Annotated in this window: 126 protein-coding genes and 1 tRNA gene (2 of these 127 running past the window's edge); 59 read left to right on the forward strand and 68 right to left on the reverse strand. The window is 35.3% G+C overall.

Annotated features, from left to right (window positions below; all coding sequences use genetic code 11):
• Positions 1–133, reverse strand: the beginning of a protein-coding gene (locus AC6EJB_RS08650) for a ribbon-helix-helix domain-containing protein (RefSeq protein WP_498490999.1). The gene continues 170 nt to the left of window position 1, outside the view; the window shows 133 of its 303 coding nt (coding positions 1–133); its start codon is at positions 131–133; its stop codon lies beyond the left edge, outside the window.
• A 138-nt stretch (positions 134–271) separates the two neighbouring features.
• Between AC6EJB_RS08650 and AC6EJB_RS08655 the strand changes: the two genes are divergently transcribed.
• Both AC6EJB_RS08655 and AC6EJB_RS08660 read left to right on the forward strand, forming a co-directional pair.
• Positions 272–628: a DUF8682 family protein gene (locus tag AC6EJB_RS08655; protein WP_498491001.1), complete on the forward strand. Its 357-nt coding sequence runs from the start codon at positions 272–274 to the stop codon at positions 626–628.
• 34 nt (positions 629–662) lie between these two features.
• Positions 663–893: a DUF8665 family protein gene (locus AC6EJB_RS08660; RefSeq protein ID WP_498491002.1), complete on the forward strand. Its 231-nt coding sequence runs from the start codon at positions 663–665 to the stop codon at positions 891–893.
• Here AC6EJB_RS08660 and AC6EJB_RS08665 read toward each other — a convergent pair.
• Positions 867–1,058 (reverse strand): hypothetical protein, encoded by a 192-nt coding sequence (locus AC6EJB_RS08665; RefSeq protein ID WP_498493007.1) that lies wholly within the window; start codon positions 1,056–1,058, stop codon positions 867–869. The genes AC6EJB_RS08660 and AC6EJB_RS08665 overlap by 27 nt on opposite strands.
• Positions 1,059–1,145: 87 nt before the next feature.
• On the opposite strand from AC6EJB_RS08665, the gene AC6EJB_RS08670 reads away from it, so the two are divergent.
• Positions 1,146–2,858: an ABC-F family ATP-binding cassette domain-containing protein gene (locus AC6EJB_RS08670; protein WP_498491004.1), complete on the forward strand. Its 1,713-nt coding sequence runs from the start codon at positions 1,146–1,148 to the stop codon at positions 2,856–2,858.
• Positions 2,859–2,885: 27 nt separating this feature from the next.
• Here the strand turns inward: AC6EJB_RS08670 and AC6EJB_RS08675 are convergent, their stop codons facing one another.
• The gene (locus AC6EJB_RS08675; protein WP_498491006.1) at positions 2,886–4,064 is read right to left on the reverse strand and encodes a trypsin-like peptidase domain-containing protein; all 1,179 of its coding nucleotides are present in this window, start codon (positions 4,062–4,064) and stop codon (positions 2,886–2,888) included.
• Between the two features lie 225 nt (positions 4,065–4,289).
• Here AC6EJB_RS08675 and AC6EJB_RS08680 point away from each other — a divergent pair, with 225 nt between their 5' ends.
• The 5 genes from AC6EJB_RS08680 to xseB all read left to right on the forward strand — a co-directional run bounded on the left by AC6EJB_RS08680 (position 4,290) and on the right by xseB (position 6,765).
• A complete protein-coding gene (locus AC6EJB_RS08680) occupies positions 4,290–4,565 on the forward strand; it encodes a DUF2973 domain-containing protein (protein ID WP_498491008.1) in 276 nt (91 codons plus the stop codon).
• 55 nt (positions 4,566–4,620) lie between these two features.
• On the forward strand, positions 4,621–5,004 hold the full coding sequence (locus AC6EJB_RS08685) for a DUF8663 family protein (RefSeq protein ID WP_498491009.1): 384 nt from the start codon (positions 4,621–4,623) through the stop codon (positions 5,002–5,004).
• A 105-nt stretch (positions 5,005–5,109) separates the two neighbouring features.
• A complete protein-coding gene (locus tag AC6EJB_RS08690; protein WP_498491010.1) occupies positions 5,110–5,256 on the forward strand; it encodes a CAB/ELIP/HLIP family chlorophyll-binding protein in 147 nt (48 codons plus the stop codon).
• 31 nt (positions 5,257–5,287) lie between these two features.
• A complete protein-coding gene (gene xseA, locus AC6EJB_RS08695) occupies positions 5,288–6,448 on the forward strand; it encodes an exodeoxyribonuclease VII large subunit (protein ID WP_498491011.1) in 1,161 nt (386 codons plus the stop codon).
• Between the two features lie 26 nt (positions 6,449–6,474).
• The gene (gene xseB, locus AC6EJB_RS08700) at positions 6,475–6,765 is read left to right on the forward strand and encodes an exodeoxyribonuclease VII small subunit (RefSeq protein ID WP_498491013.1); all 291 of its coding nucleotides are present in this window, start codon (positions 6,475–6,477) and stop codon (positions 6,763–6,765) included.
• A gap of 2 nt (positions 6,766–6,767) precedes the next feature.
• Here xseB and AC6EJB_RS08705 read toward each other — a convergent pair whose 3' ends face one another.
• The 5 genes from AC6EJB_RS08705 to AC6EJB_RS08725 all read right to left on the reverse strand — a co-directional run bounded on the left by AC6EJB_RS08705 (position 6,768) and on the right by AC6EJB_RS08725 (position 12,011).
• The gene (locus AC6EJB_RS08705; protein WP_498491015.1) at positions 6,768–7,097 is read right to left on the reverse strand and encodes a hypothetical protein; all 330 of its coding nucleotides are present in this window, start codon (positions 7,095–7,097) and stop codon (positions 6,768–6,770) included.
• 61 nt (positions 7,098–7,158) lie between these two features.
• Complete coding sequence (locus AC6EJB_RS08710) at positions 7,159–8,073, reverse strand: YihY/virulence factor BrkB family protein (RefSeq protein WP_498493009.1); 915 nt, start codon at positions 8,071–8,073, stop codon at positions 7,159–7,161.
• Between the two features lie 136 nt (positions 8,074–8,209).
• Positions 8,210–9,028 (reverse strand): inositol monophosphatase family protein, encoded by an 819-nt coding sequence (locus AC6EJB_RS08715; RefSeq protein ID WP_498491017.1) that lies wholly within the window; start codon positions 9,026–9,028, stop codon positions 8,210–8,212.
• A gap of 18 nt (positions 9,029–9,046) precedes the next feature.
• Positions 9,047–10,624, reverse strand: a complete 1,578-nt coding sequence (locus tag AC6EJB_RS08720) for a TolC family protein (RefSeq protein ID WP_498491018.1) — start codon at positions 10,622–10,624, stop codon at positions 9,047–9,049.
• Positions 10,625–10,661: 37 nt separating this feature from the next.
• Positions 10,662–12,011, reverse strand: coding sequence for a TIGR03279 family radical SAM protein (locus AC6EJB_RS08725; RefSeq protein ID WP_498491020.1), 1,350 nt, complete (start codon positions 12,009–12,011; stop codon positions 10,662–10,664).
• 412 nt (positions 12,012–12,423) lie between these two features.
• On the opposite strand from AC6EJB_RS08725, the gene AC6EJB_RS08730 reads away from it, so the two are divergent.
• Complete coding sequence (locus AC6EJB_RS08730) at positions 12,424–13,062, forward strand: DUF3120 domain-containing protein (RefSeq protein WP_498491022.1); 639 nt, start codon at positions 12,424–12,426, stop codon at positions 13,060–13,062.
• Between the two features lie 11 nt (positions 13,063–13,073).
• Positions 13,074–14,756, forward strand: coding sequence for an L-aspartate oxidase (gene nadB, locus AC6EJB_RS08735; RefSeq protein WP_498491023.1), 1,683 nt, complete (start codon positions 13,074–13,076; stop codon positions 14,754–14,756).
• Between the two features lie 5 nt (positions 14,757–14,761).
• On the opposite strand, the gene AC6EJB_RS08740 is transcribed toward nadB, so the two are convergent.
• The 7 genes from AC6EJB_RS08740 to AC6EJB_RS08770 form a co-directional block, all read right to left on the reverse strand.
• A complete protein-coding gene (locus tag AC6EJB_RS08740) occupies positions 14,762–15,703 on the reverse strand; it encodes a vitamin K epoxide reductase family protein (RefSeq protein WP_498491025.1) in 942 nt (313 codons plus the stop codon).
• Positions 15,704–15,812: 109 nt separating this feature from the next.
• Positions 15,813–16,007 carry a hypothetical protein gene (locus tag AC6EJB_RS08745; protein WP_498491026.1) on the reverse strand — a complete coding sequence of 65 codons (195 nt, stop codon included), beginning with the start codon at positions 16,005–16,007 and terminating at the stop codon, positions 15,813–15,815.
• 13 nt (positions 16,008–16,020) lie between these two features.
• On the reverse strand, positions 16,021–16,422 hold the full coding sequence (locus AC6EJB_RS08750) for a DUF4346 domain-containing protein (RefSeq protein ID WP_498491028.1): 402 nt from the start codon (positions 16,420–16,422) through the stop codon (positions 16,021–16,023).
• Positions 16,423–16,503: 81 nt separating this feature from the next.
• A complete protein-coding gene (locus AC6EJB_RS08755; protein ID WP_498491029.1) occupies positions 16,504–16,770 on the reverse strand; it encodes a hypothetical protein in 267 nt (88 codons plus the stop codon).
• 30 nt (positions 16,771–16,800) lie between these two features.
• A complete protein-coding gene (locus AC6EJB_RS08760) occupies positions 16,801–17,982 on the reverse strand; it encodes a GNAT family N-acetyltransferase (protein WP_498491031.1) in 1,182 nt (393 codons plus the stop codon).
• Between the two features lie 22 nt (positions 17,983–18,004).
• Positions 18,005–18,682 (reverse strand): RibD family protein, encoded by a 678-nt coding sequence (locus AC6EJB_RS08765; RefSeq protein WP_498491033.1) that lies wholly within the window; start codon positions 18,680–18,682, stop codon positions 18,005–18,007.
• On the reverse strand, positions 18,683–19,609 hold the full coding sequence (locus AC6EJB_RS08770) for a 6-carboxytetrahydropterin synthase (protein ID WP_498491035.1): 927 nt from the start codon (positions 19,607–19,609) through the stop codon (positions 18,683–18,685).
• Between the two features lie 52 nt (positions 19,610–19,661).
• On the opposite strand from AC6EJB_RS08770, the gene AC6EJB_RS08775 reads away from it, so the two are divergent.
• Entirely contained in the window at positions 19,662–20,258 is a 597-nt protein-coding gene (locus AC6EJB_RS08775; protein WP_498491037.1) for a shikimate kinase, read from the forward strand.
• Here AC6EJB_RS08775 and AC6EJB_RS08780 read toward each other — a convergent pair.
• A complete protein-coding gene (locus tag AC6EJB_RS08780) occupies positions 20,212–20,475 on the reverse strand; it encodes a CRR7 family NDH-1 assembly protein (protein ID WP_498491039.1) in 264 nt (87 codons plus the stop codon). The two genes, AC6EJB_RS08775 and AC6EJB_RS08780, sit on opposite strands and share 47 nt — an antisense overlap.
• Here AC6EJB_RS08780 and AC6EJB_RS08785 point away from each other — a divergent pair.
• Positions 20,474–21,205 (forward strand): DUF6816 family protein, encoded by a 732-nt coding sequence (locus tag AC6EJB_RS08785; protein WP_498491041.1) that lies wholly within the window; start codon positions 20,474–20,476, stop codon positions 21,203–21,205. The genes AC6EJB_RS08780 and AC6EJB_RS08785 overlap by 2 nt on opposite strands.
• On the opposite strand, the gene AC6EJB_RS08790 is transcribed toward AC6EJB_RS08785, so the two are convergent.
• Positions 21,183–21,911, reverse strand: a complete 729-nt coding sequence (locus AC6EJB_RS08790) for a glutathione S-transferase family protein (protein ID WP_498493011.1) — start codon at positions 21,909–21,911, stop codon at positions 21,183–21,185. The two genes, AC6EJB_RS08785 and AC6EJB_RS08790, sit on opposite strands and share 23 nt — an antisense overlap.
• A gap of 60 nt (positions 21,912–21,971) precedes the next feature.
• Between AC6EJB_RS08790 and AC6EJB_RS08795 the strand changes: the two genes are divergently transcribed.
• The 4 genes from AC6EJB_RS08795 to AC6EJB_RS08810 all read left to right on the forward strand — a co-directional run bounded on the left by AC6EJB_RS08795 (position 21,972) and on the right by AC6EJB_RS08810 (position 25,099).
• Positions 21,972–22,178 (forward strand): DUF751 family protein, encoded by a 207-nt coding sequence (locus tag AC6EJB_RS08795; protein ID WP_498491043.1) that lies wholly within the window; start codon positions 21,972–21,974, stop codon positions 22,176–22,178.
• 2 nt (positions 22,179–22,180) lie between these two features.
• Entirely contained in the window at positions 22,181–22,564 is a 384-nt protein-coding gene (rbfA, locus tag AC6EJB_RS08800) for a 30S ribosome-binding factor RbfA (protein ID WP_498491044.1), read from the forward strand.
• A gap of 17 nt (positions 22,565–22,581) precedes the next feature.
• Entirely contained in the window at positions 22,582–24,213 is a 1,632-nt protein-coding gene (locus AC6EJB_RS08805) for a glycoside hydrolase family 3 N-terminal domain-containing protein (RefSeq protein WP_498491046.1), read from the forward strand.
• 100 nt (positions 24,214–24,313) lie between these two features.
• On the forward strand, positions 24,314–25,099 hold the full coding sequence (locus AC6EJB_RS08810) for a uroporphyrinogen-III synthase (RefSeq protein WP_498491048.1): 786 nt from the start codon (positions 24,314–24,316) through the stop codon (positions 25,097–25,099).
• A gap of 2 nt (positions 25,100–25,101) precedes the next feature.
• Here AC6EJB_RS08810 and AC6EJB_RS08815 read toward each other — a convergent pair whose 3' ends face one another.
• Positions 25,102–25,554, reverse strand: coding sequence for an SRPBCC family protein (locus AC6EJB_RS08815; RefSeq protein ID WP_498491049.1), 453 nt, complete (start codon positions 25,552–25,554; stop codon positions 25,102–25,104).
• 3 nt (positions 25,555–25,557) lie between these two features.
• Positions 25,558–27,018, reverse strand: a complete 1,461-nt coding sequence (gene zds, locus AC6EJB_RS08820; protein ID WP_498491050.1) for a 9,9'-di-cis-zeta-carotene desaturase — start codon at positions 27,016–27,018, stop codon at positions 25,558–25,560.
• 104 nt (positions 27,019–27,122) lie between these two features.
• On the opposite strand from zds, the gene AC6EJB_RS08825 reads away from it, so the two are divergent.
• The gene (locus AC6EJB_RS08825; RefSeq protein WP_498491051.1) at positions 27,123–27,512 is read left to right on the forward strand and encodes a HesB/IscA family protein; all 390 of its coding nucleotides are present in this window, start codon (positions 27,123–27,125) and stop codon (positions 27,510–27,512) included.
• Between the two features lie 29 nt (positions 27,513–27,541).
• Positions 27,542–27,961: a tetratricopeptide repeat protein gene (locus AC6EJB_RS08830; protein WP_269624105.1), complete on the forward strand. Its 420-nt coding sequence runs from the start codon at positions 27,542–27,544 to the stop codon at positions 27,959–27,961.
• Positions 27,962–27,989: 28 nt separating this feature from the next.
• On the opposite strand, the gene AC6EJB_RS08835 is transcribed toward AC6EJB_RS08830, so the two are convergent.
• Positions 27,990–28,919 (reverse strand): TIGR01777 family oxidoreductase, encoded by a 930-nt coding sequence (locus AC6EJB_RS08835; protein WP_498491052.1) that lies wholly within the window; start codon positions 28,917–28,919, stop codon positions 27,990–27,992.
• A gap of 189 nt (positions 28,920–29,108) precedes the next feature.
• Between AC6EJB_RS08835 and AC6EJB_RS08840 the strand changes: the two genes are divergently transcribed.
• On the forward strand, positions 29,109–29,372 hold the full coding sequence (locus AC6EJB_RS08840; protein ID WP_498491053.1) for an NAD(P)H-quinone oxidoreductase subunit O: 264 nt from the start codon (positions 29,109–29,111) through the stop codon (positions 29,370–29,372).
• A 21-nt stretch (positions 29,373–29,393) separates the two neighbouring features.
• Here the strand turns inward: AC6EJB_RS08840 and AC6EJB_RS08845 are convergent, their stop codons facing one another.
• Complete coding sequence (locus AC6EJB_RS08845) at positions 29,394–30,041, reverse strand: J domain-containing protein (RefSeq protein ID WP_498491054.1); 648 nt, start codon at positions 30,039–30,041, stop codon at positions 29,394–29,396.
• Between the two features lie 18 nt (positions 30,042–30,059).
• The gene (gene cysK, locus AC6EJB_RS08850) at positions 30,060–31,028 is read right to left on the reverse strand and encodes a cysteine synthase A (protein ID WP_498491056.1); all 969 of its coding nucleotides are present in this window, start codon (positions 31,026–31,028) and stop codon (positions 30,060–30,062) included.
• A 143-nt stretch (positions 31,029–31,171) separates the two neighbouring features.
• Between cysK and AC6EJB_RS08855 the strand changes: the two genes are divergently transcribed.
• From AC6EJB_RS08855 to AC6EJB_RS08875, 5 genes are all read left to right on the forward strand, one after another.
• Entirely contained in the window at positions 31,172–32,737 is a 1,566-nt protein-coding gene (locus AC6EJB_RS08855; protein ID WP_498491058.1) for an ArnT family glycosyltransferase, read from the forward strand.
• 84 nt (positions 32,738–32,821) lie between these two features.
• Complete coding sequence (locus AC6EJB_RS08860) at positions 32,822–33,085, forward strand: UPF0367 protein family (RefSeq protein WP_498491060.1); 264 nt, start codon at positions 32,822–32,824, stop codon at positions 33,083–33,085.
• Positions 33,086–33,108: 23 nt separating this feature from the next.
• Positions 33,109–33,792, forward strand: a complete 684-nt coding sequence (locus AC6EJB_RS08865) for an ABC transporter ATP-binding protein (protein WP_498491061.1) — start codon at positions 33,109–33,111, stop codon at positions 33,790–33,792.
• Between the two features lie 29 nt (positions 33,793–33,821).
• A tRNA-Asn gene (locus AC6EJB_RS08870) sits at positions 33,822–33,893 on the forward strand.
• A gap of 280 nt (positions 33,894–34,173) precedes the next feature.
• Complete coding sequence (locus AC6EJB_RS08875; protein ID WP_498491063.1) at positions 34,174–34,971, forward strand: response regulator transcription factor; 798 nt, start codon at positions 34,174–34,176, stop codon at positions 34,969–34,971.
• Here AC6EJB_RS08875 and AC6EJB_RS08880 read toward each other — a convergent pair.
• Genes AC6EJB_RS08880 through AC6EJB_RS08890 form a run of 3 tightly spaced genes read right to left on the reverse strand, consistent with a single transcriptional unit; the run spans position 34,968 to position 38,891 of the window.
• Positions 34,968–35,927, reverse strand: coding sequence for a DNA polymerase III subunit delta' (locus AC6EJB_RS08880; protein WP_498491065.1), 960 nt, complete (start codon positions 35,925–35,927; stop codon positions 34,968–34,970). The two genes, AC6EJB_RS08875 and AC6EJB_RS08880, sit on opposite strands and share 4 nt — an antisense overlap.
• A gap of 1 nt (position 35,928) precedes the next feature.
• Positions 35,929–36,564 carry a dTMP kinase gene (gene tmk / locus AC6EJB_RS08885; protein WP_498491067.1) on the reverse strand — a complete coding sequence of 212 codons (636 nt, stop codon included), beginning with the start codon at positions 36,562–36,564 and terminating at the stop codon, positions 35,929–35,931.
• Complete coding sequence (locus tag AC6EJB_RS08890) at positions 36,561–38,891, reverse strand: heavy metal translocating P-type ATPase (RefSeq protein ID WP_498491069.1); 2,331 nt, start codon at positions 38,889–38,891, stop codon at positions 36,561–36,563. Before AC6EJB_RS08890 ends, tmk begins: the two co-directional genes overlap by 4 nt.
• A 156-nt stretch (positions 38,892–39,047) precedes the next feature.
• Here AC6EJB_RS08890 and AC6EJB_RS08895 point away from each other — a divergent pair, with 156 nt between their 5' ends.
• On the forward strand, positions 39,048–39,569 hold the full coding sequence (locus AC6EJB_RS08895; protein WP_498491070.1) for a photosystem I assembly protein Ycf3: 522 nt from the start codon (positions 39,048–39,050) through the stop codon (positions 39,567–39,569).
• Between the two features lie 16 nt (positions 39,570–39,585).
• Here AC6EJB_RS08895 and radA read toward each other — a convergent pair whose 3' ends face one another.
• Positions 39,586–40,965: a DNA repair protein RadA gene (gene radA, locus AC6EJB_RS08900; RefSeq protein ID WP_498491072.1), complete on the reverse strand. Its 1,380-nt coding sequence runs from the start codon at positions 40,963–40,965 to the stop codon at positions 39,586–39,588.
• Between the two features lie 107 nt (positions 40,966–41,072).
• On the opposite strand from radA, the gene rpaB reads away from it, so the two are divergent.
• Genes rpaB through AC6EJB_RS08925 form a run of 5 tightly spaced genes read left to right on the forward strand, consistent with a single transcriptional unit; the run spans position 41,073 to position 45,829 of the window.
• Entirely contained in the window at positions 41,073–41,819 is a 747-nt protein-coding gene (rpaB, locus tag AC6EJB_RS08905; RefSeq protein ID WP_011294133.1) for a response regulator transcription factor RpaB, read from the forward strand.
• Positions 41,820–41,823: 4 nt separating this feature from the next.
• Positions 41,824–43,146, forward strand: coding sequence for a phosphate acyltransferase PlsX (gene plsX / locus AC6EJB_RS08910; protein WP_498491074.1), 1,323 nt, complete (start codon positions 41,824–41,826; stop codon positions 43,144–43,146).
• 53 nt (positions 43,147–43,199) lie between these two features.
• On the forward strand, positions 43,200–44,216 hold the full coding sequence (locus AC6EJB_RS08915) for a beta-ketoacyl-ACP synthase III (protein ID WP_498491076.1): 1,017 nt from the start codon (positions 43,200–43,202) through the stop codon (positions 44,214–44,216).
• A gap of 27 nt (positions 44,217–44,243) precedes the next feature.
• Positions 44,244–45,140 carry an ACP S-malonyltransferase gene (gene fabD / locus AC6EJB_RS08920; RefSeq protein ID WP_498491078.1) on the forward strand — a complete coding sequence of 299 codons (897 nt, stop codon included), beginning with the start codon at positions 44,244–44,246 and terminating at the stop codon, positions 45,138–45,140.
• Between the two features lie 2 nt (positions 45,141–45,142).
• Positions 45,143–45,829 carry a lysophospholipid acyltransferase family protein gene (locus AC6EJB_RS08925; protein ID WP_498491080.1) on the forward strand — a complete coding sequence of 229 codons (687 nt, stop codon included), beginning with the start codon at positions 45,143–45,145 and terminating at the stop codon, positions 45,827–45,829.
• A gap of 44 nt (positions 45,830–45,873) precedes the next feature.
• On the opposite strand, the gene tsaB is transcribed toward AC6EJB_RS08925, so the two are convergent.
• Complete coding sequence (tsaB, locus tag AC6EJB_RS08930; protein ID WP_498491082.1) at positions 45,874–46,533, reverse strand: tRNA (adenosine(37)-N6)-threonylcarbamoyltransferase complex dimerization subunit type 1 TsaB; 660 nt, start codon at positions 46,531–46,533, stop codon at positions 45,874–45,876.
• Positions 46,534–46,550: 17 nt separating this feature from the next.
• A complete protein-coding gene (locus tag AC6EJB_RS08935; RefSeq protein WP_498491083.1) occupies positions 46,551–46,802 on the reverse strand; it encodes a Ycf34 family protein in 252 nt (83 codons plus the stop codon).
• Between the two features lie 29 nt (positions 46,803–46,831).
• On the opposite strand from AC6EJB_RS08935, the gene AC6EJB_RS08940 reads away from it, so the two are divergent.
• Both AC6EJB_RS08940 and AC6EJB_RS08945 read left to right on the forward strand, forming a co-directional pair.
• Positions 46,832–48,025: a tRNA nucleotidyltransferase/poly(A) polymerase-related protein gene (locus tag AC6EJB_RS08940; protein WP_498491085.1), complete on the forward strand. Its 1,194-nt coding sequence runs from the start codon at positions 46,832–46,834 to the stop codon at positions 48,023–48,025.
• A 66-nt stretch (positions 48,026–48,091) separates the two neighbouring features.
• A complete protein-coding gene (locus tag AC6EJB_RS08945) occupies positions 48,092–48,523 on the forward strand; it encodes an RNA recognition motif domain-containing protein (protein WP_498491086.1) in 432 nt (143 codons plus the stop codon).
• Between the two features lie 4 nt (positions 48,524–48,527).
• Here AC6EJB_RS08945 and AC6EJB_RS08950 read toward each other — a convergent pair whose 3' ends face one another.
• Both AC6EJB_RS08950 and pds read right to left on the reverse strand, forming a co-directional pair.
• The gene (locus tag AC6EJB_RS08950) at positions 48,528–49,466 is read right to left on the reverse strand and encodes a phytoene synthase (RefSeq protein ID WP_498491087.1); all 939 of its coding nucleotides are present in this window, start codon (positions 49,464–49,466) and stop codon (positions 48,528–48,530) included.
• Between the two features lie 82 nt (positions 49,467–49,548).
• A complete protein-coding gene (gene pds, locus AC6EJB_RS08955) occupies positions 49,549–50,937 on the reverse strand; it encodes a 15-cis-phytoene desaturase (RefSeq protein WP_498491088.1) in 1,389 nt (462 codons plus the stop codon).
• A 104-nt stretch (positions 50,938–51,041) separates the two neighbouring features.
• Between pds and AC6EJB_RS08960 the strand changes: the two genes are divergently transcribed.
• Positions 51,042–51,389 (forward strand): NAD(P)H-quinone oxidoreductase subunit M, encoded by a 348-nt coding sequence (locus AC6EJB_RS08960; protein ID WP_498491089.1) that lies wholly within the window; start codon positions 51,042–51,044, stop codon positions 51,387–51,389.
• Positions 51,386–52,045 carry a DUF3172 domain-containing protein gene (locus AC6EJB_RS08965; RefSeq protein ID WP_498491090.1) on the forward strand — a complete coding sequence of 220 codons (660 nt, stop codon included), beginning with the start codon at positions 51,386–51,388 and terminating at the stop codon, positions 52,043–52,045. Before AC6EJB_RS08960 ends, AC6EJB_RS08965 begins: the two co-directional genes overlap by 4 nt.
• Here the strand turns inward: AC6EJB_RS08965 and AC6EJB_RS08970 are convergent.
• Complete coding sequence (locus AC6EJB_RS08970; protein WP_498491092.1) at positions 52,036–52,992, reverse strand: LysR family transcriptional regulator; 957 nt, start codon at positions 52,990–52,992, stop codon at positions 52,036–52,038. The genes AC6EJB_RS08965 and AC6EJB_RS08970 overlap by 10 nt on opposite strands.
• 109 nt (positions 52,993–53,101) lie before the next feature.
• On the opposite strand from AC6EJB_RS08970, the gene AC6EJB_RS08975 reads away from it, so the two are divergent.
• From AC6EJB_RS08975 to AC6EJB_RS08995, 5 genes are all read left to right on the forward strand, one after another.
• On the forward strand, positions 53,102–53,848 hold the full coding sequence (locus AC6EJB_RS08975) for an NnrU family protein (RefSeq protein ID WP_498491093.1): 747 nt from the start codon (positions 53,102–53,104) through the stop codon (positions 53,846–53,848).
• Positions 53,849–53,873: 25 nt separating this feature from the next.
• Entirely contained in the window at positions 53,874–55,880 is a 2,007-nt protein-coding gene (locus tag AC6EJB_RS08980; protein WP_498491094.1) for an NAD(P)H-quinone oxidoreductase subunit 5, read from the forward strand.
• A 140-nt stretch (positions 55,881–56,020) separates the two neighbouring features.
• Positions 56,021–57,637 carry an NAD(P)H-quinone oxidoreductase subunit 4 gene (locus AC6EJB_RS08985; RefSeq protein ID WP_498493012.1) on the forward strand — a complete coding sequence of 539 codons (1,617 nt, stop codon included), beginning with the start codon at positions 56,021–56,023 and terminating at the stop codon, positions 57,635–57,637.
• A gap of 64 nt (positions 57,638–57,701) precedes the next feature.
• Complete coding sequence (locus AC6EJB_RS08990; protein ID WP_498491095.1) at positions 57,702–58,595, forward strand: segregation/condensation protein A; 894 nt, start codon at positions 57,702–57,704, stop codon at positions 58,593–58,595.
• 56 nt (positions 58,596–58,651) lie between these two features.
• Positions 58,652–59,830, forward strand: coding sequence for a sugar phosphate nucleotidyltransferase (locus AC6EJB_RS08995; RefSeq protein WP_498491097.1), 1,179 nt, complete (start codon positions 58,652–58,654; stop codon positions 59,828–59,830).
• Here the strand turns inward: AC6EJB_RS08995 and AC6EJB_RS09000 are convergent.
• The gene (locus tag AC6EJB_RS09000) at positions 59,823–60,704 is read right to left on the reverse strand and encodes a methylenetetrahydrofolate reductase (RefSeq protein ID WP_498491098.1); all 882 of its coding nucleotides are present in this window, start codon (positions 60,702–60,704) and stop codon (positions 59,823–59,825) included. The two genes, AC6EJB_RS08995 and AC6EJB_RS09000, sit on opposite strands and share 8 nt — an antisense overlap.
• An 84-nt stretch (positions 60,705–60,788) precedes the next feature.
• On the opposite strand from AC6EJB_RS09000, the gene pedR reads away from it, so the two are divergent.
• Positions 60,789–61,061: a photosynthetic electron transport-dependent transcriptional regulator PedR gene (gene pedR / locus AC6EJB_RS09005; RefSeq protein WP_038650892.1), complete on the forward strand. Its 273-nt coding sequence runs from the start codon at positions 60,789–60,791 to the stop codon at positions 61,059–61,061.
• Between the two features lie 5 nt (positions 61,062–61,066).
• On the opposite strand, the gene AC6EJB_RS09010 is transcribed toward pedR, so the two are convergent.
• The 9 genes from AC6EJB_RS09010 to AC6EJB_RS09050 all read right to left on the reverse strand — a co-directional run bounded on the left by AC6EJB_RS09010 (position 61,067) and on the right by AC6EJB_RS09050 (position 68,494).
• A complete protein-coding gene (locus AC6EJB_RS09010) occupies positions 61,067–61,216 on the reverse strand; it encodes a hypothetical protein (RefSeq protein ID WP_498491099.1) in 150 nt (49 codons plus the stop codon).
• Between the two features lie 80 nt (positions 61,217–61,296).
• Entirely contained in the window at positions 61,297–61,797 is a 501-nt protein-coding gene (locus AC6EJB_RS09015; RefSeq protein WP_498491100.1) for a CYTH domain-containing protein, read from the reverse strand.
• A gap of 3 nt (positions 61,798–61,800) precedes the next feature.
• Positions 61,801–62,709 carry an NAD(+) kinase gene (locus AC6EJB_RS09020; protein ID WP_498491101.1) on the reverse strand — a complete coding sequence of 303 codons (909 nt, stop codon included), beginning with the start codon at positions 62,707–62,709 and terminating at the stop codon, positions 61,801–61,803.
• A gap of 9 nt (positions 62,710–62,718) precedes the next feature.
• Entirely contained in the window at positions 62,719–63,048 is a 330-nt protein-coding gene (gene nuoK / locus AC6EJB_RS09025) for an NADH-quinone oxidoreductase subunit NuoK (protein ID WP_498491103.1), read from the reverse strand.
• A gap of 34 nt (positions 63,049–63,082) precedes the next feature.
• Entirely contained in the window at positions 63,083–63,685 is a 603-nt protein-coding gene (locus tag AC6EJB_RS09030) for an NADH-quinone oxidoreductase subunit J (protein ID WP_498491104.1), read from the reverse strand.
• Positions 63,685–64,338: an NAD(P)H-quinone oxidoreductase subunit I gene (ndhI, locus tag AC6EJB_RS09035; protein ID WP_498491105.1), complete on the reverse strand. Its 654-nt coding sequence runs from the start codon at positions 64,336–64,338 to the stop codon at positions 63,685–63,687. The genes AC6EJB_RS09030 and ndhI overlap by 1 nt, the downstream gene beginning before the upstream one ends.
• 107 nt (positions 64,339–64,445) lie before the next feature.
• Positions 64,446–65,564 (reverse strand): NADH-quinone oxidoreductase subunit NuoH, encoded by a 1,119-nt coding sequence (gene nuoH / locus AC6EJB_RS09040; RefSeq protein ID WP_072013361.1) that lies wholly within the window; start codon positions 65,562–65,564, stop codon positions 64,446–64,448.
• Positions 65,565–65,639: 75 nt separating this feature from the next.
• A complete protein-coding gene (locus tag AC6EJB_RS09045; protein WP_498491106.1) occupies positions 65,640–66,767 on the reverse strand; it encodes a citrate synthase in 1,128 nt (375 codons plus the stop codon).
• Positions 66,768–66,907: 140 nt separating this feature from the next.
• The gene (locus tag AC6EJB_RS09050) at positions 66,908–68,494 is read right to left on the reverse strand and encodes a DUF3352 domain-containing protein (RefSeq protein ID WP_498491108.1); all 1,587 of its coding nucleotides are present in this window, start codon (positions 68,492–68,494) and stop codon (positions 66,908–66,910) included.
• Positions 68,495–68,570: 76 nt separating this feature from the next.
• Between AC6EJB_RS09050 and AC6EJB_RS09055 the strand changes: the two genes are divergently transcribed.
• A complete protein-coding gene (locus AC6EJB_RS09055; protein WP_498491109.1) occupies positions 68,571–68,927 on the forward strand; it encodes a rhodanese-like domain-containing protein in 357 nt (118 codons plus the stop codon).
• 11 nt (positions 68,928–68,938) lie between these two features.
• Here AC6EJB_RS09055 and trpB read toward each other — a convergent pair whose 3' ends face one another.
• Positions 68,939–70,192: a tryptophan synthase subunit beta gene (gene trpB, locus AC6EJB_RS09060; protein WP_498491110.1), complete on the reverse strand. Its 1,254-nt coding sequence runs from the start codon at positions 70,190–70,192 to the stop codon at positions 68,939–68,941.
• A 40-nt stretch (positions 70,193–70,232) separates the two neighbouring features.
• Here trpB and AC6EJB_RS09065 point away from each other — a divergent pair, with 40 nt between their 5' ends.
• Together AC6EJB_RS09065 and cysC are read left to right on the forward strand one after the other, a co-directional pair.
• Entirely contained in the window at positions 70,233–70,556 is a 324-nt protein-coding gene (locus AC6EJB_RS09065) for a translation initiation factor (protein ID WP_498491111.1), read from the forward strand.
• A 51-nt stretch (positions 70,557–70,607) separates the two neighbouring features.
• Entirely contained in the window at positions 70,608–71,243 is a 636-nt protein-coding gene (cysC, locus tag AC6EJB_RS09070; protein WP_498491112.1) for an adenylyl-sulfate kinase, read from the forward strand.
• Between the two features lie 24 nt (positions 71,244–71,267).
• Here the strand turns inward: cysC and purE are convergent, their stop codons facing one another.
• Positions 71,268–71,807, reverse strand: coding sequence for a 5-(carboxyamino)imidazole ribonucleotide mutase (gene purE / locus AC6EJB_RS09075; RefSeq protein ID WP_498491113.1), 540 nt, complete (start codon positions 71,805–71,807; stop codon positions 71,268–71,270).
• Between the two features lie 79 nt (positions 71,808–71,886).
• Between purE and AC6EJB_RS09080 the strand changes: the two genes are divergently transcribed.
• Positions 71,887–73,047, forward strand: coding sequence for an N-acetylglucosamine-6-phosphate deacetylase (locus AC6EJB_RS09080; protein ID WP_498491114.1), 1,161 nt, complete (start codon positions 71,887–71,889; stop codon positions 73,045–73,047).
• A 28-nt stretch (positions 73,048–73,075) separates the two neighbouring features.
• Entirely contained in the window at positions 73,076–73,777 is a 702-nt protein-coding gene (bchM, locus tag AC6EJB_RS09085) for a magnesium protoporphyrin IX methyltransferase (RefSeq protein WP_498491115.1), read from the forward strand.
• A gap of 32 nt (positions 73,778–73,809) precedes the next feature.
• Here bchM and AC6EJB_RS09090 read toward each other — a convergent pair whose 3' ends face one another.
• Positions 73,810–74,538, reverse strand: a complete 729-nt coding sequence (locus AC6EJB_RS09090) for a response regulator transcription factor (RefSeq protein ID WP_498491116.1) — start codon at positions 74,536–74,538, stop codon at positions 73,810–73,812.
• Between the two features lie 78 nt (positions 74,539–74,616).
• Between AC6EJB_RS09090 and AC6EJB_RS09095 the strand changes: the two genes are divergently transcribed.
• Entirely contained in the window at positions 74,617–75,765 is a 1,149-nt protein-coding gene (locus AC6EJB_RS09095) for a cysteine desulfurase family protein (protein WP_498491118.1), read from the forward strand.
• A gap of 7 nt (positions 75,766–75,772) precedes the next feature.
• Here the strand turns inward: AC6EJB_RS09095 and rsmH are convergent, their stop codons facing one another.
• A complete protein-coding gene (gene rsmH, locus AC6EJB_RS09100) occupies positions 75,773–76,687 on the reverse strand; it encodes a 16S rRNA (cytosine(1402)-N(4))-methyltransferase RsmH (protein WP_498491119.1) in 915 nt (304 codons plus the stop codon).
• A gap of 41 nt (positions 76,688–76,728) precedes the next feature.
• On the opposite strand from rsmH, the gene AC6EJB_RS09105 reads away from it, so the two are divergent.
• Both AC6EJB_RS09105 and AC6EJB_RS09110 read left to right on the forward strand, forming a co-directional pair.
• Positions 76,729–77,913, forward strand: a complete 1,185-nt coding sequence (locus AC6EJB_RS09105; RefSeq protein ID WP_498491121.1) for an NAD(P)H-quinone oxidoreductase subunit H — start codon at positions 76,729–76,731, stop codon at positions 77,911–77,913.
• A gap of 5 nt (positions 77,914–77,918) precedes the next feature.
• The gene (locus AC6EJB_RS09110) at positions 77,919–78,371 is read left to right on the forward strand and encodes an acyl-CoA thioesterase (protein WP_498491122.1); all 453 of its coding nucleotides are present in this window, start codon (positions 77,919–77,921) and stop codon (positions 78,369–78,371) included.
• Here AC6EJB_RS09110 and AC6EJB_RS09115 read toward each other — a convergent pair.
• From AC6EJB_RS09115 to menA, 3 genes are read right to left on the reverse strand one after another with little or no spacing between them, the layout of a single operon-like run.
• Complete coding sequence (locus AC6EJB_RS09115; protein WP_498491124.1) at positions 78,368–79,603, reverse strand: AMP-binding protein; 1,236 nt, start codon at positions 79,601–79,603, stop codon at positions 78,368–78,370. The two genes, AC6EJB_RS09110 and AC6EJB_RS09115, sit on opposite strands and share 4 nt — an antisense overlap.
• Entirely contained in the window at positions 79,600–80,577 is a 978-nt protein-coding gene (locus AC6EJB_RS09120) for an o-succinylbenzoate synthase (protein WP_498491125.1), read from the reverse strand. The genes AC6EJB_RS09115 and AC6EJB_RS09120 overlap by 4 nt, the downstream gene beginning before the upstream one ends.
• 19 nt (positions 80,578–80,596) lie before the next feature.
• Positions 80,597–81,520 (reverse strand): 2-carboxy-1,4-naphthoquinone phytyltransferase, encoded by a 924-nt coding sequence (menA, locus tag AC6EJB_RS09125; RefSeq protein WP_498491126.1) that lies wholly within the window; start codon positions 81,518–81,520, stop codon positions 80,597–80,599.
• Between the two features lie 99 nt (positions 81,521–81,619).
• Between menA and AC6EJB_RS09130 the strand changes: the two genes are divergently transcribed.
• Positions 81,620–83,020, forward strand: a complete 1,401-nt coding sequence (locus AC6EJB_RS09130) for an isochorismate synthase (protein WP_498491127.1) — start codon at positions 81,620–81,622, stop codon at positions 83,018–83,020.
• Here AC6EJB_RS09130 and gshB read toward each other — a convergent pair.
• Together gshB and grxC are read right to left on the reverse strand one after the other, a co-directional pair.
• A complete protein-coding gene (gene gshB / locus AC6EJB_RS09135; protein WP_498491129.1) occupies positions 82,998–83,927 on the reverse strand; it encodes a glutathione synthase in 930 nt (309 codons plus the stop codon). The genes AC6EJB_RS09130 and gshB overlap by 23 nt on opposite strands.
• Positions 83,928–83,930: 3 nt before the next feature.
• Positions 83,931–84,194 (reverse strand): glutaredoxin 3, encoded by a 264-nt coding sequence (gene grxC / locus AC6EJB_RS09140; RefSeq protein WP_498493014.1) that lies wholly within the window; start codon positions 84,192–84,194, stop codon positions 83,931–83,933.
• Positions 84,195–84,279: 85 nt separating this feature from the next.
• On the opposite strand from grxC, the gene prfB reads away from it, so the two are divergent.
• The 5 genes from prfB (at position 84,280) to AC6EJB_RS09165 (ending at position 87,243) form a co-directional block, all read left to right on the forward strand.
• Positions 84,280–85,390, forward strand: a protein-coding gene (gene prfB, locus AC6EJB_RS09145) for a peptide chain release factor 2 (protein WP_498493016.1) whose coding sequence is annotated in 2 segments (ribosomal slippage) — positions 84,280–84,354 and positions 84,356–85,390 — 1,110 coding nt in all. Because the reading frame shifts where the segments join, the coding sequence is not laid out codon by codon here.
• An 11-nt stretch (positions 85,391–85,401) separates the two neighbouring features.
• Positions 85,402–85,590 (forward strand): DUF3285 domain-containing protein, encoded by a 189-nt coding sequence (locus tag AC6EJB_RS09150; RefSeq protein WP_498491130.1) that lies wholly within the window; start codon positions 85,402–85,404, stop codon positions 85,588–85,590.
• Positions 85,591–85,597: 7 nt separating this feature from the next.
• A complete protein-coding gene (gene ybeY / locus AC6EJB_RS09155) occupies positions 85,598–86,152 on the forward strand; it encodes an rRNA maturation RNase YbeY (protein WP_498491131.1) in 555 nt (184 codons plus the stop codon).
• A 25-nt stretch (positions 86,153–86,177) separates the two neighbouring features.
• A complete protein-coding gene (locus AC6EJB_RS09160) occupies positions 86,178–86,633 on the forward strand; it encodes a diacylglycerol kinase family protein (protein WP_498491133.1) in 456 nt (151 codons plus the stop codon).
• Positions 86,634–86,646: 13 nt separating this feature from the next.
• A complete protein-coding gene (locus AC6EJB_RS09165; RefSeq protein WP_498491135.1) occupies positions 86,647–87,243 on the forward strand; it encodes an anthranilate synthase component II in 597 nt (198 codons plus the stop codon).
• Between the two features lie 39 nt (positions 87,244–87,282).
• Here the strand turns inward: AC6EJB_RS09165 and AC6EJB_RS09170 are convergent, their stop codons facing one another.
• The 4 genes from AC6EJB_RS09170 to mnmE form a co-directional block, all read right to left on the reverse strand.
• Positions 87,283–88,398, reverse strand: a complete 1,116-nt coding sequence (locus AC6EJB_RS09170) for a pyridoxal phosphate-dependent aminotransferase (protein WP_498491136.1) — start codon at positions 88,396–88,398, stop codon at positions 87,283–87,285.
• The gene (gene argS, locus AC6EJB_RS09175; protein WP_498491137.1) at positions 88,398–90,221 is read right to left on the reverse strand and encodes an arginine--tRNA ligase; all 1,824 of its coding nucleotides are present in this window, start codon (positions 90,219–90,221) and stop codon (positions 88,398–88,400) included. The genes AC6EJB_RS09170 and argS overlap by 1 nt, the downstream gene beginning before the upstream one ends.
• A 76-nt stretch (positions 90,222–90,297) precedes the next feature.
• Entirely contained in the window at positions 90,298–91,161 is an 864-nt protein-coding gene (nadC, locus tag AC6EJB_RS09180) for a carboxylating nicotinate-nucleotide diphosphorylase (protein WP_498491138.1), read from the reverse strand.
• 305 nt (positions 91,162–91,466) lie between these two features.
• The gene (mnmE, locus tag AC6EJB_RS09185; RefSeq protein ID WP_498491139.1) at positions 91,467–92,861 is read right to left on the reverse strand and encodes a tRNA uridine-5-carboxymethylaminomethyl(34) synthesis GTPase MnmE; all 1,395 of its coding nucleotides are present in this window, start codon (positions 92,859–92,861) and stop codon (positions 91,467–91,469) included.
• Between mnmE and AC6EJB_RS09190 the strand changes: the two genes are divergently transcribed.
• Positions 92,852–93,388, forward strand: a complete 537-nt coding sequence (locus AC6EJB_RS09190) for a DUF2062 domain-containing protein (RefSeq protein WP_498491141.1) — start codon at positions 92,852–92,854, stop codon at positions 93,386–93,388. The genes mnmE and AC6EJB_RS09190 overlap by 10 nt on opposite strands.
• Positions 93,389–93,501: 113 nt before the next feature.
• Here the strand turns inward: AC6EJB_RS09190 and AC6EJB_RS09195 are convergent, their stop codons facing one another.
• Positions 93,502–95,838, reverse strand: a complete 2,337-nt coding sequence (locus AC6EJB_RS09195) for a RelA/SpoT family protein (protein WP_498491142.1) — start codon at positions 95,836–95,838, stop codon at positions 93,502–93,504.
• 55 nt (positions 95,839–95,893) lie between these two features.
• Between AC6EJB_RS09195 and AC6EJB_RS09200 the strand changes: the two genes are divergently transcribed.
• Positions 95,894–97,498: an ABC transporter ATP-binding protein gene (locus AC6EJB_RS09200; RefSeq protein WP_498491143.1), complete on the forward strand. Its 1,605-nt coding sequence runs from the start codon at positions 95,894–95,896 to the stop codon at positions 97,496–97,498.
• Here AC6EJB_RS09200 and AC6EJB_RS09205 read toward each other — a convergent pair.
• Complete coding sequence (locus AC6EJB_RS09205) at positions 97,491–98,462, reverse strand: RluA family pseudouridine synthase (protein ID WP_498491144.1); 972 nt, start codon at positions 98,460–98,462, stop codon at positions 97,491–97,493. The genes AC6EJB_RS09200 and AC6EJB_RS09205 overlap by 8 nt on opposite strands.
• Complete coding sequence (gene ylqF, locus AC6EJB_RS09210; RefSeq protein WP_498491145.1) at positions 98,447–99,325, reverse strand: ribosome biogenesis GTPase YlqF; 879 nt, start codon at positions 99,323–99,325, stop codon at positions 98,447–98,449. The genes AC6EJB_RS09205 and ylqF overlap by 16 nt, the downstream gene beginning before the upstream one ends.
• Positions 99,326–99,810: 485 nt before the next feature.
• Here ylqF and AC6EJB_RS09215 point away from each other — a divergent pair, with 485 nt between their 5' ends.
• On the forward strand, positions 99,811–101,016 hold the full coding sequence (locus AC6EJB_RS09215; protein WP_498491146.1) for a phosphoglycerate kinase: 1,206 nt from the start codon (positions 99,811–99,813) through the stop codon (positions 101,014–101,016).
• Between the two features lie 13 nt (positions 101,017–101,029).
• Here AC6EJB_RS09215 and AC6EJB_RS09220 read toward each other — a convergent pair whose 3' ends face one another.
• Complete coding sequence (locus AC6EJB_RS09220) at positions 101,030–101,770, reverse strand: DUF8623 domain-containing protein (RefSeq protein ID WP_498491147.1); 741 nt, start codon at positions 101,768–101,770, stop codon at positions 101,030–101,032.
• Positions 101,771–101,826: 56 nt separating this feature from the next.
• On the opposite strand from AC6EJB_RS09220, the gene murG reads away from it, so the two are divergent.
• On the forward strand, positions 101,827–102,885 hold the full coding sequence (gene murG / locus AC6EJB_RS09225) for an undecaprenyldiphospho-muramoylpentapeptide beta-N-acetylglucosaminyltransferase (protein ID WP_498493018.1): 1,059 nt from the start codon (positions 101,827–101,829) through the stop codon (positions 102,883–102,885).
• Here murG and AC6EJB_RS09230 read toward each other — a convergent pair.
• The 10 genes from AC6EJB_RS09230 to AC6EJB_RS09275 form a co-directional block, all read right to left on the reverse strand.
• A complete protein-coding gene (locus AC6EJB_RS09230; protein ID WP_498493020.1) occupies positions 102,878–103,960 on the reverse strand; it encodes a pyridoxal phosphate-dependent aminotransferase in 1,083 nt (360 codons plus the stop codon). The two genes, murG and AC6EJB_RS09230, sit on opposite strands and share 8 nt — an antisense overlap.
• A gap of 64 nt (positions 103,961–104,024) precedes the next feature.
• On the reverse strand, positions 104,025–105,185 hold the full coding sequence (locus tag AC6EJB_RS09235; protein ID WP_498491148.1) for a quinone-dependent dihydroorotate dehydrogenase: 1,161 nt from the start codon (positions 105,183–105,185) through the stop codon (positions 104,025–104,027).
• Positions 105,178–105,657, reverse strand: a complete 480-nt coding sequence (locus tag AC6EJB_RS09240; protein WP_498491149.1) for a ribonuclease H family protein — start codon at positions 105,655–105,657, stop codon at positions 105,178–105,180. The genes AC6EJB_RS09235 and AC6EJB_RS09240 overlap by 8 nt, the downstream gene beginning before the upstream one ends.
• A 67-nt stretch (positions 105,658–105,724) precedes the next feature.
• Positions 105,725–106,120: a 50S ribosomal protein L7/L12 gene (gene rplL, locus AC6EJB_RS09245; RefSeq protein WP_011823058.1), complete on the reverse strand. Its 396-nt coding sequence runs from the start codon at positions 106,118–106,120 to the stop codon at positions 105,725–105,727.
• 52 nt (positions 106,121–106,172) lie between these two features.
• A complete protein-coding gene (rplJ, locus tag AC6EJB_RS09250) occupies positions 106,173–106,700 on the reverse strand; it encodes a 50S ribosomal protein L10 (protein ID WP_498491150.1) in 528 nt (175 codons plus the stop codon).
• A gap of 224 nt (positions 106,701–106,924) precedes the next feature.
• Positions 106,925–107,632, reverse strand: coding sequence for a 50S ribosomal protein L1 (gene rplA / locus AC6EJB_RS09255; RefSeq protein ID WP_498491151.1), 708 nt, complete (start codon positions 107,630–107,632; stop codon positions 106,925–106,927).
• 69 nt (positions 107,633–107,701) lie between these two features.
• Entirely contained in the window at positions 107,702–108,127 is a 426-nt protein-coding gene (gene rplK / locus AC6EJB_RS09260; protein ID WP_498462090.1) for a 50S ribosomal protein L11, read from the reverse strand.
• A gap of 102 nt (positions 108,128–108,229) precedes the next feature.
• A complete protein-coding gene (gene nusG / locus AC6EJB_RS09265) occupies positions 108,230–108,838 on the reverse strand; it encodes a transcription termination/antitermination protein NusG (RefSeq protein WP_498493022.1) in 609 nt (202 codons plus the stop codon).
• Between the two features lie 102 nt (positions 108,839–108,940).
• Entirely contained in the window at positions 108,941–109,183 is a 243-nt protein-coding gene (gene secE, locus AC6EJB_RS09270) for a preprotein translocase subunit SecE (protein ID WP_498491152.1), read from the reverse strand.
• Between the two features lie 71 nt (positions 109,184–109,254).
• Positions 109,255–112,020 (reverse strand): ATP-dependent Clp protease ATP-binding subunit, encoded by a 2,766-nt coding sequence (locus AC6EJB_RS09275; protein ID WP_498491153.1) that lies wholly within the window; start codon positions 112,018–112,020, stop codon positions 109,255–109,257.
• 187 nt (positions 112,021–112,207) lie between these two features.
• On the opposite strand from AC6EJB_RS09275, the gene eno reads away from it, so the two are divergent.
• Positions 112,208–113,342 carry the 5' portion of a phosphopyruvate hydratase gene (gene eno, locus AC6EJB_RS09280; RefSeq protein WP_498491154.1) on the forward strand. It continues 167 nt past the right edge of the window, so the window shows 1,135 of its 1,302 coding nt (coding positions 1–1,135); its start codon is at positions 112,208–112,210; the stop codon falls past the right edge of the window.

Genomic DNA, 113,342 nt, shown 5'->3' on the forward strand with positions numbered 1-113,342 from the left:
TGGCCATATTGCTCACAGTTCTAGATTCTTGTTCTGCTAATTCTGATAATTTCTCACATAAATCTTCTGGCAGCACAACTTGGATACGAGGAGATTTTTGCTTCCCGTTACTTGAATGTTGACGAGTAGCCATGTGGATAAAGAACTACCAGTTACTTAATAGTGTACACTTATACGTATGGGTAGTATCCTTGTGTATGATACTTGCCTTACCGGCCTCCTTTGCCTTGTCAACCTTTACTTGAATTTTCTGATTAACAAGGAGTATTTCATGTCTAAGCCATCTCTTCCAAAAACATCTAAAACACTTTCATCACGTGTTGTTGTAGAAAAAGGATCTGTAAAACGTTCAAGAAGGAATAGTCGTCGAAATGGTACGAATGGAGATGTTTTAATTTCTGCTGTTGTAAGTTCTTATTTATTGACTCATTTACACCACGTTTTACAGAGAGCTGAATACGGGGCTTGTAAAGAGGGAAGATCTTCACACGCTGCAAACTTTGCTCAACTACGTAAAGTCCTATGTATGGACGCAAGAAGTATGAAAGATGCCTCTGCTTTGGGTTTGAAGGAAAGTGATTTAGATAAATGCAATGAATCAAATAGTTTCCAGACAAAAGTTGCTTAATTGAATATTCTCTTAATTAGTTAATTATTTTCTTATGAGCAGCAATGCTGCAGAGCTTTATAAGCTTATAAATTCAGATCCAAATAAAAAACAAGATCTTTTTCGTCAAGCGCTTCAAAACCCCAAAGGTGCTATGCAAGCCATATGTGCACTTGGAAATGAAGTAAACTTGCCAGTTACTTCAGAAGAGGTAAAAGAATATTTATCAACCATTGATGATTTAGAGACTAAACAATGGCTAATTAAAGCTAGGGGCGGATTGTGATTCATTCTTTAATGTTGAGGGAATTTCTAATGAATCTTGCTCATTATCTTTAATCCCTCTGCGTTCATAGCCACCTCCACCTGCCATTGTCCAAAAAAACCAATAACTAGGAATTGCAAGAGCGGCTGCGAGAACTAAAGCAGTAATTTGTTCGAGTCTTAACATGGCCCTTGCTTTCATAATGTAATTTAAACCAGTTACCACCTTTTAAAGCTAGATGATTGAAGGTAATTCACATGAGGTTTTTTTGTAGTGTTGCGACTTGAGAGAATTAGTAAGATTTATCCCACTGGTGAGGTCTTGAAGGACGTTACTTGGGAAATAAAAATTGGAGAGAGAATTGGGCTTGTTGGAGTTAATGGAGCAGGGAAATCGACACAATTAAAAATTATTGCAGGATTCGAAGAAGCTACTGATGGGGCATTAATTACTGAAGGAAATCCATCTATTGCATATTTAAAACAGGAATTTGATGTTGATGTTACTAGAACTGTAAGAGAAGAGTTATTTGAGGCATTTAAAGAAGCATCTGAGTTGCTTCATAGTCAAAAACTAATTCAAGAAAAAATGGAATCTGAATTGGCTTCTAAAAATGTAGATTACCTGGATTCACTTATTAAAGAATTAAGCCTTATTCAAACCAAATTTGAATCAATAAATGGTTATGATTTGGAGTCTAAAGTTGAAAAGCTATTACCTACTATAGGCTTTAATCAAATAGATGCAGATAGATTAGTTGGAGATTTTTCTGGTGGCTGGCAGATGAGAATAGCTTTAGGCAAGATTCTCCTTCAAAGTCCTGATTTATTGTTATTAGATGAGCCTACTAATCATTTAGATTTAGAAACTATTGAATGGCTAGAGAAATATTTAATTAATCAGAAAGTTGCAATGGTAATAGTTAGTCATGACAGATCTTTTTTAGATAAAGTTTGTAATAAAATTGTTAATACAGAACGAGGTCACTCTAAAAGTTATCTGGGAAATTATACATCATATATTCAACAGAAAGATTTTGAATTTGAATCAACAAAAGCAGCTTATGAAAAACAGCAAAAGGATATGCAAGTACAAAAGGCATATATAGAAAGATTTCGAGCAAGCGCTACTAGAAGTACACAAGCAAAAAGTAGAGAAAAATTATTAGATAAAGTTGAGAAAATAGAAGCACCTGAAAACTTTTTAAAAGGTCCTTTTTTTAAATTCATGGATGCTCCTCGTTCTGGAAAGGATGTATTAAGCATTGAGGATTTAACTCATAGTTATGAAGATAATATTTTATTCTTAGAAGCTTTCTTAGAGGTTGAGCCTGGTGAAAGAATAGCTTTTTTGGGACCAAATGGTTCTGGAAAATCTACTTTACTAAGATTAATTATGGGTTTAGAGGAACCTGATGAAGGATCTATTCAGATTGGTAAATATAATATCTTTCCTAGTTATTTTGAGCAGAATCAAGCAGAAGCTTTGGAATTAGATAAAACAGTAATTGAGACAATTAGTCAATTTGTACCAAGCTGGACTCAAACAGAGATAAGATCTTTGTTAGGTAGCTTTGGCTTGACTAACGAATCTGTTTTTAAGGATGTCAGTCAAATAAGTGGAGGAGAGAAAGCACGACTTGCTTTGGCATTAATGATTATTAAGCCATCAAATTTATTAATTCTTGATGAACCTACAAATCATTTAGACATACCTTCAAAGAATATGTTAGAAAAGGCATTAATTAATTATGATGGTACTGCATTAATAGTTTCTCATGATCGATATTTTATTTCAAAAGTTGCTACTAAAATTGTTGAAATAAGAGATGGACAACTAATAAAGTATCAAGGTGATTATAAATATTATAAAGAGAAAAAAATGGAAGAAAAAGTAAAAAAAGAAGAAGAATTAAAATTGGCAGAACGTGAAAAAAAAAGATTAGCTAATCGAGAGAAACAACGTAAAAAGAAAAAAAATATCTAATGATAAAATTTATAAACTATTTGTTGATTAGTATCTCAGATCATAAATATCAATAGGCTTGATGATTTTTATATACTCAATATTATTTCTAAGTATTTTAATTTTTAAAGTTGAGGTTAAATTATTTTGATTGATTTTGTGTACCACATCTGATGGAGTTGAAATTATCTTATTATTGATTGAAATTATCAAATCATTAATTTTCAAGCCTCCCTGTTCAGCAGGGCTATTAGGTGCCACATATTTAATAATTGCTCCCATTCCTCTTTGAGAAAGAAACTTACTTTTTTGTTTGATATTGCTTGAAAGTGTTACACCAATCATTGGATGCTTGGCTCTACCATTAGAGATTAAATCTTTAGCGATTTTTCTAGCTCTATTTATTGGTATTGCAAAACCTAGTCCAGCTCCAGGCCCTGAGCGAATAAGAGTATTAATACCAATTACTTCACCATCAGAATTCAATAATGGACCTCCAGAATTTCCTGGATTAATAGCTGCATCTGTTTGAATTAGATCTATTCTTTTATCGGATATACCTAACTGGGCAACATCTCTATTGAGATTACTAATGATTCCAAGAGTAACGGTATTTTCAAGCCCAAAAGGATTTCCAACTGCAATAGCCCAATCACCAACTGTTAGCTGATCAGAATCACCTAAAGGTGCTGTGGGCCATGGACCTTTTGCTTTAAGCTTAATAACAGCAAGATCTGTAAGTGAATCTTGTCCAACAACTGTTCCAAGGACTCTTCTTCCATCTGATAAACCTACTATTAGTTGATCTGTTTTCTCTATTACATGAGCATTGGTCAAGACGAGACCCTCCTTAGAAAAAATGACGCCACTCCCTTGACCTTTTTCAATTCGTGATCTTGGAATTTGAAGACCTCTTTGACCAAAGAACCGTTCAAAATATGGATCATTCAAGATTCCAGGAGGAAATAATCCTTCTCCTGTGGTCGAAACTTTACGCTCTGTTTCAATTGTGACAACTGCATTGCCACTGATATTTAATGCTTTTGATACGAATGATTCTTTATGAATATTTTGTTGTGTTGTCAGCAAAGCTTCACCAGAATGAAGTGGAGCATCTAATCGAAAGTTAAAAGAAACAAATAGAACTAAAATTAAAATTTTAAAATATTTCGATTGGCGTATTTTTAGAGGCCCTAATAAAAGCGTTTTTGCATCTAATCCATTCATAATCTCAAAAAGGGATTAGTTTTTCTGACTATCCATAATAGCCAATTTGTAAATTTAGTGATCAACTAATTTAATTATCATGGATTTTTACTAAAGAACGTTCTTGTTGAACTTTATTTACTCTAGAATTTAGTTGTCAGTTATTCTGTCATAGAGGATTAAAATAAATCGACTTCAAACTAAACCTGATTAAACAATTCAACTTTTTGATTTCTCATTTTGCAAATGTTGAGCAATTTCTTACCTTTTTTATATGGCCTTTCAGTTTTTATTTTGTTGATTATTGCTGCGCGGATAATGTTTAATGGATTCGTTTTCGAACAATCATCAAATACTCAAGATTCTTTTAAGAAAGAGAAAAGTGATGATAGAACAGGAATGATAACTATTCATCCTGAGCTATTAAACAAAGATGGCTGCATTACTGATGAAGATTTGCTCACAGTTCGTTTTTCAAAGGACACTGATCATCCACAATCATCTGAAAAGCCTTTTGAATAATTTTTCATTAGATTTTTTGGTTTGACATTAAATAGGTCTCAAAGAGGTTTTAATTTTGGAACAAAGAACACGCATAGTCGCTGCAGTTTTGAAAAACATGAAGTTACCTCCAAGGTTTCGTCTTAGGTTATTAAAGGAGGATCCTGTAAGACTCGAGCTTAGTCTTACTCCTGCTTATGGGAAAGATCCAATCCAAGTTGGGTTAGTAGAATCTCTAGATTTGGTTGCTAGACGAGATAGAGAAGGCAGAATTCCTCGAGATTTACAAGGAACATGGGATTGGACAGTTCGACACGGGGAAGTAAGTACCGGAGGATGGAACCCTTATTTAAAAGAAGCTCTTCAAACAATGTTTGAAACTGGATTACCTGCAATTATTTACGAGGAATTAACTGGAGAGGACTATCATCCAGTTGATGGCGCAAGACATGTTCGATAGGTTTGTTTTTAAGTTTTAAAAACAAATTAATTTCAATAGTTTGTTTATATGTTTTCTCATTTAGAGCTTTTCTTTAGTATTATTTAAAATGTTTTTGATTTACAAATGAAGGATAACTTGGAACCTCGTTATGGATTTGTCAATTTTGCTGAGATATGGAATGGGCGATTAGCAATGATGGGTATTTTAATAGGCTTAACCACAGAGCTTTTAACAGGGCAAGGAATTTTAACTCAGATGGGTATAGGTTAAAAACTATTTTTGGTTTTTTATCTTCAATAGTTTGTCTAATCTTAAAACAGCTAAAGAATCTTTACCTACGTATGAGGTGAATGAATTAAATGAATGTATAGGTTTATTATTGTCAAGAGGATTCGCACCGAAATTTATACTTAAGGCGACTGTTTCTAAATCTCAAATTAAAAAAGGCCATTTATGGTTAACCTTAACTGATGGAAAAGCAAGCATTGATGGAGTTGCATGGTCATCAAAAATAAAATCTTTAAAATTTGTACCAAAGCAAGATGATGGCGTGATTATTATCGGTAAGTTAAATTTTTGGGAATCACAAGCAAGAATATCTGTACAGGTTATTGATATCCGAGCCAGTATTTCTACTGTTCTTAAAAAGTTTGAAATAGTTAAATCAAAACTGATGAAAGAAGGTTTGTTAGATTTTTCATTACGTAGAAAATTACCAAAATATCCTCATTCAATTGGTCTTCTTACAAGTGTTCCTAGTTCTGCTTTGGCTGACATGCTGAGAACAGCTAAGGAGAGATGGCCTTTGACTAGATTGTATATAATTCCTATTCCAGTTCAAGGTAATAATGAAAATGAATTAAAGCTTATTTTAAATAATTTAAGAAAAAATAAGTTAGGTCTAGACGCGATAGTTATAGCAAGAGGAGGAGGAAACAGAGAAGATTTAATATTGTTTGATAGTGAAATTATAGCTAGAGAAATAGTGACTTTTCCTATTCCTGTAATTACAGGAATAGGCCATGAGGATGATTTAACAGTTTCTGATCTTGTTTCAGACCATACTTCTGCTACTCCAACTGCTGCAATTGTTGATCTATTACCTTCTAGAAATATTGAAACAAAAAATTTTTTACAAACAAAAAAAATGATCAAAGATTATTTTAAATTCTTTTTCCAGAACAAAAAGAATTTCCTAATTACAAAAAAATCATTTTTTCAATCTTATTCTCCTCAGCGATTAATAAAAGCAAAAAAAACTAAAATTAATCATATTCATCAGCTTTTGAATGCTCTTTCTCCAGAAAGATTGTTAAGAAAAGGTTTCGCTTTGATTACGGATAAGCTAGGTAATTCGATATATAGTGTTAAAGATATTAATGAAAAAGATATTTTTACAGTTCAATTCTCTGATGGTAAAATAATTGCACAGGCTGACACTATTAAATATGATAAAATATAATTTGATTGAGTAAACTTTAATATTCTATGTCATTTTCTGATGAGGTCGCTAAAAATAATAACTCCAAGTTTCATAAAGAAACTAATATTAAAAATATAGAATTTTTAAAAAAAGAAATTAAAAAATTAAATTACGAGGAATCAATAGCTGCATTGGAAGTCATTTTAATCAATGTCCAAGATGAAAATATTTCCCTAGATAAAATTAAAAATAACTATATAAAGGGTCATTTACTTCTAAAACATTGTGAGGAACTTTTGCAGTTTGTTGAACAAGAGATTAATGAAATTAACCCTGAATTTTTAAATATTGATTAAATTTATAAATTTATATCTTCGGATTTTATATCAATAGTTGCTGCATTTGCTGGAATATTGTCTAAATTATTTTTAATATTTCTTATATTGTTTCCACATACTGGGCAAACATTTTGAATACCTACGAAACTTGTTCCACAAACTTCGCAAGTTTGTAGTTTTGATTGGATCCTCCTCCAAGCAAACCATCCAATCCCTCCTAAAAGTAGTGGTATTATTGTAATTATTAGAAAGATTCCACCAGCTAAATCAATAATAAATTTCCCAGCTGGTGTAGGTAAAATCAAAAGTAATATAAATACCATCCAAACTAATGAAGATGGCCTATTCATGATGAGTGAAAATGTTCATTTGTTTATTCTAATTTAAATTTTTCTGATTGTTTAATTGATTTTAAACGTATCGATTGCGACGCATGCTTGCAATTACAACGCTCCAACATTGACCAAAATAAATAATTACTCCTACCATCCAAACCCAAAGAGTTAAAACCAGTACTCCTCCAATGAATCCATAAGCTTGAAATCTTGAGCCCAAAGAGAGAATACTTCTGCTAACAGCCAAATTTAAAATAGTTAGCAAAGTTCCTATCATAAAAGCTCCAGGTATTAATGGTTTTAAAGGAACTCTTCTACTTGGGAGTAAGCCTTGTAAAAGAAGTGCCATAGTTGAAAAGCCTATCAAAGGAAGCATGAATTGACCTACTTGCAGCACTGGAATTCTTGACATAGCTTTTTCAATCCACGGTGTTGTATTTGCTAATTCCTCCAAAACAGCACCTGGAATCATACGAATATTTGCACTGATTTGATCTATGACCATTAAAAAACCAATTAATAAAACCACAAAAAAGGCTTCGATTCGATTTCTTATAAACCTAAAAGCTTGAATTCTTAGTGGGTCAGGTTTTGATTTGACTGGCAAAACATCTTCCCACAATCTATCTGCTCCTCTTTGTAATGTGAGATATGCATTTCCAGCAGTGATCATCAAGAAAATTGCACCAAGTATTCCAGCTCCAAAACCTTGGTTAACTAATTTTACAAGAGTTGTTTCTACCAACCCAACCACTGAAGGTGGCAATACTAGAGAAGCCTGTGCAATGAGATATTGATCTAAACCTTGTTGCTTTCCTAAGACCCATGAAGCAACGGATAGAGATATTAATAATATTGGGAAAAATGACTGAAGAGTGTAGTAAGCAAAGGCTGCGCTCAAATCAACGCAATCACACTTAGACCATCTTTCATAAGCTCTCCAGAGGCTGCTAAAAAACCACCTTACTTTTTGACTCCAGTTCAAACCCACGTTGGTTTTCAAGTATTTACCATTACGCTACCTCGTTTGGAGAAGATTTATCAAAGTTGAATGGGTTGATTTGAAATCTTAGATTTTTTCGTAAAAAGATTTTTTATTTCTTAAATAAAAAGGAGCTGATGATGAATTAATTATCGTGGATTAAGGCGGTGCCCCAAGGAAGCATCTTGTTCAATTGATCTTCGGTGGATGCAGTTAATAAAGGGAAATTTACTGAAGTAAGATCGGTTCCTGGATGAATATCTTTTGGATGGGTCTCCAACCATTTGATGAGGCAATGAAGTTCTTCAAGGATTAACCATGCTGCTGCAATATCCCAGATTTTGGGTGTAGCCTCTAATGCTGCAATTGTTTGACCGATGGCAACACTCGTCATATTTAAACTTGAGACCCCAAGTAATCTGATTTTCCCTGGAAAAGCCTGCTGTGGTTTCATTTGCAAAACTTTAATAGATCGGCTGCAAAGAGAAATGCAGTCACTATTTTTTTTGAAACGTGATTCAGGTCTCAGTGGTTTGTTGTTTAGCCAAACACCCTTTCCTTTAATTGCAAAAATTCTTTTTTTTAAAGCTGGAATATCAAGAAAAGCTGTCTCAGGTTGCCCATTGGTAAAACGTGCTATTGAGATAGCCCAATAGGGAATACCTGCTGCAAAATTTGTTGTGCCATCAAGAGGATCAACAACCCAATATTCACTTGAACTAGGGATTAATTTATTACCTTCTTCACTGAGGACGCCTTCTCCGTTTGCAATTTTTGCTAAACCTTCCACTATTGTTTTATCACTCCATCTATCACATTCAGTAATTAGTGTTCCGTCTGGTTTGATATCAGAATTGATTTGACCAAAATCCTGCAATTGACGTCTTCCAACTTCATCAACTAAATGATGAATTGAAATCAATTGATCGTTGCTAAGTGATTTAGATATTGGATTTGAGTTCATTTTAATTTGCTTAAAAGCCTATAGCTGACATAAAGGGATTAAATTTGATTCATAAAGATTAATTGAATTTTCTAGTTTTTCTTGATTCTTTTGATTGACTTTGATATCACATGGCTTGATGTTATCCAAGCCTGTTTGTCTACTTAAATCAGCCAATAAAGTGTTGTAACTAGTGACAGAGATAATATATCGAACCTCTGAATCAGTTAGATCTCTTTGATTATTTACAACTTCTCGTTGTGTAGTAATACCTGATTTATATCTGAGTTTAGCAAGCCTAAGAGATTCTCTTGATGATAAAACTTCTGTGTAAGAAGCAGAAATATTTAGTTTGGCTGATTCTAGTTTAAAGAAAACCTCTTCAACTTCTTTTCTGATTTGTGCTCTTTTAAGAGCAAAATTCAATTTTGCTTCTTCAGCTTTGCTCTTGTTGTAGTTATATAAAGATCTTGCATTGCCTCCATCAAAAAGAAACCAAGTTGCATTTATACCAATAGTGTTAGAAAAACTAGAAGATTTATTATCCAAGTTGGGAGAGACAGTATTTATTTCACCTTTTCTAAATGTAGATGTTGAAGTATTGACTATGCTTATCTTTGGTTTTACCGCAGCAAGGGCAGCATTGGCATTGCTATTGTTTATTGATATGTCTAGTAATAAATTATCTAATTCTTCCCTTGCACTATAAGCTGCAATAATACTATCTTCTAGTGATAAATCCCATATACCTATTACTTTCGTTTTTGAACCAATTAATGGTGTTACATCTTCTGGAAAACTAAGTATTTCGGCTAGAGATCTTTGGCCAATTTTTTGATCTCCTAATTTGATATTTAATAACTGTTGATCTCTAGCTAATTGTGTTCTTGCTTCGAGAACTTCTAATTTAGTACCAACACCTGATTCAAATCTAATTTCAGCATCTTTTAATCCAAGAGTTGAGGATTCAATAGATTTAGTTGCTACTTCTATTTCTTCATTTGCTTTTTGTAAATTGAAGTAACGTCTTTTTGCCTCTAATTTTAAATCTCTTAAAATTATTGAATACGTATGCTTGGCCTTATCAAAACTATCTCTAGCTGAAGCTATTTCTGGTACTCTTGCTGCATTAATTATATCCCACTTAACTTGAGCACTTATAGAAGAGCTCAATTGCTTACTAGAAGTATCTTGTAATGAATTTGATTCATTGTAATTATTAGATTCAAAATATTGAGGCAAACCATTAGCTGTTAAGTTCAGGGTTGGATACCAAGAGGATAAAGAACTTTTTAATATGGACTTAGCTTGATTTACTTTTTCTAAGTAAACTTTGATTGTTCGATTGTTATTTATAAGTATCTTTTCTAAATCATTGATTTTAATTTCTTTAAAAGTTTTTACCAATACCTCTCTGGATCTTGAGGGTAAAGAAAGATCCGCAGGCGAACTTAATTCATATAGAAAGTCTTGTTTTTTCTGAATTTGCTTTTTACTTGATTCTTCTCTCATCCCTTTGAGGGAGGTTATATTTTGCGAACTTGTAGCCCATAAGGGATTTAGACCAGATATAAATAACCCAGCGACAATTAGATACTTTCTCTTCACTCTCCCCATAGTTGTATGAAAAATTGAGATGGATTTAGTAAAGCGATTATGCTTTACGAAGTGCTTTATTCACGATGTCCTGTGCATCATGAACAATTCTTATAGATACATTAAGTGACGAACATAGCTCTTGAAGAGTCATGTCATCAAGAAAAATTTTTTCACCTTGTCTTAGCATGACAGATGGTAGAAGTAATTCATCTCCTAAGTCTTTTCCCTGCAGTCCTTTTATAAGATCTTGGCCGGTAAGTAGGCCAGTAACTATTTGTTCTTGGCCCCAATAAGGACTAGGCAGTCCATAAAGATGAAGTGTGAAATTATTTATTGTATTTAGTCTTTTATGGATTTTTAATAATTCATTTTCAACAAGTTTGCCCACAACCCAGCTGCATGTTCTCTTTTGAGGAATTTGTTTAGGGAGATTAATTGTTGCTGCATCCATAGATTTTAAAAAACTCCGAATACTACCTACGCCATTTTCTTTTTGAGGTAAATCCTCATAGGAAGTTAATTTTGGTAATCGCTTTTTCGCGATTAGATACCATTCGTCTGATAACCAGGCGAATCGGGAACCGGTTGATTTAAAAAAATTTCTCTGCATTGGCTCCACTTGATTTATGACATTTATGGCACACTTAGCATCAACAGGTATTAATCCATCATCACTAGGTCGAAATCTTGTTAAGCCAACTGGAACTACAGCTACTGAGAGAACTACTGGAAAATCTCCTTGGCCAAAGCTAAATAGGTCATTTATGGTTTTTGCTAATGCTTCTCCATCATTTATGTCAGGACAAACAACAATTTGAGCATGAATTTGTATTCTCTTTTTAGCGAACCAAGCTAATTGTTTTAAAAGGTCGATAGCGTTAGGATTTCTAAGTAATTGCGATCTTAAGGAGGGTTCTGTTGCATGAACTGAGACAAATAAGGGTGTGAGTCTTTGTTGATCTATTCTTAGCCAGTCTTGTTCCGACAGGTTTGTAAGTGTTAAATAAGAGCCATATAAAAAGCTGAGTCTATAGTCGTCATCTTTTAGATATAAACTTTTCCTTTTTCCAGAAGGTTGTTGGTCAATAAAACAAAATGGACATCGATTATTACATTGTTTTAGTCCATCAAATAAAGCTTCAGTAAAAGCAAGTCCTAATTCATCATCTTGATCTTTTTCGATTTCAATTTTATGTATATTGCCTTTTTCATCTAATATTTTTAGTTGAAGGCTTTCTTCAGCAATAAGAAATTTGTAATCGATAAGATCTCTTGGTTTTACTCCGTTAATACTAATTAACTGATCCCCAACTTCAAATCCAAGATCCTCGCCTATTGAACCAGGTTCAATAGCAGCAACTACAGCTGGCTTAATTTTGTTTTCGCTTATCTTTATTTTCCCCATTTTGCTCCTGAACTAGAAAAATATTTTGTTATATTTTTCAATTGGGATGAAAAAAATTGAAATTCAACTTGAAGAGTCAATTATTTTTTTAATATAAGTAAATTTTCACTAAAAAGCATTTTAGAGGCTTTTTGAAGGGTCTATTTTTCCAGTGATTAATAAACTCAATTAAAAAAAGTATTGCAATCATTACTACTTAGAAGTTTTTAAGATTTTTTTTGAAAACTTTATTATTTGTATTCTAAAGACATTTTGGTTTGGGTATCGACTTGAATGTAAATTCATAGAAGGGTGAGCTGAAACCAACTCAGTTTTATTAATTCTGATTTACTCAAACAATTCCAACAAGAAAATAAATACAGAAAAGGACTATCTGTCAAGGCCAAGGACATTGCAATTTTGGTCTAGCACAATGGTTGTCCTGCCGGTTTTTATTCAGGCACCCTGGGTTCATGTATTTCCCTTTTCAGCTTTTTTATTTAGTTTCATAATATTTTTTCTTGGATTTTATTTACTAAAGTTTGCTACTGAAAAATGGACTTCTGTGGGCTCGCTATTAGTTGGCGTGAGTTGGAGTTGGTTGGGAGGATGTCTTTTTTGGGGTTGGTTAAGGGCACATCCTGTTTGGCATTTGCCTGTCGAGTCAATAGCCTTGCCCATAGCCGTCAGTCTTTTAAAGTCTCGATGGAAAATTGGAGCCAGTTTCTATTTGGCATCGTTATTAGGAACTGCTTTTACTGATGTGATGATTGTTTTAACAGGAGTTATGAAGTCTTGGCCTCAAGTCGTTGAAGCTCCTTTCTCAGAAGCCTCCAAAATGCTGAGTTTGACTGCGGAACAATTATTGTCGCCATTTGCTTTAATAGCAATTTCTATCGCAGCATTGTTAATAATTTGGATTTCGAATTGGATGAATAGAAAATCAAAAATAGAACTTTCTTCTTGCGATGCTTGGCTTGTATCCAGTGCAGCTTTGACAACTACCTTATGGGTTGATGGTTTATTTTTTGCAACTACTTTGATTCAGCCCCAATTAAGTGGGTTGATTTGAAAAATATATTTATGGACTTAAATAATGGATTTCATAAAAATGATATTTACTCAGGTAATTGGGATGTAGTTGTTATTGGAGCTGGGGCGGCGGGTTTAATGACTTCTCTTGAACTTCCATCAAACTTGAAAATTTTACTTTTAAATCGCAATACAAGTAAGCGCTCCTCAAGTAGATGGGCGCAAGGGGGGATGGCTGCTGTTACTCGAATAGAAGACAGCGAAGAGATTCATGCTTTGGACACCATTAAAGCCGGTGCAGGTCTGTGTGATCCCAAAGCAGTGCAGATGTTTGTTGAGAGTGCCCCAAGATTAGTCAATAGACTTCTTAACCTAGGCATGGAATTTGATAGAACCTTTGGAAAATTATCTACCACTCTTGAGGCTGCTCATACTCACAGAAGAGTTCTTCATGTGCAAGATAGAACTGGAAAGGCTTTGGTGGATGTTTTAAATGAACAAGTTGATCGTCGAGATAATGTGCTTCATAAAAGAGGAATAAGAGTTACTCAAATCTGGGTTGAAGATGGAAGATGTTTTGGAGTGCAGGTATTAGATGGACCAGCTTTGCGATGGATAAATGCAAAGGCAGTTGTTCTAGCTACTGGTGGTGGCGGCCATTTGTTCGCCAACACAACAAATCCAACTCAAGCAGCAGGGGAGGGCATTGCTCTGGCTTGGAGGGCTGGAGCCGAAATAGAGGACCTTGAATTTTTTCAGTTTCACCCAACTGCACTCAAGCTTGATGGTGCTCCGTCTTTTTTGATTTCTGAAGCTTTAAGGGGAGAGGGTGCAACTTTAGTTGATTCTTTCGGAAAAAGTCCTGTAGATCACCTTCCAGGTAAAGACCTTGCATCTAGAGATCAAGTAAGCAGGGCATTATTTCAAGCAATGCAAAAACAGAAAGTCGATCACTTGGGCCTTGATGCTAAATCGATTGGTATTAAAAATGTAGAAGCACGATTTCCATCAATTTTTCAAAGGTGTAGAGAGCTTGGTTTAGAACCTTTAGAAGAAGTTATCCCAGTAGCTCCATCTGCTCATTATTGGATGGGCGGGGTTGCAACGAACTTGAAAGCACAAACAAATATCAAAGGACTTTTTGCTATCGGGGAAGTAGCTTGCACAGGATTACACGGAGCAAATAGGCTCGCAAGTAATTCATTAATGGAATGTTTGGTTTTTGCTAACCAAATGCGAAATATCGAATTAAATGATTTTCAGATGAAGAATATCTTAGGAAGTAATTTTATATTTAAAAAAGCAAATCTTCGTTTTTCAAATAAAAAAGGGACTCAATATCTAATCAAAGAAATCGAAAAGCTTAGACAATTATGTTGGAGCGAGGCTGGAGTTGATCGATCGCATAAAGGAATGAGTGCTGCTCTTGCAAAAGTTAAACGAGATTATGACAACCTCTTAAACGAACCCCTGCTAAATCTAGTATTTTCTCAGCCAAAAAATTCAATTAATGGATTTGATGAAATTGCAAGGAAAGATCTGAATTTGCTTCTTGATTTGAGTAATAGACAAATGTCAAGTTTGCTAATGTTGGAGGCTTGTTTGTTTCGTGAAGAGAGCAGGGGAGGTCACTTTAGAGATGACTTTCCTACTTCAGTTCCCTTTTGGAAGTGTCATACACGTCAAGTAAAAGGAAAGCATATTTATACAAGACCGGTTAGCGACATATATTAATTAGTCTAAAAATCCTGATTTATTGGGTAATTAGTCAGTTCTGCTAATTCGTTTAGGCTTTTAACTCCTGAATCAATTGAGCCATTAATTTCCCAAGAAGGGAATCCAGTGATACCTTTGGCTTCGCAAAGTTCTCTTTTGTTGTTAAACCCATCTTTTGCACATTCAACTAGATTTAATTTTTCACTAGCTTCTTTTCCAAATAATTCTTTTTGATCATGACAATGTGGACACCAGTAAGCGTTGTACATTACAGCGCCTTCTCTTGTTAAATGCTCAGCGAGTTTGATTTTTTCAGGTGAACTTATAGCTATTACCACAGGAGGCATACCTTGAGTATTATTTGCTATGTCATTAGATGATGGCTCAACAGATGAAGACCAAATTAGTCCTGCTAAAAGAATAGCTACTGACATAATACAACCTCTAAAAAACAATTTTCCATAATCTTCCCAACTTGCTCCAAATATATTTAATAATAGAAGTGACAGTGATATAAGACAAGAAAGAAAGCAAAAGAAACAGAATGCTTTAATTTTAAATATCATTATAGATATCAAAATTAAGCTAAAAATAAAAGTTGATATTGATATATAAAAAGAAGACCACCATGTAAGGTTTGATATATTACTTTTCTGGCTTTTAAAAATAGGTATTAATGGGAAAATAGCCATTAATAATATTAAAAAGTAACTTAGTAAACCTATTAAAGATAATGGAATAGAAAGATTATCATTTTTAATGAAATTCCCCCAAGGACTATTTAAAACTTTGTCGCAGCCTTCTATTCCTCCTGGGCAATTAAGATTCCCTATCCATCCCCATTTATTTAATGTTATTGATCCAGTGTCAATAACACCTATTGTTGATAATACAGCTATTGCAACTCTCGCCGACTTAGAACCTAGATCTTGGCGTCGACGACTTTTTAGCCTTGTCCCTCCCATAAAGTTTGATTTACAATCTTTATAATTATTGTTTTTATTATAATAAAGAACGCATTTAAAGTCAGATTAACTTAAATCAATTTAAATCTTCTTTGTATTTTAGAACCATTTAAGGATTTATTTTCTTCTTAAAAATAAATAATAATCTAAATAATTTTGAATTTAGATTAGTTTTATAGCTTTTAAGGCTTTTTGAATCAATATAGCTGCAGTAAGCCCAGCTCCAACAAAAACTAAGTAAAAAAGAATTCCCATTTGATTTAAAAGTTTCATCTAATGATAGAACATCCAGTGCTTTATCCATAAAATTTGTTAATTCAATCTTGTATGTACTCTTCTCCAGTTTTGAGACATTGCTCTGCACGCTGTAATTCACGACCAATGTAAATCGCATGATCTAATCGACTTAGAGGATATGGGCCATCACCCTCAGAGATTTGAATACCTACTTCCTTGGCTGTTTTTCCTCTAAATATGTTACTTGGTTGGTTTGGACTTTTTGTTGAACAACCAATTGGCTGTCCTGTTTCAGGATCAACAGCGCGACCTTTGTGATCAATATTATTCAAATAATGTTCAAGTATTAACTCATTAGTTAAAGTCTCAATTTTAATTAAGAAATAACCCTTTGGATCTAGTTCAATGTGACGCTTAGATAATTTATCGTCTATTTGCTTTATTGATTGAATAAATTTTTCTTGTAGATCTAGATGCTTCATTTTTTTAATTTACAAATTAAAAATAAATACATAAGTCTATATATATTGTTTTTTACTTGATGGGTTTTGCGTGTCAAATATTTATCCAGATATAAAGCTTTTTAAGATTAAAAATATAAGTAAATTTACAAAAATAAAAGATAAATAAACAACACCTGGATTTTTTAGACCTGCCGGTGCTGTTAGCTCGTAGCCAAAAAGAGTAATAACCCCCTGAGTGCCTTTGTCTTTATAGCTAAAAATACCTTTTGCGAAGAATGGTTTTTCTACATTAGAATCGTTTTCACTTTGTTGTATGGAATCTGATTCATCTTTCTCAGGAGAATCTAGTAAATTGTTGTCTGTCATTTAGATTAATTCTTTAATTTTCTGAAGTTACTATGTATTTGATAGGTTTGGCTCTTCATACTTAAAAGGTACTTCATTATTTGTAGCGTTTATTTGATCAAGCATTAACTTATTTGCTTTTGGTAGCCATTCTCTTATTAATGAGTCCATGGGTAAGTTGTACCATCTATGAAGACTTGCATTCGGTTTAGCAATAAAACCTCTTCGTTTTTTGTGATTCCCGCCCGCTCCAGGATCAAAATATTTTATTTTATTTGCTATTGCCCACTCAATCGGGGAGTAATAACAAGCTTCAAAATGTAAATTATCTATATGTTTTTCTGCTCCCCAATATCGTCCCCAAAGCATATTTTCATTTTTCACGCATAATGACATTCCAATTGTTTTATCAATTCCTTCTTCTTTTGCATCAAATAAAACAATATTTTCTTTGAGTTCTGTTGATGTAAGTTCAGTGAAAAATGATTCAGTGAGGTATTTGCTACCCCATACTCCCCATCTTGAACAATGAAGCTCATAAAAATAATGCATTTTTTTTAAATTCATTACATTGATTTGAGATCCACTTAGAGGTTCAATTTTTACTCCACATTTTTTTATACTTTCTCTTTCTCTCTTAATATTCCTACGTTGATTGGAATTAAATTTTTGTAAAAAGTCCGAAAAACTTTTTTCTTCATTCAATTTTAACAAACTTTGTTGATTGACCCATTTGGCGCAATTTAGAGATTCAGCTATTTCCATCCAATTAGGATCTACATATAAAAAATTACAACTAAGGATTCCATTATGCTTAGCAAAACTATCAATTTCAGAGATTAATATTTGTGTGAGGTCTATCTCATTAACTCCATCTGCAAAAAGAAAGCGATAACCTTCTATTGGACTTAATGGACTCATTCCAATTAGTTTTGGATAATATTGAAGCCCCATATCTCCAGCTAGTTGAACAAAGGCATTGTCAAAAATAAATTCTCCATAGCTATGAGATTTAAGATAGAGAGGTGCACATGCAATTAAATCATTTTCACTCCACGCAGAGAGAAATAATGGTTGCCATCCATATTTTTTGCTAACACTTTTTGATCTTTCTAATGCATTTAACCAATCCCATTTATAAAAAGGAGTTGAACTTTCTTTTAAGAAATTATTCCAAATAGTTTTAGGAATTTCTTGGATTGTTGCATGCCATTTGATTTTGATATTGTTCATTTCTTTTATACTAATTCTATATTTAGGATAAATTATTTCTAAAATATCTGATAAGTAATTCATTATTACCGAGCTTTTTACTTTCTTTTAGAATCCAGTTATTTTTTTTATTCATAATTGTATTTAAGTTTCTTAATTCAGATGAAACCCAGCAGTAATCCCCTCCTATAACAAGAGGTGTAATGGTGATTTGTAATTCATCTATTAGATCCTCTAAAAGAAAGGCTGAAATAAGATTTGCGCCTCCTAGTAATACAATTTTTGCAATTCCTTTTTGATACAAATCATCAAGAGAATCACGCCAAGTGCTCTTTAAAATTATTTTTTTATCGAATCTATTAGGAAGCATAATTTCATTTTCTTTATCTTGCGATTGGATTAACCATTTTTGAAGAGGTTGTTGAAAAAAAAGCCAATTTTCTGGAAAATCTATTTGATTGCTAGCTATAAGAGCAATTGGCTGTTCTTTCTTTCCTTCTGAAGTTCTTTGCTTTAACAAGCTTTTATTTTTAATGATACAAATTGATTGATGATCTCTCAGCGTTTGCCCTCCCATTAAAATCCCATCTGACCAAGCAAGTGATTCTTCTAAAACTAAACGATCACCAGATTGACCTAATTGTGTTTTCCCTCCCTCTGGATATGCGATACGTCCATCAATACTGGAAGCTAAAACTAACTTAACCCATTTTTTTTTCAATTATCTCAGCAAACCAACCTGATTCTTTGAGTCCTTAGTATCGATCTTAGATTCAGGTACGTTTGCATAAACTTCAGCTGCATTATTTGGACTTTCTTGAAGTTTTATCTTATATAAATTAGCCCCAATAGCATTAATTGGATTAGTTAATTTATCTGAAATGTGTAATGCAATATTTTCAGCTGTAGGTACGCAATTTGCAAAATAAGGAATATCTTTATTTAAAAAGGTATGGTCAAAAGGCTCTACAATTAAATCATTTATTAAACTATTTAATGCTGATAAATCACATATCATTCCTGTTCTAGGATTAATCTTTCCTTTGACAGTTATATCTACTAAGTAATTGTGACCATGTCCATTAGGTCGAGCACATTTTCCGAATATTTTTTCGTTTTCAGTTTGAGGTAGGTCTTCTCTAGCTAAGCGATGAGCAGCTGAAAAGTGTGTTTGAACTGTTAAATAAGCATCCATAGAATTTCCTTGATAATCAGCCCAGAGTTTTAGGTTTTCGTATAGACGAAGAGATTTTAGGGGTAAGTGAGATTTAAGACGCTCCCATATAATACGAACTAAACTTTCAGTTGTGGGAAGACAACCTTCTGGCTTAGAAAGGTCAAACTCTGGCCATGTGTCATTTAAAAAACGAAAGTCAAGTTGACTTGTTACTTCATTTTTTATTGCATGTTTTACATCTGAAAGGTTTAGGACCATACCATATTTATTAAGATCTCCTTCCATGGTTACGATTAACTCGTAATTATGTCCGTGGCCAGGAGCTATTGAGCATGGGCCAAACAAAGCTGAATTATCATCATCAGATAATTCAGGAAGCCTATAAAGGTGGCTTGCGCTAAAGCAGGCTCGCCTTGTAATTACACAGCTTCTGCCCTCTCCGTGAGGGAAATTAGATGTGATCGCTTCCATAAATTTTTCACATCAATACACATCCTAATAACTTTTAGTTACTTCTGTCTTTATGGCCGTTCAATCAACCCTTGAAACTCTTAAAGAAAAGTTAGGTGGTCGAAATCTATTTTTAATAGGAATGATGGGTTCTGGCAAAAGTCAAGCGGGACCAGTTCTAGCAAAAATGATCAATTATGCTTTTGTTGATACTGATGATGTTATAGAAAAAGCTTCTAAGCAATCTATCTCATCTATTTTTGAAAAAGATGGAGAAAAAGTCTTTAGGGATGTTGAAAAAAAAGTTTTAAAAGAAATTAGTCAACATCATTCGCTTGTAATTGCTACGGGAGGTGGTTTAGTTACATTGCCTGAAAACTGGGGTATTCTTCATCAAGGAATAGTTATTTGGTTAGATCTTGATTTAAAACGTTCAATTCAACGATTAGAAAGTGATAAAAAGAAACGCCCCTTACTAATTGGGGATGATTTAGCTGAGAATTTTAGTCAGATTTATGAAAGTAGAAAACCAATATATTCAGAGTCAGATTTGAGAATAGAAATTGAGGATCAATCTCCATATGAGGTCGCAACTATGATCGCTGAACATTTGCCAAGCATCCTTATTGACCCGGAGACTCAAGCCGAACAGCGTACCATTGAATTGTAAAACCTTTTTTGATTTCTAGGTCGCAGGCTGTATCAAGCAAATGTTGCGCAGCTTCTGCTATTGAAGACTTACACTCAAGATCTAATGGTAAAGAATCGAATTTATTTAACCAAGATTGAAGCCATAAAAGAGTTTGTTCTTTATCCAGGAATTGTTCACTTTCGCCAGGAACCAAAACAACATAATTATCCATTTCTCTAATTAACGGATCAGACATGAGACAGAAACTTTTCTTTTTTTTGATTTCTATTTTAATTATTTTTACTTACACAGGTCCAATACTCGCTGACAGTATTCTTGAAATAAAGAATTTTCAATCATCTAAGCTTTCCGAACGCAAATTAATCTGGCCTGATTGGCGACTTCCTTCTGCTATTAAGCGCCCAAGATTGAAAGATGATTTAATTTACCCTGATTGGTTTGAAGGTGTATGGAATGTTACTAGCGAGATAGAAAGTGAGCAGAATCAAGAACCTATTACTCATTCAGCTAAATTTATTCAAAACACCGCTGGTGATTTAGTTGCTGACCGTGAATACAACACTCAGGCTTATGCTTTGAGCACAAAGACTGGTGGTTTTTTATCAGTAAAGAATGATCCTAAATCTCCTAATCGTCAGTTTGCTAAATTAACGGAAGATAGGTATTTAGAGACAAAAATTATAGGCAGACTTCAAGAGAAAATAGACAATAATATTTTTATTACTGATGAATTAATTTTACAAATTTTACATACTCCAGAATTTAGCCGTGTTAGCCAGGTCGAAACATTAACTGAATTTAAAAAATGCGGATCTAATAAAACTGATGAAATAAATTTGAGTGATTTTAATATTTGCGGAGAACAATTTCAGGCGATTTACAATCAACCTGGGCAAAATTTGATTTCTTTGCCTATTAAAACAGAGAAATCTAAATTAATACTTAGAAAGAGCTATGATTATTAATTTTTTCCAATTGATCTTCAATTGAGTCTCGCCAGTTGAAAAGATTTTTAAGACTTGGATCATTTATGTATAAAGAACAACCTTTGCCTGTAAGATTTTCTCCAGATGAATTTGGAAATTTGAGTAGCGATAAGTGTGATGCTACGCCAATATCAGCAATAGAAAGCTTTTCTCCAATAAGATAGTTTTCTTGATCAATTAAATTTGATAGATACTCTAAATTTGATTTTAGAGATTCCTTCTCTTTCTGGTTTATTAATCCAGATATCTGACTAGTAATCTTTGTAGGAAGATTAAAAAGAAGTTTTTTCATAGAATCCGAAATTTCGTTGGGAAATAAAGAGGAAATCAATTTTGGATTCTTCGTAAGTTCTTCTAAAAAGATAATTTTTATTGATTTTGCCAAAGTTGTATCTGCCCAATTCTCAATTATTTGGGCTTGAGAAGCTTTCTTTTCATCCTCTGGAATTAATTTTGGTTCTATTTCAATTTTCTCTAAGTGTCGTATTATTGAACTTGAGTCATGGATTGTTGTTTCCTTATCAAAAAGCACGGGTAATTTTCTTTGCCCTGTTTTTTGAAAGATATCTATTTGCCCTATGGCTGGAGTTATCTCAACGGTTCTATATTCAAGCTTTTTAGCAGCTAAAGCCATTCTTACTTTTAAACAATAAGGTGAGTGCCTAAATTGATGAAGCTCCAACATTTTATGTTCTTTCAAATGGTTAGCAGAGTAGCTATTAATTCAGTCTTTTGGTGGTGAAAAATGGGTGAGTTTTTTTCTAATGTTTCTAGATATCCCAAATATCTCATCACCATAGTTTTGGGGGTTTTCACTGCTGCACTTTCTCCATTAATTAAAAGAGGTAGTAATCCGATCACAGCGATTGCTCTCGTTGGGGCATTGTTAAGTGGACTTCTGACAATAATTTTCTTATTAAAGGCTATGGCTTTTCCGGTACCAATTACTTAGTTATGGCTAATTCAAGAAGGGTAGAAAAGTTAGCAGCTTTACTTAAAAGAGAAGTTAGTGAACTTTTAGTCCATGGTGTTAGAGATGAAAGAATTCATCAAGCTATGATTACGATTACATCTGTTGAAGTCTCAGGTGACTTGCAACATGCAAAAATTTTTATAAGTCTTTTTGGTGAAGACAAAAAAAAAGCTGAAGTACTATTGGGTTTAGAGGAAGCGAAGGGATTTGTTCGTGCTGAGCTTGCTCGAAGGCTTCAAATGAGAAGATCTCCTGAGCTTGTTTTTAAGATTGATAAAGGAATGACAAAAGGTCCAGCAGTTTTAGATCTTCTCAATTCATTGGAGCTTGAACGAAACAGAAAAGACAAAAGTAAAGACTTATAGATTAATCAAAATTTTTGATGAATAAATCTGATCTTAGAAGACAAGTTGCTGAATTATTTATAGTTCGAGCAAGTGGATTTAATCTTGATTCACAACGTTTATATCCTAACTTAGAGGAATCTAATTCAAGTCTAAAGAGACTTTTAGAAGAAGGTGTTGGCGGAGTTATTTTTCTAGGAGGAACAGTAAAAGAATTAGAAATTCGTTGCAATATCTTAAAAAAATGGTCTGGTAAACGCCTTCTCTTGTGTGCTGATATTGAGGAAGGTGTTGGTCAAAGATTTCATGGAGGAACAAAGTTCATTCCTCCAATGGGTATCGCTCAGATTTATAAAAAAGATCATAATTTAGGAATATCTATTGCTGAGAAAATAGGGTATTTTACAGCTAAAGAAGCAAAAAATATTGGTTTGAATTGGCTATTAGCACCAGTCTGCGATATCAATAACAATTCAAATAATCCGGTTATAAATCTAAGAGCTTGGGGAGAAGAGGCTGAAACAGTAAAAAGTTTAACTTGTGCTTTTCAGAGAGGTGTTTCTAGATCAAAAATACTGACTTGTGCGAAACATTTTCCCGGGCATGGAAATTCCGAAGTTGATTCTCACTTGGATTTGCCAGAAATACATAATGACTTATCTAAATTAGAGAAATTTGAATTGATTCCATTTGAATCTTTAATCAACCAAGGAGTTAATAGTGTCATGATTGGGCATTTACTTTTTCCAAAGATTGATCCTATTTATCCTGCAACACTTTCAAAAAGACTGGTTACTGAATTATTACGTATCAAATTTAAATATGATGGTTTAATCGTCAGCGATGCTTTAGTTATGAATGCAATATCTAATAAATATAGTAGTGGTAAAGCTGCAGTAATGGCTTTCGATGCAGGAATTGATTTGATTATGATGCCAAAAAATATTGGCGAGGCAATTGATTCTCTTACTGATGCTTTTTATTCAGAAAAAATTTCTTTAGAAAAGTTGCATATGTCTAGAGAAAGAAGAAAAAAACAACTTGATTTAATTAGTAATGAAAATGATTTAGTAGAAGAATTGAAGCATGAAGATGTTAAGACTAAATTTTTAGTTGATGCTTATAGATTTAGTAATTCTATAATAAAAAATTCAATTTGCTTAAGAGGAGAAAGTACTATAAAGGCTAAAGTTAATGATATTAATCTCATACAGGTTGACAATTTTGATCAAGCTTCTAACAAGTTTTTCCCTGCATTAAATTTACCTAAGGCAGTAGGCTTTAGAAATTTAATTATACATCCACTAGGCATCAGTCCATGGCAAGATAGTAATAAAAGGTTTTTAGAATTAGGGCGATTTGGTAATAGTAAAATTCTTCTTCAGCTTTTTGTAAGAGGTAAACCATTTATAGGATCAGAATATCATAATGATCATTGGATAGACGCTATAAAAAATTTAGAAATTGAGGAAAGATTATCAGGAATTGTAATATATGGATGTCCATATTTATATGATAAAATAAAGAAAAATATTCATGAATCTATCCCTTTAGCTTATAGTCCTAGTCAAATAGAGGAGGCACAAACTCAAATTTTAAGTCGTATTTTGCAATCAAAAATAGTTCAAAAGGAAGTTGATGAAAAATCAAGTAAAGAATTTACTGATTGAAAATTGTTTAATAGAGAATCTAGTACTTAAGAAAAACCTTATCATTGTTTAAATAATTGCATAGTGATTCTTTAGACTTCCTAGAAAGAAGCATATAGAAATGGCTTTAACCGACAAGAAGATAATTATTACTCGTGCCAAAGAACAGATTTCAGAGGCTCGTAAGATCTTTCGAGAAAATGGAGCTGAGGTATTCGATCTTCCTTCATTAGTGATTGGACCTCCAGATGACTGGGCTCCTTTAGATGATGCCTTAAAGGAAATTGCTACCTTTGACTGGATCATTTTTTCTAGCTCAAATGGTGTTAGAAATGTTGAAGATAGACTGAAAGAAATAGGATTATCTTTATCGAAAATTCCCAAGACTATTCAAATTGCTGCTGTCGGTAGAAAAACAGCTTCTTTGTTATCAGATATTGATGCAAAGATTAGTTTTGTTCCTCCTAGTTTTGTTGCAGATAGCTTGGTTGAATATTTCCCTCAGAATCCAAAAGGTTTAAAACTATTCATTCCGAGAGTACAAACCGGAGGTAGATCAATATTATTTGACTCTTTTAAATTAAAAGGAGCAGAAGTTACTGAAGTAGCTGCTTATGAATCTTCTTGTCCTAAAGATATGCCTCAAAAGACTATAGAGGCTTTGAATACTGGGGAAATAGATATTATTGCTTTTACTAGTGGTAAAACAGTAAAAAATACTGTCAGCTTATTTAAAAAATACTTTGGTGAAAATTGGTTGACATTAATCGAAAGGATTAAACTTGTTTCGATTGGACCCCAAACAACTATTAGCTGTAAAAACCATATTAGAAAACCTGATAAAGAGGCTTATCCACATGATCTAGATGGATTATTAAAAGCTTGTTTGGAATTACAATTTAATTAAATTTATGCAGATTTTTCGACAAGATCTTTAAAACCATCAAGATTTTTTTGTAATTCTTTTGTGACCATTCCTCCAAGAATATTTTCTTTCATTAGATTTGCTAAAACTTGAGGTAATTCATAAGATATTTTTAATTTAACCACAGTTTTAGTGCTCTCTTCATTGTAAAAGCGTACTGAACCCTTGGTAAGTAAACCACCAACTGATTTCCATTCCAATTTCTCTGCTTCTACTCTCTCAGTGATTTGAGCTTTCCATTTAAAACGAAAGCCATTAGCTGCAAGTGTCCATTCTGTTAAATCAGGAAGTGTCGAGGTTTTTTCATCGACTGTCTTAACCGATTCAATCCAAGTCATCCACAAAGGCATCGAATCTAAATCACTCCAAAACTTCCAGACAAGTTCAACTGGAGCATGAATTTCACTTATCACTGTGTGATCAAGCCACTTTCCCATTTCTCAAGCAACCGAAGAATTTTTTGCTAGTGAAACAGACTTTGAGAGCATTGCTGAAGCAGCAAGATGACCACTCATTGTTGCTCCTTCCATAGAGTCAATGTAATCCTGTTTTGTGTAACTGCCTGCTAAGAAGAAATTACTAAAAGAGGTTTTTTGATCTGGTCTATATGGTTCCATTCCAGGTGCCTCTCTGTAGAGAGAATGAGAAACTTTGACCACATTGCTCCATAAAAGCTGCAAGCCTTTGGAAGAAGGGAAAAGTGTCCTTACCTGTAGATCAGTATGTTTTACAATTTCATCTGAGGGCTTGGTAATCCAGGGATCTCCAGGCGTTAAAACACATTGAAGTAGTGAGCCCTGACCATCTTTTTTATAGTCTTCTGGGCTTGATAAGGCTAAATCAGCAAAACAACTAAAATCAGCATCGGCTGTGTATAGCAAATTGTCTAAACCAGATGGACTTTTTAGATTAATTTGAGCTTTTTTATTATTAATCTCTGTTACCCAGCCATCGTATCTAAGTTGTACCGTTGCGACTGGTACAGCATCAAGATTGAAAAGTGAGTCAAACTCTTTAAAACGTCTCCATGATCTAGGAATTATTCTTTTAATACCAGATACATCGCAAGCAGCTAAATATTTGTCTGCTTTAATTTTTTGTTCACCATCTGGAGTTTGAAGAGTTAATCCAGTCACGCATGGTTGGTCGGAATCCTCTGAATGAATTTCTTTAACAATATTCTCTAAGTGAAGTTTTCCACCTCTTTGTTCAATGTAATTGAGTATTGGCTTCGTGAGCCATTTGTGTGGTGAGCCCTTCAATAGGTTGAGCTTGGATGCCTCTGTTTTTGAAGCGAACATCATAAAGATGGTAAGCATGCATCTGGCTGAAATAGCTTCGCAATCAATGAATCCCAGAGCATATGCAATGGGATTCCACATCCTTTCTATACTATTTAGGCTTCCTCCATGATTTAAGAACCATTGTTTAAAGCTTATGGAATCAAGTGAGCGTATTGTTTTCATCGCCCCCTCATAGTCAATAAGCCCTCTCACAATTGGACTTGTCCCAAGAGCAAGAGCATTCCTTAGTTTGTCAATCCAATTTAATTGAGGTGTAGTGAAGAAGGCTTTTAAACCGTTGAAAGGAGCTCCTGCAAAAAATCGAAAATCAAGTGACTTGATGTCACCGCCCTTGTTAACAAAAAGGTGAGTGTGGTCTTTTGGTAAAAGATTTTCAAATGCCCCTACTTTTCTCATTAAGGCAAACAGATTGGCATAGTTGAAAAAGAACACATGCAAGCCCATCTCTATATGATTGCCATCGGAATCTTCCCAGCTTCCAACTTTACCTCCAATAAATGGTTTTGCCTCATATAGGTCGACCTCATGTCCTTCATCAACAAGGTCAACTGCAGCAGTCAATCCTGCTAAACCTGCACCTATTATTGCGATTTTCACTCGTTTAATTAGATGGATACACTAACTCTATGAATAAAAACTCGTTTTTGGCACTTTTAAAATCGAATATAATTAATAGAGTGTTATTAAAGTTCAGAAAAACAATGAGTGAATCAAACGCACCGCCCGAAACTCATAAAGCTCAAGGTGGCAAGGGAGTACTTATCACAACTCCTGCATTAGATCAGTTAGCTAGACTTTGCAAAGAACAAGGTTCAGGGAAACTATTGAGAGTTGGAGTGCGTTCAGGAGGATGCAGTGGTATGAGTTACACAATGGATTTTGTGTCCGCTGATGAGATTCAAAAAGATGATGAAGTTTATGAATATTCAGTAGGTGGCAGCTCTTTTAAAGTGATTTGTGATCCCAAGAGTCTTTTGTATATATATGGTATGCAGTTAGATTTCAGTACAGATTTAATTGGTGGAGGCTTTAACTTTACTAATCCTAATGCATCACAAACTTGTGGCTGTGGAAGTTCCTTTGCAGTTTAACTTTAACTAAAAGAATATAAAAATTAACAATGGATCAATCAGAGGAAAGTCTTTTTGAAGAGGCTCTAAATCGCTATAAAGCTGGTTCACCAGCAGATGAATTGATTGAAGATTTTCAGAAAATAACTTCTACTACTCCAAATAATGCTGCTGCATGGACATGCTTGTCTTGGCTGCAGTTGTTATGTGATTCGCCTCAGGAAGCCTTGCGGTCTGCGCGATATGCCGTGAAACTTAACGGTCAAGATCCACAGTCAAGAATAAATTTAAGTCTTGCCTTGTTAGAGACTAATTCTAAAGGAGTTAGAGATCATATTGATTATGTGAAAAGGGCTATGTTCGTTCTTCCTGAATTAGAAAAAGAATTAAAAGAATCATTTGAAGATGGTCTCTCACGGAAACCTAATTGGAAAACATTACTTAAAATCAAAAATTGGTTAGATCTTTGATTTCTAATTAGATCTCATCAAATAATTTTTAAGATAATATTGCTTTAAAAGCGTCATTAATTGTGGGGAAACTGAATTTAAATTTGAGTTTTTTCAATCTTTGAGGTTTGACATTTTGTCCCTCTAAGACGACACGAGCGCCATCTCCTAAAATTAACTTCAATATTGGCCCTGGTACTGCTAGAAGACTTGGTCTGCCAAGTGCTTGACCAAGTGAATTAGAGAATTCATTCATTCGTACAGGATTTGGTGCAACCCCATTGACAACCCCAGACCAAGCAGAATTCTTTACACTTTCGTTAATAAGATTACAAAGATCTGTTCTGTGTATCCAGCTCATCCATTGTTTTCCATCTCCTATAGGACCTCCAAGACCTGCTCTAAAAATTGGAAGCATTTTTCCTAGTGCTCCGCCATCTTTGGCTAATACGATGCCAATTCTTACAATTAGAAGGCGAGTCGCTCTTGGTTTGCTTTTGGCACTAGATTCCCATTCTTTACAGAGATTTGCTAGAAAATCGTTACCTTGAATATTGTCTTCATTGAATTCAGTTTGAGGATTTGAGCCATAAAAACCAATTGCCGATGCATTAATAAGCACTTTGGGGGGTTTTCTAAGATTTCGAAGGTTTTTAATCAGATTCTTTGTTGTCTCTATGCGACTATTAGTAATTTGTTTACAGTGATCGGTTGTCCATCTTTTTTCAGCAATAGGTTCGCCAGCGAGATTGATCACCCCTTCGCAGCTTTTAAGGCAAGTTTGAATTTCTTCTTGATCCCAAGACGAAGACTCCGCTGGATTCATTTGTATGACATTGATGCTTTGGTCATTAGCTATGGCTTTTAGCTTCGCTTTGGATTGTCTAGATATGACTGTGAGGTTGTGTCCTTCTCTACTTAGTAAAGGAATTAATTCTCTTCCGATAAAACCAGTGCATCCAGTAAGTAGTAATTTCATGATTTCTCTAATTAGATTTGATCAGCTTAGAGGGATTTTGATTAACTGATGGTCTTAGTCAATCAAGAATATTTTGGTTGTAGAATCTTTATTACCTAATGATATGATTTTTACTACTTTGTATTTACTGCTAATGTTTTCTTAAATCTTTGAATTAAGCCATTAGCCGTTTTTTATTAATTATTTAAAATGTCTGAACAAACCGAAAAAGTTGATGATTCGAAATTACCTCAAAAGATTATTAAGAAATTAAGAAAAGGAGACCTAGTAAAAGTTGACCGTGAACAATATATAAATAGTTTAGAATCTAAAGCAAGCGATAAAAATTTACCTGAATATATTTTTCAAGGTCCAGCAGAAGTTTTACTAATTAAAGGTGATTACTGTCAAGTCAGATGGAGAAGACCAGTTCCAGATGTTTGGATATCGTTAGATCACTTGATTTCATATTAGTCAATTAATTATAGATTTTATTTATAATATAAGCCATTCTTTTTTATTAGATTGTAAAAGTTTTCTTTTTCTCCTTGCTGCTGATATCATTGACCTGCCATCATGTAGATAATTATCCACATATCCCATTGTATAACGTTCTAATTCATTAAGCCCATCATCAACTTGAGAGAAGCAATGATAAAGATCTAAACTAAAATCTCTTAAAATAGAAGGGGTCACTATAGAAGAATAGATTTTCTTCACTTTTTTAATTTTATTTTTACTTTTTTCAAGATATGAGCAGAAAGAATCCATGAGAAATTCATCATAAGGATCGCCTGATAAGTCTTTAATTTTGGATGATAAGGGATTTATTATTTCTCCAAGTAATTTATCAATAGGTAGATATATAATTTGAAACCAATCTTTTATATCTTCGGATTTAGAATAATGATTAGTTTCTTTTTTATAAGTATCTTGCTTATATTTTTTAGGAATATTGAATGGATTTAAATCTTTGTGTTTTTTCTTTAATATTTCCCAAGCTGCGTTTATTTCTAGAATTACTTTTGCATCTCCTCCTTTATCTGGATGATGTATTTTAACAAGTTCTATATATGCTTTTTTAATATCCTCTAAGTTTGCAGTGGGCTTAACTTTTAATATTTGATATGGATCATTACTCATGGTTTAGAGATTATTTTTTTAGAGATACTCATTACCTTTAACTAGGTTTGTAGGGATAGAAGTAAACATAGTTGTTGAAAGATATCTTTCACCAAAGCTTGGCAAAATTACAACTAAGCGCTTTTTGTGAAATTCAGATTGGCTGCCGATTTTTAGTGCTGCCGCTACTGCAGCTCCACTGCTTACACCACTTAGTAATCCTTCTACTTTTGCAAGTTTTCTTCCTATTGCCATTGCCTCCTCATCTTTGATTTTTACTACTTCATCAATTTGACTCATATCTAACACATTAGGTATAAAACCAGCACCGATACCTTGAATAGCATGGGATCCTGGATTGCCTCCTGAGAGAACAGAACTAGATGAAGGCTCAACTGCAAAAATCTTAATATTTGGATTTTTTCGTTTTAAAAATCTGGCACAACCTGTAATTGTTCCTCCCGTTCCTACTCCAGCAACTAATCCATCAAGTTTTCCTTCGCAATCTTCCCATATCTCTTCAGCGGTAGTTTTTTCATGAATTTCAGGATTAGATAAGTTATCAAATTGCTGAAGCAAATACGAATTAGGTATTGAAGCCACTAATTCTTTAGCTAGTTTGATAGCACCTTGGATCCCTTCCTTGCCAGGAGTTAATTGAAGCTCTGCTCCAAATGCTCTTAACATTGAGCGTCTCTCAGTACTCATCGTGTCAGGCATTGTAAGGATGAGTCGGTATCCTTTTGATGCAGCCACCATGGCCAATGCGATGCCTGTGTTACCGCTAGTTGGCTCTATAAGAACAGTCTGTCCAGCTTTAATTGTGCCTTCTTTTTCAGCCGATTTCACCATTGCGCCAGCTATGCGATCTTTGACAGATGCAGTAGGGTTGAAACTTTCTAATTTAGCAATGATTTCTGCCTTGCAATTAGATTCATTTGGTAATCGATTTAGTTTGACCAGAGGTGTTTGGCCAACTAAAGCAGTTATATCATTAGCAATTGGCATGATCTTATTTTACAAACCATAATCTGTGTCGAGGCAAAAGTTATTTAGTAATTCAATTCTTTTTTCATAATGCTTGCACATTTGTTTTGCAAAAGCTTTATTGATCTTTTAGAGATATAAATAGATGGAATAATTTTTTGATATTGACTGAGAGCATTTCCCAAAACATTAAACCTCCAATCCTGTGGATTTTTCTTTTTTGGACCATAGCTTGTGGAATTGCATTTGTCTCTCTTGGGAATTTGCCTTTAAGAGATTTTGATGAAGCAACAGTGGCAAGAGTTGCTTTGGAATTGAACCAAAAAAGTGGACTAGATAGATTGTTACCCTCCATCTGGGATAAACCATATCTAAATAAACCTCCTGGTTTGCATTGGATAATATCTTTTGCTATTGGAATTAGGGCTGATTTTCAAAATAATTTTGATTTATTGCCCTCTGAATTTTGTATAAGATTTTTTCCAGCACTCTTATCTACTTTTGTTGTTCCATTGGGTGGATTGATTCAGTGGAATTTGCGCCCTAAAGATCGAATAGCTTGCATTACTACTTCAGCAATTTTATTGACTTTATTACCTATCATTAGGTATGGAAGAATGGCAATGCTTGATGGGACTCAGCTCAGTGCTATTGCACTTTTGTGGTTTTGCTTATCATCAATAAAAACGAATAGGTCAACTAAATATAATTTTTTAGGAGCAGGATTTACATGTAGTTTCATACTTTTACTTAAAGCTCCTGTCCTTATTCCTGCTTTATTTGCGTGTTTATTACCTTTAATTTGGGAAAACATATCAAAAAAAATTATAAATAATCTCTCATGGATATGGTTCATTTACGGGTTAATCCCTGGTTTTGCTTGGCATTTATGGAATCTATTATCATACGGTAAAGGTGCCTTATGGTTGTGGTGGGGAGATGGAGCAGGGAGAGTTCTATTTGAGAAAGGTTCTGGTAGTGAGCTTGGTGTTCTTGTCCCAATAATTGAAATATTTGAAGGGGGTTGGCCTTGGATTCTTGTATGGCCAATTGGTTTTTTATGGGCATGCTCTAGTCTCAATACTCGATGGGGGATTTGGGCTTTAACTACGCAGTTAGTTATTGCAGGAAGTATTTTCCCTCTAAAAATGCAATTGCCCTGGTATATTCATCCATTTTGGTTACCTTTTGCTTTATTGTGTGGCCCTCCAGTATCTTGGTTAATTCAAAGGCAAGACAGTAAGTATCAATTTTTGAAAACAATATTAAGAAAAATACCTTATATTATGTCTTTACTTGGATTATGTATATTTACATTTTCTTTGCTGGTCAAATTAAACTTTTTCAATTGGGGTGAGGGCGACTTCAATATAATTTTTTGGATAAGTGCAAGTTGGTTTATTGGAGGAATTTTATTAGCAAATTCTAGAAGGAATATAAGAAAAGCTGGTTTTATTGGAATAATTTTAGGAAGCACAATTGGTTTATTTTTATTTGTTAGATCTGACTTTTGGTTATGGGAAATAAATGAAAATTGGGATGTAAGACCTGTAGCTGAATTTATATCTAAGTTCCCTGATGAAAATATTTATATTAGAAATAGCTTTGAGCGGCCTAGTTTGAATTGGTACGCGCAAAAACAAATCAAAAGTTTAGACGATAAGAATCAAATGAAATGCATTGCGATTAAGGAAACTAATGATTGGGATCTTTATACATGTAATGATTAAATTAAATTAAATTTTATTATTAACATATTCTTCACTTATTCTGCTTTGGTTTGTAAGAATCAAATAACTATTGAATTTTCTAAAGTGTATTCTATTGAGCTTACTATTAAATTAAGTCCCTTACCTTTAATAGTACAGAGAAAAGAGCATGAAACTGCTCAAAGGCTTTATAATGAAGTCAAAGATACTATCCAAAATGGTAATCAAAAGGTAATAGAATTGACTTGTGAAAAAGTTGAAGATAAAAAAATTACTGTTCTTACTAGTGAAATTATAGCCGTACAAATTTATGAAAAAGCAAGTAGCAGTGGTAGTAGTAAGCGTCCAGGATTTTCATTTGAGAATTAAGATTAAGTAGGAGTGGTTCAATTTTGAAATCATCTGTATTTGCCGATTTGGAATTTGAAAATGTCTCTTTTTCATGGCCCAATGGAGACAAAGTTATTAATCAATGCTCTTTTTTAATTAGAAAACCTGGGTTATGGATGTTAGTTGGTGAAAATGGAAGTGGCAAAAGCACCTTGTTTAGTTTAATAAGTGGTGTCATTCGTCCAGAAAGTGGAAAAATTTTCTGTTCTTTTAAGCCATCTTTGGTTTATCAAAATCCAGATCATCAATTGCTCATGCCCACTTGTAAAAGTGAGTTAATGCTAAGCGTCCCTAAAACTATTCCTAATAGTGAGTTATTAAATTTGATTCAATCTGCTCTTGAAAAAGTTGATTTAGGGGAAATGTTGGATAGGCCTATACATACTTTAAGTGGTGGTCAAAAGCAGCGATTAGCTATTGCTGGTGCAATTGTCAGTAATGCAAATTTGCTTTTGTTAGATGAACCAACAGCTTTATTAGACCCTCAAAGTCAAAATTCAGTTTTAAAACTTGTCAAGAAATTGACAAGTTCCTCCGCTGATCCAATTACTGCAGTGTGGGTTACTCATCGATTGGAAGAATTATTTTTGTGTGATGGTGCTGCGATACTTAAAAGTGGCAGTATTAGTAAGTGGAAGACAGGTTCAAAAGTGTTCCAAGAATTAAAATCACTTGCCCTTAGGTAGCGGACAAGGGTAAATTCTTATTGTTGTAATCCTCGGTAGCTCAGCGGTAGAGCGATCGGCTGTTAACCGATTGGTCGCAGGTTCGAATCCCGCCCGGGGAGTTTAAAAAACTTGCATAAAAAATTTTTTACGAAATTTTTTATGCAAGTTTTTAGAGATCCTTAACAGTAGCCCCCCCGAATTGGAAGACTTTCTAAAGACAGTGAAACTTTTTTTGGCCTTTTATTTGATAAAAAATCAGTGATAGCAGTTTATCTTAACGTTTAGAGTATGGAGAACCCAGTTTTTCGAATTCTGCAATAAAAACAAAATTTTGAGAGAATCATACAAATCTTTAGTAATCGCATTTGCGATTGCTTTTTTTAACTTGGGCAATTATTAATGAAGCCTTGCATTTTACTTATTGAAGACGACCTGGACATGAGAGAACTGGTTGCAGGGCACCTCGAACATACTGGTTTTGATGTCCAAAAAGCTGAGGATGGCATTAAAGGGCAAGCTCTTGCTTTGCAATATGCTCCTGATCTAATTCTTCTTGATTTAATGCTTCCTAAGGTTGACGGCCTTACACTTTGTCAAAGGTTAAGAAGAGATGAGAGAACAGCGGGCATTCCAATTCTTATGATTACTGCTTTAGGTGGTCTTAAGGACAAAGTAACAGGTTTTAATTCTGGAGCTGATGATTACATAACAAAACCTTTTGATCTAGAAGAATTACAAGTTAGGATCAAAGCTTTGTTGAGAAGAACAAATCGAGCGCCATTAGGAAGTAGTAACCAACAAGAAATACTTAACTATGGGCCGCTTACGCTTGTTCCTGAAAGATTTGAGGCTATATGGTTTGAATCCCCAGTTCGATTGACTCACTTAGAATTTGAATTACTTCACTGTTTAATGCAAAGGCACGGCCAGACAGTTGCACCTTCACTAATTTTAAAGGAAGTTTGGGGGTATGAACCTGATGATGATATTGAAACAATCCGAGTCCATGTAAGACATTTGCGAACCAAGTTAGAGCCTGATCCTCGCAAACCAAGATTTATCAAAACAGTTTATGGTGCAGGATATTGTTTGGAATTACCAGCTGGAGATAAAATAAATGAAATCCAACCGTTGATAATCCAAGCTAGAGAAGCAAGATCATTAAAAAATAATACTGATGAGAGGGTTACTGTTTAAGTATTAAAGTTCATTTCCAATAAAGTTAATTCCCAAGCAAGTCTTGGCTGTACATAGGTTAATAATTGCCTTCTCAAATCTTCAAGTTTTCTAACCATAATGGAATCATTTTCTTTTTCCCAGATTTTATATTGTTGAAAATTTATTAACCATAATTGTTGCTCTATGTCGAGTTCATCAGTTATTTCTTTTGCCAGTTTTAGCACGTCAATGTGATTAGATAATTTGATTTCTAGCTTTTTTCGTAAATCACATGTGATGTCTAACCAATTTTGAAGATTAGTTAGATATCGCCCTGGAGATCCATATGAAAAAGCTATAAGCTCTCTAATTTTTTCACTAGATAAATCTTTTACTTCTTGAGGAACATTTAAATTTTTAATGATATTATTTACTTGATTATCATTTAATCGAACAAATGGAACTATTTGACATCTAGATCGAATAGTTGATAATAGTTTTTCTGGTCTTTGAGTTATTAGAATAAACAACCCTGTGTTTGGCTCTTCCAAAGTTTTTAATAATGAATTAGAAGCAGATTCGTTCATTTTTTCAGCATCTTCAATTACCACTATGCTTCGTTCTGACTCCAATGGTTTCTTTCCCAAAAACTCTATTATTTCTTTGATTTGGTATAGCCTTATTTGAGGTGGTGATTTTATTCTTAAATTTTCTGAATTAGCTTTTTTTTGAGAAATACTTTTACCTTGAATCATGTAAGAAGGTTCTATCCATAAAAGGTCAGGATGATTATTACTTTCTATTTTTCTCTTTGTATTTTTTTTAATAATTTTATAATTAAGAATAGCATTTATAAAAACTTTTGCAGTTGTCTTTCTGCCAACACCCTCGGGCCCTGAGAATAAATATGCAGGAGAAATATGTTTTTTAGAAATAACAGATTTTAAAATTTCAATTGCTAAATCTTGCCCATATATATTTTTAAAATCATCCATTTTATTTATTCATTAATAACTTTTTTATCTCGTATTTTATATCTGTGAAGATTTCTTCTTTAGATCTTAAAGCAGATATTTTTTTCCATTTAATATCTTCGGATAATTTCTTAAAGCCCAGAGAAACATTTAATAAAAAGTCCCTACCTTCTTTTTCAATTCGATCGTCTGCTCTACTCATTCTTCTGTTGATACTTTCGTGAACTGGTATGTCTAAAAGAAATGTAATGTCTGGAGAAATACCCTGCGTGGCAATAGTCTCGAGATCTTTAATTAAATTGATATTCAAATGTCTTCCATAACCTTGATAAGCAAGTGTGGATCCACAAAATCTATCGCTTATAACCCAATCACCATTATTTAACGATGGGCGAATAATTTCATTGACATGTTGTGCCCTATCAGCAGCATAAAGTAAAAGCTCAGTAATTGAATCTGGACTTGTTTCTATAGATGTATCTAGTAGAAGCGATCTTATAGATTTTCCTAATTCAGTACCCCCTGGTTCTCGAGTAATAACCAATTGATTTTTGTTAGGTATTAGATCAGTGTTATTAAGCCATTTTTCTATTTGATTGATTTGAGTGGTTTTCCCAGAGCCATCTATCCCTTCAAAAACAATAAACTTTCCTTTCATTGTGACTTCAAAGATAAAGCATTAACAACAACACTTATTGAGCTCATAGCCATAAGTAAAGCCGCCAAAGGAGGGGATAGTAATAAACCTGAAGAAGGTAAAAGTAATCCTGCTGCAATAGGTAAAGCAATTAAGTTGTATCCAAAAGCCCATGCAAGGTTTTGTCTGATTTTGAACATTGCTCGTTTGGAAAGTTGTAATGCATTTGGTAGTGCTTCTAGGTTTTCTCCGAGTAACACAAGATCAGCTGAATCCTGAGCTATTTGAGTTCCTGTCCCTATCGCTACACCCAAGTCAGCAGCTGCAAGGGCTGGGGCATCATTTATTCCATCTCCTATCATCGCGACTAAACCATTATTTTTTAATAAATTCAACTTTTTTAGCTTGTCTGCAGGCAATAGTTGCCATTCAATATGTTGTGAATTAAAACCTAGTTTTTCTCCTAAAGCTCTCACTGCTGAATCTCTATCACCACTAAACAAACTCAAAGAAAAACCTCTTGAGCGTAATTGATTAATTGAAAGAAAAGCATCTTTTCGGAGTTGATCATCAATCATGAAAAAACCTAATAATTTGCTCTCTAAAGCAACGGCAACTATCGACTGTGCTTTTCTTTTTGAAAGTTGATAATTTTGTTCAATCAATTCATTCCATGTGACTCCTTCACTTTTTAACCATTCGGGAGTACCAACTCTGATTAACCCTTCTAAACCATTTATTTTGCCGGCTAATCCTTTTCCTGCAAATGTAGTAGAAGATGATACTTGCTCAAGTTTAATTTCTTTTTTGAGTGCTTCTTGAATAATTGCTTGGGCAAGAGGATGCCGACTATCTTGTTCTATACTTCCTGCCAATCTGAGCATCTCATCTTTTGATGATTCTTCGTTTTCCCAAGAGCCCACAACTAACGGTCTTCCAATTGTGAGTGTTCCTGTTTTATCAAAAATGATTTGACTGACTTTTGATGCCATTTCTATGACATCCCCCCCCTTGAATAACCACCCTCTTTTTGCAGCTTCCCCTGAGGCAACTGTTATCACTGTTGGGGTGGCAAGTCCTAGAGCACATGGACAGGCAACAACTAATACAGCTATTGATAATTGAAATGAAAGCCCAATTGGTGTTTGAGTTGTATTAATTAAATGATCATGCAATTGATGGCTTTGCATAAAACCCGTATTAGAAATTTCTAACACCTCTGGCCATATTTTTGTGCCAATTCTCCACCAAAAAAGAAAAGTAATTATTGCAAGAGTTGTTACTCCATAGCAAAAGATTCCGGCAACTTTGTCTGCCAATCCTTGAATTGGGGCTTTTCTGGCTTGAGCTTCTTCAACTAAGCTTATGATTTTGGCTATTGCTGTATCAGAACCTATTCTCTGTACTTCTAAAGTAATTGTTGATTCTAAATTTAGGCTTCCAGAGGGAAGTTCGACGCCTGGGGATGCTTCTAGTGGTAATGATTCACCAGTTAAACTTGATACATCAATAGCTGAATTACCCTTTACAACTAAACCATCAACCGGGATTCTATCTCCAGCTAACAATTGAATCTTTTCTCCTGGCTTTAATGCACCTATTCTGATTTCACGAGTCTCGTTGTTTTCTAATACTAGTTTTGCTGTCTCGGGTTGTAATTTTGCTAATTCTTTTAATGCAGTCCCTGTTTTGACTTTGGCTCGTTCCTCTAGAAAACGACCCAATAAAACAAATCCAAGTAGCATTACCGGTTCATTAAAAAAACATGGCCAACCAACTGTTGGCCAAATCAATGCAATTATGCTTGCGAAGTAAGCACTCAGTACACCAAGGCTGACTAAAGTATCCATTGTCGGAGCGAAAATGATCGCTGATTTTATTCCTGTTTTTAGGATTGATCTACCTGGACCAACTAAAGCAAATGTTGCGAGTGAAGCATGAAAAGGTAATGAACCAATAAGTGGGATAGATATTTGTTGACCCTCTATCAAATGACCCATCCCAGATAAAATAAGTAATGAAGTCGCGATTATTAGTTGTCGCCATTTCATCCATAAATTTTGATTTTCGTTTTGTTCTAATTCGAAATCTTTAGAAATTGTTTGATAATCTCTTTCCTTTGTAGGAAAACCTTTTGAGCTAAGAGTTTTTATTAAATCAGTTATAGGCTTATTTGGTTCTTCAATTTCTATAAAGGCTGTTTGGGTGACTAAGTTAACGCTTGCATTAACTACATTTGGATAGTTTTTAAGAATTTTTTCAACTGCCTGTACACAACTGCCGCACTTCATTCCATCTATGTCAAGCAGAATTGAATTATTGCTTTGGGCAATTTTTTTGTTGCTCAAGGGGGTATGAATCCTGACACTTATTCTAAATTTAATTAATAAAAAGGATGTTGCATTTAATTAATACTTTATTAATACATAAAATTATTTTCATTATTTCGATCCGTTTTCTATTTCCAGGCAGGATAGAATGATATTTACAGATATCTCTCCATCGTGCCTAGAAGTCAAAACAAAGACAATTTTCTTGATAAGGCCTTCACGAAGATGGCTGAAGGAATAGTTAAAGTTATGCCTATAGCCTCAAAAGAGAAAGAAGCCTATCTTTATTACCGCAAAGGTTTAGCAGCTCAAAATGATGGAGATTACTCCGAGGCCCTTGAATATTATGAAGAGAGTTTAAAACTTGAAGATAATCAAGTCGATAGAGGTGAGACATTGAAAAATATGGCAATAATATATATGAGTAATGGAGATGAAGATAGGGCACTAAATACATATAAAAAAGCTTTAGGACAAAATCCAAAGCAGCCATCTTGTTTGAAAAACATGGGATTAATTTATGAAAAAAGAGGAAGAATGGCTCAAAGAAATGGAAATCAAGATGAAGGGGATATCTGGTTTGACCAAGCAGCTGAGGTATGGAGTAAAGCTGTTCGTTTATATCCAGGTGGATATTTAGATATAGAGAATTGGCTCAAAACAACAGGGAGAGGTAATGTAGATGTATATTTATAGATCATGAAATTATTTACTAAATATTACTCATAGCCTGGATTAAAGCTTGATTTATATTTGAAGCATTAAGTATTTCTAATTTCTGATTTGTTTCGAATTTACCTGTATCAAATCCATCTGGAATAATTAATTTTTTATATCCAAGTCGAACAACTTCATTAATTCTTTGTTGCATTTGCCTAACCAATCTTAATTGACCTGCCAAACCTATTTCACCTATAAAAACGATACCTTCGTCGAGTTCAATATTTTTAAAGCTAGAAACTATTGCAGCTGCTATTCCAAGATCAGCGCCTGGTTCTTCGACTTCTAATCCACCAGCCACAGCTAGATAACAATCATATCTTGACAGTGATAGATTCATATTTTTTTCTAGAACTGCCAAGATTTGATGAAGTCTGTTGATCTCAACACCAGTCGTAGTTCTTCTTGGACTTGCATAACTGGTGGGATTCAAAAGTGCTTGTATATCGATGGCTAATGGTCTTGTTCCCTCACAGGTCACAATAGTTGAAATGCCCGGTGCAGAAGTTTTACTCAAAAATAATTCGCTTGGATTGGATACCTCTGATAATCCATCTGCTTGCATTTCAAAGACACCAAGTTCACAAGTGGCCCCAAATCGATTTTTGACACCTCTGAGTAGTCGGTGAGAGGCAAATCGATCTCCCTCAAAAGTGAGTACTGCATCGACAAGATGCTCAAGAACTTTTGGTCCGGCTAACATTCCATCCTTAGTTACGTGCCCTATGATCAATAGAGATATGTTTTCCCGTTTAGCTATTTGCTGTAAAGCTGCGGAGCATTCTCTAACTTGCGCTACCGAGCCAGGCGAACTTGATAAATTTTGATCATGCAATGCTTGAATGCTATCAATTACGGCAACTGAAGGTTTCAAATAATCAAGTTCTTTTAGGACTAGCTCAAGGTCAGTTTCTGCAAGTAAATGTAGATTGGATTCAGAGTCTTCAATTCGATTCCATCTTAGTTTTACTTGCTCAGCTGACTCTTCAGCCGCTATGTAAAGTACCGATCTTTCATGAGCCATTGCTGTAGCACTTTGCAAAATAAGAGTGCTTTTCCCAATACCAGGGTCTCCGCCAATTAAAACTAGTGATCCTGGAACTAAACCTCCTCCTAACACTCTGTCTAACTCCTCATAACCGCTTGGAATGCGTTCTATTATTTGTTTCTTTGTCTGGCTTATTAACTCTGAACGATAAGGAGATTTTTCCTTGGGTGAATTAATCTTTTTGTAACTAGATTTATCTGATTTTTGATTGATTTTTTCTTCTATGATCGAATTCCATTCTCCACAATTGTTGCAGCGGCCAAAGAATTGCCTGGTTTGAGCACCGCAACTTTGACAGACATAAATAGAGACAGAACGAGACACTTAGTTGTAAAAAGGAAGTTGGCTGTAGTTGAATAAAGATAGTGATCTTTAATTGTTGGTGAAACATCACTTAAGATCTTGTCGCAGCCGCCAAAGCTAACGAACAAATGACGGCCACTAGTCCCTCAAAGGAAACCATCCTCGTAGCTGATGATGAGGCAAGTATTAGGAGGATCCTAGAAACTCGCCTATCTATGATTGGCTATCAGGTAGTTACAGCTTGTGATGGAAATGAGGCACTTGATCTCTTCAGAAATTGTGAACCTGATTTGGTTGTCCTTGATGTCATGATGCCAAAATTGGATGGATATGGAGTTTGCCAGGAACTAAGAAAGGAATCAGATGTCCCAATAGTTATGCTGACGGCTTTGGGAGATGTTGCAGACAGAATTACAGGGTTAGAACTTGGTGCTGATGATTATGTTGTAAAGCCATTTAGCCCAAAAGAATTGGAAGCTAGGATTAGATGTGTTTTAAGAAGAGTAGAAAAAGAGCAAATAGCTGGATTACCTAATTCAGGTGTCATTGCTGTAATGAATTTAAAGATTGATACAAACAAACGTCAGGTTTATAGAAATGATGAGCGAATTAGATTGACTGGTATGGAATTCAGTCTTTTAGAATTGCTGGTTAGTCGTTCAGGAGAACCTTTCAGTAGAGGTGAAATTCTAAAAGAAGTTTGGGGCTATACACCTGAAAGACATGTTGATACAAGAGTGGTGGATGTTCATATTTCTAGACTTAGATCAAAGCTTGAGGATGATCCAGCAAATCCAGAACTAATCCTTACAGCCAGAGGAACAGGTTATCTTTTTCAGAGAATTGTTGACTCTATGATTCCTGAAGGGTCATAAATCAGTGGAAAAAAATCACTTAAGTAATAAAACAAATCGTTCTAAAGCAATTAGACGATTAGTGATTTGGTATCGTCGAAACTCAGCGGTCACAAGTCTTGTTGATACAGCAACAAGCTCAGCTACTGCAGCAAGTAATGTTGCAGGAACAGTAGTGTCTAATGCAGGTTCTGTTGTGACGAATGCGGGATCAATAGCTAGGAGCACATTAGAACCATTTGTATTTGATCCTTTGAGAAGATTGCAAGGTGGAGAGAGTATTGAGGACAAAAATGGCATTCAAGATTCTGAAAGACTATGGGTAGCTGTTGATGGAATGGGTGGGGATTTTGCACCCGGAGCAATTCTTGATGGTTGTTTGAAATCTTTATCTTTCCTTCCATTGAAAATTAAATTTGTAGGTGAAATTGATCAAGTAGAAAAAGCTGCGATTGAATTTGGCTTAGAAGAATCTTTAGCTAAAGCGATACAGGATGGAAATTTTGAATTAATACCTAGTGGTCTTTCAGTTGGTATGGATGAAGAAGCAACTGCGGTTCGTAAAAAAAAGGATGCAAGTATAAATATTGCAATGAAATTGGTTAAAGAAGGAAAAGCCCTGGGGGTTTATTCGGCAGGCAACTCAGGAGCGATGATGGCCTCAGCGATTTTTAAGTTGGGACGTCTAAAAGGGATTGATCGTCCAGCAATTGGGGCATTATTTCCAACTAAAGATCCTGGTCAGCCAGTATTGGTTTTAGATGTTGGAGCCAATATGGATTGCAAACCAGCCTATTTGCATCAATTTGCTCTTCTTGGAAATATTTATTGTCGCGATGTTTTGCAAGTAGATAAACCAAGAATAGGATTATTGAATATTGGAGAAGAATCCTGTAAAGGCAATGATCTTTCTCTTGCAACTTACAAACTTTTAAGCGAGGAAGATCGTTTTTATTTTTCTGGGAATTGTGAAGGAAGAGATGTTTTGTCGGGTGATTTTGATGTTGTGGTTTGTGATGGATTTACAGGAAATGTTTTGCTGAAATTTTTAGAATCTGTAGGAAGCGTTCTTTTGGGTGTTTTGCGAGCCGAGTTGCCTAGAGGAAGAAGAGGCAAAGTGGGTGCTGCTTTTTTAAGAAATAATTTGAAACGAATAAAAAAACGTCTCGATCATGCAGAACATGGGGGAGCTTTATTACTTGGAATTAACGGGATTTGTGTAATTGGTCATGGAGGCAGTAAGGCTTTATCTGTTTTAAGTGCGTTACGAGTTGTTCATTCAGCTGCAAGTCATGGAGTAATGGATGATTTGGCGGCTTTAAATAAATCGGATGTCTTAAAGGTCTGATTTGAACTGTCCTAACATGTGATTGACTTATGAAATGAAGGTTCTTTTTAAATTTGATTAGTAATTCTCAATTTGATTCAGGAATATCTTTCGTGGGGAGTGGAAGCGCTACTCCTCAAAAGATAATTAATAATGACCAACTTGGTCAGAGAGTAGATACTAATGATCGATGGATTAAAAGTAGAACTGGAATTCGCGAAAGAAGGGTTATCGGAGAAAATGAATCTTTGATTGATTTGGCTACAGAGGCCGCTCTGAATGCTGCGAATATGGCCAATTGGGATGCAAAAACTATTGATTTAATAATTCTTGCAACATCTACCCCTGAAGATTTATTTGGCTCGGCGCCCAAAATTCAATCAAATATGGGTGCTTCTAATGCAGTTGCTTTTGATTTGACTGCTGCTTGTAGTGGCTTCTTATTTGCTTTAGTAACTGCATCACAATACTTAGCTTCTGGAACCATGAAAAGAGCTGTTGTGATTGGTGCAGATCAATTATCAAAATGGGTTGATTGGGATGATAGATCTACTTGTGTTTTGTTTGGAGATGGAGCAGGTGCTTTAGCTATAGAGGCTACTGCTAATAAAAATGATTTAATTGGTTATGATTTGAAAACTGACGGAAGTAGGGGAGATTGCTTAAATCTTTCTCAATCAAATATTTTTTTAGATCTAGTTCCAGGGTCTATCCATCAAAAAGGGGAATATCTACCCATAAAAATGGAAGGAAAGGAGGTTTATAAGTTTGCGGTTAAAGAAGTCCCGATTATTCTTGAAAAACTTTTAAGCAAATATCAAATTCATTCCGAAAATATAGATTGGCTTTTACTACATCAAGCTAATCAAAGAATTCTTGATGCTGTAGCTTCAAGATTTTTAATACCAAGTGAGAAAGTGCTTTCGAATTTAGAACACTATGGAAATACTTCGGCAGCAACGATCCCTTTGATGCTTGATGAGGCAGTTAGACAAGAAAGAATTAAATCAGGAGATTTAATAGCCTGTAGTGGATTTGGTGCTGGCTTGAGTTGGGGAGCCGCTTTGTTTTATTGGCATGGTCCCCATTAGGCTGTTAAACAAATCAGGAAATTGATTATGACTATTGCCTGGGTCTTCCCTGGTCAAGGCTCTCAAAAATTAGGGATGGCAAATTCTCTGCTTCAGTTACCTGGCTCCAGGGATCGATTTGAATTAGCCTCTCAAATTCTTGGAAGAGATCTTTGGAAAATTTGTTCTGGAGAAGAGATTCCCAACGAAGAAATATATGATTTAAACGATACAAGAAATACTCAACCTGCACTTTTTGTTGTTGAATCACTCTTGGTTGATGATTTAAAAAGACAAAAGCGGAAGGCTCAAATAATTGCAGGTCATAGTCTTGGCGAAATTGTTGGTCTTTATTCAGCCGATGTTCTAGATGCTGATAAAGCGTTGTTGTTGCTAAAGAAAAGATCTGAATTAATGGCTGCTGCTGGAGGGGGAGCAATGATTGCAGTTTTGGGCTTTGATCGAAATGAACTAGATGATTTGATTAGAGAAACAGATGGTGCTGCAATAGCCAATGACAATAGTGAATCTCAAGTCGTCTTATCTGGTTCTCCTGAAGCAGTGAGGAAAGTAGCTGATAATTTAAAATGTAAAAGAGCAATTCCTTTACAAGTTTCAGGGGCTTTTCATTCTATTTTTATGAAAGAAGCAGCTCAAAGCTTTTCTGAGGAACTTGATAACTTAACTTTTAGAGATGCTCAAGTTCCAGTTTTGAGTAATGTTGATCCAACTCCAACTTCAAAAGGTGACATATTGAAGGAGCGTCTAAAAAAACAAATGACCACAGGAGTTAGGTGGAGAGAGATTATGAATAATATGCAAAATGCGGGAATATCCACGATGGTTGAGATTGGACCTGGCAATGTACTTAGTGGTCTTGCTAAACGATCAATGAAAGGGGTCGTCACCAGTCAGATATCAAATGCCAGTGATTTAGGTTATTAATTTTGGAAAAGTTTACTGAAGCTGGTGGAGTTGAAAAAATCAATAAAAATAAACCTAGACAAAGTTTTGTATATGCTTGCGTCAGTTATTTATTTGTTTTTCCAATTTTTCGCTTTTTATTTAGAGGAAAAACAAGTGGTATTTCGAATTTACCCAAGACTGGGGGAGTGGTAATTGTCTCCAATCATGGATCGCATTTGGATCCGCCGATTTTGGGTCATGCTTTAGGTAGACCAGTAGCTTTTATGGCAAAATCTGAACTTTTCAAGGTACCTATTTTATCTTCCATAATTTCTGCATGCGGCGCATATCCAGTCAAAAGGGGAGCTGGAGATCGAGATGCTTTAAGAACCGCTTCTGGTCGATTAATTGAAGGATGGGCTACAGGTGTATTTTTGGATGGAACAAGACAAGAAAATGGGAGGGTTAATGAGCCAAAAGCAGGTGCTGCTCTTTTGTCTGCAAGGACCGGTTGTCCTATTCTGCCAGTGGCAATTGTAAATAGTCATAGAGCTTTCCCAAAGGGGACTTTCCTTCCTCGCTTTGTATCTATTCATTTAAAAGTTGGAGAACTAATTCAACCTCCTTTAACAAGAAAAAAAGAAGATTTAAAATCAACTACTAAAGAAATTCAATCCGCTATAAATTCAATGCTTGAAAAAGGTCTAATTGATAAAATCTTAAATTAAATTGTTTATTTTATTATTTAGGAGAATATTAGATTCTATGATTTTTATTTTTTATCTACCGGCGAAGTTGGGTAGATTGGTAATGTTTTTCTCCAATGAGATTTAATTTTAAAATTCTGGCAATATTCTGAAAAATATATAAGTGAAATAAGATCTTTTTCGATATTATTAGAAGCATTAATTGATGGATTTAATCCTTTTTCATTTTTAATTAATTTTGGTTCTATTAGTTCATTAAATTCATGAAAATTTGAATCATGATCAATTTTAATTAATTGATATTTACCGGCAATAATACCCCTTCTTGGTAAGATATCTTTAATCCAAAATGGATTATAGATATCACTTTTATTAAGATTCTTATATAGTCTTTGAGCCATTAAATGAAATGAACTCATTGAATCAAGTGAGCAATCAATTTGTTGTGAAATTGTTCTAGCCATCGAGATAGTTAATCTTGTACTAGTAAAACTTCCAGGACCCTTAGCTATTGAAATACGAGTAATTTGTTTCCAAAATTTTCTGGGTAGAATTTTTTCTATACAACTAAATAAATTGTTGGATAATAAGCGTCCAATATGAAATACTTCGCTTTTTATTATTTTCTCTGTACTTGCTGCATCCTTAACGGCAATTCCAAAACTTTCTGCGCAGCTATGTAAGGCTAATAAATATTTTGATTTTGATGTATGGAAATTTTGCAATGAACTTATTAAAATTTTTACTTTGGAATTTCTTCACCAGGACGGAGTCTGCTCCATTTACCTTGATCTTTTTGAAAACTATCACATTCTCTTACATCCCATTCGATCCCTGTTGTTTTATCAGGAGTGTCAAAAATATTGATATGTATTTTTGGATTAGTGCCTTGAAAATCTGGATTTTGAGACAGGTGTTTGACTCCGTGATGTTCTTCTACAGTGAAGTAGGTCTTGCATCTATCTACCCAGGCACAATCAACACAGATGCACATAACTGTTCAGGTGAAATCTGAGTATCATTTTGATAACCAACGACACATTACTATCAAATGATCTTTTTGGTGATTTAAACCTTCAAGATTGGCCAATATCCATAGCGGATTTGCCCGCTGGAAGCGCTTTGGTGGGTGGTTCTATTAGAGATGGATTATTAAAAAAATTAATTCAAAAACCTGATTTGGATTTTGTAATACCAACAAATGCTATTGAGTTCAGCAAAAATTTATCTAAAAAGATTAATGCCACTTTTATAAAGCTTGATGAACATAGAGATATTGCTCGATTAGTTATTAATGGCTGGACTCTTGATTTTGCTCGACAGGTTGGAGATAGTCTTGAAGATGATTTATTAAGACGAGATTTTAGAATTAATGCAATTGCTTTAAGACTTAAAAAAAATCCTGAGATTTTTGATCCAACTGGGGGCATTGATGATTTAAACAGTAAACAGATTGTTGCAATCAGTGAGAAGAATTTGATTGATGATCCATTGAGGATTTTGAGAGGTTTTCGCTTAATGTGCGAATTAGATTTTGAGCTGGAGAAAAAAACTAAAAAATTTCTTAAAACTAATGTAGAGAGATTAAGTAATGTTGCGCCTGAAAGGATAAAAATGGAGATTTTAAAAATAGTTCATTCAACATGGAATTCTTCTGTGTGGGAAACATATTCAGAACTTCAATTTTTTAAAGATTGGCGAGAAGATCAAATCTCTCTTGATCAGTTAAGAGTAAAAAATAATTTTTCTGAAGACCTAATTTTTGGAGCCCCTCTTGCAAAATTAATATGTTTACTTAGTGATGAAGGTTTATTAAGATTTTCATTTAGTAAAAATCAAATTAAAAGATGTAAGAACTTGAGGTATTGGGTTTGTAAAATTATCAACTTTGGTTTAGATGGGCTCTCAGAGGATGAAAGGTTTCAGCTCCACATTGATTTAGAGGAGGATTTACCATCTCTAATTCTTTTTTTGGAAGCTAAAGATCAAAATGCTTGGCTAAAACGTTGGAAAGACCCCTCTGATCCTCTATTTCACCCCTCTTCCCCTTTAAATGGCTATTCGCTTCAAAAAGACTTAAACATCCCTCCTGGACCCTCTTTGGGGGAACTTTTGAGGCATCTTGCTAAGGAAAAAGCCTATGGCAGATTCTTTACAAACCAAGAGGCTTTGGAGACCGCTCGTAAATGGGCCCTAGAGAATTCACCCTTTTTGTGATTAACTACACACAAATCAAATTAATTTCGGCCGAATGCCGTCTTCGCCTTATCCCCTTTTTTCTACATGAGTGTCCGTCTTTACATCGGCAATCTGCCGCAGAATTTTAATGTTAAAGAACTTGAAGCCCTCCTTACATCAATAGGAGAGGGGATCAAATTTAAAGCTGTTTTTGATAGAGATACCAAGGCTTGTAGGGGATTTGGTTTCGCAAATATTAAAGATGAAAATGTTGCAAACGAACTGATTGAAAAATTAAATGGTCATGAATTTAATGGAAATAAATTAAGGGTTGAGCGTTCCGAACGTAAAGATTCGAATTCAGGTGGATCAAGAAGAGGAGCGACTTCTAATAACGGGAATAAAGCTTCTAATCGTAAAGCTGTTAAGAAAGTTGTACATAGTGATGCACCAATTAAAGAAGCCCCAGACCCAAGATGGGCTGGAGAATTATCAAAATTAAAGGATCTTTTAGCTAATCAAAAAACGCCTGTATAAATATTCAATTTATGAGTGTTTTAAGTTTATATTTTTCATCGTTTACAGTTATCAGATAAGAGATGGGAAGGTTTAACGCTTTAACCCATCCCTTAACATAAGCTCGATTATTGAAAACATCGTAATCTAATTTTTCAATTGAATTTAAAATTCCGCTATACAGTCTCAGCGACGTCCAAATAGGCCATCTTGCATCTATTGAAAGCCATTTAATTCCTTCTTCAGATTTAAGGAACCAATCCCTAGCCCTGGCTAGTTGAAAAGACATTAAAGCTTTCCAGTTATCATTAATGGTTCCATTCATTAGATCTTCTTCGGAATAATTAAACTTTTCCAAATCTTCTAGGGGTAAATAAATTCGTCCTCTACCTCTGTCTTCTCCAACATCTCTTAGGATATTAGTTAATTGATTAGCTATTCCTAAAGCAATAGCCGCTTGAGAAGTATCAGGAGCTGGCTTATTGGGATTGGAAGTATAAGCAGCATCAATGCCTATTACACCTTGAGTCATTAATCCAACTGTGCCAGCGACTCGATAGCAGTAGAGTTCAAGTTCTTTAAAGGTTTTATATCTAGTTTTATCTAAATCCATTCTCTGACCATCAATCATATCGATGTAAGGCTGAATAGATTGAGGAAATTTTTGAAGAGTATCGGCTAGGACTGCATCAAGATCATCTTCCGTATTACCTGCAAACACGCTTTTTGTTTTATCTTCCCATTTATTAAGTCGATCGGATAACTCGTTTTTAGATTTTTTTTGAGCTTCAACGCTATCCATCAGCTCATCTGTTCTACGGCACCAAACATAAATAGCCCATATAGCCTTGCGTTTAGCAGGGGGCAACAACATTGTGCCAAGATAGAAAGTCTTAGCCCATTGTGCAGTTTCCTTTCTGCAAGCCTCGTAGGCATCCTCTAGATTCAAAGAAGACTGCGCCAAAATTAAAAGTTTGTAAGTTTTTTAGTTTGCAATTTTCTGTTCAATTGCAATTGTGAAACAAATTGCTTTTGACACATTAAGACTAAGAAGAGCCTATGTCAGTCGAGATTTTGATTTTTTCTGCACATAGCTTTCCACTTAACACAGCCCCTTCCATAGAGGCTAGATATCTCTGCATTGTATAATCCCCGGTTAAGAAGAAATTTTTTATTGGAGTTTTTTGATCAGGTCTCAACTCCTGGCATCCAGGCACAGCTTTATAGACTGACTGAGGTGTTTTTATTACTTTATATTTTCTTAATTTAGCTTGATCATCTCCTGAAAAATGCATTGGAAATAGTTTTATCAATTCTTTCATTGTTGCATCTATTATTTCTTCATCCTTTCTACTGATCCAGTCTTTTGCAGGCGCAAAAACTAATTCGAGCATAGAACGATCTGGATCTTCATATTCTTTACAGGTTATGCTCATATCAGCATAAACACTCAAAAGTGGAGATCTACTGAATAAAAGGTGGTCGATATTTGTAAGTTTTCGATCGAACCAAAGATGAATATTAATAACTGGAACTCCTTTAAGACCTTCAAGCTTTCTGAAAATATCTTTTGATGCCCATTCATTGGGCACAATTGTTTTAAAAATATCCACCGGCATTGCGCTTACATATGCATCAGCTTCAATTTCTTTTCCATTGGATTCTTTAGCACTACCTATTAAGAAATTTTTAACACATCCATTTTCTTTTAAATTTATTCTTCTTAGCGGACTGTTTAAAAATACGTCCCCTCCAGAAGCTTTTATGTGATCAACAATTGGTTGGCACAGTCTTTCTGGGGGAGCTCCGTCAAGGAATGCCATTTTGGATCCATTTTTTTCTTGTAAGAAGCGGTTTAAGGCAGTTAGCAAGACTGTTGAGGATATTTCATCAGGACCAATAAAATTGAGTGCTTTGCTCATAGCGATAAACACTTCATCATTTACTCTTTCAGGAATATTCTGTTTTCTTAGCCATTCAGTCCAAGAGTACTTATCGCAATCTTCTACATATTCTTGCCCTCTTAGCATTGCTGGTATGAGCCCTAGTCCAAAGGAAATTTTTTCTGGCCAGGTAAGCATATCATTGTTACTTAAAATTGCTGCTACGCCATTTATAGGAGCAGGAAGATCAGGAAAATCAAAACGGCTATATGTTCCAGGATCTTCAGGTTGGTTGAAAATCATTGAATGACTTTTCCATTGAAGTCGATCTTCGATATTTAATTCTTTAAAGAGTTGAAGCATGTTTGGATATGCTCCAAAAAAGATATGTAATCCAGTTTCATACCAATCCCCATCCTCATCTTTCCAAGCAGCCACTTTTCCACCAAGTACGTTTCTTGCCTCATAAACGAATGGTGTATGACCTGCATCGGCTAAGTATTTTGCACATGAAAGTCCAGCGAGTCCAGCCCCAGCGATTGCTACGCGCATACTTAAATAAAAGAGTATTTAACAACTTTAATGATTAACATCACCCAACTAGGGGTAACGTCGTTAAATTTGCAGTATAAATTTCGGTTTGTTGTTTTAAATTCATGAGCGATACCATTCTTAAATGCACAACTCGTCACGTAAGAATTTTTACTGCGATAGTCGAAAACAACGATTTAATTCTAGATAACGAACATTTGACTTTAGATATTGATCCAGATAATGAATTTCTTTGGAGCGATCAATCTATAAAAATGGTGCAAGATTATTTTCGTGAATTAGTAGATTCTCAAGCCGATAATGAATTGAGCGATTACACTTTGAGAAAAATAGGATCTTTGCTTGAAGATCACATTAGAAAGTTGCTTAAAGACGGAGAACTTAGTTATAACCCCAACAGCAGAGTAATGAATTACTCCATGGGATTACCTCGAACAAAAGAATTATTATGAATCAAGGCCCTTACAACCGTCGTCCTTCCTCTCGTAGAAGATCAGATCTGGCGCGAAGACAAGAGGGAAATAAATTTAATTCTAGAAGAGATTCAAATCTAAGAGATCAATATTCATCAAGGGGAAGTCGATTTAATGCCTCAGGAGGGTCCTCTGATGGGGGAGGAGGCATGAAAATAAACTCTAATTCAATTGCAATTTTGGCAGGAGTTTTAGTCGTTGGGGTTGGGATTGGAAGTCTTATCACAAGTACCACTTCAGGTGGTCAAGGAAATATTGCTAGTCAACAACAGTTGGATATGGCAGTTCCAGATCCAGACTTTTGTAGGCAATATGGAGCGAGTGCTTTTGTCATTGACGTTGAAATGTATACGACCCTCAATCCCTCTACTAGCTTTGTAACACAACCAGCACTTCAACCTGGTTGCGTGATTCGAAGAGAAAATTGGACAGTTTTACAAAAGCAAGGAGCTATAAATAATGAAGACGTGAGAGAGTGTAAACAAAGAATGAATACATTTGCTTACATAGGATCTATTAGGGACCAGCCAATAGTTCGTTGTGTTTACCAAGCTGATGTGAACGAAAATAAATTTATAATCAAAGGTGCAGAAGAAGATGCTGTTGGAATAAATAAGGAAGCCATTCAATTCTGATTTGCAGTATTGAAAAGTGGTGAAAAAGAACTTGCAAATAAAGGTAGTATGTCTTGAGTAAATGCCTCAGCAGCTCTTGAGGAATATCTTCCTGGATTAGTGATTACTTTTAATTCTCTTTTGACTTCTAAATCTGCAACAACTGGTCTGTGAATACTTCCGCCAGAGAGTTCTCTTTCAATTGAGACAACTGGAAGAAAAGCAGCTCCAAGATCAGACTGGACTGCATTTTTAATGGCTTCAAGAGAATTTAATTCCATTTCAATTTTCAATCTCTGCACATCTAGACCTGAAGATGAGAGTAATTGATCTACGACTTTTCTTGTAGTTGATTGATTGTCTAAGGTTATAAATCCTAGGCTGTATAAATCTTCTTTAGTAAGTTCCTTTGATTTTGCTAATGAGTGGTTAGTAGGTAAAACAAGAGCTAGTTCATCAGTCGCAAAAGGAACTACTTCCAGTGATTCATTTAATTCCAATGGAAGCTGACCACCAATAATGGCTATATCAATCTGCCCATTTGCAACGCTCCAACCTGTCCTTCTAGTGCTATGTATTTGGAGTTGAACTGAAACTTCTGGATACTTTTGCCTGAAAAGACCAATCATTCTTGGCATCAGATAAGTACCGGTAGTTTGACTGGCTCCAATAATTAGAGTGCCTCCCTTGAGATTATTTAAATCTTCAATTGCTTTGCAGGTTTCTTGGCATTCTCCCAAAATTTTTTCACAGTAATTTAGAAGAAGTTTTCCAGCTTCGGTAAGTTGAGCTTTTCTACCTCCTCTATCAAATATGGCAATTTCTAATTGTTTTTCTAAATTTTGCACTTGTAAGCTCACAGCTGGCTGAGTAACAAAGAGACTGTCAGCAGCTTTTTTAAAGCTTCCCTCATCAACAATTGCTTTGAGGATTCTTAGTTGGTCAAGAGTGAATGGGATCTCGGCCATGGTGGCAGGCCTTCATGGCAGTTATTAAAATAAAATGTAGGGAAAAACAACAGCAACTGTTGATCCGGTATGGATCTAATAATTTATTAAGGGGCTTTTTATAGAACCAATGGCATTTTTAGATACTCATAGTTCAAGTTTTGTGATGATATTACTTTTATTTTGTTTTGCCATAATTCATAGTGGAGGAGCTGCTTTAAGGGCTAGAGCGGAAAGTTTAATTGGTGCAAGAGCATGGAGATTGATTTTTGCTTTTGCAAGTATTCCTTCAGCAGTTATTTTGGTTGGATATTTTATTGCTCATCGTTACGATGGAATTAGATTTTGGAATTTTCAGGGAGTTAGCGAACTAATTCCTTTGATTTGGATTTTGAGTGCAATTAGTTTTCTTTTTTTGTATCCAGCTACATATAACCTTTTAGAAATCCCAGCTGTCCTAAAGCCGAAAGTTAGAGTTTATGCCTCAGGAATTATTAGAGTCACTCGCCATCCCCAGGCAATTGGTCAAATTATTTGGTGTTTTGCACATTTACTTTGGATAGGTACAAGTTTTACTCTTGTAACTTGCTTGGGATTAATTGCCCATCACTTATTTGCTATCTGGCATGGTGATAGAAGACTTACTATCAAATTCGGAAAAGAATTTGAGGAAGTGAAGAAAAAAACATCAGTCGTTCCGTTCTTGGCTGTGTTGGATGGACGACAAAAATTACAAATAAAAGAATTTCTTAGGCCCTCTCAAATGGGGATTCTAATAGCAGTATTTTTTTTCTGGTGGTCCCATAAATTTATTTCGATTGGAGCTCAGAAATTTCTCTCTTTTGATTTAACTGAATTACTAGCAAGAATTGCCTAAACTTATCTCAATATGATTTAGCTGGATGCATTCGGCTGCAGATTTTGCTTGGTTAATCCCACTGCTTCCACTTTGCGGGGCAGTTTTGATTGGTTTGGGATTAATTAGTTTTAACGATCTTTTTAATCGTTCAAGGAAACCGGTTGCAATAGCCCTTTTAACTTCCGTAGGTGCTTCTGCATTTATAAGTTATGCAGTTTTGCTTGAGCAACTTTCAGGAAAACCTCCAGTTGAACACTTGTTTATATGGGCCAGTGCAGGAGCTTTTGAGTTACCAATGGGATATGTGATTGATCCGCTAGCGGCAGTGATGCTCGCTCTTGTAACGACAATCGCTTTTTTAGTAATGATTTATTCCCATGGTTATATGGCACATGATCCTGGGTATGTTCGTTTTTTTACTTATTTAGCATTATTCAGTAGTTCCATGCTTGGGCTAATTGTTAGTCCAAATTTGCTTGAAATATACGTTTTTTGGGAGTTGGTTGGAATGTGTTCATACTTACTCGTTGGTTTTTGGTATGACAGAGATGGTGCTGCTCATGCAGCTCAAAAGGCTTTTATCGTAAATAGAGTTGGAGACTTTGGCTTATTACTAGGTATTTTGGGTCTTTTTTGGGCAACAGGTAGTTTTGATTTTCATGGAATCGCAGAAGGTCTATCAGACTCAGTTACATCTGGGACAGTCCCAATATGGGCAGCTTTGAGTCTTTGTATCCTTGTTTTTATGGGACCAATGGCAAAGTCTGCCCAATTTCCTCTGCATGTTTGGTTGCCTGATGCAATGGAAGGTCCGACGCCCATATCTGCCCTTATTCATGCGGCAACAATGGTTGCTGCGGGAGTTTTTTTAGTGGCAAGGCTTGATCCTTTGTTTAGCCAGTTCCCTTTTGTTGGGTTATTTATTGCAATTGTTGGAACTATCACTTGTTTTCTAGGTGCATCTATCGCTTTGACACAAATGGATTTGAAAAAAGGACTGGCCTACAGCACAGTTTCACAACTTGGATACATGATGCTTGCGATGGGATGTGGAGCACCCGTAGCAGGAATGTTCCATCTTGTTACTCACGCTTGTTTTAAGGCGATGTTATTCCTTGGTTCAGGCTCAGTTATCCATGCAATGGAGGAGGTTGTCGGGCATGAACCAATTCTTGCTCAAGATATGAGATTAATGGGAGGATTACGAAAAAAAATGCCTATTACTGCAATTACTTTTTTCGTAGGATGTATTGCTATTAGTGGAATTCCTCCTCTCGCAGGTTTTTGGAGTAAAGATGAAATTCTTGGGCAAGCCTTTAATAGTTTTCCATTGCTTTGGTTTATTGGTTTTTTAACGGCAGGAATGACAGCTTTTTACATGTTTAGGCTTTATTTTCTAACTTTTGAAGGAGACTTCCGAGGCGAAAATGAAGAGATGCAGCTTTCTTTGCTTGCTTTGGCAGGTAAAGAAAAAGATGAAGAGCATGATGAGCATGAAATTGGCAAAATACATGAATCTGCTTGGCCCATGACATTACCCTTGGCAGTTTTAGCAATTCCTTCTGTCTTAATTGGATTTATTGGAGTTCCTTGGAATAGTCTTTTTGCAAACTTGTTAGATCCAGCGGAGGCTATTGAAGCTGCTGAAAAGTTTAGTTGGGGAGAATTTCTTCCTCTCGCAACTGCATCTGTGGCTATCTCAACTGCAGGAATATTATTAGCGGTCTTAACTTATTACCTAAAAAGGCTTGATCTTGGAGTCTTTCTATCTAAGAAGTATCCTAAAATCAATTCATTTCTTCAGAACAAATGGTATCTAGATGATATAAATGAGAAAATTTTTGTAAAAGGTAGTAGAAAGCTTGCGAGAGAAGTATTAGAAGTAGATGCAAAAGTAGTTGATGGAGTTGTTAATCTGACTGGATTATTGACTCTTGGTAGTGGAGAGGGACTTAAATATTTTGAGACAGGAAGAGCTCAGTTCTACGCTTTGATTGTTTTTGGAGGAGTTATTGCTCTTGTTGCACTTTTTGGAGTTGTAGGCGCATAATTTTTACATAATTTTTTTAGGTGTGTGTTTCATCCCCTATCTAGAGGGTGCTAATAATCACATCATTTCTAAACTCAAAAAGTGGTGATTAATTTCCAGTTTTGGAATTCGCTCTCAATACAAGTTTGAACCTAGGAACAATGCTAATTTCTGAGCCAATTTCAGCCAATTTCCCATGGTTAAGTTTATCTATATTATTTCCCATTGCTGGAGCATTAATTGTTCCTTTTATTCCAGATAAAGGAGAAGGGAAAGAAGTTCGATGGTATGCCCTGATTATTGCTTTAAGTACTTTTTTAATTACTGTCGCTGCTTATTTCCAAGGTTTTGATCCAAGTCAAGAAGGCTTGCAATTGTATGAAAAAGTTGGTTGGCTCCCAGATCTCGGATTGACTTGGTCTGTTGGCGCAGATGGTTTGTCAATGCCATTGATATTGCTAACAAGTTTCATAACTTCGCTTGCGGTTTTGGCAGCATGGCCAGTTAGCTATAAACCAAAATTATTTTTCTTTTTAATTCTTGCCATGGATGGCGGCCAAATAGCTGTATTTGCTGTTCAAGATATGTTGCTTTTCTTTCTGGCTTGGGAATTGGAATTGTTCCCGGTTTATTTATTCCTTGCAATCTGGGGCGGAAAAAAGAGGCAATACGCTGCGACTAAATTTATTATTTATACAGCAGGTAGTTCATTATTTATTCTCCTTGCTGGACTTGCAATGGGTTTCTTTCAAGGAGGAGGGATACCAGATTTCGGTTATAGCCATTTGGCGCAGCAAAATTTTGGTAAGGGGTTTCAACTGCTTTGTTATTCAGGATTGTTAATAGCTTTTGGAGTAAAACTTCCCATTGTTCCTCTTCATACCTGGTTGCCAGATGCGCATGGAGAAGCCACTGCTCCAGTGCATATGCTTTTAGCAGGCATATTATTGAAGATGGGTGGATATGCCCTCCTGAGGTTTAACGCTCAATTATTGCCTGATGCCCATGCTCAATTCGCACCATTATTAATAGTTCTTGGAGTAGTAAATATTATTTATGCAGCTTTAACTTCTTTCGCTCAAAGAAATTTAAAAAGAAAAATTGCCTATAGCTCAATAAGTCATATGGGTTTTGTTTTGATAGGAATAGGAAGCTTTAGTTCATTGGGAACTAGTGGAGCAATGCTGCAAATGGTTAGCCACGGTTTAATAGGGGCAAGTTTGTTTTTTCTTGTTGGTGCTACTTATGACAGGACGCATACGCTTCAATTGGATGAGATGGGTGGAATTGGTCAAAATATGAGGATTATGTTTGCTCTATGGACAGCATGTGCTTTTGCATCTCTAGCTTTGCCTGGTATGAGCGGGTTTATTTCAGAATTAATGGTTTTTGTAGGATTTGTTACTGATGAAGTTTATACACTTCCTTTTAGAATTGTTATTGCATCATTAGCAGCAATTGGAGTGATTTTGACACCTATATATTTGTTATCGATGCTTAGAGAAATTTTCTTCGGTAAAGAAAATGCGAAGTTAATATCCAAAGCAAAGCTGGTAGATGCAGAACCAAGGGAAATTTATATTATTGCTTGTTTATTAGTGCCAATTATAGGAATTGGTCTTTATCCAAAAATTATGACTGATACATATATTTCATCAATTGATGGATTGGTTAAAAGAGATTTGTTAGCTGTTGAACGAATTAGAGGCGATAAATCAACAATCATTAGTAATCCAAATTTAACAATTGGGACTCTTGAAACTCCTCTTTTAGATTGAAAATCATTTTAACTGGCATCAAATCCATTAAAGAGATAACTTTCGTTTAGATTCTTAGTTCTAATTGCCGGTTGATCTTTTAACTCAGACTGCAGATTCTGGCGCAAGACTTGCAATTCGTTTATTGCAAGATGCTGCGGAAAGCGGAGATATTGATCCATGGGATGTGGATGTTATTCCAGTTGTGGATGGTTTTTTGGACCAACTTAAACAGAGGATTGAAATTCCAAAGAAGATTTCACAACATATAGGCCAAAATGGTGGAAGTTACGAGGTTGATCTTGCTCAGAGTAGTGAGGCTTTTTTAGCTGCTTCAGTATTGGTTGGTTTAAAGGCCGAGATTCTTGAAGCTGAAATATTTTCTTTTGAAAATGAGGTTGAAGATGATTCAGACTTTGATTTTGGCGAACAGGGTTGGCTGGACGAGAGTTTTCAATTACCTTTACGCCCAGAGAGACATTTATTTAGAAGACCTGTTGCCCCGCCTCCATTTAGAAGGCCAGTAACTTTAGGAGAATTAATAAACCAACTTGAGACAATTGCTGAATCGTTAAAAAATGATGAATTGCAAAATCGTAGAAGATTACGGCATAAAAAATTAAGTGATAGGGAAGTTATTGCTCAAGTTTCATCTCTTGCTCATAGAGAAAAATTACCTGAAACAACAGCTGCGTTGGCAATTTTTATAAATGATTGGGAGCAAGCTTTGCATTGGGTTGATTTCGAATTATTAGTTGAAAGGTGGAGAGAAAATTCTGCGTCGGATGATTTGGATACAGATAGAGTTGGCGTTTTTTGGGCGTTATTATTTTTATGTTCCCAGGGCAAGATAGAGATTGATCAAAAAGGTTCTTTATTTTCCCCAATAAGCCTCAAGAGGCTTTTGGGACCAGGAATGGTAGCCCAACTACCTCTTGTATCTTTAGACGTGACAGATGGCTCGCCGGCTGCTGCTTAACTCATTGTGGAGGCAGCATTCTATGTTGGCATTGTATAGCTTAGGTTAAACCGCCTATGAAGGCGATGATCCTGGCGGCTGGGAAAGGAACCCGAGTTCAGCCGATCACGCATGTGATTCCAAAGCCAATGATTCCTATCCTTCAGAAACCAGTAATGGAGTTTCTGTTGGAACTTCTTAAGGAGCACGGTTTTACTGAGGTTATGGTTAATGTGTCTCATTTAGCAGAAGAAATAGAAAATTATTTTAGAGATGGGCAAAGATTTGGAGTTGAAATTGCATATAGCTTTGAAGGTCGTATTGAAGACGGAGAATTGATTGGTGACGCACTTGGGTCAGCGGGTGGTTTGAAGAAAATTCAAGATTTTCAGAGATTTTTTGATGATACTTTTGTCGTTTTGTGTGGAGATGCACTAATTGATTTGGATTTATCTGAAGCTGTAAAACGACATAAAGAAAAAGGGGCTTTAGCTAGCTTAATCACTAAACGTGTATCAAAAGATCAAGTAAGTAGTTATGGCGTTGTTGTTACTGATGAGGAAGATCGAGTTAAAGCTTTTCAAGAAAAACCATCTATAGATAATGCATTAGGCGATACGATTAATACTGGAATTTATTTGTTTGAGCCTGAAATTTTTGATTATATTCCGTCTGGCCAACCTTTTGATATTGGCTCTGATTTGTTCCCAAAATTAGTAGAAGAAGGTGCCCCTTTTTATGCTTTACCCATGGATTTTGAGTGGGTTGATATTGGTAAAGTCCCAGATTATTGGAGAGCAATAAGGAATGTGCTTAGAGGGGATGTTAGACAGGTTGAAATACCAGGAAAGCAAGTAAGACCAGGGATCTATACTGGTTTAAATGTAGCAGCTAATTGGGATCAAATAAATGTAAAAGGACCTATTTACGTTGGTGGAATGACAAGGATTGAAAATGGTGTAACTATCATTGGCCCTTCTATGATTGGTCCTAGTTGTTGTATTTGTGAGGGTGCAACAATTGATAATTCAATCATCTTTGATTATTCACTAATTGGTCCAGGGGTCCAACTTGTAGAGAAGTTAGTTTTTGGTAGATATTGTGTTGGTAAAGAAGGTGATCATTTTGATTTGCAGGAGGCTGCTTTAGATTGGTTAATTACTGATGCTAGAAGACAGGACTTAGGAGAACCGTCACCTCAACAAAAAGCAATGGCTGAATTATTAGGTACTGATCTGATTGGGTCTTCTAATTAATATTTGCTCTATCTAAAATTATCGGTATTTGTTGTTCTGCTTTAACGGCCATTAGGTGAACTCCGTTAGCAATACCTAGAAAACTTTTTACTTGCTCAGCAGCAATTGATATGCCTTCATCAATAGGGTTAGCAGAACTCTCAAGTCTTTTAATAATTGATTCGGGTATGCATGCTCCTGGTACTACACGATTGATAAATTGAGCATTTTTAGCAGACTTGAGTAGAAAAACTCCAGCTAAAACAGGAATTTTCATAGGCTCAGTTATTTCTTTACAAAATCGCTCAAGTATTTTCGGGTCCATTACCATTTGAGTCTGAAGGAAATTTGCACCAGCTTTTTTTTTGAGTTCAATTCTTCTCCTTAAACCATCAAATCCTTTACAATTTGGATCAGCTGCGGCTCCTGCAAACAAATTAGTAGGGCCATCCGGCAACAAATCAGATACTGGATCTATTCCTTTGTTAAGTGATGTAACTTGATTGATAAGTTCTATTGAGTTGAAGTCTTGAACTGATTTGGCCTGAGATTGATCTCCAACTCTTACTGGATCGCCAGTTAAACAGAGGATATTTGTTATTCCTAAAGCATGCGCTCCTAGTAATTCAGCTTGTAATGCGATTCTATTCCTATCTCTACATGATAATTGGAGAACTGGTTCTAGATTTGCCTCTAAAAGCAGCTTGCATAAGGCTAGGCTGCTCATTCTCATGATTGCTCTGCTGCCATCAGTAACATTAAAACCATGCACAAGATCTTTTAATTTGACGGCTTTTGAGAGCGCTGAGGCTGCATCTCCCCCCCTTGGAGGCATGATTTCAGCAGTAATCGCTGATAAACCAGATTCAATCCGATTTTGAAGTTTAGATTTCACATGTATTTTTTACTAGATAATTACTATCGGTGATTAAAGGCCCTAATCTAAGTAGTATTAAATAATGAGTTGTGAGTGAGGGGAATGTTTACAGGAGAAATCGCTAATTCTTCCCATATGGGACTCTCTGCCAGAGAAATGGAGATTATTGGATTAGTTGCAGATGGCCTCACTAATCAAGAGATTGCTGAGAAACTGACAATTAGCAAAAGAACTGTGGATAATCATGTGAGCAATATGTTTACAAAAACAGGATCAAAAAACAGAGTTGCTTTATTGAATTGGGCAATGGATCATGGAAAGATTTGCCGTGATGGGTTTAATTGTTGTTCATTGCCAGATGAAACAGATTCGTAAAATATCTAATTATTTTCGTCCTCAATGACATCTGATAAGGGCATTAAAGAAAATTCAATTGATGAAAGCTCAAATAAATTTGCGTATGCGATGCAGGCTTCCTTGTCAGTACAAGTGAAGCGAAGGATACCTTCTGTGTCATAAAGGCCATACAAGTTAAACCTCTTGCAATGGGTGCATAAGTCGCTAGAAACATAATTGTAAAGACAATCTAAAGGATGGATTGCCTTTTTGCTTAGGATGCTTCGACTTTCATCCGATCTTTCACTGATAACTTAGAAATGGGTGTTTTTGCAAGAGAAGCATTGCTTAATGATTTGATCCCAGTTATCTCTTGACCACACCATGATGGGATTTGAATTTTTTCAGATTCAGAATTTAATTCAATTTCAGCAATTTTTAAAGAAGAATTGGAGCCATAAAAAAGATCAACCACCCAAATTTTTTTATTTATTATTAGCTGATAACGAGTTTTAGTAATTCTATATTTAGATAAGTGTATTAATTCAATAGCATCTTTTATAGGAATTGAGTATTCATATTCATAATTTTTTAATCCATTAAAAGAGGACTTTATTGTTATGTATGCTTTTTTATTGTCTATTGTCCTTATGCGAGTAGCCCATTCATTTACACTGGAATTTAAGTAGGCTTGACTAAAATCTTCACTGAGTATTGCCTTAGACCTCCAATCTTCATTTTCAACTAAGAATCTTCTTTCGATTTCTATACCCATAATTTATTGTTTATTGTTCTCATTAAGGCTGCTGGCCCAATGAAGTTTTTGAGTGATTGTCTTATAATAAGAAAGATTTTCATCTAAAATTATTATTGAGGTTGAATGATTAGATTTCTTTATTAAGCATGTATCATTAAGTTCAATTAAACATCCACTAGATCCATCTAACCATAGCTTTATTTTTTGCTTCTTTTCTCTTATTGGCTTTATTACTAATTGAGATTCAGGGGGGACCACAATTGGTCTACTGGCAAGACTCATTGGACATATTGCACTTACGATAATTGCATCTAAGGAAGGATGTATTATTGGCCCTCCCGCGGCCATAGAGTAAGCAGTAGAACCTGTTGGGGTTGAGAAGATAAGTCCATCTCCTTTGTATTTGTCAACAGCTTCACCATCTATTTCAAGCTCAAGGCTGCAGGTAGGTGATATTTCTTCTGTGCAAGATCGTAAATAAAAATCATTGAGTGCAAAAAATGATCTTTTGATTTTGCTATCATAATTTTTATTTTCGGTAAATATAGTAGCTTCAAGCATCATTCTTTTTTGTATATTAAATCTATTATTTGAAACTCTTTCCCAAAAATTTGCTTGCTTTAAGATATGACGATCGTGGGTCAAAAATCCTAGATTCCCTCCAACATTGAAACTTAATATAGGTATGTTGTTTGGGGATAAAAATCTAGCGGCTCGTAAAACTGTTCCATCACCTCCTAAAACAAGAGCGATTTCAGGTAAAATATCAGATAATGAAAATAATTGATTAATATTATTGGTTTCATTACTTATCTCTGAAAATAAAACTTTTTTTCCATAACCTTCAATTATTTTCTTACAATTTAAGGTTTCTTTATATGCAGCATCGCTATCTGATCTATATAAGATCCAGATCAGATTTGTTGTCATTGATAATACCTACCATTTGAGTAGATTAAAACTTTCCATATCAATAGTAACTCTATTTCTATACAATGAAAGTAGTATTGCAAGTCCAACAGCTGCCTCAGCAGCTGCTACTGTAATAACAAAAATTGAAAATACTTGTCCTCTGATTATTGATCCATCTATATAAGATGAAAAACTCATAAGATTTATATTTACTGCATTTAACATCAATTCAATACTCATTAAAACTCGTACAGCATTTCTACTATTTATTAATCCCCAGACACCTGTACAGAAAAGAAATGCAGCTATTATAAGATAAGCCTGAAGAGGTACTGGTCCAATGGAATTCTCTAACATTTTTAGTGAGTAGAATTTATATTTATAATTAAATTCATTTTAAACTATTATCGGAAAGAAGAGGAATTTTTTTATCACTTAAGGACTTTTTGTTCTTTAAATCATTTGTATCATCTGTTGGAATTGAGACTTCTCTTCTTGCTAATACAATTGCTCCGATCATAGCCATTAATAATAGAATAGAAGCAAGCTCAAAAGGTAATAAATAATCTGTGAAAAGATGTTCACCAATTCTTTCGGTTGCTTCTTCACCAATAGAGGTTGGTCCAGGTAATTTCCATTGAGTGGTAATGCTTACTCGCAATAATAAAATTAATAACCCACCACAAATACCACCAGATATTAATTTTCTAGTTTTAAGACCTTCAATGGGTTTTAATTTTTCTTTATTATTAACCAACATTATTGCAAATAATATCAAAACATTCACAGCTCCTACATACACAAGGATTTGAGCTGCTGCGACAAAACTAGCATTTAGTAAAAGATATAAACCTGCTACAGCCATAAATACTCCGCCTAATAAAAATGCTGAGTAAACAATATTTTCTAATAAAACAACTGCCAAACTTCCAGAAACTATGACAGAACTAAGAATTAAAAAGCAAATTAATTCTGTTGAATAAGCGATATTCATTAATTAGTAGAATTTAATTTATTTGAAACGATATCGGAAGAATTTTTCTTATCTTCTTCTTGTGATTGCCCGGCTTGTAGTTCTTTTATAATCTGACTCGGAAGTTTACCTGCTCTTTTTTGGTTCACAGGTAATTCGTGAGGGTCCATAATGCCCTCGGGTAAATAAGCTAATTCTCTTAGAGGACGAACTGATGGATCTGAAGTGACACTTGTTGGTAGTCTTCCAAGAGCAACATTATCGTAGTTAAGGCTATGTCTATCAAATGCAGCTAGTTCATATTCTTCTGTCATTGATAAGCAATTTGTAGGGCAATATTCAACACAATTTCCACAAAAAATACATGCACCAAAGTCAATAGAATAATTTCTTAATTCTTTTTTCTTGGTTTCTTTATTCATTACCCAATCAACAACTGGAAGATTAATTGGGCATACCCTCACGCAAACCTCACAAGCAATACACTTGTCGAATTCATAATGAATCCTTCCTCTATAACGCTCAGAGGGAATGAGCTTTTCGTAAGGGTATTGAACCGTTACAGGTCTTCGACGCATATGGTCGAAAGTAACGCCTAGTCCATCAACTAAATATTTCGCTGCACTAACGGCTTCTTTAGTGTAGTCGGCAACTTTTTCAAGGAAACCAAGCATATGAAATTTGCTGCCGGTGGCCTATTTTTACTTTAGTCATTATACAGTTTTTTTCAAGTAAATGTAGGTACTTTTACTTAAAAAATAGCGATTGTGTTGCTTTTCTTTTATCCGCCAAATGTCATAGGAAATGCCAATTTAAGTGAAGCAGTTACAAGCAAATTGACCAACGAAATAGGTAAAAGAAACTTCCATCCTAAATCAAGTAGCTGATCAATCCGAACTCTTGGAGTAGTCCATCTCAATAAGATTGCTAAAAAAACCAGTAAATAAGCCTTTAGAATTGTCATAACAATTCCAAGAGACGCAGCAATAATTTGAACTAATGGGTTATCAATTGAAAGACCTATCAAAGATGAAAACCAATCAATTGAGATTGGAAAACCCCATCCTCCTAAATAAAGAACCGAGACAAGTAAAGCAGATAAAACAAGATTTATATACCCAGCTAAGTAAAACAGAGCAAATTTCATACCTGCATATTCAGTTTGATAACCAGCTACAAGTTCTTCCTCTGCCTCCGGCAAATCAAAAGGTAGTCTCTCACATTCAGCTAATGCACAAATCCAAAAAATAATAAAACCTACAGGTTGTCGCCATATATTCCAGCTAAGAAAACCAGCAGTATTTTGTTGTTCAACTATATCAACAGTACTCAATGAATTGCTCATCATAACTATTGCCAAAACCGCTAGCGCTAGTGGAATTTCATAACTAATTGATTGTGCGGCAGCTCTAAGTCCACCTAGCAAAGAATATTTATTATTAGAAGAATAGCCACTCATTAATAGGCCAATAGGTTGGATACTGCTAAGGGCAATCCACAAGAAAATGCCAATACCAACATTGCTAATTAAAAGATTTTGTCCGAATGGAACAATTAACCAAGATAAAATTACAGGAACTAAAACTAATATTGGACCAACTGTGAAAAGTACACTGTCTGCTCTTGCTGGGATGATGTCCTCTTTGACTAAAAGTTTTAACCCATCTGCCATGGGCTGAAGAATACCAAGTGCACCTGCATATTCAGGCCCAATTCTCTGTTGAGCAGCTGCAGAAATTTTTCGTTCAAGCCAAACGGTTACTAATACACCAATAACAGCCGACACCAATACTAAAAGCATCGGGAGAGGAATCCATAAAAGATGTGCTAATTCATGAGATAAACCAAGGTTTTGAACACCTTGGGTAAAACTCATTTCAAGGTCTATACCTGAATTCACTTCTAATATTTAATCTATTAACAAGGTTAGTGTAATTTTGAATTAATTTTAAATTCGAAAAAATTAAATTTCAAATTATCTTCTATTAAGAGGCTGCCAATTTCTGATTTTTTCTCCTTCATAAATTTGTGATGGTCGAAAAATTCTATTTGCTCCAAGTTGCTCTCTCCAGTGAGCCAACCAACCAGCAACTCTGGAAATCGCAAAAACTGGTGTAAACAAATCTCGAGGAATACCAAGCTTTCGATAAACAAGTCCAGAATAAAAGTCAACATTTGGGAATATACCTTTTGGCCCGAGTCTGGAAATAGCATCTTCTTCAAGTGCTTTGGCTACTTCATACATTTCATCTTTACCAAATTCCACGAAAAGTTCCTCTGCGAAGGCTTGTAAAATTGTTGCCCTAGGGTCTTTTACACGATACTCCCTGTGCCCAAAGCCCATGATTTTCCTTTTCTTTGCAATCGCATCATTTAGAAATGAAGATGCTTTATCTGGGCTTCCAATTTCTTCTAGCATTGCTGTCACATCTTCGTTGGCCCCTCCATGAAGAGGTCCAGCCAATGTCCCAACGGCAGATGCTACGACAGCATAAGGATCAGTTAGTGTGCTGGCAGTTACTCTTGCACTAAACGTACTTGCATTGAGACTGTGCTCGGCATGAAGAATTAAACATCTATCGAAGACTCTTGCTGCAAGAGGATTTGGTTCCCTCTCGGTTAGCATATAAAGGAAATTGGAGGAATACGGTAAATCATCCTGGGGTTGAATTGGATCATCTCCTTTTCTTATTTGCTCGAAAGCAGCAACCATAGTTGGAATTTTTGCAATCAGCCTCACTACTGCATCGTAGATATATTTTGGATCATCAATTGCTCTTCGAGAATAAAAGAGGCCCAGAGATGCAGCACTTGCTTGCAGAGCATCCATTGGATGTCCAGACTCTGGAAAACACTTGAGCATATCTCTAATGCGAAAGCTCACTCGTCTATGCATTTGAACGTCCTCTTCAAATTTCTGAAGCTCATTTTTGTTCGGAAGTTCTCCCCATATCAAAAGAAATGCGGTTTCTAAAAAACTACTTTTTTGGGCTAGTTCAGATATTGGATAACCTCTGTAGTTCAGTTTTCCTTCTGTTCCATTGATTTCGCATATCCCTGACTTGGTTACTGGAACTCCTTCCAAGCCTGGCTTTAAAACCAAATTAGTTGTCTTTTGTTCGTTATCTATGGCTTTAGCTCCTGCAAAATAGTTTTTCTGTCCAATTGGAAAAAATAATTTTCAACTTGAGTTTATTATATAGAATTAAGCTATGTAATAAATATAGCACTTTAAAATTTTTATTAACTTGTTTTTAAGTTGATTTTAGCTTTAATGAAGTCTGGGTAATTAATTGTAGGGATGGCAATAGAGATATCAATATTCTGAGGAGGAGTTATTTTGTTTCCTAACATAGTTTTAAATAAGATATATGGATAGAAATTATTTAAAACTGCCTTAGTTTTTTCTTCCCCTAAATGTATTCTAAGGACATCATTAAAATCATTAAATTTATCTATATTCTGTTCATTATCTGAATAATATTGTAAGTAATTTGTATTATCAAAATTTGAAATAGAAGATAAGTTTTGACTCCAAATGTAAGTCTCTTCATCTTCTTCAATAATTGCCTCAATATTTTCTTTTAGCTCATATTTATCATTTTCATATGTACTGATTTTTGACCAAATCTCTAGCTTTCTGTTTTTAAAATCTATATTTGAATTTAGGAAGTTCTCTTTTTTTAAGATATTGCTTATTTCTGTTTTGTTCGTATCAGACTTCCTGCTTAAAACTAACCAGTCTTTATTATTTATCCAAATAATATTTCCTTTAGAGTTTTCAAGAATTATTTTGAAAAGTTTAGAATAATCTGAAGTTGTTGATTTTTGAATAAGAGATGCGATCAGCTTTTGATATGGATGGCTAGAATCTTTACTCAAGTACTGCGCGGGATTATCAACTAATATGAAATCTTGAAACAATTCAGATTCTTTTTTAATATCAATTAAATGATAATTAATATCTTTGACTGGCATTTTTGTTTTATTATTATAAGATATTATTCCTTCTAGATTTAATTTATTTTTATCTAGATTTATAGAAGATATAAGATTATCTATCTTGTTTATCTCAAATAAGTTTTCTTCTTGACCGATAAGATTTAAAATCTTCTTTGGAGACATTTCTAATAATAATATCCCGTCTTTAAGATTATCCTTTAATTGTATATTCTTATACTTATTTTTTGTATTTAATAGATTGCTATCAAATTTCTCTATTGAAGATTTTATGATTTTTGGATTGGATGCTATTAAAAGATTATCTTGATCATTCGTAAGGTAAATTGAGTTATTTGAATTAATTTTTTTTGATATTATTTCTATTTTAGAGTTGTTTTTTTTATTGATTAGATTTATATTTTCATCAACAATTTTTGAACCTAGAATAGATTCTAATTCAGTTTCAAAATTTACATCTTCTTTTATTGCTAAGACCATCATCCAATTATTTAGAGTGTTTGGATTTGAATCAAATACTGCAAAGCTCCCATAATCTCCTATCCATTTTGAGATGTCTTTTGCAAAATCAAGACTAATTAATTTAAAAGAAGAATCTCTAATAAAACTTATTTTTTTATTTATAGTATTTTTACTTGATTTGTCTTGATAACTTGCGATGTAGTTTGGAAGTATAGCTGGATTTATTTTCCAGTGAAAAATGAGATCAGCATTTGTTGGTATATATTGCGACGAAACTGGAGCATGAAAGGATTGTTCATTGAACTTAGGGATTTGCTTTAATTTCTTATTGTGCAAGATAAATATTCCTGTCAAAATTGATAAAATTACTATTCCTGATATTAAAAAATAAGATAGACGTGATTTCATTTTTTATTATTTTAGGATTTGTATACTTTTTGAGCTTTGATAAGAGAAAGCTTTATCTTTACTTAAAATCTCCAATATGAACCAGAATATTCCTTTAAATATATCTCCAAAAGAATTAAATAAAATCTTAGAAGATGATTCTTCTGACAAACCTTTCATTGTAGATGTTAGAGAGGATAATGAAATTGCTATTGCTTCATTTTCATTTTCAGTATTACATCTTCCTTTGAGTAAGGCTGCAAACTGGTCAGCCCAAATAGGTGAACTGTTACCGAAAGATCAGCCTGTTGTCATTGTCTGTCATGCGGGTGTGAGAAGTCTGAATTTTGGTATTTGGCTTTTGGAACAAGGAATAACTAAAAGTGTTTGGAATCTAGCCGGGGGAATAGACGCTTGGAGTACTGAGGTTGATCAATCTGTTCCAAGGTACTAAGAGGTTTTGCTTTATATTTTTGATCCTAGTTTTTCAGCAACTGTATTCACATCTTTGTCTCCTCTACCAGAGCAGTTAATGACAATTTCTGAATTTTGATTGAGAGACGGGCAAAGTGTTTCTAGATAGGCAAATGCATGAGCAGTTTCGAGAGCAGGAATAATACCTTCAAGTTTACTAACTAATTGCAAAGCTTTGATGGCTTCATTGTCAGTAACAGCTGCATATTCAGCACGACCAATTTCTTTGAAGTAACTATGTTCCGGTCCAACTCCTGGATAATCAAGACCTGCGCTAATGGAATGAGCCTCCTCAACTTGCCCATCTTTGTCTTGCAGCAAGAGACTCATGGCTCCATGAAGAACTCCTATCCTTCCTTCAGTAATTGTCGCGGCATGTCGACCAGTTTCGACTCCATCTCCAGCAGCTTCAACTCCAATCATTCGTACACTTTTGTCTTCGACAAAAGAATGGAATAAACCCATTGCATTCGATCCGCCACCAACACAAGCTAAAAGAACATCGGGAGACCTCCCAAAAGCTTGCTTACATTGTTGTTTTGTCTCCTCTCCAATAACCGCGTGAAAATCTCTAACCAACATTGGATATGGATGTGGCCCCGCAACTGAACCGAGAATATAATGAGTTGTTTGAACATTAGTAACCCAATCTCGAATAGCTTCGCTAGTGGCATCTTTGAGTGTCGCAGTTCCACTTGTTACTGGCCTCACTGAAGCTCCCAGCAATTGCATTCGGAATACGTTTAAGGCTTGTCTTCGCATATCTTCTTTGCCCATATAGATAATGCATTCCAATCCAAAACGAGCGCAGACTGTCGCAGTCGCAACTCCATGCTGACCGGCTCCAGTCTCAGCAATAATTCTTTTTTTTCCCATCCGTATCGCAAGAAGAGCTTGCCCAAGTGCATTATTTATTTTGTGAGCACCTGTGTGATTCAAGTCTTCTCTTTTAAGCCAAATCCGTGGTCCTTTTAATGTATTTTTTCTGTAATGTTCAGTCAATCTTGTGGCTTCATATAGAGGAGTTGATCTCCCTACGTAAGTTTTTAGTAAATGATTCAGTTCTGAATTGAATAAAGAATCTTTCCATGCTTCTTTAGCAGCTTGCTCTAATTCGATAAGGGCAGGTATTAAAGTTTCAGGAACATATTGTCCCCCGTACTTACCAAATCGACCAAGAGCATTTGGTCTTGTTAATGGAGATAAATCCGAATCTTTAAATTGTGTTGGGAGTGTACTTGTCACCTTAGATTAATAAAATAGTTGCCATCTAAAACACAAGAAAATGTCCAAAGGTGGCTGGAGTGAATTTAATGACCCTCTTAAGACAATAGAGAATGACACTCAAAATAGTGTTACTCCTAAAGGAAAGCGACAAGTTCGTATTGAAAGAACTCGATCTGGAAAGAAAGGAAAACTGGTTACTGTTATTAAAGGACTTGAATTAAAGCAAGTAGAGGCAAAAAAAGTTCTTAAGAATTTAAAAATAGCCTGCGGAACAGGGGGAGCTTTGAAAGGCGATTTTTTAGAGTTACAAGGAGATCAAATATCAAAAGCTCAAGAATTTCTTTTTAAGGAGGGTTTTAGGCCAAAACAGAGTGGAGCTTAGGATTAAACTGTGTCGATCAACATGGAAATAGTAAACGATTAGGTTGAATCTATGGAAAAAAACTCTCAAAGTCCTCTATCTAAAGCCACTAATATAGTGTGGCATCAATCTTCAGTTAATAGAGAAGCTAGATCTCAGCAAAGAGGACATCGCAGTGCCATACTTTGGTTTACAGGTCTATCTGGTTCAGGGAAAAGCACGCTAGCTAATGCAGTAAATGTAGCTCTATACAAAAATGGTTATTCAACTTATGTTTTAGATGGTGACAACATCAGACATGGTTTATGCAAAGACTTAGGTTTTTCTGATCTTGATAGAGAAGAAAATATTAGAAGAATTGGCGAAGTCTCTAAATTGTTTCTTGACGCTGGAATAATTGTTTTAACTGCATTCGTATCACCATTTAGAGCCGATCGAGATAATGCAAGATCATTAGTTGGAGAAAATGATTTTATAGAAATATATTGTGCAGCTGATTTAGGGGTTTGTGAAACAAGAGATACAAAAGGACTTTATGCCAAGGCAAGAAATGGAGACATCAAGGATTTCACTGGAATCTCAAGTCCTTATGAAGATCCTCAGTCTCCAGAATTGAAAATAGATACTGGAAATCTAGAGATTGATAAATGTGTAGAAATAGTTACTAACTTGCTTGTGAAGAAAAAGATTATTTCAAAAATTTCTTAGTAAATTTAGTAATGAATTTCACGTTCATGACATTTTCTCTAGATAAATTTTAGCTCCAATCTCTTTAAGTCTTTGATCTTTTTTTGCGACAAGGTCGTGAAGCTCAGATCTATAGATTTTTAATTTATTTGTTAATTCGGTATTGTTAATTGCCAAAATTTGAGTAGCTAAAAGGCCAGCATTTAGGCCTCCTTCAATGGCAACTGTTGCCACTGGAATTCCTGAGGGCATTTGCAATATTGAATACATAGAATCTACTCCTGAAAGCGCCTTGCTTTTGACGGGAACTCCTATCACTGGAAGGGTCGTAAGCGATGCGATCATTCCAGGTAAATGAGCAGCCCCTCCAGCTCCCGCAATTATGACTCCAAAGCCATTGGATTCTGCCATTTGAGCAAAATCCATCATTTCTTTTGGAGTTCTATGAGCAGATAAGATCCTTACCTCATTAGATATGCCAAATTGATCTAGAATTGCAACCGCAGGCTGAAGAGTTTTAAGATCTGAATCACTACCCATTACTACTGCCACTTCCTTAAATGTATTAGCTTCGGTTAAAGACAATTCTCTATTTTATAAATTTCATTCTTAATAATGCCAATTATTTATGAATCCTGCATTAATTATTTTTAGTTTTTAAGAAATGAGAAAAATTATAAACATTAAATTACCTCAACCAGATAAAAGTGAAGATGAAAATAGTTTATTCTCACTGGTTTTAGATGAATATGGAATTATTCTCTCGATTGATAAAAGTTCCACTAGAAAATCAATTTATGACGAAGATTGGTGTGGTGATTGGCTAAGTCCTAGAGCGATTGATCTTCAAATAAATGGAGGTTTAGGGATCTCATTTACAGATTTAACTTTTAATAAAATACCTAAATTATTAACATTGCTTGATCGACTTTGGCTTGATGGAGTGGAAGGAATTTGCCCAACTTTTGTTAGTTGTTCTCGAGATCAATTCCAATTAGGAATGAAGGTCTTAAAGGAAGCTAAAAAACATACTGCTAAAAATAGATGTCGACTTCTTGGTGCTCATATGGAAGGACCTTTTTTATGCGAATCATATTCTGGAGCACATGATATAGAAAATATTTGTAAGCCAAGTATTTCTGCTTTAAATGAGAGAATAAGTGGATTTGAAGACGAAATAGCATTAATGACATTGGCTCCAGAATTAAAAGGTTCTTTTGATGTTATTTCTCGTTTAAGAGAATTAAATATCGTGGTCTCACTGGGACATTCTTCAGCTGATTTTGATGCGGCGATTCATGCTTTTAATAATGGAGTGACCATGGTTACACATACTTTTAATGCAATGAAAGGTTTACATCATCGAGCTATTGGACCTATCGGAGCGGCTACAAGAAGAGACGATGTCTTCCTAGGATTGATTGCTGATGGTATTCATGTTCATGCAGATATGATTAGGCTTTTAAAGATACTTGCACCAAAGCAAATTGTCTTAGTTAGTGATGCAATATCAGCATATGGTTTAGGAGATGGATCGTTTAATTGGGACAAACGTTTGATAACAGTAGAAAATGGTTTATGCAGACTTCCAAATGAAACAATTGCAGGATCCACTTTGCCTTTACTAGATGCATGCAAAAAAATAGCTAAATGGATTAATGACCCTTCTGCTGCTATTTGGATGGGAACACTTGCTCCACGCATGGTATTAAGTCAGAACAAAATGACATCAAAATCTTTTTTTATTGGAAAAAATATTCAGTCTTTACTTCGATGGAAAATGAATTCTTGTAATCAACAGTTGTCTTGGCATTTGGCTGCGTAAGATTGGTATGAGGTAATTATCTGATTAAATGACAACGCAAATTGAGAACAACGAAAAGGCTGAAGTCACGGAATATTTTAATGGGACTGGGTTTGATAGATGGAATCGAATTTATAGCGAAAGTGATGATGTAAATAAAGTGCAAAAAAATATAAGGATAGGTCACCAAAAGACAGTTGATGATGTAATTAGTTGGTTGAAAGAGTATGACAATATCCAGGACAAAAGTTTTTGTGATGCTGGCTGCGGTGTTGGGAGTTTAAGTATTCCATTGGCAAAATTGGGTGCTAAATCGATTCATTTGAGTGATATTTCTGAAGCGATGATAAATGAGACAAAAAACAGGGCAAAGGAAGCAGGTTTGGACTTGAATAAGTTGACTTTTAGAACATCTGATTTAGAAAATTTAAAAGGTTCATTTAATACAGTTATTTGCTTGGATGTTTTCATTCACTACCCTCAACAGGAGGCTGAGGCAATGGTGAAACATCTCTGTCAATTATCTGATGAGAGATTAATTGTTAGCTTTGCGCCTTATACTCCTTTACTAGCCCTTTTGAAAGGTATCGGTCAACTATTCCCTGGACCAAGTAAAACTACTCGGGCCTATACATTAAGGGAGAACGGAATTATCGAAGCTGCAAAGCAATCTGGCTTTAAAGTTGTCAAAAGTAAGTTGAATCAAGCTCCTTTCTATTTCTCGAAATTAATAGAATTTGTGAAATCCTAGAGAACTGAAATTTTTATTTTTTAAAAACACATTTAGGTAACCAAATGATTTTCAAGTGCATATCTAACTAATTCGGTTCTACTAGAAGTACCGGTTTTAATAAATAATCGGCTAACATATTTCTCTACATTGCGGATAGAAGTCTCTAGTTGTCTTGCAATTTCTTTATTCATTAAACCCTCCGCTACTAGTTGCAAAACGCTTGCCTCTCTTGGGGTGAAATTAGGAATCGAATCATCTTTCCGTGAGTTATTTTTATCCCCATGGCTAAGCATTGATTTGATTTCTGTAATTTGTTTTGCCATTTGGCCAACATCAGCGTTCGCAAATCTTGCTGCTTCAGTTAATAATCTCTCTTGCCTCTGAACTACATTCTTAACTCTTGCAACTAGCTCATCGGGATCAAATGGTTTTGGCATGTAGTCGTCCACACCTGCTTGATACCCTTGAGTTCTATCAGCAGTCATACCCTTGGCAGTAAGGAAAATGACAGGTGTACCTCCAAGTCTTTCATCTTCTCTAATTTTTTTTAAAAGCCCATAACCATCACATCTAGGCATCATGACGTCACTGATAATTACGTCAGGAATCATTTTTTGAGCTTTTTCCCATCCCTCTTCTCCATCTACAGCGGTTGTAACTTGAAATCCTTCATCTTCAAGATAAGCCTGAACTGCAGTTCTTAAACCAGGCTCGTCATCGACAAGTAATATCCTTGGAATCTGAGAGACTTCTTGTGTTGATGTATTTGGGTCACTCATAAAAATTGAACTTCTAGAGCTTATAAAGATGATATTAACCTTTATTCCTCTCTATTATTTAGCTTAACTAATGAATAAATGGATAATAATCATCTAATTTTTGATTTTCAGTCCTCAACACCATGTTGTACGAAGGTCGTTGAGGAGATGGCTCCTTATTGGAATGAGTTGTGGGGTAATCCCTCTAGTACGAATAATCGATTCGGTGTTTTTGCTTCAGCTGCTGTAGAAGTATCGCGTGAAAAAATAGCTTCATATTTGAATATCGAGCCTAAAAGAGTAATTTTCACGAGTGGGGCAACAGAAGCGAATAATTTGGGTTTAGTTGGACATGCAAGAGCCAAAGCACAACTCATTGGAAAACGTGGACACATAATTACCGTTTCAACTGAACATCATGCAGTTCTTGATCCGCTTAGGCAGCTTCAAAAAGAAGGGTTCCGTTTGTCAGAATTACAACCTAATAAAGATGGTTTGATCAATATTCAACAACTTTCTGAAGCTATAGAAAAAGATACTTTTTTGGTTAGCGTCATGGCTGCAAATAATGAGATAGGGGTTTTGCAACCTATTGCTGAAATTGGGTCTTTTTGTAAGAGAAAGGGAATCGCTTTTCACACTGATGCCGCTCAAGCCTTGGGATACTTAGATTTAGACCCCGATAAATTCTGCATTGATTTGATGAGCTTGAGTGCTCACAAAATCTATGGCCCTAAAGGTATTGGAGCTTTGGTGATGAGGAAAGGATTCCCTCTTGAACCATCTCAATATGGAGGAGGTCAGGAGCTTGGATTAAGATCTGGCACGCTCCCTGTACCTTTAATTGTTGGCTTTGCAAAGGCAGTCGAAATCACAAAAAATGATCAGGATAAAAGAAATAAGAGACTTTTATTTTTTAGAAACTTATTGTTGAGCGGATTAAAAAAGAATATTTCTGGATTGATTGTTAATGGATCTATCGTCCAAAGATTGCCTCATAATCTCAATATCACTTTCCCTGGTGTGCAGGGAAGTCAATTACATGGTCAATTAAGAAGGTTTATTTTTTGTACTAGTGGTTCAGCTTGCAGTAATGGTGAAGCTTCTCATGTCCTGAAGGAGATTGGGCTCTGTAAAAAAGATGCTGAAGCATCAATAAGGATGAGTATTGGAAGAAACACCACTGAGAAAGATATCAAAGAGGCTATTGAGATTATTACAAATATAGTGATTAATCTTAGAAAATAAGTTCTCTTTATTTTAAGAATTTCTTTGCAGAAATTCTTAACTTTGCACTTTTACTTCTTGGATTTAATTCTATCTCTTGAGGGCTTGCTCTCAATGGCTTTTTAGATAGTACTTTTAATCTATTGTCAGTTTTAAAGCTCGATTTGACTCTTTTGTCTTCTAGTGAATGAAAACTCATTACCATAAATAGTCCATCTTCTAACAACCAGTTTGGAGCTTTTTCTAATAAGCTATCCAGCGATTCCAATTCATTATTAACAGCTATCCTTAAAGCCTGAAAAGTTCTAGTAGAAGGATGAATTCTACCATGTCTCTGCTTAGGTGGAAAACAACCAGCAATTGCATAAGAAAGAGCTTGAGTTCCACTGTATGCTCCATTTTCTGCAAGATCATTTTTGATTCTTCTTGCAATACGTCTAGAACGTTTTTCTTCTCCTAAGTTGTATATTAAATCTGCTAAATCCTTTTCAGATAAAGTGTCAATAAGTTCTGCTGCACTTAGACCTTTCTCAGGATTCATTCTCATATCTACCGGACCATCTAAACGAAAGCTAAAACCTCTTGAAGGCTCATCAAGTTGATGACTACTAACTCCAAGATCCGCTAAGATGCAAATGGCTTGTTCGTTAAGTGAAAACTCTGCGAAGTTTGTAGAGATTATTTCTATTCTTGTTCCGAACTTTATTAATCTTTTCGATGCTGCTTCTCTAGCTATTGGATCTTGATCAAGTCCAATAATTTTGATTCCTGGGAAATTCTCTAGTATTTGAGCTGAATGACCCCCGCCTCCAATAGTGGCATCAACAATTAATCCCTGTTTTGTTAATTCACTGGGTAATTCCCTTAAGGATTGAATTATTTCTTTCCCCATTATTGGGACATGATTAAAGTTAGAACTTGAACTAATTGGCCCTTCTTTCATAAGTTTTTACTAGTATTTAGACATTGCTTTGGTTGGGCCCAATGACGCAGCTTGAAACGCGTACGGAGCCAATGGTGGTCAACTTTGGGCCACATCATCCATCAATGCATGGGGTATTGCGGTTGGTCGTGACCCTTGATGGAGAGGATGTTGTTGATTGTGAACCAGTTATTGGTTACTTGCACAGAGGGATGGAGAAAATTGCTGAGAATAGAACAAACGTCATGTTTGTTCCTTACGTGAGTCGCATGGATTATGCGGCTGGTATGTTTTATGAAGCCATTGTTGTTAATGCCCCTGAGCGTTTAGCAAATATAAAGGTACCTAAGAGAGCAAGTTATATCAGAGTTATAATGCTTGAGTTGAATAGGATCGCTAACCATTTGCTATGGTTAGGCCCATTTTTGGCAGATGTTGGGGCTCAAACTCCTTTCTTCTATATTTTTAGAGAAAGAGAGATGATTTATGATTTATGGGAGGCTGCAACCGGTCAAAGATTGATTAATAACAATTATTTTCGTATTGGTGGCGTTGCATGTGATTTACCTTGGGGCTGGTTAGAAAAATGCAAAGATTTTTGTGATTGGTTTGGTCCAAAAATTGATGAGTATGAAAAATTGATAACTAATAACCCTATCTTTCGTAGACGTATAGAAGGTTTAGGAGTCATAGGAAAAGAGCAAGCGATTAATTGGAGTCTTTCTGGCCCCATGCTTCGGGCTGCAGGTGTCCCATGGGATTTGAGAAAGGTAGATCATTATGAATGTTATGACGATTTCGAATGGGATATTGCATGGGAGAAAGAGGGGGATTGTTATGCAAGATATAGAGTTCGTATTGAAGAAATGAGACAGTCATTAAAAATTTTACGACAAGCTTGTGAGATGATTCCTGGGGGGGCAACAGAAAATCTTGAGGCAAAAAGGACACTTGAAGGAAAAAAAGGTGATATGTCAGGCTTTGATTATCAATATGTAGCTAAGAAAGTTGCACCTACTTTTAAGATTCCTAATGGTGAATTATATACACGCCTTGAGTCTGGGAAAGGAGAGATTGGAGTATTTATTCAAGGTAATAATGATGTAACTCCTTGGCGGTTTAAAATTAGAGCAGCTGATTCTAATAATTTGCAGATACTTCCTCACATACTTAAGGGAGCTAAGGTCGCTGATATAATGGCTATATTAGGTTCTATTGATGTGATCATGGGTTCTGTTGATAGATAGGTTTTTTGGAAAAGCGTAATCCTAGAGAATGGTTATGTTTGAAACGAACAGTTCGTTTTGGTGAGACTGATGCTGCTGGCGTGGTGCATTTTCTTGAATTATTCAGATGGTGTCATGAAACTTGGGAAGAAAGTCTAGAAAAATATGGAATACTTTTACAAGAAATTTTTCCTACAAACCAAATCAATACGAGGCAATTGGATGTAGCTTTACCAGTTGTTCATTGCGAAGCAAATTATTTTCAACCACTTTATGTTGGAGATACTATCAATATTGAACTATATCCAGAGAAGATAAATGAGTTTTCATTTGTACTTCGATTTAAATTTAAAAAAAATGGTGAGGAAATCGGCACGACAAATATAAAACATGTATCGATAAATCCGATTACAAGAGATAAATGTGTATTTTCTAAGCAAATAAATTTGTGGCTTCATGAATCAAGTTTGAATTTTTAGTTAATAGGTCTATTAAAGGCTATCCAATCTTGCCATTTTTTTATTTCCCATTTTTTATTGCTATTTCTTGAAAGTTCTGGACAATCGTACCAATGCATTGGTTTTTTGGATGGTTGCCAGTCTTCAATGAGATTGGTCAGAAGTGAGATGATTGCATATATGTTGATTCTTTTCTCTTTGAATTTTATTAAGGTAACTAAACGTTGTCCCCATTTCTTATCACTAACTCCTAGTACAAAAATGTCTTGAATTGGGATTTGATTTTTCGAGATTATTTTCATTAATTCCATTTCGATATCTTCTGGGAAAATCGTTTCACCACCTGAATTTATAGCTGAATCTCTTCTGCCTAGGATTTTTATCGCTTTTTTATTGTCGAGAGTGATGTATTGCGCTAAATCGCCTGCTTCCCACCATCCATTTGTATCTGTAATTGATTCGAATTTATCATTCCTCCATTTTGAAGTTGCAATCCTACTAGTTTTAATCTTAAGTAAATTGCTTTTGTTGATTTCAATCTCAACATCTTCGAGAGGGAACCCAACACTATTATTTCCTTTTAAAAAATCTTTTGGACTCAGGCAAGTCACCATTGCGACAGTTTCGGTAGCTCCATAACAAGGAGCTAAATTAATAGATCTTCTTCGTGCTTTGTCAGCAAGATCTGTGGGGATCATAGCTCCTCCAACCCAGATTATAGCTAGAGATTGAAGCCATTTTAAGCCATCAGGATTGTCAATCAAAGATAATAGTTGAGTTGGCACTAGGGATGTAATCAATGGACGTCTATATTTATTAGTTAGTTTTTCACTAAACCGTCTAAGTTGAAGTGGCTTATGCATTAAAGAACGTGAAATCCAGTGATATTCTGATCGCCATGTGTGATGTCTCCACCAAGGCATGAAGCCACTTATATGATGTAACGGTAGTGAATTGAGAATGATGCACTCATTTGGCTTAAGGCCCTGATTCTTTAACCACTTTCCGGTTGCTAAAGCCGAATTAGTCAGATTTTTAATTGACTGTAAACAAAGATTTGGTCCTCGGATGCTACCACCGCTTGAAATGATTATTCCTTTTCCATCAGGTAAAGTTGACGATGTGGAGATTTTTATTTGATCTTTTGGAGGTGCTAGATATACCCAGTTGTGCTTTTCAAAATTCTTCAAAATTTCTTTTGAACATTCTAGATTTTTTTCAGGAATACATTTTACAACTGTAATTTTGCTCATGCGGCTTCCCAGACTAATTTTGGATTGTTGCTAAAGAGTGGGCCTTTGGGGCACCATCCAGGTGCAAGTCCAGGTGCACAAGGATTTACCCCTTTGACTTGCCTGGCAGCGAGGTGATTAATCCATCTTTTCCCAATACCAGTTTCAAAAGCTGTGCTTATGACTGTTTGACTATCTTCTTGTTCTATTTCTTTTAAAAGTAATCTAGGATCACCATCTAATGCAGGGCGACGTATTTGCCAACTTTTCCATGTTTTTCGTAAATATGGAAAATCAACCAAAGATTCATCTAGTGCGATTGGAATTTGATTGGCTAATGAAAATAAACCTTCAATATCTTTTGATGGAAGTGGCTGTTCAATCCATTCCAAACGAGGTTCGTTTTTGAGTTCGTTACTCCATTCTTGTGCTTGTTGACGACTCCATCCTCCATTTGGATCAATTCTAAGTTTAAAATTTTTCGGGAGAATATCTAAGATTTTTTGTAATATTTTCTCTTCCTTAAAGTTATTTTCTTGGTTAGATACTTTCCATTTTATTGTATATGAACTTTTCTTTTCATTTGATCTATCTATATAGTTAACTATTGACTCTAAAGGATCTTTATCTGAAGGCAAAAGATAAGCTGATTTTGTGATGTCAAATCCTTCAAAATCTAGCTTTCTTATAGTTGAATTTTCCAAATCGGCTAAGGAGGCTCCCAATCCGAAAGTAAGTGCTCCTTGTCCTTGTAATTCGTATAGATAATTTTCTATTGAATCCTTTGTAGTTTGTCTCCCAATAAAATCAAGACTTTCGATACTTTTTTTTAATTCATTTTTCTCAAGAGGTGATACTTCGCCCCATCCACAATTACCATCTGAGTCTTTTATTTGCAACAATAAACCTACTTTTTTATGAATAATTCTTTGTGAGGTGATTAACTTTCTTGTTAGTTGAAATGAAAATGGCTTGATATTAATTATTAATTTCATGATTCAACAAAATTAAAAATTAATTATAAGAAAATGAGGATATAGCAAAACCTATACTCAAGCATAAACCATTAATTGTCTGAAAGCGTAAAGCTAAAAACTTACTGTTTTTAATAAGCGCTGGTTGATTGTGATGTCTTTTAATTAATTTGATAAGAGCTAGACCTGAAGGAAGGCTAATTAAACATATAAGAGTCGTTATTGGCCATATTCCAATCATGATTGGCAATAATTCTAATAAAAATATTAGACCAACCACCCACGGTAAGAATTCTGCCGCTTTATGAGTGCCTAAAACAACTAAAGGTGAATTTTTACCGACTGCAGCATCTTGGTTTATTTGATGAAAATGCGAACAGAACAGAACCAAAGTTGTCGCCATCGCTGGACCTGCTCCAATCATCAGTGCTGTTCCCCAGGGGATGGCATGAATATTAGATTGTGGAGAAATAACAATTAGTCCTGCAGCTGTCGCAAGAGGGCCAAAGGCAATCCAGCATAGGGGCTCACCCAATCCCTTATACCCCAGTCTAAAGGGTGGTCCTTGGTATAAATATCCAAGGAAACAACAAATTAAGACCAAGAAAAGAACTGTTATTTTACTTTTTAGAGCAAGGATAAATATGATAAATAAACCTAATAAAAGAGAAAAATATGCAACTCGACTTACAGTGGTTTTATTACCTGTTAAAGCGACTATCGAGTGGAATTTGTATTTGTCAACGCCCGTTTCATCGTCAAACAGATCATTGGTAAGGTTTTCCCACAGCAAAATCAGGACAGAGGCAATTAGAAAACCGATGAATTGTCCTAGACGAATATTGCCATTATTCCCTAGCTCCCATCCTGCAGATAAAATCACTGGCATTATTGCGACTGAATACAATGGCCACTTAATTGCCGCTTGCCAAAGATGTTTCCTTTCAGTTGTAGAAGACTTCACTGATAAAATAACCTGCTCTGTTTGTTTCTTGGTTTCTTTCTTAAGACTAGGCAGCAGTTCATGTATTGGTTTATTTATGTCTAAAGGCTCTAATTGGTTATGAATTTAGAACCTGTCTTTAGTGAGCTTTTAGTTAGTTCTCTTTGCAAATGGAGTGAACGAAAAGTTGATGAATGTATCTTGAGCATTTCTGTTCCTGTAAGTCAAACAGACCCTTTAACGACATTACCCTTAATTACTGAAAAACATCAGTTTAGATTTCTTTGGGATCTTTCTCCCGGATTATGCATTTCTGCCGGAGGACATTGTCAATCTTTGGATTTATCTGGACCAAAGAGGTTTGAAAATGCACAAAGGTTTAGTGATGAGATTTTTACTCGATTGATAGATACATCTCCAAGCCCAGCATTCTCAGCATCAAGGATTCTATTTTCATTTTCTTTTTTTGATCAAATTACGAGTAATGAAAAATCAATAGATGATAAATTTTCTCTGCAGGCTGTTTTGCCTAAGTGGCAATTAACTGCAAAAGATGGATTGACATGGTTACGTTTAAATTCAGTTGCCCAAAATCATTCAGATGTTCGTGAATCCGTAGAAAGATTATGGTCAATTCGAGAAAAGATAAACAGATCACCAGTCCGAATTTGCCATGATGTAAAAGAAAATTTCTTAGTCGATAATTTTTCTAATGATTGGAAATCTCAATATCGAGATGCTTTGGCCAGAGGGATCGAATTAATCAATTCAGGTGATTTGGATAAGCTTGTATTGGCTACGAGACAACGCCTTTCCCTTGAAAAACCATTAGATCCGCTTAACTTACTTGCTCGCCTAAGAGTTCAGCAAACTAATAGTTGTCGATTCCTATGGCAAAAAAATTATGATGAGTCCTTTTTTGGTGCATCGCCTGAAAGATTGATAAGCCTTAATCAAAATCAGTTACTAATCGATGCTTTGGCTGGTACTGCAAAAAAAGGTGATGATGGAAAAGAATTACTTGCATCTTCTAAAGATTTAAGAGAACACCATTTTGTAGTTAACTCGATTGTCGAACAACTATTAAAAAAAGGTATTAAAGCAACTCATTCACCTCAACCAAAATTAATGACTCAAGGCCATTTAATTCATTTGCATACTCTTATTCAAGCGTGTGTTAACGAAAAATCTCCTCTTGACTTAGTTGAGGCTCTTCATCCAACTCCTGCAGTTGCTGGATTGCCTCTGAGTAAATCTTTAAGTTGGTTGAGAGCTTTAGAACCATTTGAGCGTCAAACATATGCTTCTCCAATTGGATGGGTAGATAAAAAACAAAATTCAGAATTTAGGGTGGCCATTCGTTATGGACATGTGAGAGGCTGTGAACTTAAATTGTTTGCGGGTGCTGGCCTAGTGAAAGGCTCAACTGTTGAGGGAGAAATGCAAGAGGTGGCTTTGAAATTTGAAGTTTTAAGAAATCAATTAAACTTAGATAGGGTTAATTGTTCAAATGATCTATGAGATAACCAATCACTTGATCTGCTAATGGAACATTCATTAGGTTTTCTACTTCTCTAATACCAGTTGGACTCGTAACATTAATCTCACTTAGCATTCCTCCAATAACATCTATACCAACAAAAAAGAGCCCTTCATCTTGTAAAGAAGGCTTTATTTGATCGCAGATCTTTATTTCTTTAGGAGTTAATTTAGTTATCTCCGCTTTTCCACCTAAAGCGAGATTGCTTCTGAAGTCTCCTTTTTTTGGACGTCTATTAATTGCACCTAATGGCTCTCCATTAACCAAAAGGATTCTTTTATCACCATTTATTACTTCTGGTAAAAATTGTTGCATCATAACTGGTAAATGTTCTTGTGAAGTAACCAGTTCGAGTAATGCTTCTAAGCCTGGAGCGTCTTTTGCAATTCGTATGACCCCTTGCCCACCTTTCCCTCCAAGTGGCTTCAAAACAACTTCTCCGTACTCTTTTGCAAAAGTTATTAATTGCTCCACTCTACTCGCGACAAGAGTGGGAGCCATTAAATCACTAAATCTTAAAGCTCCTAACTTTTCATTCCAAGCTCGAAGTGATGCAGGCTTGTTAATTACATTGACACCATCTCTTTCTGCAACTTCTAATAAATGAGTTGCATATAAAAAAGCCTCATCAACAGGTGGATCTTTGCGCATCCAAATGCATGAGAAATCTCTTAAAGGAAGGCTTTGAGATGAATGGACATTGATCCATGGTTCACAATTGACTTTGTTAGAAACAACCCATGCATCGTCCCCTCTGGCTTGCAGGTCAGAAGGAGTACAAATCCAAACATCTATTTTAGCTCTAGATGCGGCTTGCATAAGTGCTGCTGATGAATCCTTATTGGGATTAATATTTTCAATTGGATCTATAACAAATAGTTGCTTCATGAATCAATTTTTAATTCCAATTAGTTCATTTAGTTCGTTATTACTCTCTAGTTCATAGAGCTCGTCGCAACCTCCAATACTTTCTCCATTAATAAAAATTTGTGGAACAGTTCTGCGACCTCCTGCTCTTTCTGACATTTTTGTTCTTGCATCATTGTCTCCATCAATAGAATATTCTTTGAATTGGACTCCTTTTTCATTTAGTAGTGCTTTTGCACGTAGGCAAAATGGGCAAAATCTCCAAGTGTATATTTCCACTGTAGTAATGCCTGAATCGTGAATTGATCTGTTCATTTATAGTTTTTGGGTTGATATGCTGATAGCTTTTAATGTATTAATTCTATTACCTCGTTTGCAAGACCTGACTGATTTTAAAAGAGACCTTTCTTTATTGACTGCTCGCCTGGGTACTGCCCAGGATTGTCTTTGACGAACCTGCATTGCTAGCTAAAAAAAAGGACTTAGAGCAAGTTGCATCACAACCTGAATTTTGGAACGATCCCAAAAATGCACAAAAACAGATGCGTCAACTTGATGAGGTTAAAGCAGAGTTAGAAAAGCTCATCACATGGAGAGTTGCTATTGAGGACGCAAATCTTTCGTTAGAACTTTATGAGTTAGACGCTGACGAAGAAATGCTTGCGGAGGCTAACCATGGACTTGAGAAATTAAAGCAAGAACTTGAACGTTGGGAGATGGAGCGACTCTTGAGTGGCACCTATGATAAGGAAGGTGCAGTTCTCTCTATTAATGCTGGTGCAGGAGGAACTGATGCGCAAGATTGGGCACAAATGCTTCTAAGGATGTATACCCGTTGGGCTGAAAACAATGGTATGAAAGTAATTATTAATGAACTTTCTGAAGGAGAGGAAGCGGGAATCAAAAGTGTCACCATCGAAATAGAAGGTTTATACGCATATGGTTTTTTACAAAATGAAAAAGGGACCCATCGTTTAGTCAGAATTTCACCTTTCAATGCAAATGGAAAGCGACAAACCAGTTTTGCTGGAGTTGAAGTTATGCCTAAACTTGATGAAGAGGTTGAACTTGAAATCCCCGAAAAAGATTTAGAAATCACGACAAGTCGCTCAGGTGGGGCAGGAGGACAAAATGTAAATAAAGTGGAGACTGCAGTTCGGATTCTTCATGTGCCTACAGGTATTGCCGTTCGATGTACACAAGAAAGATCTCAGCTTCAAAATAAAGACAAAGCAATGGCTCTACTAAAATCAAAATTAATGGTAATAGCAGTAGAACAAAGAGCAGCTGAGATTGCAGATATTCGAGGGGATATTGTTGAAGCTGCTTGGGGCAATCAAATTAGAAATTATGTGTTTCACCCGTATCAAATGGTAAAGGATTTACGTACTGAACAAGAGACAACAGATGTAGATTCAGTAATGAATGGGGAAATAGATATTTTTATTCAGTCTCTTTTAAGGCAAAATATTGAAGAACCATAAATCAATGAGATATGACAAATAAAATTATTTCTGATGAAGTTACCAAGAAAGCAACTCCATCTCCAAGTTTTGTCAAACTTGCGATGAAAAATATGGTTCGGAAAGGTAGTCAAAGCCTTTCTCACTTTGGGTTAACAGCTTTGGGTTTCCTTGGATTTATTCTTTTAGTTGCTGTTCTTGGAAAACCTCATATCCCTTAATAACTTTATGGAGAATTTTCCCACTAGCTCTTCTAAATTAGATGTTGATCTTTCTTTTACACCCTTCCCGGTTCAAGATTTAGATGTCTTTGTGAACAGTGAGTCTTTGGAGTTGATGAAAAATCCAAGTCAATGGATTGAAGAGATTGGACGCTGGATTAGATTCATACAAGTAAATTCAGCATTTAAGTGTCCGGAAATAGTCCAAAATGCGTCTAAATTTAGCTTGGGGTTGGAATTAACTAATGATAAGAAAATGCTTGATTTGAATTATGCTTGGCTCGGGCAATCAAAAAGTACCGATGTGCTGTCATTTCCAATAATGGATGAGACATTTTTTGGTGTAAGTAATGAATTTATCGAATTGGGTGACATAGTTATCTCTATCCCGACAGCAATCAGGCAAGCCAAAGATAATAATGCTGATTTATTTAGAGAATTGAGATGGCTTGCTTCTCATGGTCTCTTACACCTTTTGGGTTGGGACCATAGTGATGAAGAGAGCCTTAATAAAATGCTTTTGATTCAAGAGCAACTTCTTGATATAAGAGGTATTCTTTAAAATAAAGAGTTGAAGATTCACAAATATGTTTCCTGAGATATCCAATGACTCTGAGAGAGAAGTTAGGGAGATGTCTAAAACTCTTCAAAGATCGAAAAGGTCATCGTGGAAGATAGCTAAAGACCTACCAACAAGCTTTTTATATGCAGCTAAAGGTTTAAGATATGCTTTTTCGACTCAAAGAAATTTCCGGATTCATGTTGGTTTTGCATTGGGTGCGTTTGGTTTAAGCTTTTTTTTAGGCCTTAATAAAAGTGATTTAGCAATAATGGCCCTTACAGCCACTAGTGTGTTAGTAGTTGAATTGCTTAATACCGCGATTGAGTCTGTTGTTGATTTGGCTATTGGGAAACGATTTCACCCTCTCGCTCAAATCGCTAAAGATTGTTCGGCTGGGGCAGTTTTAGTAGCTTCAATCAGTTCTGTTTTGATTGCTGTTTTATTATTGTTTCCTCCATTACTTAAACAGTTAGGAATTTAATGGTTTAAAAATTATGTTTTTGGTAATCGACAATTATGACAGTTTCACTTATAACCTCGTTCAATATTTGGGCGAATTAGCTTCTCAGCATTCTATTGCATCAGAAGTAAGAGTCGAACGTAACGATGCTCTGACGATTAGTGAGATTAAAGATTTAAATCCTGATGCGATTTTGTTATCTCCTGGCCCAGGGGATCCTTATCAATCTGGAGTTTGTTTGGATATTTTATCTGAGTTATCAATTGAAATACCAACTCTTGGTGTCTGCCTGGGTCATCAGGCCATTACGCAAGCATTCGGTGGGAAAATAATTCGAGCTAAAGAATTAATGCACGGTAAAACATCTAATGTTTTTCATAGAGGTACTGGAATATTTAAAGATTTGCCTAATCCATTAGTAGCAACTAGATACCATAGCTTAATTGCGGAGCGAGAGGGGTTCCCAGAATGCTTAGAGATTATAGCCTGGTTAGAGGATGAAACAATTATGGGTATAACTCATAAAGATTATCCGCACATATATGGAGTACAGTTTCATCCTGAAAGTGTATTGACCGAATCTGGTCATAAGTTACTCTCTAATTTCTTGAAAATAGCTGATGCTTCCTAGATTATTTCAAGCTCTATAGACGTTATAAATTAATATAAACTATACTTTTTCGATAATCTTGAAAGCTGACCAGAATCTTTTCATCTGCTCAATTGTTCCAATGCTCACTCTGATAGAACCTTCTAAATTTTTTTTCTTATCCATATTTCTAATTAGAATTCCAGATGACTTTAACTTTTGCTCAACTTGTTTTGGGTTTGATTTTGGCCAAAGTAGAAAATAGTTTCCTCCATCAATATGATGCTTAACGAAGTACTTCTCGAATTGATCTTTGATCCAATTACGAGCCTCAAGTACTTCGTTCACATATGAATCAATGTAGGGTTGATCTTCAAGTGCTGCAAAAGCAGCAATCACAGCAAAGTTATTGACGTCATAAGGACCAGTGACTCTATTTATTATATTAATTACTTTAGAATGACCAATAGCAAACCCAATTCTTAAACTTGCCAAACCAGCAGTTTTAGAAAGCGATCTTAATACAACAAGATTGGGTGTATTTTGAAAATTCACAAATGGTAGAACACTATCACCTGTAAACGCCTCGTATAGTTCATCGACAACAACTAGTGTTTGAGATGAAAGTTTGCTGATTTCTAAAATTCTTTCTGGGTTTAATCTTGTTCCAGTGGGGTTATTGGGGTTACAGATGAGTAAGATTTTTGGATTATTTTGTGAGATGAATTCACAAATACTATCAAATGGATATTGAAAATCTTTCCCCTCATAAGGTATTGAGTTGATTTTCATTCCTCGCATTTGTGCGCAAGGAGTGTAATATCCAAAAGTAGGCGATGTTGTTAGCATTAGATCATCACAATCGCCATAGGCATGAAAAATAGCGTTTATTGCTGCATCTACTCCATTAAAAATACCCACTTCAGATGAGCTTATATTCACGCTTGAATTTTGTTTGATGAGAGCTTTTACTACCTTTTCTTTTAAACCTGAGTATTCAGGATAAATAGAGATTTCATCTCTGCTTATTTCTCTGAGAGATTTAATTACTAGTGGGCTTGGTCCAATGGTGTTTTCATTAAAGTCTAGTCTTAGTAAATTTCGTCTTCCCTCCAGTGGCGCAGAATATGGCTTTAAATCTTCGATATCTTTCCTGGGATTTGGTAGATCAATAAATGAATTTTCTGTTTTTTCCATTACATTCTTTCCAGCGTAGGGATGCCTAACAAACTCATTCCTAGTTTAAGCGTATCTGCCGTGATAGAGCATAAAGCGAGTCTGCTTGTTCTTGCAGGTTCACTTGCTTTTAAAATTGGAACTTGATCATAGAATCTGTTGAAAATCTGACTTAATTCAAATAAATAACCGCAGAGACGATTAGGAAGGAGTTCTTTTTCGACTTCAGCGATAATAAAATCAAGTTGTAATAGCTTGCGAATCAAGGCCCATTCTTGTGGTTCCTTGAATTGAATATTCTGACTTGATACATTTAAATCCCCACCATTGCGAGATATTCCGGCTATTCTTACCAATGCATAAAGTAAATATGGTGCTGTGTTCCCCTGCAAAGAGAGCATTTTATCAAAACTAAATTGGTAATTAGAAACTCTATTTTGACTTAGATCCGCATACTTGATGGCTGCAATCCCGACAGTCGTGGAAACTTTATCTATAAAACTTTCATTTTCGGATCTACTTTCAATGTTTAGACGATCTTTAAGATCTTCTCTGGCTCGTTGAATTGCTTCATCCAGAAGGTCTACTAATCTAATTGTTTCTCCCGAACGAGTTTTTAACTTCTTACCATCTTCTCCTTGAACAAGACCAAAGGGGACATGTTCAATTTGACAATCTTTAGGTATCCAATTTGCAAGCTTTGCAATTTGAAAAACTCCAGAGAAATGCGATGCTTGCCCAGCATCTGTGACATAAATCAACCGGAATGCTCCATCTCCATGCGGAGGAGGAGTTAATCTGTATTTAATTGCTGCCAAATCAGTGGTTGCATAGTTAAAACCTCCGTCACTTTTTTGAATAATTATTGGTTGAGGTTTGCCGTCTTTTCCTACTATCCCATCAAGGAAAATACATTGAGCTCCTTGATCATTTATTAGTAAATTTTTACTTTTCAAATCATTAATAACATCTACTAAAAATTTGTTATAGTAGGATTCACCTCTTTCAGTCAGCTTGATATCAAGTCGATCGTAGATCTTTTGAAACTCTTTTCTGGATTGTTTGCAGAGTAATTGCCACGCAATTAGACTTTCTTGATCACCTCCTTGTAAATTAACAACCTCATTTCTAGATTTATTTTGAAAGATTTGATCTTCATCAAATCTTTTTTTTGCTTGACGATAGAAATTTACGAGATCGCTTATTTCCACTACATCTTTTGTATGGAGTGCCTCTGGTACGACCTCTTTCAGATGAGTGATGAGCATGCCAAATTGTGTACCCCAATCCCCCACATGATTGAGGCGTAAGACTTCATAACCGCAGAATTCAAGAACCCGTGCTAAGGAGTCTCCAATGATTGTTGATCGTAAGTGCCCAACATGCATTTCTTTAGCAATATTTGGACTGGAAAAATCAATAATCACGCGGTTATTGTTTTTTCCATTTTCTATCTTTTCACTACTAAATTTTTTTAGAGGGACTCCCAACCTTTTGTCATTTAGACGAAAATGGATTTCCGATATAAGTGTTTTTGAATTTATAGATAGGTTTATGAAACCTGGACCTGCAATGAGTGGTGGATTACATATTTTAACGAAATCATTATCTTTTTGTAGTTGATCAGCTATTTGTTGTGCAATATCACGAGGAGGTTGTTTTATTTCTTTTGCCAATGATAAAGCACAATTTATTTGAAAATCTCCAAATTCTGGCTTGGATGCCGGGACTAAATTAGACCCTGTAAGTATTGAAGAGGTTTTTGAACTTCGATCGTCTTTTGGGAATACTTTGATCAAAGCTCTATTAAGAGCTTCTTCTAATTTAGTGGATATTTCAAGCATGATATTTATGGTTTGGTAGATACTTTTTAGATTTTTTTGTTTTTAGGATGTTGTCAGAAAACTGTTTATTCATTGTTTAGTCAAAGCGCATGCTGAAATCTATCCATTTGCTTTTAGTGATTGGTGCACTAGTTGAGATTAAATCAATACCTGTGAAAATATAGTCTGACAAATTATTTGGGTTGATTCCAGAAACTTCAATAACAATATTTTGTGAGACGTATTTAGAATTACTATTTTTTGCAAGTTGACGTAATTCTGGAACTAATTTTGTTATCGTTTGGATAGGCATTTCATCAAGTAAAACTCCATCAGCGCCTGCCTCTACTGCTTCTTTCGCTTGAGAGGAAGTTTCTGCTTCGACTATTATTTTTTTTGTCCATGGAATAGTATTTTTTAAGATTTTGATACTCTCGCTAATCCCCTGAGACCATTCAATATGATTCTCTTTTAACATGGCAGCATCATCTAATCCAAATCTGTGATTAATTCCGCCACCACAATGAAAAGCATATTTTTCGAATATTCTCAGCCCTGGAGTGGTTTTACGCGTGTCTGCCAACTTCACATGGGATCCTGATAGTTTATTTACCAGTGAAGCTGTCGATGTAGCAATACCAGAAAGATGCATGGCTACATTCAGAGTTACTCGCTCTCCTGCCACTAAGGAAGAGGATGATCCTTGTAACTCAAGGAGTCTTTGATTCTTTTCAAACTTCTGTCCATCCTCTATTAGAAGTCGAATATCAACTTGGGGATCAATTTTCTCGAAAATAAGTTTAATCAGTGCACCTCCACAAAAAATTCCATCCTCTTTTGCAATCCAATGAGCTGATGAGTTTGTATTGCTGAGGACAAACCTAGTTAGATCTCCATCACCGAGATCCTCCTCTATCCAGGTATCTAATATTTTGTGTAGCTTTGGTGAGCGAAGATCCACAATAAAACAAATACATTAATTACTATACCAACGTTAAAACCATTTAGAAAAAATATCTTTTCGGATATTCCTATTTCTTCTATTTATATTATTTTGAAGTATTTGTATGCAAATAAAAATTCTTTATTTTTTGCTTTGTGATGTGTCAATAATATGCTTTAATTAGGTTGAATTTTCATCTTTGAATCAGGTGGACGTTGTTCATAGTGTAAATATTATGGTTGCCATATTGCTAGGAGGAGTTTGCTATTACTTGTACTATATTTTTACAATTGACAATAAAAACTAGATGTAAGCATTACCCATTATTTCCCAATACAGAATTTTGAAAATATATTATCAAGTAAGTTTTCTGTTAAGTCTTCGCCTGTTAGTTCGCCTAAATGATTAATAGCTTGTCGTAAATCAATAGTCCAGAAATCCCAAGGTAGTTTTTCATCATAAGCTTTATCAATATTTTTGAGTGATTCAACTGCTGACTGCGCTAAATCTAGTTGTCTCTCATTGAGAGCAATATCTAATCCATGAGTTTTAGATGAACCACATAATTGTAGTAGACAATTAATTAGAGATTCCTCACCTTCTCCAGTTTTTGCACTTATTATCACTAGATTTTCTTTGTCTAATATATTTTGTGGAATTATTTTTAATGAAAGATTATCTTTTAAATCGGATTTATTTCCAACAATTAATCGTGGAATGCTAGTGGGTATTTCTTTTAGTATTGATTCATCCTCCTTTCTCCATCCATGTGAATAATCAAAAATTAATATAATTAGATCAGTTTGATTTAAAGCTTTTTGAGTTCGTGAAATACCTATTTGTTCGATGATATTTTCAGTTTCTCTTATACCAGCAGTATCTATGAAAGTGATTGGAATACCTTCTACTACAATCTCACTTTCCAAAAGATCTCTAGTAGTACCTGGTAGATCGGTAACAATGGCTTTTTCTTTCTTACAAAGCCTATTCAGCAATGAGCTTTTCCCTACATTGGGCTGGCCTACGAGTGCAACTTTTAAGCCGGAACGAACCCATGATGCACTTTTCGCATTATCTATTAAATTGTTGATATCATGTTTAATTACGCTCATTTCTTTCTTTACACTTGTTGCGTCTAGATTTGGAAGATCTTCCTCAAAATCTATTCTTGCTTCAATTTCAGTTAGTTGATCTAGCAAACGTTGCCTAATTGATTGAATTGTAGTTTGAATATTCCCTTCAATTCCACTCATAGCAATTTCTGCCGCTTTTCGACTTCTTGCTGAAACTAGTTCGCTAATTGACTCTGCTTGAGTTAGGTTTAAACGACCATTAAGCACCGCTCGTTGACTAAACTCACCAGGTTCTGCTCTTCTAACATTTTGGCTCTCTAATATTCTTTCTAGGATCTTTTGGACGGCAATGATTCCACCATGGCAATGAATTTCCACTACATCTTCACCGGTAAAGCTTCTCGGGCCTTTCATTATTAGGATTAAAACTTCATCTATATATGTTTTTTGATTTGCTTCAGTTACGTGTCCGTAAAGCACTTTATGAGTATTCCAATCATGTGTTCCGGGTATGTGAACAATATTTTTACTTATTTCAATTGCTGAGGAGCCAGAGATCCTAATGACAGCAATACTGCCTTGACCGGGAGAAACGGCAGTTGCAATTGCAGCAATAGTATCTTCAGTAGGAGAAAATGAATTCATCAATCAATAATCATGCAATCTTCACTACAATCAAATGTACTTTTCTTTTTATAAACAAGATTTTTGAAAATATGAGAAAAAGCTTCCTCAATTTAATAAAAAGAATTCGTAAATTTCTAGCTTGGCTTTGGAATCAAGAAGGTTCTTTTTCTCAGAGAGCCTTAGGTTTTGGTATAGGAATTTTTAGTGGTTGCTTCCCATTCTTTGGTTTTCAAACCTTGATAGGTGTATTTTTAGCGAAAGCTTTAAAGGGCAATACGATTTTAGCGGCTTTGGGAACTTGGATTAGTAATCCATTGACTTATGTACCTCTTTATTATTTTAATTATAAAGTAGGCTCTTTATTACTTAATGAAAAAAATAAAATAGTTGATTTTTCTTACATAACTACTAATAGATTGTGGTCTCAAGGTTGGTATTTGAGTTCTCGACTATTACTTGGTTCGATATCTATAGGCATCATAGCTGGTATTACTGGTGGGCTTGGTTTGTATTTTTCACTTAAGCGATTTTCGAAAACAATCTAAAGTTATAAGCTGAGTTAATAGATGAAGAAGTTATTACAGGCTTATTTTTTTGAAGTTTAATTTATGAAATATTTTTATAATATGTTTAATTATTCTTGGATTAGATCTAACTGTTAACTTATTCCTGTTCTTGCAATATCTAAAACGTCAACCATCGAACGTATTTGATTAATGGTAATTTCTAGTTGATTAACACTTTCTAGTTCAACCTTAAGGTCTATGCATGCAGGTTTTCCAAATGAAGTTTTAACTCTTGCATCGATTACATTGATACCTCTATCTGAAAGTCTCATTAAAATGTCTTTAAGTACTCCTACTCGATCGATAACCTCAATTCTTAATTGAATAGGGAATTTTTCTTCTTTGATACGAGTATTACAATTCCACTGAACTGATAGTCTTCTGTTATTAGGTATTGATTCTATATTGACACAATTACTTCGATGTATAGTGATACCATGATTTCCAAGTGCAACAGTCCCAATTATTTCTTCTCCAGGTAGAGGACTGCAACATCCTCCTAATCGATAGTCAAGTCCTTCTAGACCAATGATGGTTGAATATTTTCTTTGAGATGTTTTAGATTTAGTTGTAGCAAGATTTGCTTGTATTTCAATTTGATTTACAAGTTCGAGATCACTAGTTTCGGGCTCAGGTAGTTGATGTTGTATTTTGATCTCTTCTCTTAATCTATTAATTACTTGATTTAAGGTTAAAGCTCCAAAACCAAGTGCAGCTAATAAATCTTCAGTATTCTTGAGATTACATCGCTCAGCCACTTTTGATATCGCTTCGCCCTTGAGCAAATTATCAATTCCTTTACGACCAAATTCTTGTTCTAGAAGCTCCTTCCCTCTAGTTATTGTTTCTTGACGATGACTTTTTTTATACCATTGTCTGATACGGTTTCTAGCAGTGGGTGTGGCAACATAATTTAGCCAATCCAAGCTTGGATGAGAACTTTTATGAGTGAGAATCTCGACAAAATCTCCATTTTCAAGAGGTGTTGATAGTACACATAGGCGATCATTAATTCTAGCACCATTGCAATGATTACCTACTTCAGAGTGGATACGATAGGCAAAATCGATTGCTGTTGATCCATTCCTTAACCCTAAAACATCTCCTTTTGGAGTAAAAACAAACACTTCTTCATCAAATAAATCCTCTTTTATTGAAGCAAGATAGTCATTATGATCATTAACTCCATCTTCTTGTTGCCATTCCACTAATTGACGTAACCAATTAAATTTTTCTGAATCCGGACTTGCTGGCGATCCACCCTCTTTATACTTCCAGTGAGCTGCAATACCAAATTCTGAAACCCGATGCATTTCTGGAGTTCTAATTTGCACTTCAATAGGCCTATGCCTGCCAATGACAGCTGTATGTAAAGATTGGTAGCCATTTGGCTTTGGGAGACCTATGTAATCTTTAAATCGTCCTGGTATTGGTCTGAATGTATCATGAACAACTGCTAGAGCTCGATAACATGTCTCGACGTCTGAGACATGTATTCTAAGGGCAGCAACATCAAAAATTTCATGAAATTCTTTTTGTTGCCTTTGCATTTTGCTCCAAATTCCATATAAATGTTTTGGCCTACCACTAACTTCACATTGATTCAGCCCTGCTGCGTTCAACCGATCTTTGAGTAATTGAACAGTGACACCTAATCTCTCTTCTCTTTCACTACGTTTACTAGCTATTTGTTGTTGAATTTCTCGATAGGGATCTGGTTCTAGAAGTTTAAATGCTAAGTCTTCTAGTTCCCATTTGAAACGTCCTATTCCTAAACGGTTTGCAAGGGGAGCATAAATTTCTCTTGTCTCTTTTGCTATTCGATTTTGTTTATCCTTCTCTAGATAACTAATTGTACGCATATTATGTAGTCTATCTGCAAGTTTTACTAGTACAACTCGAATATCACTAGCCATAGCTAGAAACATTTTACGTAGGTTTTCTGCTTGGGCTTCTGTTCGATTATTAAAATGAATTCCACCTAATTTAGTAACACCCTCAACTAAATTTCTAACTTCACTGCCAAAATAACCCTCGAGTTGCGCTGGTGTTATGTCGGTATCTTCAACGACGTCATGTAAAAAACCTGCTGCAATTACACTAGCGCTTGCGCCTATCTCTCTTAGTAAGTTTGCTACTGCAACTGGATGAGTTATGTAAGGTTCTCCACTTTTTCTGTATTGTCCTTTATGTAATTGAAATGCAAGATCAAAAGCAGCAACTAATAATGCTTCGGAATCTCTTGGACAACTTGCTCCTATTCCTGGTGGAATATTTTCAATGCAATTTTTCAACCATTCTGGCAAAATAATTTCATAATCATCAATATGTTTAATCTGATGAGTTCTGAGTTTCGGTTGGCCATCAAAAAATTCATCGCAGACAATATTCGTCTGGCTTGAATTACGTGCAGAGGTGACTTTAGGCATCAGCGCCGGCGCTTAATTTATTTTATTCAAACCCAACATTTCTAGCTACCTTTTTATGGATAATTCATCAAAAGAAGTTTTAAAGATAAAGAAGTTGAATGCAATTTATCCAAATAGTTCTACTTACGTATTAAACGGATTAGATCTGAGTATCAAACATGGAGAAAGGCTTGCATTAGTTGGTAGTTCAGGGTCTGGTAAAAGTACTGTTGCCAAAGCTGTCATGCAGCTTCTTCCTAATGGAAGTGCATGTAATGGTGAAATTTTTTTAAATGGAAAAAATGTATTAAAATTGGACAAAGTTACTTTACAAGCTATTCGAGGGACAGAGGTTGGATTGATATTTCAGGATCCAATGTCACGTTTAAATCCTTTAATGACAATTGGTGACCATTTAGTTGATACGTTGAGAGCTCATGACAATGCAGCATCAATTAATTATTTAGTGAAAAGATCAAAAGGCTTATTAGATAAAGTTGGAATTAATCCAACAAGATTTTATTCTTTTCCTCATGAATTTAGTGGTGGAATGCGTCAACGTGTAGCAATTGCCTTGGCGATTGCTTTAAGACCGCCGTTGATAATTGCTGATGAACCTACAACTAGTCTTGATACTATTACTGCCAATCAAATAATGAGTGAGTTGAGTTCACTTTGTGATGAGCGTGGTACTGCTTTATTATTGATTAGTCATGATTTATCTTTGGCATATAAATGGTGTAATACAATTTCAGTGCTTGATTGTGGCAAAATAATAGAATCTGGAAATATTAGAAAGGTAATTTGTAATCCAAAATCTGATATATCCCAACGATTAGTGAATTCAGGAAGGATTTTAGAGGGTTCAGAAAGACAAATAATTGATCAAAAAACTGAATTGTTGAAAGTGAATAGATTACGATGCTGGCATGATTTGGGGTTTTGGCCTTTCAAATCTTTTTGGCTGAAAGCGGTTAATGAAGTTACTTTTTCTCTTTATCAGGGTGAAACTCTTGGTATCGTTGGACCGTCTGGATGTGGTAAAAGTACTCTTTGTAGAGCTTTGATTGGTTTATTACCTATAAGAGGAGGAAATATCATTTTTCACGGAAAGGATATTACAACTATAAATAGAAATTCTTTAAAACAGCTACGTAAAGAGATTCAAATTATTTTTCAAGATCCTTGTGCATGTTTGAATCCTAAAATGTACATAATTGATGCAATTGTAGATCCAATTCTTATCCATAATATGTTAAGCCGTTCTCAAGCTAGAGAAAAAGCTCGTAATCTTTTGAGACTTGTTGGTTTAACCCCGACAGAAATATATGAAAAACGTTTTCCTTCTCAGTTGTCAGGGGGACAACAGCAAAGAGTTGTCATTGCAAGAGCACTTGCACTTAACCCGAAAATAATCATATGTGATGAAAGTGTCAGTATGCTAGATGCTGAAATTCAAGCAGAAGTTTTGGAGTTACTTCGTTCTTTACAAGAAAAATTAAAATTATCTATGTTATTTGTAACTCATGATTTATCAGTTGCTGCGGGATTTTGTCATAGAGTTTTAGTTTTTGATAAGGGAAAAATTATTGAAGAAAATTCAGGAAGAAATATGTTAGACCATCCTCAAAAATATTTAACAAAAAAGATGGTTGAGGCTTGTCCTAGATTGCCTAAATAAAATAATTTTCGGATTGTAGTATTTTTAAAAGGCGCTTAAAATCTTTTGGTATAGGAGCTATAAATTTCATTTTCTCTAAAGTTATTGGATGTTGTAAACCTAATTCAATTGCATGTAGAACTTGGCCATTTAAATTCATGGGTAATTTTTTACATCTACTATAAGTTTGATCACCAATAATAGGATGACCTATGTGTGCACTATGAACACGAATTTGATGTGTTCGACCTGTATCAAGTTTGAATTTAAGCAGAGAAAAATTTCCTAACTTTTCTATTAATTTCCAATGAGTACATGCATACCTACCAGATTCTTCAGCAACTACGGCATATTTTTTTCTATCTTTTGGATGTCGACCAATACATCCGATTATCATTCCTTCACTCTCTTTAATAGCTCCATGGACAACGGCAATATAATTTCTCGAGGCAACTCTTTTTTGTATTTGAATTTGTAATTTAACTAAGGCTTCTTGAGTTTTGGCTACGACGATGCATCCCGTGGTGTCTTTATCTAATCGATGAACTATTCCAGGTCTTAACTTGCCTCCGATGCCCGGTAAATCTTGACAATGATTGATTAAACCATTTACTAAGGTTCCTGATTTATTTCCGGGTGCAGGGTGAACGGCTATTCCTGCTGCTTTATTAATAACTATCAAATGATCATCTTCATATAAAATGTCTAAATCAATTTCTTCTGGTTTTAAGTAAGCTAGAGGCTCCGGTGGTGGAACCCAAAGTAGAATTATGTCGCCTGGCCTGACGGGTGTTTTTGCTTTTCCAATTTTACCATTCACTTTTGCAAATCCTGCTTCAATGAATTTTTGAATATGAGCTCTACTTTGTTCAGGCCGTTGACTTACTAGCCATCTATCAAGTCGCATAGGCAATGGTCTCTTATATTCACCCTGAAATAATTCACCTTGGCCTTGACCAAATTCTTGTTTTATTTCTTTATGCATGATGGGAGTTCAAGAGAGATGTTGCCTAATAAATTTTTGCGAAAATCATCTAATAATCTTTGAGACATTCTCATGGTATCTCCGGAAGTGTGACGTTCTGCTGCTGATAGTAGCCATGAAAAATTATCTTTAATGTTGTCATTGAAAAATATTCCATATCTATTTTGCAGACACATTGATTTTATCCCCGCTTCCTTTATGTTCTCTAATTGGTTAAGAAGACTCATAAAGTTAATGGCTACCTGTTCAGTATCGTACGCAGCTTGACCAATGTCATCGCAGATAGCCAGTTTTAAAGCAGCATTTTGATCCTCTAATCTTGGTGGTAGAACTCCAGGAGCATCTAACATATCAAGATCTTGCCCCATTCTGACCCACCTCAAACTTCTTGTGACTCCAGCTTTTCTTGAACTAGAAACAACCTTCTTTTTAACCAGCCTGTTGATGAGAGCAGATTTACCGACATTAGGAAAACCAAGAGTAAGAACTCTGATAGCTCGATTTTTCATTCCCCGGTCTAGACGTCTTTGATTTAGCTCTTGCCCAGCACGAATAGCTGCTTGCTTAAGTTGCTGAACCCCTGTTCCAGCTTTCGCATCACACCACCAAGGAATTCTCCCCTCTGATCTTAATTTTTTATCCCATGCTTGATGGGCATCTACATTGATCATGTCCTTTCTATTTATAACTAACAGTTGTTTTTTCCCTTTTAACCATTTTTGGAGATATGGATGAGATGTAGCAAGAGGGATCCGTGCGTCTCTAACTTCAAAAACAAGATCAACCTTATTGAGATGCTCTTTTAATTGTTTTTCTGCTTTAGCAATGTGTCCTGGATACCACTGTATTAGTTGCTTGTTCACGGAATTTTCAAAGTATAAGGTTTAAATTGAATAATTTAAGAATTCAAAAAGTTAATAAATGATTTATTTGAAAGCGAAGTTTTGGAAACTCTAAGTTAAACTTATCATCTTAAAAGATTCAATAAGTTGATAATATTAATTCAATTGTTCTAATTATTTAAAATATTCTGATCTGAGTAAAAAATTATTGATGAATCTAAGTCTCCCAAATTCAAATAATTGTATAAATTTCTAATGCAAAACAAATTTTTGAATTGTGAGTAGAAAAAATTTTTGATTTAGAAAATCGATTCCAAAGTTTTTCACTAGTGATTGCAGTCATTTTAGAGGAATTTAATTACTTTCAATTTTGATGAACAATCTTCAAAAGGCTTTTTTTAGGTTCTGCAGGGGTTAGGTAGATTTTTTCTATGTCTTAGTAATTACCCAATAGGTGCCTTTCAAGAGCTATGGTCACTCAGTTTCCTTTCTGAACCCCATCCATTATGTCTAAGCGTTCCCTGTCAAGTCTCGGCGCTGATGACTTATGCGGCAAACGAGTTTTGGTGAGAGTTGATTTTAATGTCCCATTAGGAGATGAGGGTCAAATAACTGATGACACAAGAATTCGCGCTGCTTTACCAACTATTAATGATCTCCTAGAGAAGAGTGCAAGAGTTATCCTTTCTGCTCATTTTGGAAGACCAAAGGGAGAGGTTAATGAAACTATGCGTTTGACTGCTGTCGCTCAACGACTAAGTGAATTACTTGGTAAAACAGTGATAAAAACAGAAAGTTGTATAGGAACTGAAGCAAAATCAAAAGTTGATGCTATGTCCAATGGTGATGTGGTTCTTTTGGAAAATGTAAGATTTATTGCTGGTGAAGAAAAAAATGATACTGATTTTGCAAAAGAACTAGCCTCTTTGGCAGAGGTTTATGTCAATGATGCTTTTGGAGCTGCGCATCGCGCACATGCCTCAACTGAGGGAGTTACAAAGTTCTTAAGTCCATGTGTAGCTGGTTATTTAATGGAAAAAGAACTTAAGTACCTTCAAGGAGCTATTGATCAACCTAAAAAGCCCTTGGCTGCAATAGTTGGGGGATCCAAAGTAAGCAGTAAAATCGGCGTTTTAGAATCTTTGATTGATAAATGCGATAAAATAATTGTTGGGGGAGGTATGATTTTTACATTTTACAAAGCTAGAGGATTATCAGTAGGAAATAGTCTGGTTGAGGAAGACAAGCTTGAATTGGCAATAGCTTTGGAGAAGAAAGCAAAAGATAAAGGAGTTGAGTTTCTCTTGCCAAGTGATGTTGTATTAGCTGATAAATTTTCTCCTGATGCAAATAGTCAAGTATCCAAAGTAGATACTATTCCTGAAGGTTGGATGGGATTGGATATTGGTGCAGAATCAATCGAACTCTTTCAGAATGCTTTGAGAAATTGCAAAACTGTTATTTGGAATGGACCAATGGGTGTTTTTGAATTTGAGAAATTTGCAAAGGGAACAAATTCAATCGCGGAAACTTTAGCAGAACTAAGTTCTGATGGATGTTGCACAATAATTGGAGGAGGAGATTCAGTTGCAGCTGTAGAAAAAGCAGGTTTAGCGAAAAACATGTCTCATATTTCTACTGGAGGTGGAGCTAGTCTTGAACTTTTAGAAGGGAAAGTTCTTCCTGGAGTATCTGCTCTAGATGATGCCTAATAGTTGAAATTAATTAATTGTTAAAGGTAGTTTTTGATAAGCCTACCTTTATTGTTTTCGTAATTGAATAAATACCTTCTGGATGCGCGATGATTGCTGAAACAGTTTGAAAACCAGGTTCTAAAGGTGCCTGAATATATTTATATAAACCACCTGATTGATTGGGTTTAATGCTAAACATATTATTAGATATATTCATACCTTTTTTGTTTTCAACTACTATCATTCCACCAGCGATTAAAGATTTATCTAAAGGCCTTTCAATAATTAAATTTATTTCATAACGTTCACCTGTAAGCACATCATCTGGAGAAACTACTTTTATAACTAGTGGAGAATCTTTACTATTAAGAATCGATTCCGAATTGATAATATTATAACTTTTTATTTTGTTGTTAAAAGTTTCTATTTCGACAATTAGCTTGGAAATAAGATTATAGATTTGGGCGCCTATTTCTCTATTTGATTTGATTTCTATATCTAGAAAAGCCTTGTTTCCTTGATTGCTTATTGTTCTAATTAACCATTTAGAATCCTTATATTTTTTGTTGAAATCTGTATATTGTTTATTAAATTGGTTGAACGATTTTTTTAGAAATAATTCTTTCAATAAAGAAGACTTTTTCTCATTGAGAACTTTCTCAAGTTGATTGCCTAAAAGATGCTTATCTATGTTTTGACTTAAAGCGGCGTTAATGGATAGTGGAGATATCAATAAAAAACTTATGAATTTGGCTATCAGTGAATTTCGCACATCTACCTTTTTTACTCAATATAACTTAGCCTCCAGTGAAAAGTTCCTTTGATTTTATGCCTCGCCTTTTAATTGCCGCAAGCGGAACTGGTGGGCACATTTATCCTGCATTATCTTTTGCTGGCTCACTTTCAAACTCTTGGGAAATTATGTGGTTAGGGGTTCCGAACAGGTTGGAAGTTGAATTAGTTCCAAAAAAATACAATTTAATAACGCTTAATGTTGGAGGATTGCAAGGAAATATTTTTAGAAAAATGTTTGAGTTATCTAAATTACTTATTGCTTCTATTAAGGTCTCTATCTTATTACGCCAAAAAAAAATTAACGTTATTTTTACTACTGGAGGCTATATATCTGCTCCAAGCATAATAGCTGCAAAATTAAATGGAATCCCAATTCTTTTACATGAATCAAATTCGATTCCAGGTAAAGTGACTAGGCTTTTGGGCAGATTTTGTGACTATGTTGCTTTAGGGATTCCTTCAGCCTCTGATTATTTACCTCGATGTAAAACAATTTTGACTGGAACACCTGTAAGGTCAGAATTTTTTATGGAAAATAATCTACCAAATTGGGCGCCTTCAGGAGAGGGTGTATTGATTGTGATTATGGGAGGTAGTCAAGGAGCGAAAAAAATGAATAATATGATAAGAAAAATTTTGCCTTGGTTGCTTGAAAGGGGTTGTAGAGTGGTTCACCTCACGGGAAAAAACGATTGTTTTTATGGAGATCTAGAAAAAATAAAAATGCACCCAAATTTAGCTTTGAAACACTTCAGTAATGAAATACCCGCCTTGCTTCAAAATGCAGATCTTGCAATAAGTAGAGCTGGTGCTGGAGCAATTTGTGAATTAATTATAACTGAAACTCCTTCTATTTTAATACCATTTCCAGAATCTGCCGATCAACACCAAGAGATGAATGCTGCTTATATGGCTAGCCTTGGAGGAGCGGTAATAGTTCATCAACATGGGAACGAAGAAAATATTTTGAAGAAAATACTCTCTCACTTATTAGACTCTAATTCTCTTAGCGAAATGAAATTAAATATGATTAATCATCATTCTATAAATGCTAACAATAAGATTTTTGAAATCATCAATTCTATTAGTTAATGTAGTCTTTTAATGTATTAATTATATGAATGTTTTCTTTTCTTTTTTGAAGACTGATTCTGAACCAATTTTCATTTAAGTTGATAAATGATCTACAATCTCTTAATAAAATCCCTCTTTTTTTTAAATTTTCAAGAAGATTTAACACTGAGTTTTTACTTTTGATTAATTGAAAGTTTGCAGTTGAGGGTAGAGGCTTAAGATTAGAAAAAGTCACTAAATTTTGATATAACCATTTACCTTCTTCCTCAACCCATTTATGGATTTTATCTAGTCTTTTTTGATGCATCTTAGAATCTTTCATAATTATATTAGTAATATTTATTGCTAGTGTATTTACAGGCCATGGATCTCTGAGCTCTTTCCATTTTATTAATCTATCTGAGTTACTTATTGCGTATCCAATCCTTAGGCCAGCAACACCTAAAAATTTAGTTAAACTCCTTATTACAATTAAATTGTCATAGCTTTTAGTTAAATCAATAATAGATTGACTTTCACCTTGAGGTACAATAGAAAGAAATGCTTCATCACAAATAACAAGTTTATAATTAGACAACAAATTTTCTATTGAATTTCGACTCCATAATTGTCCTGTAGGGTTATGTGGATTTGTAATCCATAAGACATCGGTTTTTGGTTTAATTGGAAATGATTGAGGTTTTTGATTACTCCAGAATAATGGTAATGGATTATAAATATAAGGCGCATTCCAGCATTTCAAAGCTCGTTGATAGTCTCCAAACCCAGGAGAGGGTAAAGAACTAAGACCCTTTAAACCTGCATCTCTCGCTGCCCAAGTGAATAATTCCGAGGCTCCATTACCCGGTAAAATCATCGAAGGATCAATATTATGCCATTTTGAAATAGCATCCTTTATTTCAAAATAACTTCTATCTGGATATGATTTGATTGAACTATTATTTATACTTTTAATTAGATAATTAGTGATTTTTTTCGGTAGTTTAAAAGGAACAACCGAAGCACTTGCATCAATTAACTTTTCTATGTCTAAGCCTAATTTTCTTGCTTCTTGTTCAATATTACCTCCATGACAGTCAAAACCTGCTTTCATCATATTTGACACATTATTTTACTCACTTACAAATATAAGCATTTATTAAATTTATTTTTTAATCTTATTTCCATGGTTCTTCGGAACCGATTGCCTCTTTAATATTTCGGAATCCGTGTTTCTCCATTTGTAAGATTAATCCATCTAAAATATCTGGAACTAAGGTTGGTCCTTCAAAAATCCAAGCAGTATAAATTTGTATCAATGAAGCACCAGCTGCGATTCTTTCCCATGCTGATTTTGGTGAACTTATGCCACCCACACCAATTAAAGGTAAATCATTATTTGTCGTCATTCTAAGCCTTTTAATAATTTCTAATCCTCTTTTTTGTAATGGCAGTCCACTAAGGCCTCCATTTTCTTGATCTAAAGTCTTGCCGGTTTTTTTGATTTTTAGATTTTTTAAATTAAATCGATTTAAGCTTGTATTGATTGCAATGATTCCATCAATTCCAGTTTCTTTCGCAACTTTAGCAATTTCATCAATCGCTTCATTTGAAAGATCTGGAGCTATTTTTATCAGCAAAGGAGGGCAATTGGATAAACCTTTTAGCGTTGTTATTAATTTTGTTATTTGTTGTGTTCCTTGTAATGATCTAAGGCCAGGGGTATTGGGAGAACTTACATTGATTACTGCATAATCTGATATGGGAGCCAATAGTTCTAAGGATAAAGCGTAGTCTTTGTGAGCTTCGTCAAGAGGAGTAATTTTTGACTTTCCTAAATTTATTCCCAGGATGCAAGGTCTATTCCCTGGCGAGGGAATTCTCTGTTTATCTAGAGTTTTTAGAAATGTTTTTGCTCCTTCATTATTAAATCCCATTCTATTTAGTGCTGCTTTTTCTTTCGCAATTCTAAAAAGTCTTGGTTTTGGATTACCTTTTTGGGCATGCCAAGTAATAGTCCCTAACTCGGCGAAACCAAATCCCAAATAGCTCCAAAGACCTGCTCCTACTCCATTCTTGTCAAAACCAGCAGCGAGTCCTAAGGGATTTTTAAAGTGAGAGCCAAAAATACTTTGATTTAAACTTTTGTTATTTCTTTGAAAATCTCTAGATGCTCTTGAGAGGATATTAGAAATTATTGGCAAATTTCTATTTAATGAAGCAAATTTAATCGCATTTATAGCTGAATTAGAAATTACTTCAGCATCAATACCCTCGTCTTGGGATAAAAGTTTGCCAAGGAGAATATTGTATATATCGTTTTTTTTATTTTCAGACAAAATCTTTTAATTCGATTTTTCTACCTTTAGAAAAAGCTACTGCAATAGCATCAACTCTGTCATTATCTTTTTCTCCGCTATGACCTTTGACATATTGAAGTCTGATTTTTGGGAGTTCTGGGTGGTCAAGAGCTTTCCATAAATCTTGATTCAGAACTGGCTTACCGGACGAAGTTTTCCAGCCTTTCTTTTTCCAATTTGGCATCCATTTTTCCATTCCATCAATTAAATACTTGCTATCAGTTTTTATAGTTAAGGAAGGATCGAATTTTATTTTTTTGAATTGTTCTAGAACAAATAAAGCAGCCTTTAATTCCATTCGATTATTTGTAGTCTCGGGGTTAAAACCACCAAATTCAACTTCACTTCCATCTTGGAACCTAATTAATGCTCCCCATCCTCCAGGACCTGGGTTTCCGCTACATGCGCCATCAGTAGCTGCGGCAATGGCAAATTTTTCTTTGTTAGACATAAAAAAACCGGTCTGAATAGACCGGTTTTATATAAGCAGAAAATAGGTGTTTTTCCAGTAACGATATTTATTTTAAAGTTACTTTTCCGCCAACTGCCTCGATTGCTTTCTTTAAAGCTTCAGCATCTTCTTTTGTTGCTCCTTCTTTTATTGTTTTAGGAGCAGCTTCAACTAAGGCTTTAGCTTCGCCAAGGCCTAAACCTGTGGCATTTCGAACTTCTTTAAGGACTTTGATTTTAGATGAAGCGTCAAAGCTTTCTAAAACTACCTCAAATTCAGTTTTTTCTTCGGCAGCATCAGCACCATCGCCACCAGCAGCAGCTCCAGGAGCTGCCATGACAACGCCAGCAGATGCGGCGGCAGATACACCAAAAGCTTCTTCTATTTGCTTGACAAGCTCAGAAGCTTCAAGCAAAGACAGGCTTTTTAATGAATCTAAGATTTCATCGGTTTTTGCAGACATGGTTTAAATCAGCAACTAAGTAAGTAGAAAACAAATTGTTAAACAAGGAGTATCAGCTCTCGCTGCTCTCAGAATGTTGTTTAAGAGACCTTGCAATTCCAGAGGGGACCTCATTTATACCAATAGCGATTTTGCTTGTTATGGAATTCATTGCACCAGCAATTTGTGCCATAAGTGCTTCCTTGCTAGGAAGTTTTGCAATCGCTTTGATTTCATCCTGAGATAGAAGTTTGCCTTCGAAAAGACCTCCTTTAGTCTCAGACTTTTGAGTTTCCTTTTGAAATGCTTGTACAGCTTTAACAGCACTCCCAACATCTCCTTTGATTAAAACAAAGGCGTTAGTTCCAGTAAGTAATGACTCCAAACCAGTCCAGGAATCTTTTCCTTTTATGGCTTGACGCATCAAGGTGTTTTTAGTCACCTTGCAGACACCATCGCTTTTCTGCAATCTTGAGCGCAAGTCAGACATCTCTTTTGTGGATAAGCCCTTGTAATCAAGAACCAAAGCCATTTCGGAGTTATCTAGTAGACCCTCTATTGTTTCGACGATCTGTTTTTTGCTTTCCAGCGTGCGGCCCATAATAATTGGATCGAATCGGGGGAAGAACTGGACATGCGGCCATATTTCCCTTGGGGGGATCGAGGCCGCTAACGATTCAATCCAAAAAGATAAAACCCTGCGTATGCCTCGGCGGGGTTTATAGATTCCATTAAACGCAAGGTTTAATAGCATCAGACCTGCTGTCTTTGGCTGGGCGCATGCCCTTGTGGTCAGACCACTGAGCTAATTTACAACAATGAGGGTCACTTTTCTTTCTGCAAGTCTTGTAATTCGTTGATATCTAATTCTACTGATGGTCCCATTGTAGATGTAATAAAAAAGCTTCTCCAGAATTTTCCTTTGGCTCCGCTTGGTTTATTTTTTTCTATTGTTGATTGCAATGTCTTCAAATTTTCTAGAAGTGCCTCTTCTGAAAAACTTGCTTTACCAAATCGAACATGAACAATTCCTGCTTTGTCTGCTCTGAATTCAAGTTTCCCGGCTTTAAATTCTTTAATAGCTGCTGCTAGATCGGTCGTAACTGTTCCTGCTTTGGGATTAGGCATAAGCCCTCTTGGCCCAAGCACTCTTCCAAGTTTGGCTACTTTGGGCATCATGTCTGGAGTGGAAATTAGAAGGTCAAAGTTCATTTCTCCTTTGTTAATTGAATCAACTAAATCTTCCTCTCCAGCCAGATCAGCGCCTGCTTTAGTTGCTTCGGCCACTTTTTCTCCACGTGTAACGACTGCTATTCGTATTTTCTGACCGGTTCCACTCGGTAAGGCAACTGTCGTCCTTAATTGCTGATCAGTATATTTTGGGTCAATACCTAGTCTTATGTGAGCTTCTATAGTTTCATCAAATTTAGCATTGGCATTCTCCTTAACTAGCTTGATGGCTTCAATTGGTGAATATGAACGCTCTTCCACTTTGGAAAGTAACGTTGTCATTCTTTTAGAAAAATTTTTCATAATAAATTGGGGTCCAATCGACTTTTAGTCTCCCCCGTTAATAGAACGTTTGATAATTTTACGATTTAATTAGTCCTTTATGGAAACTCCCATGTTTTTTGCTGTCCCTTCAATAACTTTCATCGCTGATTCGATACTAGTGCAATTAAGATCTGGAAGTTTGGTCTTGGCAATTTCTTCAAGTTGACTTTTGCTAATCGAACCAGCAGTTCCTTTTGCTGACTCGCCTGAGCCTTTTGCGATGCCCGCTGCTTTCGTTATCAAAACCGAAGCAGGAGGGGTTTTTGTTATGAAAGTAAAACTTCTATCTTCGAAAACAGATATTTCAACTGGGATAACAAAGCCAGCTTTGTCTTGGGTACGCGAATTGTATTCCTTACAAAACGCCATTATGTTTACACCATGTTGACCTAAAGCAGGCCCAACCGGAGGAGCTGGGTTAGCTTTGCCAGCCTGTAAGGCTAACTTGATCAGGGCTACTACTTTCTTTGCCATCGGCTGAAAATTGAACTAATGCGGAAAATCTGAAACTAATCAGATAAATTATCTAATAAACTTAACTCCTAGACTGACCAGACAGCAAAAGGAAATCAAAAATCAATTTTGTTTAGTTATTTGAGAGAATTCAAGCTCAACGGGAGTTTCTCTTCCAAAAATTGATAAAAGAGCCTTAAGTTTGTTTCTTTCTCCTGAAACTTCAATAACTTCCCCTTGGAAATCTTTAAAAGGACCTGAAGTAACAACAATCTGATCACCTTCTTCTACGTCCAATTTGACAACAGTTTTCTTTTCAGCTGCTCGTTTGAAAATTCTATTAACTTCTTGCCTGCTGAGTGGGCGTGGTTTTATGTGTCCCCGAGCTTTACCAGTGGCTCTGCGGTCTTCTGCACCAACAAAATTAATTACATTTGGAGTACTTCTAACAGCCATCATTGTGTCTTCATCTAAAACCATACGAACAAGAACATATCCAGGGAAAACTTTTTCTTCTGTTGTCTGCCTGCTGCCATCTTTTTTTAGCTTGACTGCTGGAGTTTGAGGGATTTCTATCTCTATGATTCTGTCACTGACTCCGAGTGTTATAGCTCTTTGTTCAAGTGTTGCTTTTACTTTTTTTTCGCAACTTGAGGCAACTTGTATGGCGTACCAACGCGCGATATTTGTTTTTATTGATTGTTGTGCAAAATGTGATGGATCATCATCTATTAATTCTGATCTATCAATTATTTTTGAATTTTTATTAGGAGTGGTTTCAATATCTGACACTGGAAAAAATTGTGAGTGGTTTAAAAATGTTGATTAGTCAACTCAGCGAAATATCTGAGTAGAAGCCCATCCATAAAAACGGCTTACAGCAGCGATTGATACTGCTGATAAAGTGACCATTAAAATCACAGCAACAGATTCGCTGAACAGTTGTTGGCGCGACGGCCATACAACAAGTTTCATTTCATCAATTGTAGAGGATAAAAAACTTTTTTTTAAGGCAGTCTTTTCCTGTTTTGTAGGAATTACCTTTTCTTGATCCTCTTTAGAGGTTTGACTTGTCACTTTGGGAAGATTAAAAGGAAGGTGCTTTTAAAAGAATGTCTATGAACCTACACTAACTTATGTTTAAGAGATTAGTTATCTATTAAAAAAAGAAGTTTTTTAGACTCATCATCTTTAGTCTCAACCCTTATTGATTTTGCACCTTCAAAAGCCTCTTCTAAAATTTGTGTGGCCAGTGGGTTTTCTAATCTTCTTCGAATCACTCTTCTTAGCGGTCTGGCCCCGTATTCAGGCTCATAGCCTTCATTAGCAAGAGTTTTAATGGTGTTTTCGTCAATAAAAAGATCTATACCTTGTTGCTTGAGAAGCTTCTTTAATTCATCAAGCTGAAGTCGAACTATTTGCTCTAAGCTATCTTGTTTGAGTGGACTAAATCGTATTATTTCATCAATACGGTTTAAAAACTCAGGTCGAAAATGTTTTGTTAGAGCTTCGTTGATTTTTTGATCTAATTCTTGGGCAAGAATATTTTTATTTGAATTTGCGCTTTGAACTTGAAGGGAATTATTCAATATCGCTTTGCTAGCCAGATTGCTAGTCATAACAATAACTGTATTTCTAAAATCTACTGTTCGACCTTGAGAATCGGTCAGCCTTCCATCATCTAATACCTGTAAAAGGATGTTGAAAACTTCTGGATGAGCTTTTTCTATCTCATCGAGCAGTAAAACTGCATAAGGTCTTTTTCTAATTGCCTCTGTTAATTGACCACCTTCTTCGTAACCCACATATCCAGGCGGTGCACCTAAGAGTTTTGAAACAGCATTTCTCTCCATATATTCACTCATGTCAAGTCTCAATAAAGCGTCCTCTTCATCAAATAAAGAACTTGCTAGTGATCTGGCAAGTTCAGTTTTTCCCACACCTGTAGGTCCTAGAAAAAGAAAGGAACCAATGGGTCTTCGAACATCCTGCATCCCAGCTCTTGCTCTACGAATTGCAGCTGAGACTGCTTGAACAGCTTTTAATTGACCGATAACTTTTTTTTCTAAGTCTTGTTCTAAATTTAAAAGTTTTTGTCTTTCAACTGATAAGACCTTTCTAACAGGGATACCTGTCCATCTTGAGACAACATCAGCTATATCTTCTGGGTTGACTTTGTCGGTTAGGAAGGAATTACCATACTCATTGTCTTCTTGCATAGAAATTTCTATTTCTTTTATTCTTTCTTGGATTTGATAAAGTTGTTCATATCTAAGTCTTTCTACTTCTTCCATATCTCCAGATAATTCAGCTTCTCTTATTAAATTTTTTAACTCTTCAACGTTTATTTTTAGTTCTTGTAATTCAGCTGACATATCAATTTGAACTTGCCATTTTTGTTTGATCTCAGCTAGCTCAAGGATTAGCAATTTTTTCTTTTCTTGTAGATTATTTAAAGTTGCTAATGTTGTCTCTTTATTTGCATTAAGAATTGATGATTCTAAATGATTAAGCTGAGATTCTTTCTCTGCTATAATCCTTGGCTTTGATGCAGATTCGATTTTTACTTGAGCTGAAGCCTCGTCGATCAAGTCAATAGCTTTGTCTGGTAGACATCTGTCACTTATATATCTTTGGGCCAAGCGATTTGCTGTGATCAGGGCTTCATCGGTAATAGTTACTCCGTGATGAAACTCATAATTTTCTTTAAGTCCTTTTAAAATTTCCAAGCTTAGATCTAAGCTTGGCTCTTTGATTAATACTTGCTGAAATCGTCTATCAAGAGCCAGATCTTTTTCGATTGTACGTCTATAATTCTCCGGAGTCGTTGCACCAATACATCTTAAATCACCACTGGCCAATAAAGGTTTTAATAGACTACCAGCATCAGTATTTGATCTGTCTTTGCTCGCAATTGTGTGTAATTCATCTATAAATAGGATTACTCCTTTTTCGCTATTACTGATTTCACTTAATAATGATCTAAAGCGCTCTTCAAATTGTCCTCGAAATTTAGCTCCAGCTATTAATGCTCCTATATCGAGTGAAATTAGTCTCAAGCCTTGAAGAGAATCAGGAATTTCATTGGCTATGATTTTTTGAGCTAATAATTCTGCAACTGCTGTTTTCCCAACACCTGGAGCCCCTATTAGGACTGGATTATTTTTACCTCTTCGAGATAAAACTTTTGTAATTGCTTTTATTTCCGACTCTCTTCCAATAACTGGGTCTAATTTCCCATTTTCAGCTTCGGCTGTCAGGTCTTTGCAGTATAAATCCAATGCACTTGACGTTTCATCAAGATTTAAAGGTTCTTGTTTTGATGTTATCTCTTCTTTAGTGAGGGGAGTAAGTGGTTCGGGGTCAGATGTCTTTGAAGTGTTTTTGGTTGAGACAGAGAACCTTGAATCTTTTTGTGATCTATCTTCTTTTTTATTAGTTTTAATTCTTTTTGATTTTTTAAATGATTTAGGCGCTGGTAGTCGTCTCAATTCCGCTTCAAGAATTTCGCTAGGGAGACCTGCTTGATAAAAAAGATCTTCTCCTAAGCGATTGTCTCTACCAATTGCGGTAAGGATATGAGATATCTCTATTTGATTAGATCCCCATCTAGAGCGAAAATTATCAGCTGTTTCAAGAAGAATTTCTAAATCTTCTCCAATAAATAATTCTGATTGGTTGTTAATTGGAAGTTCAGCTAGAAAGTTTTCTAAAATTTCATTTATTTCTTCATCGTTAACAGGTAAAGAATTTGTATATTTCTGAAATTTTTTATTTCTAAAAAGTACTTGAATAAGATGTTCAACGTCTAAATTCTGATGTCGCCACCTTCTTGCTGATTGCTCAGCTATGAGTAAAAGACTCCAAGCTTCATCGCTAAAAGAATCGGGTTCTGTAGTAAGACTTCCATTCATTTTCGATCAATTTTGATTCATTGTGTTCATTTGTCTTCTGAATTTAGATTGAGAGCTTTTTATCGATACGTGTATTTCTAGTTAAGACGAATTTGATTGATTAGGTCTTGGAAAGCAAGCTAGATTAGCAATTCAGGAACATATAGGAATAATGTAGTTCATAAGATCAAAAAATCATCTTAAATTCGTGGCTGATTCTCTAGAACTGGTAATTGATACCATAATGGCCCGAGAAGTTTTGGATTCTCGTGGAAATCCAACTGTAGAGGCTGAAGTGCTTTTAGAAGGAGGAGCTATTGGACGTTCGATTGTTCCAAGTGGGGCAAGCACTGGAGCCCACGAGGCTCATGAATTAAGAGATGGTGGAACGCGTTATCTGGGTAAAGGAGTTATCAAGGCAGTTGGTCACATAGAAGAAACTATTGCGCCCGCTCTATGTGGTCTTTCTGCCTTAGATCAAGCCACAGTTGATTCGGTAATGAAACAACTCGATGATACAGAAAATAAATCAAATCTTGGTGCAAATTCAATTCTTGCCGTCAGCATGGCTACAGCAAGAGCAGCGGCTAATGGATTGGGTTTGCCTTTGTATAGATATTTAGGTGGACCAATGTCATCTCTATTACCAGTGCCATTGATGAACGTCATTAATGGAGGCGAGCATGCTGCAAATAATTTAGATTTTCAGGAATTTATGTTGGTTCCGCATGGTGCCGAAAGTTTCAGAGAAGCATTAAGAATGGGAGCTGAGGTTTTTCATACGCTTAAAGATTTATTGAGTCAGAAAGGTTTATCAACTGCTGTTGGTGACGAAGGAGGATTCGCTCCAAACCTTGAAAGTAATAAAGCAGCAGGTGACCTCTTAATGCAAGCAATTGAACAGGCTGGATTTAGACCAGGGGATCAAATCTCTCTAGCTTTGGATGTTGCAAGTACGGAGTTTTATAAGCAGGGGCAATATTTTTATGGTGGGAATTCCTATTCCAGCGAGCAAATGGTTGAGGAATTGGCTGGATTAGTTAATTCATTTCCAATCATTTCTATTGAAGATGGATTAGCTGAAGATGATTGGGATGGCTGGAGCTTGCTTACGAAAAAACTTGGTAAAAAAGTGCAATTGGTTGGAGATGATTTATTTGTAACCAACACACTCCGGTTGCAAAGAGGCATTGATGAGAACATTGCAAATTCAATATTAATAAAGGTTAATCAAATAGGTTCTTTGACTGAAACGCTTGAAGCTATAGATCTTGCCTCAAGATCAAGTTATACAACTGTTATTAGTCATCGAAGCGGAGAAACTGAAGATACAACTATTGCTG

This window comes from Prochlorococcus sp. G4PB17 (assembly GCF_059772445.1).

Coding starts and splice junctions, on each gene's coding strand:
- AC6EJB_RS08655 (WP_498491001.1), top strand. CDS start 272: ATGTCTAAGCCATCTCTTCCAAAAACATCTAAAACACTTTCATCACGT.
- AC6EJB_RS08660 (WP_498491002.1), top strand. CDS start 663: ATGAGCAGCAATGCTGCAGAGCTTTATAAGCTTATAAATTCAGATCCA.
- AC6EJB_RS08665 (WP_498493007.1), bottom strand. CDS start 1,058: ATGTTAAGACTCGAACAAATTACTGCTTTAGTTCTCGCAGCCGCTCTT.
- AC6EJB_RS08675 (WP_498491006.1), bottom strand. CDS start 4,064: ATGAATGGATTAGATGCAAAAACGCTTTTATTAGGGCCTCTAAAAATA.
- AC6EJB_RS08680 (WP_498491008.1), top strand. CDS start 4,290: ATGTTGAGCAATTTCTTACCTTTTTTATATGGCCTTTCAGTTTTTATT.
- AC6EJB_RS08690 (WP_498491010.1), top strand. CDS start 5,110: ATGAAGGATAACTTGGAACCTCGTTATGGATTTGTCAATTTTGCTGAG.
- xseB (WP_498491013.1), top strand. CDS start 6,475: ATGTCATTTTCTGATGAGGTCGCTAAAAATAATAACTCCAAGTTTCAT.
- AC6EJB_RS08705 (WP_498491015.1), bottom strand. CDS start 7,097: ATGAATAGGCCATCTTCATTAGTTTGGATGGTATTTATATTACTTTTG.
- AC6EJB_RS08715 (WP_498491017.1), bottom strand. CDS start 9,028: ATGAACTCAAATCCAATATCTAAATCACTTAGCAACGATCAATTGATT.
- AC6EJB_RS08720 (WP_498491018.1), bottom strand. CDS start 10,624: ATGGGGAGAGTGAAGAGAAAGTATCTAATTGTCGCTGGGTTATTTATA.
- AC6EJB_RS08725 (WP_498491020.1), bottom strand. CDS start 12,011: ATGGGGAAAATAAAGATAAGCGAAAACAAAATTAAGCCAGCTGTAGTT.
- AC6EJB_RS08730 (WP_498491022.1), top strand. CDS start 12,424: ATGGTTGTCCTGCCGGTTTTTATTCAGGCACCCTGGGTTCATGTATTT.
- nadB (WP_498491023.1), top strand. CDS start 13,074: ATGGACTTAAATAATGGATTTCATAAAAATGATATTTACTCAGGTAAT.
- AC6EJB_RS08740 (WP_498491025.1), bottom strand. CDS start 15,703: ATGGGAGGGACAAGGCTAAAAAGTCGTCGACGCCAAGATCTAGGTTCT.
- AC6EJB_RS08745 (WP_498491026.1), bottom strand. CDS start 16,007: ATGGATAAAGCACTGGATGTTCTATCATTAGATGAAACTTTTAAATCA.
- AC6EJB_RS08750 (WP_498491028.1), bottom strand. CDS start 16,422: ATGAAGCATCTAGATCTACAAGAAAAATTTATTCAATCAATAAAGCAA.
- AC6EJB_RS08755 (WP_498491029.1), bottom strand. CDS start 16,770: ATGACAGACAACAATTTACTAGATTCTCCTGAGAAAGATGAATCAGAT.
- AC6EJB_RS08760 (WP_498491031.1), bottom strand. CDS start 17,982: ATGAACAATATCAAAATCAAATGGCATGCAACAATCCAAGAAATTCCT.
- AC6EJB_RS08770 (WP_498491035.1), bottom strand. CDS start 19,609: ATGGAAGCGATCACATCTAATTTCCCTCACGGAGAGGGCAGAAGCTGT.
- AC6EJB_RS08775 (WP_498491037.1), top strand. CDS start 19,662: ATGGCCGTTCAATCAACCCTTGAAACTCTTAAAGAAAAGTTAGGTGGT.
- AC6EJB_RS08785 (WP_498491041.1), top strand. CDS start 20,474: ATGAGACAGAAACTTTTCTTTTTTTTGATTTCTATTTTAATTATTTTT.
- AC6EJB_RS08780 (WP_498491039.1), bottom strand. CDS start 20,475: ATGTCTGATCCGTTAATTAGAGAAATGGATAATTATGTTGTTTTGGTT.
- AC6EJB_RS08790 (WP_498493011.1), bottom strand. CDS start 21,911: ATGTTGGAGCTTCATCAATTTAGGCACTCACCTTATTGTTTAAAAGTA.
- AC6EJB_RS08795 (WP_498491043.1), top strand. CDS start 21,972: ATGGGTGAGTTTTTTTCTAATGTTTCTAGATATCCCAAATATCTCATC.
- rbfA (WP_498491044.1), top strand. CDS start 22,181: ATGGCTAATTCAAGAAGGGTAGAAAAGTTAGCAGCTTTACTTAAAAGA.
- AC6EJB_RS08805 (WP_498491046.1), top strand. CDS start 22,582: ATGAATAAATCTGATCTTAGAAGACAAGTTGCTGAATTATTTATAGTT.
- AC6EJB_RS08810 (WP_498491048.1), top strand. CDS start 24,314: ATGGCTTTAACCGACAAGAAGATAATTATTACTCGTGCCAAAGAACAG.
- AC6EJB_RS08815 (WP_498491049.1), bottom strand. CDS start 25,554: ATGGGAAAGTGGCTTGATCACACAGTGATAAGTGAAATTCATGCTCCA.
- AC6EJB_RS08825 (WP_498491051.1), top strand. CDS start 27,123: ATGAGTGAATCAAACGCACCGCCCGAAACTCATAAAGCTCAAGGTGGC.
- AC6EJB_RS08830 (WP_269624105.1), top strand. CDS start 27,542: ATGGATCAATCAGAGGAAAGTCTTTTTGAAGAGGCTCTAAATCGCTAT.
- AC6EJB_RS08835 (WP_498491052.1), bottom strand. CDS start 28,919: ATGAAATTACTACTTACTGGATGCACTGGTTTTATCGGAAGAGAATTA.
- AC6EJB_RS08840 (WP_498491053.1), top strand. CDS start 29,109: ATGTCTGAACAAACCGAAAAAGTTGATGATTCGAAATTACCTCAAAAG.
- AC6EJB_RS08845 (WP_498491054.1), bottom strand. CDS start 30,041: ATGAGTAATGATCCATATCAAATATTAAAAGTTAAGCCCACTGCAAAC.
- cysK (WP_498491056.1), bottom strand. CDS start 31,028: ATGCCAATTGCTAATGATATAACTGCTTTAGTTGGCCAAACACCTCTG.
- AC6EJB_RS08875 (WP_498491063.1), top strand. CDS start 34,174: ATGAAGCCTTGCATTTTACTTATTGAAGACGACCTGGACATGAGAGAA.
- AC6EJB_RS08880 (WP_498491065.1), bottom strand. CDS start 35,927: ATGGATGATTTTAAAAATATATATGGGCAAGATTTAGCAATTGAAATT.
- tmk (WP_498491067.1), bottom strand. CDS start 36,564: ATGAAAGGAAAGTTTATTGTTTTTGAAGGGATAGATGGCTCTGGGAAA.
- rpaB (WP_011294133.1), top strand. CDS start 41,073: ATGACGGCCACTAGTCCCTCAAAGGAAACCATCCTCGTAGCTGATGAT.
- fabD (WP_498491078.1), top strand. CDS start 44,244: ATGACTATTGCCTGGGTCTTCCCTGGTCAAGGCTCTCAAAAATTAGGG.
- AC6EJB_RS08935 (WP_498491083.1), bottom strand. CDS start 46,802: ATGTGCATCTGTGTTGATTGTGCCTGGGTAGATAGATGCAAGACCTAC.
- AC6EJB_RS08945 (WP_498491086.1), top strand. CDS start 48,092: ATGAGTGTCCGTCTTTACATCGGCAATCTGCCGCAGAATTTTAATGTT.
- pds (WP_498491088.1), bottom strand. CDS start 50,937: ATGCGCGTAGCAATCGCTGGGGCTGGACTCGCTGGACTTTCATGTGCA.
- AC6EJB_RS08960 (WP_498491089.1), top strand. CDS start 51,042: ATGAGCGATACCATTCTTAAATGCACAACTCGTCACGTAAGAATTTTT.
- AC6EJB_RS08965 (WP_498491090.1), top strand. CDS start 51,386: ATGAATCAAGGCCCTTACAACCGTCGTCCTTCCTCTCGTAGAAGATCA.
- AC6EJB_RS08970 (WP_498491092.1), bottom strand. CDS start 52,992: ATGGCCGAGATCCCATTCACTCTTGACCAACTAAGAATCCTCAAAGCA.
- AC6EJB_RS08975 (WP_498491093.1), top strand. CDS start 53,102: ATGGCATTTTTAGATACTCATAGTTCAAGTTTTGTGATGATATTACTT.
- AC6EJB_RS08980 (WP_498491094.1), top strand. CDS start 53,874: ATGCATTCGGCTGCAGATTTTGCTTGGTTAATCCCACTGCTTCCACTT.
- AC6EJB_RS08985 (WP_498493012.1), top strand. CDS start 56,021: ATGCTAATTTCTGAGCCAATTTCAGCCAATTTCCCATGGTTAAGTTTA.
- AC6EJB_RS08995 (WP_498491097.1), top strand. CDS start 58,652: ATGAAGGCGATGATCCTGGCGGCTGGGAAAGGAACCCGAGTTCAGCCG.
- pedR (WP_038650892.1), top strand. CDS start 60,789: ATGTTTACAGGAGAAATCGCTAATTCTTCCCATATGGGACTCTCTGCC.
- AC6EJB_RS09015 (WP_498491100.1), bottom strand. CDS start 61,797: ATGGGTATAGAAATCGAAAGAAGATTCTTAGTTGAAAATGAAGATTGG.
- AC6EJB_RS09020 (WP_498491101.1), bottom strand. CDS start 62,709: ATGACAACAAATCTGATCTGGATCTTATATAGATCAGATAGCGATGCT.
- nuoK (WP_498491103.1), bottom strand. CDS start 63,048: ATGTTAGAGAATTCCATTGGACCAGTACCTCTTCAGGCTTATCTTATA.
- AC6EJB_RS09030 (WP_498491104.1), bottom strand. CDS start 63,685: ATGAATATCGCTTATTCAACAGAATTAATTTGCTTTTTAATTCTTAGT.
- ndhI (WP_498491105.1), bottom strand. CDS start 64,338: ATGCTTGGTTTCCTTGAAAAAGTTGCCGACTACACTAAAGAAGCCGTT.
- AC6EJB_RS09050 (WP_498491108.1), bottom strand. CDS start 68,494: ATGAAATCACGTCTATCTTATTTTTTAATATCAGGAATAGTAATTTTA.
- AC6EJB_RS09055 (WP_498491109.1), top strand. CDS start 68,571: ATGAACCAGAATATTCCTTTAAATATATCTCCAAAAGAATTAAATAAA.
- AC6EJB_RS09065 (WP_498491111.1), top strand. CDS start 70,233: ATGTCCAAAGGTGGCTGGAGTGAATTTAATGACCCTCTTAAGACAATA.
- cysC (WP_498491112.1), top strand. CDS start 70,608: ATGGAAAAAAACTCTCAAAGTCCTCTATCTAAAGCCACTAATATAGTG.
- AC6EJB_RS09080 (WP_498491114.1), top strand. CDS start 71,887: ATGAGAAAAATTATAAACATTAAATTACCTCAACCAGATAAAAGTGAA.
- bchM (WP_498491115.1), top strand. CDS start 73,076: ATGACAACGCAAATTGAGAACAACGAAAAGGCTGAAGTCACGGAATAT.
- AC6EJB_RS09090 (WP_498491116.1), bottom strand. CDS start 74,538: ATGAGTGACCCAAATACATCAACACAAGAAGTCTCTCAGATTCCAAGG.
- AC6EJB_RS09095 (WP_498491118.1), top strand. CDS start 74,617: ATGGATAATAATCATCTAATTTTTGATTTTCAGTCCTCAACACCATGT.
- rsmH (WP_498491119.1), bottom strand. CDS start 76,687: ATGAAAGAAGGGCCAATTAGTTCAAGTTCTAACTTTAATCATGTCCCA.
- AC6EJB_RS09105 (WP_498491121.1), top strand. CDS start 76,729: ATGACGCAGCTTGAAACGCGTACGGAGCCAATGGTGGTCAACTTTGGG.
- AC6EJB_RS09115 (WP_498491124.1), bottom strand. CDS start 79,603: ATGAGCAAAATTACAGTTGTAAAATGTATTCCTGAAAAAAATCTAGAA.
- AC6EJB_RS09120 (WP_498491125.1), bottom strand. CDS start 80,577: ATGAAATTAATAATTAATATCAAGCCATTTTCATTTCAACTAACAAGA.
- AC6EJB_RS09130 (WP_498491127.1), top strand. CDS start 81,620: ATGAATTTAGAACCTGTCTTTAGTGAGCTTTTAGTTAGTTCTCTTTGC.
- gshB (WP_498491129.1), bottom strand. CDS start 83,927: ATGAAGCAACTATTTGTTATAGATCCAATTGAAAATATTAATCCCAAT.
- AC6EJB_RS09150 (WP_498491130.1), top strand. CDS start 85,402: ATGACAAATAAAATTATTTCTGATGAAGTTACCAAGAAAGCAACTCCA.
- ybeY (WP_498491131.1), top strand. CDS start 85,598: ATGGAGAATTTTCCCACTAGCTCTTCTAAATTAGATGTTGATCTTTCT.
- AC6EJB_RS09160 (WP_498491133.1), top strand. CDS start 86,178: ATGTTTCCTGAGATATCCAATGACTCTGAGAGAGAAGTTAGGGAGATG.
- AC6EJB_RS09165 (WP_498491135.1), top strand. CDS start 86,647: ATGTTTTTGGTAATCGACAATTATGACAGTTTCACTTATAACCTCGTT.
- AC6EJB_RS09170 (WP_498491136.1), bottom strand. CDS start 88,398: ATGGAAAAAACAGAAAATTCATTTATTGATCTACCAAATCCCAGGAAA.
- argS (WP_498491137.1), bottom strand. CDS start 90,221: ATGCTTGAAATATCCACTAAATTAGAAGAAGCTCTTAATAGAGCTTTG.
- AC6EJB_RS09190 (WP_498491141.1), top strand. CDS start 92,852: ATGAATTCATCAATCAATAATCATGCAATCTTCACTACAATCAAATGT.
- mnmE (WP_498491139.1), bottom strand. CDS start 92,861: ATGAATTCATTTTCTCCTACTGAAGATACTATTGCTGCAATTGCAACT.
- AC6EJB_RS09195 (WP_498491142.1), bottom strand. CDS start 95,838: ATGCCTAAAGTCACCTCTGCACGTAATTCAAGCCAGACGAATATTGTC.
- AC6EJB_RS09200 (WP_498491143.1), top strand. CDS start 95,894: ATGGATAATTCATCAAAAGAAGTTTTAAAGATAAAGAAGTTGAATGCA.
- AC6EJB_RS09205 (WP_498491144.1), bottom strand. CDS start 98,462: ATGCATAAAGAAATAAAACAAGAATTTGGTCAAGGCCAAGGTGAATTA.
- AC6EJB_RS09215 (WP_498491146.1), top strand. CDS start 99,811: ATGTCTAAGCGTTCCCTGTCAAGTCTCGGCGCTGATGACTTATGCGGC.
- murG (WP_498493018.1), top strand. CDS start 101,827: ATGCCTCGCCTTTTAATTGCCGCAAGCGGAACTGGTGGGCACATTTAT.
- AC6EJB_RS09230 (WP_498493020.1), bottom strand. CDS start 103,960: ATGAAAGCAGGTTTTGACTGTCATGGAGGTAATATTGAACAAGAAGCA.
- AC6EJB_RS09240 (WP_498491149.1), bottom strand. CDS start 105,657: ATGTCTAACAAAGAAAAATTTGCCATTGCCGCAGCTACTGATGGCGCA.
- rplL (WP_011823058.1), bottom strand. CDS start 106,120: ATGTCTGCAAAAACCGATGAAATCTTAGATTCATTAAAAAGCCTGTCT.
- rplJ (WP_498491150.1), bottom strand. CDS start 106,700: ATGGGCCGCACGCTGGAAAGCAAAAAACAGATCGTCGAAACAATAGAG.
- rplA (WP_498491151.1), bottom strand. CDS start 107,632: ATGAAAAATTTTTCTAAAAGAATGACAACGTTACTTTCCAAAGTGGAA.
- rplK (WP_498462090.1), bottom strand. CDS start 108,127: ATGGCAAAGAAAGTAGTAGCCCTGATCAAGTTAGCCTTACAGGCTGGC.
- AC6EJB_RS09275 (WP_498491153.1), bottom strand. CDS start 112,020: ATGAATGGAAGTCTTACTACAGAACCCGATTCTTTTAGCGATGAAGCT.